This window comes from Paracoccaceae bacterium (genome assembly GCA_012103375.1).
GTDB lineage: Bacteria > Pseudomonadota > Alphaproteobacteria > Rhodobacterales > Rhodobacteraceae > WLWX01.
This window is the reverse complement of the sequence record WLWX01000001.1, coordinates 3300637-3414874: the sequence shown is the minus strand read 5'-3', so window position 1 is coordinate 3414874 and position 114238 is coordinate 3300637. Positions and strand designations below refer to the sequence as shown.

109 protein-coding genes, 1 tRNA gene and 4 pseudogenes (1 of these 114 cut by a window edge) are annotated in these 114238 nt (G+C 61.4%); 69 read left to right on the top strand and 45 right to left on the bottom strand.

Features of this window, described 5'->3' with window-relative positions:
* Positions 1–151: 151 nt before the first annotated feature.
* From GKR99_17470 to GKR99_17440, 7 genes are all read left to right on the top strand, one after another.
* Positions 152–775, top strand: a complete 624-nt coding sequence (locus tag GKR99_17470; GenBank protein ID NKB29241.1) for a hypothetical protein — start codon at positions 152–154, stop codon at positions 773–775.
* Positions 776–940: 165 nt separating this feature from the next.
* Positions 941–1516: a ribosome maturation factor RimP gene (gene rimP / locus GKR99_17465; protein ID NKB29240.1), complete on the top strand. Its 576-nt coding sequence runs from the start codon at positions 941–943 to the stop codon at positions 1514–1516.
* 3 nt (positions 1517–1519) lie between these two features.
* Complete coding sequence (gene nusA, locus GKR99_17460) at positions 1520–3157, top strand: transcription termination/antitermination protein NusA (GenBank protein NKB29239.1); 1638 nt, start codon at positions 1520–1522, stop codon at positions 3155–3157.
* Positions 3158–3182: 25 nt separating this feature from the next.
* Positions 3183–3815: an RNA-binding protein gene (locus GKR99_17455; GenBank protein ID NKB29238.1), complete on the top strand. Its 633-nt coding sequence runs from the start codon at positions 3183–3185 to the stop codon at positions 3813–3815.
* Positions 3812–6301: a translation initiation factor IF-2 gene (infB, locus tag GKR99_17450; GenBank protein NKB29237.1), complete on the top strand. Its 2490-nt coding sequence runs from the start codon at positions 3812–3814 to the stop codon at positions 6299–6301. The genes GKR99_17455 and infB overlap by 4 nt, the downstream gene beginning before the upstream one ends.
* A 129-nt stretch (positions 6302–6430) precedes the next feature.
* Positions 6431–6805, top strand: a complete 375-nt coding sequence (locus tag GKR99_17445) for a hypothetical protein (protein ID NKB29236.1) — start codon at positions 6431–6433, stop codon at positions 6803–6805.
* Between the two features lie 68 nt (positions 6806–6873).
* Positions 6874–7422: a pyridoxamine 5'-phosphate oxidase family protein gene (locus tag GKR99_17440; protein NKB29235.1), complete on the top strand. Its 549-nt coding sequence runs from the start codon at positions 6874–6876 to the stop codon at positions 7420–7422.
* Between the two features lie 3 nt (positions 7423–7425).
* Here GKR99_17440 and mutT read toward each other — a convergent pair whose 3' ends face one another.
* Genes mutT through GKR99_17425 form a run of 3 tightly spaced genes read right to left on the bottom strand, consistent with a single transcriptional unit; the run spans position 7426 to position 9996 of the window.
* Positions 7426–7824, bottom strand: a complete 399-nt coding sequence (gene mutT / locus GKR99_17435; GenBank protein ID NKB29234.1) for an 8-oxo-dGTP diphosphatase MutT — start codon at positions 7822–7824, stop codon at positions 7426–7428.
* A complete protein-coding gene (argJ, locus tag GKR99_17430; GenBank protein ID NKB29233.1) occupies positions 7821–9113 on the bottom strand; it encodes a bifunctional glutamate N-acetyltransferase/amino-acid acetyltransferase ArgJ in 1293 nt (430 codons plus the stop codon). Before argJ ends, mutT begins: the two co-directional genes overlap by 4 nt.
* A 22-nt stretch (positions 9114–9135) precedes the next feature.
* Complete coding sequence (locus GKR99_17425) at positions 9136–9996, bottom strand: peptidylprolyl isomerase (protein NKB29232.1); 861 nt, start codon at positions 9994–9996, stop codon at positions 9136–9138.
* Positions 9997–10181: 185 nt separating this feature from the next.
* Between GKR99_17425 and secA the strand changes: the two genes are divergently transcribed.
* The 5 genes from secA (at position 10182) to GKR99_17400 (ending at position 16964) form a co-directional block, all read left to right on the top strand.
* The gene (gene secA, locus GKR99_17420) at positions 10182–12881 is read left to right on the top strand and encodes a preprotein translocase subunit SecA (protein ID NKB29231.1); all 2700 of its coding nucleotides are present in this window, start codon (positions 10182–10184) and stop codon (positions 12879–12881) included.
* Positions 12882–13082: 201 nt separating this feature from the next.
* Positions 13083–14048 (top strand): hypothetical protein, encoded by a 966-nt coding sequence (locus tag GKR99_17415; protein ID NKB29230.1) that lies wholly within the window; start codon positions 13083–13085, stop codon positions 14046–14048.
* A gap of 23 nt (positions 14049–14071) precedes the next feature.
* A complete protein-coding gene (locus tag GKR99_17410; GenBank protein ID NKB29229.1) occupies positions 14072–15595 on the top strand; it encodes an OmpA family protein in 1524 nt (507 codons plus the stop codon).
* A 121-nt stretch (positions 15596–15716) separates the two neighbouring features.
* Positions 15717–16358: a hypothetical protein gene (locus GKR99_17405; GenBank protein NKB29228.1), complete on the top strand. Its 642-nt coding sequence runs from the start codon at positions 15717–15719 to the stop codon at positions 16356–16358.
* 45 nt (positions 16359–16403) lie between these two features.
* On the top strand, positions 16404–16964 hold the full coding sequence (locus tag GKR99_17400; protein NKB29227.1) for a hypothetical protein: 561 nt from the start codon (positions 16404–16406) through the stop codon (positions 16962–16964).
* Positions 16965–17033: 69 nt separating this feature from the next.
* On the opposite strand, the gene GKR99_17395 is transcribed toward GKR99_17400, so the two are convergent.
* Genes GKR99_17395 through GKR99_17385 form a run of 3 tightly spaced genes read right to left on the bottom strand, consistent with a single transcriptional unit; the run spans position 17034 to position 19380 of the window.
* The gene (locus GKR99_17395; protein NKB29226.1) at positions 17034–18173 is read right to left on the bottom strand and encodes a CoA transferase; all 1140 of its coding nucleotides are present in this window, start codon (positions 18171–18173) and stop codon (positions 17034–17036) included.
* A complete protein-coding gene (locus tag GKR99_17390) occupies positions 18170–18835 on the bottom strand; it encodes a thioredoxin domain-containing protein (protein ID NKB29225.1) in 666 nt (221 codons plus the stop codon). The genes GKR99_17395 and GKR99_17390 overlap by 4 nt, the downstream gene beginning before the upstream one ends.
* Positions 18835–19380, bottom strand: coding sequence for a DUF721 domain-containing protein (locus tag GKR99_17385; GenBank protein ID NKB29224.1), 546 nt, complete (start codon positions 19378–19380; stop codon positions 18835–18837). The genes GKR99_17390 and GKR99_17385 overlap by 1 nt, the downstream gene beginning before the upstream one ends.
* Positions 19381–19485: 105 nt before the next feature.
* On the opposite strand from GKR99_17385, the pseudogene GKR99_17380 reads away from it, so the two are divergent.
* The 3 genes and pseudogenes from GKR99_17380 (at position 19486) to GKR99_17370 (ending at position 21977) form a co-directional block, all read left to right on the top strand.
* Positions 19486–19686, top strand: a pseudogene (locus GKR99_17380) (A/G-specific adenine glycosylase).
* Positions 19687–19902: 216 nt separating this feature from the next.
* Positions 19903–20769: pseudogene (locus GKR99_17375) on the top strand (A/G-specific adenine glycosylase).
* 53 nt (positions 20770–20822) lie between these two features.
* Positions 20823–21977, top strand: a complete 1155-nt coding sequence (locus GKR99_17370; GenBank protein ID NKB29223.1) for an alkane 1-monooxygenase — start codon at positions 20823–20825, stop codon at positions 21975–21977.
* Positions 21978–22149: 172 nt separating this feature from the next.
* Here the strand turns inward: GKR99_17370 and GKR99_17365 are convergent, their stop codons facing one another.
* The 3 genes from GKR99_17365 to GKR99_17355 form a co-directional block, all read right to left on the bottom strand.
* Positions 22150–23247 carry a site-specific DNA-methyltransferase gene (locus GKR99_17365; GenBank protein NKB29222.1) on the bottom strand — a complete coding sequence of 366 codons (1098 nt, stop codon included), beginning with the start codon at positions 23245–23247 and terminating at the stop codon, positions 22150–22152.
* Between the two features lie 86 nt (positions 23248–23333).
* Positions 23334–23969 carry a ribonuclease HII gene (locus GKR99_17360; GenBank protein ID NKB29221.1) on the bottom strand — a complete coding sequence of 212 codons (636 nt, stop codon included), beginning with the start codon at positions 23967–23969 and terminating at the stop codon, positions 23334–23336.
* A gap of 345 nt (positions 23970–24314) precedes the next feature.
* Positions 24315–24731 (bottom strand): hypothetical protein, encoded by a 417-nt coding sequence (locus GKR99_17355; GenBank protein NKB29220.1) that lies wholly within the window; start codon positions 24729–24731, stop codon positions 24315–24317.
* A gap of 202 nt (positions 24732–24933) precedes the next feature.
* Here GKR99_17355 and GKR99_17350 point away from each other — a divergent pair, with 202 nt between their 5' ends.
* The 12 genes from GKR99_17350 to GKR99_17295 all read left to right on the top strand — a co-directional run bounded on the left by GKR99_17350 (position 24934) and on the right by GKR99_17295 (position 38677).
* Complete coding sequence (locus GKR99_17350) at positions 24934–25230, top strand: hypothetical protein (GenBank protein ID NKB29219.1); 297 nt, start codon at positions 24934–24936, stop codon at positions 25228–25230.
* A gap of 153 nt (positions 25231–25383) precedes the next feature.
* Positions 25384–26790 (top strand): DUF4173 domain-containing protein, encoded by a 1407-nt coding sequence (locus GKR99_17345; protein ID NKB29218.1) that lies wholly within the window; start codon positions 25384–25386, stop codon positions 26788–26790.
* 45 nt (positions 26791–26835) lie between these two features.
* Positions 26836–27084: a hypothetical protein gene (locus tag GKR99_17340; protein NKB29217.1), complete on the top strand. Its 249-nt coding sequence runs from the start codon at positions 26836–26838 to the stop codon at positions 27082–27084.
* Positions 27065–27742: a response regulator gene (locus GKR99_17335; GenBank protein ID NKB29216.1), complete on the top strand. Its 678-nt coding sequence runs from the start codon at positions 27065–27067 to the stop codon at positions 27740–27742. The genes GKR99_17340 and GKR99_17335 overlap by 20 nt, the downstream gene beginning before the upstream one ends.
* Positions 27739–28848 carry a HAMP domain-containing protein gene (locus GKR99_17330; protein ID NKB29215.1) on the top strand — a complete coding sequence of 370 codons (1110 nt, stop codon included), beginning with the start codon at positions 27739–27741 and terminating at the stop codon, positions 28846–28848. The genes GKR99_17335 and GKR99_17330 overlap by 4 nt, the downstream gene beginning before the upstream one ends.
* Before the next feature lie 221 nt (positions 28849–29069).
* Positions 29070–29738, top strand: coding sequence for a hypothetical protein (locus tag GKR99_17325; GenBank protein NKB29214.1), 669 nt, complete (start codon positions 29070–29072; stop codon positions 29736–29738).
* A 24-nt stretch (positions 29739–29762) separates the two neighbouring features.
* Positions 29763–30647 carry a LysR family transcriptional regulator gene (locus GKR99_17320; GenBank protein NKB29213.1) on the top strand — a complete coding sequence of 295 codons (885 nt, stop codon included), beginning with the start codon at positions 29763–29765 and terminating at the stop codon, positions 30645–30647.
* 89 nt (positions 30648–30736) lie between these two features.
* Positions 30737–32425 carry an NADH-quinone oxidoreductase subunit F gene (locus tag GKR99_17315; GenBank protein NKB29212.1) on the top strand — a complete coding sequence of 563 codons (1689 nt, stop codon included), beginning with the start codon at positions 30737–30739 and terminating at the stop codon, positions 32423–32425.
* On the top strand, positions 32425–35211 hold the full coding sequence (locus GKR99_17310; protein ID NKB29211.1) for a formate dehydrogenase subunit alpha: 2787 nt from the start codon (positions 32425–32427) through the stop codon (positions 35209–35211). The genes GKR99_17315 and GKR99_17310 overlap by 1 nt, the downstream gene beginning before the upstream one ends.
* 148 nt (positions 35212–35359) lie before the next feature.
* Positions 35360–35710, top strand: a complete 351-nt coding sequence (locus GKR99_17305; protein NKB29210.1) for a hypothetical protein — start codon at positions 35360–35362, stop codon at positions 35708–35710.
* A gap of 133 nt (positions 35711–35843) precedes the next feature.
* Positions 35844–36881, top strand: a complete 1038-nt coding sequence (locus GKR99_17300) for a hypothetical protein (GenBank protein NKB29209.1) — start codon at positions 35844–35846, stop codon at positions 36879–36881.
* A gap of 128 nt (positions 36882–37009) precedes the next feature.
* The gene (locus tag GKR99_17295) at positions 37010–38677 is read left to right on the top strand and encodes a formate--tetrahydrofolate ligase (GenBank protein ID NKB29208.1); all 1668 of its coding nucleotides are present in this window, start codon (positions 37010–37012) and stop codon (positions 38675–38677) included.
* A 100-nt stretch (positions 38678–38777) separates the two neighbouring features.
* Here the strand turns inward: GKR99_17295 and pcaD are convergent, their stop codons facing one another.
* On the bottom strand, positions 38778–39575 hold the full coding sequence (gene pcaD, locus GKR99_17290; protein ID NKB29207.1) for a 3-oxoadipate enol-lactonase: 798 nt from the start codon (positions 39573–39575) through the stop codon (positions 38778–38780).
* Positions 39572–40675, bottom strand: coding sequence for an LLM class flavin-dependent oxidoreductase (locus GKR99_17285; protein NKB29206.1), 1104 nt, complete (start codon positions 40673–40675; stop codon positions 39572–39574). Before GKR99_17285 ends, pcaD begins: the two co-directional genes overlap by 4 nt.
* Positions 40676–40843: 168 nt before the next feature.
* On the opposite strand from GKR99_17285, the gene GKR99_17280 reads away from it, so the two are divergent.
* The 4 genes from GKR99_17280 to GKR99_17265 all read left to right on the top strand — a co-directional run bounded on the left by GKR99_17280 (position 40844) and on the right by GKR99_17265 (position 44661).
* A tRNA-Arg gene (locus GKR99_17280) sits at positions 40844–40920 on the top strand.
* A 767-nt stretch (positions 40921–41687) separates the two neighbouring features.
* Positions 41688–43118, top strand: a complete 1431-nt coding sequence (locus GKR99_17275; GenBank protein ID NKB29205.1) for a hypothetical protein — start codon at positions 41688–41690, stop codon at positions 43116–43118.
* A gap of 103 nt (positions 43119–43221) precedes the next feature.
* On the top strand, positions 43222–44196 hold the full coding sequence (locus tag GKR99_17270) for a hypothetical protein (protein NKB29204.1): 975 nt from the start codon (positions 43222–43224) through the stop codon (positions 44194–44196).
* 36 nt (positions 44197–44232) lie between these two features.
* Positions 44233–44661 carry a hypothetical protein gene (locus GKR99_17265; GenBank protein ID NKB29203.1) on the top strand — a complete coding sequence of 143 codons (429 nt, stop codon included), beginning with the start codon at positions 44233–44235 and terminating at the stop codon, positions 44659–44661.
* Positions 44662–45093: 432 nt separating this feature from the next.
* Here GKR99_17265 and GKR99_17260 read toward each other — a convergent pair whose 3' ends face one another.
* Both GKR99_17260 and GKR99_17255 read right to left on the bottom strand, forming a co-directional pair.
* A complete protein-coding gene (locus GKR99_17260) occupies positions 45094–45936 on the bottom strand; it encodes an alpha/beta hydrolase fold domain-containing protein (protein ID NKB29202.1) in 843 nt (280 codons plus the stop codon).
* Positions 45894–47252, bottom strand: a pseudogene (locus GKR99_17255) (aminomethyl transferase family protein). Before GKR99_17255 ends, GKR99_17260 begins: the two are co-directional and overlap by 43 nt.
* Before the next feature lie 134 nt (positions 47253–47386).
* On the opposite strand from GKR99_17255, the gene GKR99_17250 reads away from it, so the two are divergent.
* The 13 genes and pseudogenes from GKR99_17250 (at position 47387) to GKR99_17190 (ending at position 60180) form a co-directional block, all read left to right on the top strand.
* Positions 47387–47863, top strand: a complete 477-nt coding sequence (locus GKR99_17250; protein ID NKB29201.1) for a RidA family protein — start codon at positions 47387–47389, stop codon at positions 47861–47863.
* 360 nt (positions 47864–48223) lie between these two features.
* A pseudogene (locus GKR99_17245) lies at positions 48224–49182 on the top strand (IS630 family transposase).
* Between the two features lie 66 nt (positions 49183–49248).
* Entirely contained in the window at positions 49249–50817 is a 1569-nt protein-coding gene (locus GKR99_17240; protein NKB29200.1) for a hypothetical protein, read from the top strand.
* Positions 50814–52241: an aldehyde dehydrogenase family protein gene (locus GKR99_17235; protein NKB29199.1), complete on the top strand. Its 1428-nt coding sequence runs from the start codon at positions 50814–50816 to the stop codon at positions 52239–52241. Before GKR99_17240 ends, GKR99_17235 begins: the two co-directional genes overlap by 4 nt.
* 4 nt (positions 52242–52245) lie before the next feature.
* Complete coding sequence (locus GKR99_17230; protein NKB29198.1) at positions 52246–52995, top strand: SDR family oxidoreductase; 750 nt, start codon at positions 52246–52248, stop codon at positions 52993–52995.
* Positions 52996–53008: 13 nt separating this feature from the next.
* Positions 53009–53203 (top strand): 4-oxalocrotonate tautomerase, encoded by a 195-nt coding sequence (locus tag GKR99_17225; GenBank protein NKB29197.1) that lies wholly within the window; start codon positions 53009–53011, stop codon positions 53201–53203.
* 84 nt (positions 53204–53287) lie between these two features.
* Positions 53288–53959: an isochorismatase family protein gene (locus tag GKR99_17220; GenBank protein NKB29196.1), complete on the top strand. Its 672-nt coding sequence runs from the start codon at positions 53288–53290 to the stop codon at positions 53957–53959.
* Entirely contained in the window at positions 53960–54757 is a 798-nt protein-coding gene (locus tag GKR99_17215; GenBank protein ID NKB29195.1) for a hypothetical protein, read from the top strand.
* The gene (locus GKR99_17210) at positions 54754–56331 is read left to right on the top strand and encodes an NAD(P)-binding protein (protein NKB29194.1); all 1578 of its coding nucleotides are present in this window, start codon (positions 54754–54756) and stop codon (positions 56329–56331) included. Before GKR99_17215 ends, GKR99_17210 begins: the two co-directional genes overlap by 4 nt.
* A complete protein-coding gene (locus tag GKR99_17205) occupies positions 56332–56646 on the top strand; it encodes a hypothetical protein (protein NKB29193.1) in 315 nt (104 codons plus the stop codon). It abuts the gene before it with no gap.
* Positions 56647–56722: 76 nt separating this feature from the next.
* Positions 56723–57940: an extracellular solute-binding protein gene (locus GKR99_17200; protein ID NKB29192.1), complete on the top strand. Its 1218-nt coding sequence runs from the start codon at positions 56723–56725 to the stop codon at positions 57938–57940.
* 62 nt (positions 57941–58002) lie between these two features.
* Positions 58003–59022, top strand: coding sequence for an ABC transporter permease subunit (locus GKR99_17195; protein ID NKB29191.1), 1020 nt, complete (start codon positions 58003–58005; stop codon positions 59020–59022).
* A gap of 3 nt (positions 59023–59025) precedes the next feature.
* Complete coding sequence (locus GKR99_17190) at positions 59026–60180, top strand: ABC transporter permease subunit (GenBank protein ID NKB29190.1); 1155 nt, start codon at positions 59026–59028, stop codon at positions 60178–60180.
* 455 nt (positions 60181–60635) lie between these two features.
* Here the strand turns inward: GKR99_17190 and GKR99_17185 are convergent, their stop codons facing one another.
* The 5 genes from GKR99_17185 to GKR99_17165 form a co-directional block, all read right to left on the bottom strand.
* The gene (locus GKR99_17185) at positions 60636–60920 is read right to left on the bottom strand and encodes a transposase (GenBank protein ID NKB29189.1); all 285 of its coding nucleotides are present in this window, start codon (positions 60918–60920) and stop codon (positions 60636–60638) included.
* Positions 60921–61073: 153 nt separating this feature from the next.
* Complete coding sequence (locus tag GKR99_17180) at positions 61074–61622, bottom strand: hypothetical protein (GenBank protein ID NKB29188.1); 549 nt, start codon at positions 61620–61622, stop codon at positions 61074–61076.
* Between the two features lie 32 nt (positions 61623–61654).
* The gene (locus tag GKR99_17175) at positions 61655–61978 is read right to left on the bottom strand and encodes a hypothetical protein (protein NKB29187.1); all 324 of its coding nucleotides are present in this window, start codon (positions 61976–61978) and stop codon (positions 61655–61657) included.
* On the bottom strand, positions 61965–63821 hold the full coding sequence (locus tag GKR99_17170; GenBank protein NKB29186.1) for an OmpA family protein: 1857 nt from the start codon (positions 63819–63821) through the stop codon (positions 61965–61967). Before GKR99_17170 ends, GKR99_17175 begins: the two co-directional genes overlap by 14 nt.
* Before the next feature lie 39 nt (positions 63822–63860).
* The gene (locus GKR99_17165) at positions 63861–65243 is read right to left on the bottom strand and encodes a 4-hydroxybenzoate octaprenyltransferase (protein NKB29185.1); all 1383 of its coding nucleotides are present in this window, start codon (positions 65241–65243) and stop codon (positions 63861–63863) included.
* Between the two features lie 36 nt (positions 65244–65279).
* Between GKR99_17165 and GKR99_17160 the strand changes: the two genes are divergently transcribed.
* From GKR99_17160 to GKR99_17150, 3 genes are read left to right on the top strand one after another with little or no spacing between them, the layout of a single operon-like run.
* Complete coding sequence (locus GKR99_17160) at positions 65280–65579, top strand: RsmE family RNA methyltransferase (GenBank protein NKB29184.1); 300 nt, start codon at positions 65280–65282, stop codon at positions 65577–65579.
* A complete protein-coding gene (locus GKR99_17155) occupies positions 65579–66292 on the top strand; it encodes a hypothetical protein (protein ID NKB29183.1) in 714 nt (237 codons plus the stop codon). Before GKR99_17160 ends, GKR99_17155 begins: the two co-directional genes overlap by 1 nt.
* On the top strand, positions 66289–66807 hold the full coding sequence (locus tag GKR99_17150) for a hypothetical protein (GenBank protein ID NKB29182.1): 519 nt from the start codon (positions 66289–66291) through the stop codon (positions 66805–66807). The genes GKR99_17155 and GKR99_17150 overlap by 4 nt, the downstream gene beginning before the upstream one ends.
* A 73-nt stretch (positions 66808–66880) precedes the next feature.
* On the opposite strand, the gene GKR99_17145 is transcribed toward GKR99_17150, so the two are convergent.
* Positions 66881–67324, bottom strand: a complete 444-nt coding sequence (locus tag GKR99_17145) for a hypothetical protein (GenBank protein ID NKB29181.1) — start codon at positions 67322–67324, stop codon at positions 66881–66883.
* A gap of 150 nt (positions 67325–67474) precedes the next feature.
* On the opposite strand from GKR99_17145, the gene GKR99_17140 reads away from it, so the two are divergent.
* Positions 67475–68176: a transcriptional regulator gene (locus tag GKR99_17140; GenBank protein NKB29180.1), complete on the top strand. Its 702-nt coding sequence runs from the start codon at positions 67475–67477 to the stop codon at positions 68174–68176.
* A 105-nt stretch (positions 68177–68281) separates the two neighbouring features.
* On the top strand, positions 68282–69652 hold the full coding sequence (locus GKR99_17135; GenBank protein NKB29179.1) for a glutamate--cysteine ligase: 1371 nt from the start codon (positions 68282–68284) through the stop codon (positions 69650–69652).
* Here GKR99_17135 and GKR99_17130 read toward each other — a convergent pair.
* From GKR99_17130 to GKR99_17100, 7 genes are all read right to left on the bottom strand, one after another.
* Positions 69646–70152, bottom strand: coding sequence for a hypothetical protein (locus tag GKR99_17130; protein ID NKB29178.1), 507 nt, complete (start codon positions 70150–70152; stop codon positions 69646–69648). The two genes, GKR99_17135 and GKR99_17130, sit on opposite strands and share 7 nt — an antisense overlap.
* On the bottom strand, positions 70149–70679 hold the full coding sequence (locus GKR99_17125) for a DUF805 domain-containing protein (GenBank protein ID NKB29177.1): 531 nt from the start codon (positions 70677–70679) through the stop codon (positions 70149–70151). Before GKR99_17125 ends, GKR99_17130 begins: the two co-directional genes overlap by 4 nt.
* A 3-nt stretch (positions 70680–70682) precedes the next feature.
* Positions 70683–71291: a glycerol-3-phosphate 1-O-acyltransferase PlsY gene (plsY, locus tag GKR99_17120; protein ID NKB29176.1), complete on the bottom strand. Its 609-nt coding sequence runs from the start codon at positions 71289–71291 to the stop codon at positions 70683–70685.
* Positions 71278–72567, bottom strand: a complete 1290-nt coding sequence (locus GKR99_17115) for an amidohydrolase family protein (protein ID NKB29175.1) — start codon at positions 72565–72567, stop codon at positions 71278–71280. The genes plsY and GKR99_17115 overlap by 14 nt, the downstream gene beginning before the upstream one ends.
* Positions 72564–73031, bottom strand: a complete 468-nt coding sequence (locus GKR99_17110; GenBank protein NKB29174.1) for a hypothetical protein — start codon at positions 73029–73031, stop codon at positions 72564–72566. The genes GKR99_17115 and GKR99_17110 overlap by 4 nt, the downstream gene beginning before the upstream one ends.
* A gap of 297 nt (positions 73032–73328) precedes the next feature.
* Positions 73329–73865: an aspartate carbamoyltransferase catalytic subunit gene (locus GKR99_17105; GenBank protein NKB29173.1), complete on the bottom strand. Its 537-nt coding sequence runs from the start codon at positions 73863–73865 to the stop codon at positions 73329–73331.
* On the bottom strand, positions 73862–74812 hold the full coding sequence (locus GKR99_17100) for an aspartate carbamoyltransferase catalytic subunit (protein ID NKB29172.1): 951 nt from the start codon (positions 74810–74812) through the stop codon (positions 73862–73864). The genes GKR99_17105 and GKR99_17100 overlap by 4 nt, the downstream gene beginning before the upstream one ends.
* A 102-nt stretch (positions 74813–74914) precedes the next feature.
* On the opposite strand from GKR99_17100, the gene GKR99_17095 reads away from it, so the two are divergent.
* From GKR99_17095 to GKR99_17080, 4 genes are all read left to right on the top strand, one after another.
* Positions 74915–75712: a uracil-DNA glycosylase gene (locus GKR99_17095; GenBank protein NKB29171.1), complete on the top strand. Its 798-nt coding sequence runs from the start codon at positions 74915–74917 to the stop codon at positions 75710–75712.
* Complete coding sequence (moaB, locus tag GKR99_17090) at positions 75709–76233, top strand: molybdenum cofactor biosynthesis protein B (GenBank protein NKB29170.1); 525 nt, start codon at positions 75709–75711, stop codon at positions 76231–76233. The genes GKR99_17095 and moaB overlap by 4 nt, the downstream gene beginning before the upstream one ends.
* Before the next feature lie 94 nt (positions 76234–76327).
* Positions 76328–77785: an HlyD family efflux transporter periplasmic adaptor subunit gene (locus GKR99_17085; protein ID NKB29169.1), complete on the top strand. Its 1458-nt coding sequence runs from the start codon at positions 76328–76330 to the stop codon at positions 77783–77785.
* Positions 77786–77794: 9 nt separating this feature from the next.
* Positions 77795–81181 (top strand): AcrB/AcrD/AcrF family protein, encoded by a 3387-nt coding sequence (locus GKR99_17080; GenBank protein ID NKB29168.1) that lies wholly within the window; start codon positions 77795–77797, stop codon positions 81179–81181.
* Positions 81182–81194: 13 nt separating this feature from the next.
* Here the strand turns inward: GKR99_17080 and tag are convergent, their stop codons facing one another.
* Entirely contained in the window at positions 81195–81761 is a 567-nt protein-coding gene (gene tag / locus GKR99_17075; GenBank protein ID NKB29167.1) for a DNA-3-methyladenine glycosylase I, read from the bottom strand.
* A gap of 61 nt (positions 81762–81822) precedes the next feature.
* Between tag and GKR99_17070 the strand changes: the two genes are divergently transcribed.
* The 5 genes from GKR99_17070 (at position 81823) to phbB (ending at position 86194) form a co-directional block, all read left to right on the top strand.
* Positions 81823–82110, top strand: coding sequence for a transposase (locus GKR99_17070; protein ID NKB29166.1), 288 nt, complete (start codon positions 81823–81825; stop codon positions 82108–82110).
* Positions 82056–82952 (top strand): IS3 family transposase, encoded by an 897-nt coding sequence (locus GKR99_17065; protein ID NKB29165.1) that lies wholly within the window; start codon positions 82056–82058, stop codon positions 82950–82952. The genes GKR99_17070 and GKR99_17065 overlap by 55 nt, the downstream gene beginning before the upstream one ends.
* A gap of 141 nt (positions 82953–83093) precedes the next feature.
* On the top strand, positions 83094–83918 hold the full coding sequence (locus GKR99_17060; protein NKB29164.1) for an EAL domain-containing protein: 825 nt from the start codon (positions 83094–83096) through the stop codon (positions 83916–83918).
* A gap of 254 nt (positions 83919–84172) precedes the next feature.
* The gene (locus tag GKR99_17055) at positions 84173–85348 is read left to right on the top strand and encodes an acetyl-CoA C-acyltransferase (protein NKB29163.1); all 1176 of its coding nucleotides are present in this window, start codon (positions 84173–84175) and stop codon (positions 85346–85348) included.
* Between the two features lie 120 nt (positions 85349–85468).
* On the top strand, positions 85469–86194 hold the full coding sequence (gene phbB, locus GKR99_17050; protein NKB29162.1) for an acetoacetyl-CoA reductase: 726 nt from the start codon (positions 85469–85471) through the stop codon (positions 86192–86194).
* 135 nt (positions 86195–86329) lie between these two features.
* Here phbB and GKR99_17045 read toward each other — a convergent pair whose 3' ends face one another.
* The 3 genes from GKR99_17045 to GKR99_17035 all read right to left on the bottom strand — a co-directional run bounded on the left by GKR99_17045 (position 86330) and on the right by GKR99_17035 (position 87579).
* A complete protein-coding gene (locus GKR99_17045) occupies positions 86330–86497 on the bottom strand; it encodes a DUF465 domain-containing protein (protein NKB29161.1) in 168 nt (55 codons plus the stop codon).
* A 108-nt stretch (positions 86498–86605) separates the two neighbouring features.
* Positions 86606–87367 carry a methyltransferase gene (locus GKR99_17040; protein ID NKB29160.1) on the bottom strand — a complete coding sequence of 254 codons (762 nt, stop codon included), beginning with the start codon at positions 87365–87367 and terminating at the stop codon, positions 86606–86608.
* A complete protein-coding gene (locus GKR99_17035; GenBank protein ID NKB29159.1) occupies positions 87364–87579 on the bottom strand; it encodes a DUF2007 domain-containing protein in 216 nt (71 codons plus the stop codon). The genes GKR99_17040 and GKR99_17035 overlap by 4 nt, the downstream gene beginning before the upstream one ends.
* Before the next feature lie 57 nt (positions 87580–87636).
* Between GKR99_17035 and GKR99_17030 the strand changes: the two genes are divergently transcribed.
* Positions 87637–88635, top strand: coding sequence for a polyprenyl synthetase family protein (locus GKR99_17030; GenBank protein NKB29158.1), 999 nt, complete (start codon positions 87637–87639; stop codon positions 88633–88635).
* 77 nt (positions 88636–88712) lie between these two features.
* Here the strand turns inward: GKR99_17030 and GKR99_17025 are convergent, their stop codons facing one another.
* The 3 genes from GKR99_17025 to GKR99_17015 all read right to left on the bottom strand — a co-directional run bounded on the left by GKR99_17025 (position 88713) and on the right by GKR99_17015 (position 93003).
* Entirely contained in the window at positions 88713–89558 is an 846-nt protein-coding gene (locus tag GKR99_17025; GenBank protein ID NKB29157.1) for a 4-(cytidine 5'-diphospho)-2-C-methyl-D-erythritol kinase, read from the bottom strand.
* Complete coding sequence (locus GKR99_17020; protein NKB29156.1) at positions 89548–91272, bottom strand: tetratricopeptide repeat protein; 1725 nt, start codon at positions 91270–91272, stop codon at positions 89548–89550. The genes GKR99_17025 and GKR99_17020 overlap by 11 nt, the downstream gene beginning before the upstream one ends.
* A gap of 78 nt (positions 91273–91350) precedes the next feature.
* A complete protein-coding gene (locus tag GKR99_17015; GenBank protein NKB29155.1) occupies positions 91351–93003 on the bottom strand; it encodes an FAD-binding protein in 1653 nt (550 codons plus the stop codon).
* A 190-nt stretch (positions 93004–93193) separates the two neighbouring features.
* On the opposite strand from GKR99_17015, the gene greA reads away from it, so the two are divergent.
* Both greA and GKR99_17005 read left to right on the top strand, forming a co-directional pair.
* Positions 93194–93664: a transcription elongation factor GreA gene (greA, locus tag GKR99_17010; GenBank protein NKB29154.1), complete on the top strand. Its 471-nt coding sequence runs from the start codon at positions 93194–93196 to the stop codon at positions 93662–93664.
* Positions 93665–93694: 30 nt separating this feature from the next.
* The gene (locus tag GKR99_17005) at positions 93695–94753 is read left to right on the top strand and encodes a hypothetical protein (GenBank protein NKB29153.1); all 1059 of its coding nucleotides are present in this window, start codon (positions 93695–93697) and stop codon (positions 94751–94753) included.
* Between the two features lie 69 nt (positions 94754–94822).
* Here the strand turns inward: GKR99_17005 and GKR99_17000 are convergent, their stop codons facing one another.
* The 4 genes from GKR99_17000 to GKR99_16985 are packed head-to-tail and all read right to left on the bottom strand — an operon-like array spanning position 94823 to position 98826.
* Positions 94823–96931: a molybdopterin molybdenumtransferase MoeA gene (locus tag GKR99_17000; protein NKB29152.1), complete on the bottom strand. Its 2109-nt coding sequence runs from the start codon at positions 96929–96931 to the stop codon at positions 94823–94825.
* Positions 96928–97422 carry a molybdopterin-guanine dinucleotide biosynthesis protein B gene (gene mobB, locus GKR99_16995; GenBank protein NKB29151.1) on the bottom strand — a complete coding sequence of 165 codons (495 nt, stop codon included), beginning with the start codon at positions 97420–97422 and terminating at the stop codon, positions 96928–96930. Before mobB ends, GKR99_17000 begins: the two co-directional genes overlap by 4 nt.
* Positions 97419–98009, bottom strand: coding sequence for a molybdenum cofactor guanylyltransferase MobA (mobA, locus tag GKR99_16990; GenBank protein ID NKB29150.1), 591 nt, complete (start codon positions 98007–98009; stop codon positions 97419–97421). The genes mobB and mobA overlap by 4 nt, the downstream gene beginning before the upstream one ends.
* Positions 98002–98826, bottom strand: a complete 825-nt coding sequence (locus GKR99_16985) for a sulfurtransferase FdhD (protein NKB29149.1) — start codon at positions 98824–98826, stop codon at positions 98002–98004. Before GKR99_16985 ends, mobA begins: the two co-directional genes overlap by 8 nt.
* Before the next feature lie 51 nt (positions 98827–98877).
* Between GKR99_16985 and GKR99_16980 the strand changes: the two genes are divergently transcribed.
* Both GKR99_16980 and GKR99_16975 read left to right on the top strand, forming a co-directional pair.
* Complete coding sequence (locus GKR99_16980; GenBank protein ID NKB29148.1) at positions 98878–99591, top strand: branched-chain amino acid ABC transporter permease; 714 nt, start codon at positions 98878–98880, stop codon at positions 99589–99591.
* Positions 99588–99917, top strand: a complete 330-nt coding sequence (locus tag GKR99_16975) for an AzlD domain-containing protein (protein NKB29147.1) — start codon at positions 99588–99590, stop codon at positions 99915–99917. Before GKR99_16980 ends, GKR99_16975 begins: the two co-directional genes overlap by 4 nt.
* Before the next feature lie 72 nt (positions 99918–99989).
* Here the strand turns inward: GKR99_16975 and GKR99_16970 are convergent, their stop codons facing one another.
* The 5 genes from GKR99_16970 to GKR99_16950 form a co-directional block, all read right to left on the bottom strand.
* Positions 99990–100586, bottom strand: coding sequence for a hypothetical protein (locus tag GKR99_16970; GenBank protein NKB29146.1), 597 nt, complete (start codon positions 100584–100586; stop codon positions 99990–99992).
* Between the two features lie 13 nt (positions 100587–100599).
* Positions 100600–100734 carry an aa3-type cytochrome c oxidase subunit IV gene (locus GKR99_16965; protein ID NKB29145.1) on the bottom strand — a complete coding sequence of 45 codons (135 nt, stop codon included), beginning with the start codon at positions 100732–100734 and terminating at the stop codon, positions 100600–100602.
* Positions 100735–100819: 85 nt separating this feature from the next.
* Positions 100820–101272 (bottom strand): hypothetical protein, encoded by a 453-nt coding sequence (locus tag GKR99_16960; GenBank protein ID NKB29144.1) that lies wholly within the window; start codon positions 101270–101272, stop codon positions 100820–100822.
* On the bottom strand, positions 101265–102308 hold the full coding sequence (locus GKR99_16955) for an MBL fold metallo-hydrolase (protein ID NKB29143.1): 1044 nt from the start codon (positions 102306–102308) through the stop codon (positions 101265–101267). Before GKR99_16955 ends, GKR99_16960 begins: the two co-directional genes overlap by 8 nt.
* A gap of 8 nt (positions 102309–102316) precedes the next feature.
* Positions 102317–104014, bottom strand: a complete 1698-nt coding sequence (locus GKR99_16950; GenBank protein ID NKB29142.1) for an acyl-CoA dehydrogenase — start codon at positions 104012–104014, stop codon at positions 102317–102319.
* Between GKR99_16950 and GKR99_16945 the strand changes: the two genes are divergently transcribed.
* Positions 103967–105094 carry a threonylcarbamoyl-AMP synthase gene (locus GKR99_16945; GenBank protein NKB29141.1) on the top strand — a complete coding sequence of 376 codons (1128 nt, stop codon included), beginning with the start codon at positions 103967–103969 and terminating at the stop codon, positions 105092–105094. The genes GKR99_16950 and GKR99_16945 overlap by 48 nt on opposite strands.
* 66 nt (positions 105095–105160) lie before the next feature.
* On the opposite strand, the gene GKR99_16940 is transcribed toward GKR99_16945, so the two are convergent.
* The gene (locus GKR99_16940) at positions 105161–105733 is read right to left on the bottom strand and encodes a YqgE/AlgH family protein (protein NKB29140.1); all 573 of its coding nucleotides are present in this window, start codon (positions 105731–105733) and stop codon (positions 105161–105163) included.
* A 105-nt stretch (positions 105734–105838) separates the two neighbouring features.
* On the opposite strand from GKR99_16940, the gene GKR99_16935 reads away from it, so the two are divergent.
* Complete coding sequence (locus GKR99_16935; protein ID NKB29139.1) at positions 105839–106633, top strand: hypothetical protein; 795 nt, start codon at positions 105839–105841, stop codon at positions 106631–106633.
* A 42-nt stretch (positions 106634–106675) separates the two neighbouring features.
* Here the strand turns inward: GKR99_16935 and GKR99_16930 are convergent, their stop codons facing one another.
* Positions 106676–107239, bottom strand: coding sequence for a redoxin domain-containing protein (locus tag GKR99_16930; GenBank protein ID NKB29138.1), 564 nt, complete (start codon positions 107237–107239; stop codon positions 106676–106678).
* A 31-nt stretch (positions 107240–107270) separates the two neighbouring features.
* Between GKR99_16930 and argH the strand changes: the two genes are divergently transcribed.
* The 3 genes from argH to GKR99_16915 all read left to right on the top strand — a co-directional run bounded on the left by argH (position 107271) and on the right by GKR99_16915 (position 113016).
* A complete protein-coding gene (gene argH, locus GKR99_16925; GenBank protein ID NKB29137.1) occupies positions 107271–108668 on the top strand; it encodes an argininosuccinate lyase in 1398 nt (465 codons plus the stop codon).
* 328 nt (positions 108669–108996) lie between these two features.
* Positions 108997–110268, top strand: a complete 1272-nt coding sequence (lysA, locus tag GKR99_16920; protein ID NKB29136.1) for a diaminopimelate decarboxylase — start codon at positions 108997–108999, stop codon at positions 110266–110268.
* A gap of 174 nt (positions 110269–110442) precedes the next feature.
* Positions 110443–113016, top strand: a complete 2574-nt coding sequence (locus tag GKR99_16915) for a TIGR02302 family protein (protein ID NKB29135.1) — start codon at positions 110443–110445, stop codon at positions 113014–113016.
* Between the two features lie 131 nt (positions 113017–113147).
* Here the strand turns inward: GKR99_16915 and GKR99_16910 are convergent, their stop codons facing one another.
* Positions 113148–113990 (bottom strand): hypothetical protein, encoded by an 843-nt coding sequence (locus tag GKR99_16910; GenBank protein NKB29134.1) that lies wholly within the window; start codon positions 113988–113990, stop codon positions 113148–113150.
* Between the two features lie 182 nt (positions 113991–114172).
* On the opposite strand from GKR99_16910, the gene GKR99_16905 reads away from it, so the two are divergent.
* Positions 114173–114238 carry the 5' end (the start) of an ATP-binding cassette domain-containing protein gene (locus GKR99_16905; GenBank protein ID NKB29133.1) on the top strand. It continues 612 nt past the right edge of the window, so only the first 66 of its 678 coding nucleotides appear in the window; its start codon is at positions 114173–114175; its stop codon lies off the right edge, out of view.

Sequence of the window (114238 nt, the reverse complement as noted above, 5' to 3'; positions counted from 1 at the left end):
TGCACATTCTGTATTGAGAAATCAAGTGAAGACCTGATTGCAAGCCCTTGAGCATCTTTGCTGATATGATTGTGCACGGATTGGGGTTGCCGCGCTGCGGGCTGATGGTGTTCGCTGACGAAAGACATCGGTTTGGGATCAGGGGCATGACATGACAGAGACACCAACAATCGAAACCCGCGAGGATGGTCCGCTGATCATCAAGAACGCCCGGCGCATGGTCGGCGCGGACGGGGAAGACATTGCGGTAAAGCCGGTGATGGCACTTTGCCGCTGCGGCGGCTCGGCCAACAAACCGTTCTGCGACGGCAGTCACAATTCAAACGGATTCGAAAGCAGCGGCGGCACACCCGCAGGCCGCGACAGGATCATCGCCTATGAGGGTGCCGAGCTAACCGTCACCTACAACCCGCGCCTGTGCAGCCACGCCGCCGAATGCGGCCGTCTGGCCAGCCATGTCTTCAACCCGGACCAGAAACCCTGGATCCAACCCGATAACGGAACAGAGGACGAAGTCCGCGCCGTCGTCGCCGCCTGCCCCTCTGGCGCGCTGGCACTGGGCAATGCGGATGGCCCCGAACATCTGGTCGCCGACCGGGCCGATGTGCAGATCGAAAAGAACGGACCCTATTGGGTTACAGGCATCACCGCCCCGACCGAAGATCAGGCCGAAGGCGCGTCACAAACAAAATTCGTCCTGTGCCGGTGCGGACTGTCCGGGAACAAGCCGTATTGTGATGGGTCGCATCGGGATAAGGGGTGGGTCGGCGACTAACGGGGCTCGGTGGGCGCAGACTCCCCTTGCACCCACCCGTCCCCCCCTCTATATCCCCTCTCAACAGCGGCGTTTCGGCTTCCACCCCTGAAACTCCACCGAACTCACGAACGGGCCGCGCGCCCGTTTTTTTGTGTCCAAACGCCAACCCACGAAAGGCCCCTGATGTCCGACCTGATCGCCAAAACCGCGATGGATCGCCGGATTGCTGACATTGTCACGCCGGTGATTGAAGGTATGGGCTATGAACTGGTGCGCCTGCGGTTGATGAGCGGCAAATCCGCCAGCCTGCAGATCATGGCTGATAAGCCGGACGGCGGGATCGAAGTGGATGATTGCGCCAAGATCTCGACCGCAGTGTCGGCGACGCTGGACGTGGAAGATCCGATCGAAGACGCCTATCGGCTGGAAGTTTCCAGCCCGGGTGTTGACCGGCCTTTGACCCGGCTGAAGGATTTTGACGCCTGGTCGGGGTATGAAGCAAAGATTGAAACGACCGAGATGATCGACGGCCGCCGCCGCTTCAAGGGCGCGCTGGCTGGTACCGAGGGCGACGAGGTGCTGATCGAGATTGAAGAAGGCACCATTGGCCTGCAATTCGATTGGCTGTCGGACGCGAAACTGGTGCTGACGGACGATCTGATCCGCGATGTGCTGCGTGCCCGCAAGGACGCGGGCGAGATTGACGAAACCCAATTCGACCAGATCGAAACCATCATAGACGGCGACGAGGAACCCTGAACCATGGCCATTACATCCGCAAACCAGCTGGAACTGCTGCAAACCGCCGAAGCGGTCGCGCGCGAGAAAATGATCGACCCGGTGCTGGTCATCGAAGCGATGGAAGAAAGCCTCGCCCGGGCGGCGAAGTCCCGCTTTGGCGCGGAAATGGACATCCGCGTGGCGATTGACCGCAAGACCGGCAAGGCGACCTTCACACGGGTTCGTACGGTGGTCGAGGATGAAGAGCTTGAGAACTACCAGGCCGAATTCACGGTAGAGCAGGCCAAGCAGTATATGGACGCGCCGGAAGTTGGGCAGCAGCTGATCGAAGAGGTTCCGCCGGTCGAAATGGGCCGGATCGCCGCGCAGAGCGCCAAGCAGGTGATCCTGCAAAAGGTGCGCGAAGCGGAACGGGATCGTCAGTACGAAGAATTCAAGGATCGCGCCGGTCAGATCATCAACGGCGTCGTCAAGCGCGAAGAATACGGCAACGTCATCGTCGATGTGGGCACCGGCGAAGGTATCCTGCGCCGCAACGACAAGATCGGGCGCGAAAGCTATCGCCCGAACGACCGCATCCGCTGCTACATCAAAGACGTGCGCCGCGAAGTCCGGGGGCCGCAGATCTTCCTGTCGCGCACCGCACCGGAATTCATGGTCGAGCTGTTCAAGATGGAAGTGCCCGAGATTTACGACGGCATCATCGAGATCAAGGCCGTGGCCCGTGATCCGGGTAGCCGCGCCAAGATCGCCGTGATCAGCTATGACGGCTCGATTGACCCCGTGGGGGCCTGCGTCGGCATGCGCGGATCACGAGTGCAGGCCGTCGTGAACGAGCTTCAGGGCGAAAAGATCGACATCATCCCATGGAATGAGGATATCCCGACTTTCCTGGTGAACGCGCTTCAGCCTGCCGAAGTCTCGAAGGTGGTTCTGGACGAAGACGCCGAGCGGATCGAAGTCGTCGTGCCCGAAGAACAGCTGAGCCTGGCCATCGGCCGTCGTGGCCAGAACGTGCGTCTGGCCAGCCAGCTGACGCATCTGGACATCGACATCATGACCGAGGAGGAGGAAAGCCAGCGTCGTCAGGCCGAATTCGAACTTCGCACCAAGCTGTTCATGGATACGCTGGATCTGGACGAATTCTTCGCCCAGCTTCTGGTCTCGGAAGGGTTCACCAGCCTGGAAGAAGTCGCTTATGTCGAGGCCGAGGAACTGCTGGTCATCGACGGGGTAGATGAAGACACCGCCGGCGAATTGCAGGCCCGTGCGCGCGACCATCTTGAGGCGCAGAATCGCGCGGCGCTGGAAAAAGCGCGCGAGTTGGGCGTGCAGGACAGCCTTGTTGCCTTTGAGGGGCTGACGCCGCAGATGATTCAGGCACTGGCGGAAGACGATGTGAAATCGCTTGAAGATTTTGCGACGCTCGCCGACTGGGAAATTGCCGGTGGCTGGACCACGGTTGATGGCGAACGCCACAAGGATGACGGGGTGCTGGAAAAATTCGATGTCGGGCTGGAAGAAGCGCAGGCCATGGTGATGACCGCGCGCATTCAGCTTGGTTGGGTCGATCCGGCTGATCTTGCCAGCGAAGACGACGTGGCCGAAGGCGAAGAGGGCGAAGCAGCCACAGAAGCGACCGAGGAGACCGGGGCCTGATCTCAGGCCTCGGGGGCGTCGCATCGTGACTCGTGGGGGTCATAACAAGGAACGGGGCGCGCCGGAACGGACGTGTCTTGTTTCGCGCGAATCCGGCCCTAAATCAGGGCTGATCCGCTTTGTTGTCGGCCCTGACGATCAGGTCGTTCCCGATATTGCTGGCAAATTGCCGGGGCGCGGAATGTATGTCGCGGCCAACCGCAAGCATCTGGATATGGCGGTCAAAAAGAACCTGTTCAGCCGCGCGGCGAAACGGCCCGTAAAGGTTCCCGAAACGCTGACGCAGGATGTCGAGGCGCAGCTGGCGGCGCGCGTCGCCTCGTTGATCGGGTTGGCGCGCAAGGCGGGCAAGGCGGTGGCCGGGTTCGAAAAGGTCAAGAACTGGCTGGTCAATGAGGATGCGCAGGTGCTGGTTCAAGCCAGTGACGGGTCGGGACGCGGCAAAAACAAGCTAAGCTCACCGCCCGGAAAAGGCGCGTTTATCGGTGTTTTGACCGCCTCAGAATTGGGTTTGGCATTCGGGCGAGAACATGTGATACATGCGGCGCTCGCGCCGGGGGGACTCACAAAGTCTATTGTTGAGGACGCCGCGCGACTATCTGGCCTGCGCGAAGATCTCGGTGGAGCGTCCACCGGAAAGGGTACGAAGAATATATGAGCGATTCTGACGGCAAAAAGACATTGGGCCTGCGTGGCGGGCCGCGTTCGGGGCAAGTGAAGCAAAGCTTCAGCCACGGGCGGACCAAGAATGTCGTGGTCGAAACCAAGCGCAAGCGCGTGGTGATGCCAAAGGCGGCTGCTGGTTCGACGGCGGGCGCTGCTGCTGTGGCGGCCACGCCCAAGGCCGATCCGTCCAAACGTCCTGCGGGCATTTCGGATGCCGAACTGGAGCGCCGGATGAAGGCCCTGGCCAGCGCCAAAGCGCGCGAGGCCGAGGAGACCGAGGCCCGCGAAGCCGAAGAAAAAGCCCGCGCCGAAGATCGGGAAAAGCGCAAGGCCGAGATTGAGGCCAAGGAACGCGAAGACCAGGAACGCGAAGAGCGTGCCCGCGCCAAGGCCGAAGAGGATGAGCGCAAGAAGCGCGAGGCCGAGGTTGCCAAGGTGAACGCAGCCCCCGCGGCCCCGACTGATCCTACCGCAGCGCCCGCACCGCGGGGCGGGGCGCCCAAGGCGGCCCCAACGCGCAAGGAACGCGAGCGTGAAGATCGCGACAAGCGCAAAACCGCAGGCGGGCGCGATGATGCGCGCCGCACCGGCAAGCTGACGCTGAATCAGGCGCTGCGTGGCGGCGAAGGCGGGCGGCAACGTTCGATGGCCGCGATGAAGCGCAAGCAAGAGCGTGCGCGCCAGAAGGCAATGGGCGGCCCGGTCGAACGCGAAAAGGTCGTGCGCGAGGTTCAGCTGCCCGAAGCAATCATGGTGTCGGAACTGGCCAACCGGATGTCCGAAAAGGTTGCCGATGTGGTGAAATCCCTGATGACCAACGGCATCATGGCCACCCAGAACCAGACCGTCGACGCCGATACAGCCGAACTGATCATTGAAGAATTCGGCCACAAGGTTGTGCGCGTCTCGGACGCCGACGTCGAGGATGTGATTCAGCCGGTCGAGGATGACGACAAAGATCTGCAATCGCGCCCGCCGGTGATCACCGTGATGGGTCACGTCGACCACGGTAAAACCTCGCTTCTGGATGCGATCCGCAACGCCAAGGTCGTCTCGGGCGAGGCGGGCGGCATCACCCAGCATATCGGTGCCTATCAGGTCGATCAGGACGGCGTGAAAATGACCTTCCTGGACACGCCGGGCCATGCGGCATTTACCTCGATGCGGGCCCGTGGGGCGCAGGTGACGGATATCGTGGTGCTGGTTGTCGCCGCGGATGATGCGGTCATGCCGCAGACGATTGAAGCCATCCGCCATGCGCAGGCGGTGGAAGTTCCGATGATCATCGCGATCAACAAGATGGACCACCCCGAGGCGAACCCGGACAAGGTGCGCACCGATCTTTTGCAATACGAAGTCATCGTCGAGAAGATGTCGGGCGAAGTGCAGGACGTTGAGGTTTCGGCGCTGAAAGGCGACGGGCTGGAACAGTTGCTGGAAGCGATCTCGTTGCAGTCGGAATTGCTGGAACTGAAGGCGAACCCCGAACGGGCCGCCACTGGCGCCGTGATCGAGGCGCAGCTGGATGTGGGCCGTGGCCCTGTGGCGACGGTTCTGGTGCAAAACGGAACGCTGCGCACCGGGGATATCTTCGTTGTGGGCGAACAGTGGGGCAAGGTCCGCGCGTTGATCGATGACAAGGGCGACCGCGTGAAAGAGGCCGGGCCAAGTGTTCCGGTCGAGGTTCTTGGCCTGAACGGCACACCCGAAGCGGGTGACGTGCTGAACGTGGTCGATACCGAAGCGCAGGCGCGTGAGATTGCCGAATACCGCAAAAAAGCGGCCAAGGACAAACGCGCCGCTGCCGGTGCCGCGACCAGCCTGGAACAGCTGATGGCCAACGCCAAGGCGGATGAGGACGTGTCCGAACTGCCTATCCTGGTGAAAGCCGATGTGCAGGGTTCTGCCGAGGCGATCGTCCAGGCGATGGAAAAAATCGGCAACGACGAAGTGCGGGTGCGGGTTCTACATTCGGGCGTCGGTGCGATCACTGAAAGTGACATCGGGCTTGCCGAAGCCTCGGGCGCGCCGGTTATGGGCTTTAATGTTCGCGCCAACGCCAGCGCGCGCAACACGGCGAACCAGAAGGGCGTCGAGATCCGGTATTATTCGGTGATTTACGATCTTGTGGACGACGTGAAAGCCGCCGCCAGCGGCCTGCTGAGCGCCGAAGTGCGCGAAAAGTTCATCGGCTATGCTTCGATCAAAGAGGTCTTCAAGGTCTCGAACGTTGGCCGGGTCGCCGGCTGTCTTGTGACCGAAGGCGTCGCCCGCAGATCTGCCGGTGTGCGCTTGCTGCGTGACGACGTGGTGATCCACGATGGCACGCTGAAGACCCTGAAACGCTTCAAGGACGAAGTTGCCGAAGTGCAGTCAGGCCAGGAATGCGGCATGGCGTTCGAGAATTACGAAGACATCCGCGAAGGCGATGTGATCGAGATCTTCGAACGTGAAGAGGTTGAACGCACGCTATCGTAACCGCACCGAAAACAAGTCACATGAAAGGCCGCCCGTTGGGCGGCTTTTTTTGTCCCTTCGTCGAAAATCTGAACCTTCGGCGGCGTTCCAGCGACCTACACCAGAGATACCATCAGGAAAGGACGCTGTATGACCCGCTTTATAACCGCCACGTTGACCGTTGCCATGATCACGGCATCCTTTGCCAGCCCCGCCGCCGCGGGCCGCGCGGAACGCTCTGCCGAAAACCGCGCCAAGGCAGAAGCCTGGTGCGAACGATTTGTTGCAGAACACCCCGGGGCCGAGTGCCGGGTGATGCGCATGGGCGGGCTGTGCCCGCGCGGCATGAAGGCTGGTAAGCGGTTCAACAAGATCAGGGCCAATGGCTACAAGACATGTGTGAAGGGCAACAAGCTGGGCAACTTCATCAAGGATATCCACAATCCGAAGAACGCCACCGATCTGTTCATCCGCGGCCAGCGCGGCTCGGTTCAGGGACCGGCGGATGCGCTGCGTGGCGATTGAGGTGTCGCTTGCGTCAGCTTGACAGTGTCGCTCCGCATTCTCAGGATACTTCCATTTTAGGGGGCCTCATGCCGCTTGGCAAGAAACTGAACGGAACGCTGCGGGCGTTCATCGAAAACCAGCCTGTTTTTTTCGTCTCGACCGCTGCCGAAACGGGTCGCGTGAACGTGTCGCCCAAGGGTGCGGATACGCTCAGGATTATCGATGACAACCGGATCATGTGGTTGAATCTTTCTGGCAGCGGGAACGAAACGGCTGGCCATATACGGGCCTGCAATCGGATGACGCTGATGTTTTGCGCCTTCACGGGCGATGCGTTAATTCTGCGGCTCTATGGGCAGGCGACGGTTATTCACCCGCGCGATAACGGCTGGGCCGATGCAATTTCCGCTTTCCCGAAGCTTGCCGGTTCACGTCAGGTGTTCAACTTGACGATTGACGGGGTGCAGACATCCTGCGGCTTCGGCGTTCCGGTCATGACCTTCGAAAGCGACCGTCTTGAAGAAGAACTGACACCAGTTTTCGCCAAAATGGGTCCAGAGGGCGTCAGGGACTATTGGCAGCGCAGAAATGCCGAAACCATTGATGGCTTTGCCACGGGCATCGCCGAGGATTGATCGCTACAGCCAATCCCTGAGGATCGGGATCAGCGGAAGATCGGCGGGTGGCATCGGGTAGCTTCGCATATCCTTCGGGCGTACCCAGGCAAGGGTTTGCCCTTCTTGCGCCACGGGTTGTCCCTGCCATTTGCGGCAGGCGAACAGGGGCATCAGAAGGTGGAAATCGTCGTAGTTGTGGCTGGCGAAGGTCAGCGGTGCAAGGCAGCTTTCCCAGGTGTCGATGCCAAGTTCTTCGTGCAACTCGCGGATCAGGGCAACCTCGGGCGTTTCACCGGGTTCGACCTTGCCGCCCGGAAACTCCCACAGGCCCGCCATGGATTTGCCCGCTGGTCGCTGGGCCAACAAAACGCGCCCATCCACGTCGATCAACGCAACGGCAGACACCAGCAGCGTTTTCACGAACGATAGTCGGCGTTGATCTGGATGTATCCGTGGGTCAGATCGCAGGTCCAGACTGTCGCAGCGCCAGTCCCAAGGCCCAGATCGACAGTGATCTCTAACTCGGCGTTTTTCATATAGGCGGCGGCGGCGTCTTCGGAATAGTCGGGCGAAACCCAGCCGTTTTCGGCCACGGGATGCGGCCCAAACCGGATCGCCACGCGGTCCCGATCCGCCGCGGCACCGGATTTTCCCAACGCCATGACAACGCGCCCCCAGTTAGGATCTTCGCCTGCAACGGCGGTTTTCACCAATGGCGAATCGGCGATTGCGCGGGCTGCGCGCTTTGCGTCCATGTGATCGGTCGCTCCGGTGACATGCACGGCAACGAATTTCGTCGCACCCTCTCCGTCGCGAACGACCTGATGGGCCAGATCCTGCAACACGGTATGCATCGCGTCGCGAAACGCTTCGGAGCCCGCCGCATTAACGCCAGAAGCCCCGGTGGCGGCCGCCATCAGCGTGTCAGACGTCGACGTGTCGCTGTCGACCGTGATGGCGTTGAATGTCGTGTCCGCAAGGGATTCCAACATCGCTTGCAATTCTGCCTGATCCAGAACGGCGTCAGTGAAGACATAGGACAGCATCGTTGCCATATCCGGCGCGATCATGCCCGATCCCTTGGCGAAGCCGGCGATACGGACCGTCTTGCCGTCGACCGAAACAGCAGCCCCGGCGCCCTTGGGAAATGTATCTGTTGTCATGATCGCACGCGCTGCCCCGGCGATCCCACCGGCGTCCAGTGCGCTGTGCAACTCGGCTATTTTCGCGGTCATGCGGCCATATGGCAGGGGTTCACCGATCACTCCGGTAGATGCTGAAAACACGCGTGATTCCGGCAAGGATAGGGTCTTTGCAACCGCACCGGTCACGGCCGCCGTCGCGTCGACCCCGTTGCGCCCGGTGAAGGCGTTCGCATTGCCAGAGTTCACAATGATCGCCGCGCCATCACCCGAATCGGCGCCGATCTTCGCCTGGCAATCCATCACCGGGGTCGAGCGTGTGGCCGATTGCGTGAACACCCCGGCAATCGTCGTACCGGGGGCCAGTTCAGCCAGCATGACGTCGTCACGCCCGGTGTATTTGACACCCGCCGCCGCACTTGCGAACCGCACGCCGTCGATGACCGGCAAGTCCGGAAATCCTGCCGGAGCGAGCGGCGATACGCCGCCCGTATGGGTCTGCGCCGCAGCCAGTTCGGCCTTCAGACGCCGAATCTTCGCCTTCAGTTTTGCCTTTTTCTTGCCCATGCCGGTCAACCGCCCCGAAGTATCACTCCAGAAGAGTTGTATCGACCAGCGCGGCAGGGTCCAGCGTGGACTTGTCTGTCAAAACAACATCTGCGGATTCCACGGCAGCTTCGACTGCAGCCTCGATGGCCAGTCCGCGCAGGTCTTCGGTCAGTGATCCGCGCACGTCTTCCAGCGCGGGCTTGGGCTTGTCGCGGCTGTCGTTGCGTTTCAGCACGTGCCAGCCGAATTGGGTCTGAACCGGGCCCGAGATTGCGCCGTCTTCAAGTTCGGTCACTGCCTTCTCAAACTCCGGCACCATTGCGCCCAGCCCGAACCAGCCCAGCTGTCCACCATTCGGACCGCTTGGACCGGTGGATTTTTCCTTGGCGGTTTCTGCAAAATCCGCGCCGCCTTCCAGCATTTCGACAATCGCCTGCGCTTCTTCTTCGGTTTCGACCAGAATGTGGGATGCGTTGAATTCCGGAAGGGGTTCAGCGTTGGCGATGGTGTCGTTGTAGAGATCCTGAACCGCGTCCTCTGTGACCGAATCGCGCCCCGCACTCAGCAACGCTTCATTGGCAAGAAGCGCCCGGCGTTCGTTGTCCATCACCAGTTCCGAGGTTCGCGACAGGTCACTTGCCTGCGCTGCAAGCGCCTGTTGCTGGACCAGCTGATCAAGGATGCCGTCAAACAACACCTCGGTCGGGGCATTGGCGTATTGCTCGGGCAGGCGCGCGCGCAGCACGATCATGTGCCCCAGCGTGATTGGGGTGCCATTGACCGTGGCGACGACGGTCTCGGCGCTCATCGGGTCGGCAACCTCATCCGTCTGGGCAAACCCAGGTGTTGCAGCAGCAATCAGAACTGCCAGCGCTGGGCCGGCAAAACGGTGAAACGTCATGGCATATTTCCTTCCACGGGGCCCGCCGGTGGCGGGTGGCGTTGACACGTAACTTGCGGAACCTTACATCGGCCCGAGGCCGGTTAAGGGGCCGCCCTTGCGTCACTACTTATGGCGCGCCCGGATTGCGGGCAAGCGCATCCCCAACAACTTCCTGTCAAGCGCGCAGAATCGTCGGAGAGAACATGCTGGGTATTGGAACGATTGCCAAAAAGGTATTTGGCACGCCGAATGACCGATTGATCAAATCGGTGCGCCCGATCATCGACCAGATCAACGCGCTAGAGGCCGAGTATGAGGCATTCAGCGACGATCAGATCAAGGCCAAGACCGAAGACCTGGCCAAGAAGGCCATGGGCGGGGCCGATCTGGACGATCTGCTGGTCGAAGCCTTCGCAAACTGCCGCGAAGCCGCGCGCCGCGCGCTGGGCCTGAGGGCCTTCGATGTGCAGCTGATGGGTGGCATCTTCCTGCATCGCGGTAACATCGCCGAGATGAAGACGGGTGAGGGCAAGACGCTGGTTGCGACCTTCCCGGCCTATCTGAACGCCCTGTCCGGCAAGGGCGTGCATATCGTTACGGTCAACGACTATCTGGTGCGTCGTGATGCGGAATGGATGGGCAAGGTGTTCGCGGCGCTGGGTCTGACCACCGGCGCCGTCTATCCGCAACAGCCCGAGGCCGAGAAGGCGCAGGCCTATGCCGCCGATGTCACTTACGCGACCAATAACGAACTTGGCTTCGATTATCTGCGCGACAACATGAAATCCGAACTGAAAGAGATGCACCAACGCTTCCACAATTTCGCGATTGTGGACGAAGTGGACAGCATCCTGATTGATGAGGCCCGCACGCCGCTGATCATCTCTGGCCCCGCGCAGGACCGCAGTGAGCTGTACATTACCATCGACAAGGTGATCCCCGAGCTGACGGAAGAACATTTCAGCCTGGACGAAAAAACCCGAAACGTGACTTTCACGGACGAGGGCAACGAGTTTCTGGAAGAACACCTGACAGCCTCGGGCATCCTGCCAGAAGGGCAGACGCTGTATGACCCGGAAAGCACGACCATCGTGCACCACATCAACCAGGGGCTTCGCGCGCATAAACTTTTTACCAAGGACAAGGATTACATCGTTCGCGATGGCGAAGTTGTTCTGATCGACGAATTCACCGGGCGGATGATGTCTGGCCGCCGCTTGTCGGATGGTCTGCACCAGGCGATCGAGGCCAAGGAAGATGTCTCGATTCAGCCCGAAAACGTGACATTGGCCAGCGTGACGTTCCAGAATTACTTCCGGCTTTACGACAAGCTGGCCGGGATGACCGGTACGGCGGCGACCGAGGCCGAAGAATTCAACGAAATTTACGGATTGGGTGTGGTGGAAATTCCGACCAACCAGGATGTCGCGCGGGTTGATGAACACGACGCAGTCTATCGCACGGCGGTCGAGAAATACGCCGCGATTATCGAGGAAACCAAGAAGGCCCACGAAAAGGGTCAGCCGGTGCTGGTCGGCACCACCTCGATCGAGAAATCTGAAGAGATCAGCCAGATCCTGTCCAAGGAAGGGATTACGCACAACGTCCTGAACGCGCGCCAGCACGAACAGGAAGCGCAGATCATTGCCGATGCGGGCAAGTTCGGCGCGGTGACTATCGCGACCAATATGGCCGGGCGCGGAACCGACATTCAGCTGGGTGGCAACGTCGAGATGAAGGTGCTGGAAGCGCTGACCGCCGACCCAGAGGCTGACCCGGAAGCTGTGCGCACCCGGATCGAGGCAGAGCATGCCGACGAAAAGGCCAAGGTTCTGGCGGCGGGCGGTCTGTTTGTGCTCGCCTCGGAACGCCACGAAAGCCGGCGGATCGACAACCAGTTGCGCGGCCGGTCTGGCCGTCAGGGTGACCCGGGCAAATCCTCGTTCTTCCTGAGCCTGGAAGACGATCTGATGCGGATTTTCGGATCAGAACGCCTCGACAAAGTGCTCAGCACGCTCGGCATGAAAGAGGGTGAGGCGATTGTGCACCCTTGGGTGAATAAAAGCCTTGAGAAGGCGCAGGCCAAGGTCGAAGGGCGCAACTTCGACATCCGCAAGCAGCTGCTGAAGTTCGACGATGTGATGAACGAACAGCGCAAAGTGATCTTCACCCAGCGCCGCGACATCATGGAAGCCGAAGAGATTGCCGAGATTGCCGAGGATATGCGCCACCAGGTGATCGACGATGCGGTCGATGAGTTCATTCCGGCGAAGACTTACGCCGACCAGTGGGACGGAGCGGGACTTCACGCCGCTATGGTCGAGCGGGTCAATATCGACACGGATGTGGCGACCTGGATGGATGAAGACGGTGTCGACGACGAAGAAATTCGCGAACGCCTTTACAAAGCCAGTGACGAGATGATGGCCGCCAAGGCGGCGCAGTTCGGGCCCGAGAATATGCGCTCGATCGAAAAGCAGATCCTGTTGCAGACGATTGATGCGAAGTGGCGCGAACATCTGCTGACGCTGGAACACCTGCGCTCGGTCGTCGGATTCCGTGGCTATGCCCAGCGCGACCCGCTGAACGAATACAAGAACGAAAGCTTTCAGCTGTTCGAATCCATGCTGGACAGCTTGCGCGCCGATGTAACCCAGAAGCTGGGTCAGATACGTCCGCTCAGCGCGGAAGAACAGGCCGAGATGCTGCGCCAGATGACTGCACAGCAACAGGGGCAGCAACAGGCGCAGGTCGACGAGGCCGCGCCGGAACCACGGCCCGAAGACGCCGCGCCGGGGTTTGTTGAAGGCGATCCGACCACCTGGGGCAACCCGGCCCGCAACGATGCCTGCCCCTGTGGTTCAGGGAAGAAATTCAAACATTGCCACGGGCGTCTGGCATAGGGTCAGAATTTGGGCGGAAATGGGGCAGAATTGTGTCGGCCTTGCGCTGAGGGCTAGACCTAGCGGTCGGTGCCGCAACTGCCACGAAATCTGCGTTCGATTTGCATGATGCAGAATTTGATTTTTGGCCTTAGGATCGGCCCAATAATTCGGTAATGTTTCCATTATCGAACATATTGCACGTTAACGACGGAGGCAGCGATGAGCAGTAAAAAAACCGCTGTAACCATCGGGCTGATTGCATCGGCCATCCTGGGGGCAGGTTACGCATTTCACGACACACCGGCGGTTGCGTCGGTTCTGGGGTATCAGGCCCCCGACAATGGCGCCCGGCTGCGTCACGCCACATTCACCGCCGGAGAAATTGGCACGGTTGATGCCGTGTTTAGACCACCGATGGACATGCGCCCGCCGCTTCAACCGGTGAACCGGCCACTAATGACGCGGCAGATTCCGGCCTCGGCCACGCCAAGCCCGTCGATTGATGGCGACACAGACAACGCGGGCCGCACCTGCACCCCTCAGCTTGATGCCGTGCTTGGCGGTGAAGGGCTTATCCTGCTGGCGCTTGATGCACCATGCGACCCCGGTGCCCGGGTCGATATTCGGCACGGTGCCCTGGCGTTTTCAGGACGCACCGATGCCTATGGTCGCTACAGCACGGCGGTTCCGGCGCTGACAATTCTGGCAACCTTTCAGGCCGCCGTGGGCGACGCGACAGCAGAAATCACCATTGCCGCGCCAGATGCGGGCACCATGCGGCGCGTCGGCGTGCAATGGCAGGGCGATGCGGGCCTGACGCTTCACGCCCTTGAATTCGGGGCGCGCCCTGGCGAGGCGGGGCATGTCTGGAACCAGTCTCCGGGAAGTCCGTGGACCAAGGGCGGCACTTTGCTGCGGCTGGGCGACCCCGAACTTGCAATGGCCGAGGTCTATAGTTTTCCGGTTTCTGACGCGATGCCCAATGGCGTTGTCGATGTATTTGTAGAGGCGGCAGCCACGGATCAGACCTGCGGAACGACACTGGCCGGTCAGGCGATACAGACACAGACTGACGGCGTGCCGGTTATCACCGACCTCAGCCTGGAAATGCCGGCTTGTGGGGCGGATGAGGGCACTCAGGTGTTGAAAAAAACCATCGGAACCATAAAGATTGCGGCGAACTGATACCGCCCAAGCCGGACTGATCCATGACCATGATACGCGCGGCGGCCTTCGCCGCGCTTTTCCTTTGTGCCCCGGCAATCGCGCTGGCCCAGACCGTCACACTGACGGCACGCGACGGCTCGCTTGAACTCAGCGGACGGCTGCTGAATTTCGATGGCGAATTCTTCCAGTTGGAGGGCAACTTTGGACGCGTGACCGTGGACGGTTCGAAGATGATCTGCCACGGACGCGCCTGCCCGGATGACGGGCCGTTCATTGCCGGTGTCTCATTCTCGGGCGACGCGATGGTGGTGCGCCGCCTGATGCCCGCCCTTATCGAGGCTTTTGGCCGTGCCCGGGGATACTCGACGCTGAAAGTCGTCCAAAGCGACCGGCGCTTTCGCTATGACCTGCGCGAGGCATCGCCGGCGCGACTGGTGGCGCAGTTTTCCTTTGCCGCTTCAACATCCGGCGAAGGGTTTGAAGATCTGATTGCTGATCGCGCCGATATCGTTCTGGCATTGCGTCCGCCGCAATCGGAACGCAGCCAGGCGCGATCCGGCATCGGGCGTGTTCTTGGATTGGACGCAATTGTCCCGGTGGTTGCGGCTGAAAACCCCCTGACCGCGATTACACGTGCCCGACTGGCGCAGGCATTTGGCCGAAAACTGACCAGCGCGGATCTGTGGGAAGGTGAAAAACCCCTGCGCCTGCATGTTCCGGTGCAGCAATCCGGCCTGATGCGGGAACTGCGACGGCGTGTCCTGATCCCCGAAGGGCAAGTGCTTGGCATGCCGGTGACCCGCCATCGAGAGACTGGTCAGTTGACCGACGCGGTTGCGCGCGACCCGAATGCGCTGGGCGTTACGACATATTCGGATATCGGTGCGGCAGTGCCATTGGTGGTCGCCGGGCCTTGCGCGTTTGCCTCGGTTGCGACCGCGGATGCGCTGCGCACTGTCGATTACCCACTGACGCTGCCGCTGTTCCTGTATCCGCCCGCGCGCCGATTGCCCAAGGTTGCGCGCGAATTCCTGGCCTTCACCCGAAGCCCCGAGGCGCGCCTGGCCGTTCAACAGGCGGGATTCGTCGATCAGTACCTGGGCACGGTCCCAATCGAAGCCCAGGGAGAGCGTCTGGCCCACGCGATCGAGGCTGCCAAGGAACCCGGCGCGCAGGCAGATCTGCGCCGTGCGGTCGAACGTATCGAAGGTGCCGCGCGTCTGACGCTAACATTCCGTTTCGAAGATGGTTCGACCGATCTTGACGCAATCTCGCAATCCAATATCGGCCTGTTGGCAGGCGCTTTGAACCGGGGTGAGTTTACCGGACGCACGCTGCTGTTTTCGGGGTTTTCCGACGGCACCGGCCCGGCGGCGGACAACCGCGAATTGTCGCTGGATCGGGCCCGCAAGGTGCGCGATGCGGTGCGCGCGGCAACAACCGAAGAGGCGATGGCCAGCCTGAAACTGTTGGCAGATGGCTTTGGAGAGGCCATGCCATTGGCCTGTGACGAAGTGGATTGGGGCCGCAAGATCAACCGGCGTGTCGAAGTGTGGTTGCGGTGATGGTCGTCGGTGTCAATAATGGAAGAATTAGAAACCCAATCGGTATGTCCATCTATTATTTAATGCAACAGGTGTTGTCGCGGATTAGTTTTCTGGATCGCCAAATCGGAAAGATGCAAACGTGAAGAAAATTCTGCCAATTGTTCTGACGTGCATTTTCATGGTTTCCGGCGTTTCCGCAAATTCCGAAGATCGAACAATTGCCGGAAGTGATGCGCCTGAATACACCAAAGCAGTTTCCCAGTGGCTGGACGGGGAAGATAAATCCGCGCTGATTTCGCTGGCCGAGCTTGCGCGACAGGACAATCGCGCCGCGCAAATCCTTCTTGCCAGTATTGCCGTGAATGGAAATCTGCACGCGCAAGTGACGTCCAAGCTTTCCCGAAATGAACGGATTGCATTGCTTCGCATTCCCGAAGGTCTGTCCGGCAAATCCTGGCTGACTGCGGCTGAGCAGTCCGAGCCGTTGGCGACTGCGCTATTGCAGGCCAGGGAAATCGGATCAAAAGCACCTGCAATTCGCACACTGATTGAATTTGGCGAAGTGCAGACGGCATTAATCGCGGCGCAATCAATGCTGTATCAGGGTGAGGCAAATACTTTGATCGCGGCGCTACAGGGGCTTGAAGATCGCCTTCCCGCCGATTGTGTTGAAAAACTCCGAAATCAGAGCGTCGCGGATTTCTTGCGAAAACCTATGAAGCGAAATAGTCGGAAAGCTTTGACCACGAGACAGCGCATGGCTGCGCGTGAGCGCATGTAGGCGATTTGGGCCGACCCCCGCGCCAAAAATTTAGGATCGGGCTGCATGGAAAGAAAAATCATCGTTCAGGCCCTAAAACGGAGTTTTTCAACACAATCCGCCGAAGCCGAGGTCATTCTGGCATGGGCGCGAAATCAATCTGCCGACAGTACACAGGGCAGTTACGCAGGCTCTGCAAGAATTGGGACGCTCCAATTTGCTGATTTGCAGTACGCAACAAGCGAACTCGCCTGGGAGGCGCCGTCACCCGGGCAAGTTATTGACGGCTCAGAATGGTATCAGGCTGCCATTGACAATGCCGAGAATATCACAAGCTGGCGCCCGATCAGAAACCTTTGCGAAAAATCCTGCGCCGAAACCGTGAATAATTGCACAGTTACCGGCGCGAGCCTTTTGTGGCAGGCCGGACCATTTCCAATGCGAAGTCCGATCGAAGCATTAATTCCGAATGAACAATATTGGCAGAGTTCTCGGATCGAGGCGGATATTGCCAGAAAGATTCCCAACCTCAACCGATTTAAAAATTCTCTGGATGGCAACATGAATGCGTGTTTTGTTCGCACGATGCAAAAATTGCATGAGAAATTCGGACGCGCAAAAGGATAATCCGAATAACGGCGTAGTGTCGGAACCGGGCGCAGGTGGGGTTTTGCCGAACTCGGTGGTTAAACACTGTTAGTCAGACCGTAACCCGGCTTTGATCTCCGCCCCGTGTTCATCCAGTTTCGGCGCCGCGCGACCTGTCGCCAATTCGGCATCCGAAAACCGAAACGGCGGGCGCACTGTCGGGATGCCTTCGGCCAGCTGATGCATCCCGCGCGCGGCCACTTGCGGGTCGGCGAAAACCTCGGCGAAGTCATTGATCGGTCCGGCGGGAACACCGGCGTTTTCGCAAGCCGCCAGCAGGTCAGATTTGGAAAACGTCAGCGTCGCCCGGGTCAGCCGCGCGGTCATCGCCTCGCGATGGGCAATCCGGTCTGCGTTGGTCAGATAATCGGGGTCGGTGGCCATTTCTGCGTCACCCAGCAGCACGCACAGCCGCTGGTACTGCGCGTCATTGCCGGTGGCGATGATGATCCAGCCATCGGCGCAGTCGAAAACCTGATAGGGGGTCAGATTCTGATGCGCGTTGCCAATTCGCTGCGGCGCCTGCCCGGTGGTCAGATAGTTCATCGCCTGATTAGCGGTGACTGCCACGGCGACATCCAGCAGGCCCAGATCGACGTGCTGCCCAGCACCGGTCTGATCGCGCATGCGAAGCGCGGCGAGGATTGCCGTCGTTGCATACATGCCGGTGAATATGTCGGTGACCGCCACGCCAACTTTCTGCGGCTGCCCCTCGGGCGCGCCAGTGATCGACATCAGGCCGGACATGCCTTGGATGATGTAATCGTACCCGGCGCGGTGGGCATAGGGGCCATCCTGCCCGAAGCCGGTGATCGAACAATAGATCAGGCGCGGGTTGATCTGGCGCACCGAATCCCAATCCAGCCCGTATTTCGCCAGCCCGCCAACCTTGAAATTCTCGATCAGGATATCGGCGTCCCGGACCAGCGCGATCAGGGTGTCGCGCCCTTCCTCGGTGGTGAAATCCAGCGCAATGGACCGCTTGCCGCGATTGCAACTGTGGAAATAGCTGGCTGAGCGATCACCGCCCTTGTCCACGAACGGCGGCCCCCACTGGCGTGTATCGTCGCCCTTTGGCGCTTCGACCTTGATGACATCCGCGCCCAGATCCGCCAGCGTCTGACCGGCCCAGGGGCCGGCCAGTATGCGCGCCAGTTCAACGACCTTCAGGCCATTAAGCGGTGTCATCCGCCGATTTTCGCATCCAGAATGCTGCGGAAGTTTGTCTGGAACTCGGCATTGTCGACCTTCTGGCCGTCGATCAGGAAAGTCGGCGTGCCCGAGACATCATCAGCTTCGGAGGTCTGCTGAAACTTCGCGAACATCGCCTGGGCCATCGTGGCGTCGGTCAGGCACGCCTCCAACGTGTCACCGTCCAGCCCGGCGGCCAGGCCAATGCGGCGCAGGTTGGCTGCGATATCCGCAGGTTCGCCTTGGGTCCATTCAGACTGTTTTTCATAGATCATCTGGGCAATCGGAAAGTACTTCTGCGCGCCGTCACAGCGTGCAACCATCGCCGCCCACAGGCCGAAACGGTCAAAGTACACCTCGCGATAGATAAAATTGATCTTGCCGGTGTCGATATACTCGGCCTTCAGATCCTTGAACGCGCCTTCGTGGAATGACCGGCAGTGCGGGCAGGTATAGCTGGCGTATTCAGTGACTGTTACAGGCGAATTCGGGTTCCCGATCGAGACTTCGGGAACGATCGAGGTGTCCACATCTTCGGCCGATTGGGCCTGCGCGCCCAGGATCGTCTGGGCCGGATCGACGGAACGGCTGGAATTCAGATACCACAGGCCAGCCGCAGCGACGGCGGCAACAACTACGAAGGACAGAAGACGGTTCATTACGAAGGTACCTTTTTTGAACGGGTTGATCTGGTCAGGACATTGGTGCCCAGCGCTTCCAGCGCGGCGCGCAACGTATCATCGGACACGCCTTTCGCAACGGCCTGGGCCTTGGCCTGAAGGCGGGGGTCTGGCGCAGGTGCGGCGGCGGTTGCCGGGGCGTGGTCAAAGCTGATCTTGCCGTCGGCAAACCCCTGCGGCGCGGTCTGGGTGATCCGAATACGAGAGATTGCGGCATAGCCATAGCAGGCATTCACCCGTTCCTTCAGCTTTTCGCTGGCCATTTCGACCATTGGGGCCTGCGCACCGGTGGTCAACAGCGTCAACGTCGCGCCAAGGCCACCACGGCCATAGCTGATGTTCACGGGCCGCGTTGCGGCGGCGATGTCCGCGCCCGCGACTTCGGCCCAATGGGTCAGCAGCCTTGTCACCGCAAAACCGCGCCCCTCACCCGCCTGGCGAATGCGGCCCTGCAGCAGGCCCGAGGTCCGCTCGAACCCGCGCTTGCGGCGGTTTTTTGGCGATGTGGCGGCGGGCGGTGGCATTCAGACTCCCATTCGGCTGTCGACCCTGTCTATGTCAACTTTGCGACCTATTCTACGCTGTATCTGGTCGCAGGGCATCTGCAAGCAACGGGCAGGACGTAAAGATTGCGTGACGTGGGCAACAATGGCGCAGAGATCAGCGGGGATCTGCTGCGCTGGTACGACAGCCATGCGCGGGTATTGCCGTGGCGCGTCAGCCCGGCGGACCGCGCGGCGGGCGTTTCGCCCGACCCCTATCGCGTCTGGCTGTCCGAAGTGATGTTGCAACAAACCACCGTCGCGGCGGTGAAGGGGTATTTTGAGCGGATTGTGTTGAAAAACTCCGAAATCAGAGCGTCGCGGATTTCTTGCGAAAACCTATGAAGCGAAATAGTCGGAAAGCTTTGACCACGAGACAGCGCATGGCTGCGCGTGAGCGCATGTAGGCGATTTGGGCCGACCCCCGCGCCAAAAATTTAGGATCGGGCTGCATGGAAAGAAAAATCATCGTTCAGGCCCTAAAACGGAGTTTTTCAACACAATCAGCGGTTCACGACCCTCTGGCCCGATGTCGCAGCGCTGGCGGCGGCGGACGATGGCGTGGTCATGGCAGAATGGGCGGGCCTTGGGTATTACGCCCGCGCCCGCAACTTGCTGGCCTGCGCGCGGTCGGTTGTTGCCGATCATGGCGGGCAGTTCCCGGACAATGCCACCGCGCTGCGCAGCCTGCCCGGCATCGGCCCCTACACGGCGGCAGCCATTGGCTCGATCGCATTTGATCGGCCCGAAACCGTTGTTGATGGGAACGTTGAAAGGGTCGTTTCCCGCCTGTTTAGGGTCGAAACACCCCTTCCGACTGCGAAGCCTGAGTTGACGCGTTTGGCGGAAACGCTGACTCCGGATCAACGCGCGGGCGATCATGCACAGGTAATGATGGATCTGGGCGCGACGAGCTGCACGCCGCGCAGCCCGGCCTGCGGCATCTGCCCGGTGATCGCCCATTGTCAGGCACGCGCGGCAGGTATCGCCGCTGACTTGCCGGCAAAGACGCCGAAGAAGCCCAAGCCGGTTCGGCATGGCTTTGCCTATGTTGCGCGCCGGACCGATGGCGCATGGCTGCTGGAGCGCCGCCCGGACAAGGGGTTGCTGGGCGGCACGCTTGGCTGGCCAGGTTCGGATTGGTCAGACAACCCGGCCCCGGCCCCACCGGTTGAGGCCGCCTGGGCGGAATTGGGCGAGGTGCGCCACACCTTCACCCATTTCCACCTGCGCCTGCGGGTGTTCGCCGCGACTGTCGCGCAATCCGCACCCGGAGCCTTCATCCAGGCAGATGACTTCGACCCGAACCACCTGCCCACGCTGATGCGCAAGGCCCATTCCGTGGCGTCGGGCGTGCTGGGCGCGAATTGAGGCAAATCCTGCCCTGCGCTAAGAAGCGTCGGTAGTTTCGATCTGGACGGGTAATGAGCGACACTCGAACACCTTCACCTGCGGCCACATCCAGCCTGCGTGCGGCGCTGCCGTTCTGGGCATCGCTGATCATACTGCCCATGGTGGCGCTGGCGGCGACTTTCGGTGGCTGGACGCTGCTGCTGGTGCCACTGGCAAGCTGGTGGCTGTTTTCGATCCTTGACCTGATCATTGGCATCGACCGCGACAGCCTCGACCCGGAAACGGCGGAAGCAGAGTTGTTCTGGCACCGGCTGATCACCCTGATCTGGCCTGTTCTGCAATTCGGGCTGATCTTCGGAACGCTGGCCTTTGTCACGCAGACAACACACCTCAGCGGGTGGGAAAAGATCGGCCTGTTCTTTGGCGTCGGTGTCGGGTCCGGCACCATCGGCATCGTCTATGCGCATGAGCTGATGCATCAGCGCAATCGGCTGGAACGCTGGCTGGGCGATATTCTGATGGCGATGACGCAGTATGGTCACTATCGCAGCGAGCATCTGCTGGTGCACCACGCCCATGTCGGCACGCCGCGCGATGCGGTGACGGCGCGATATAATGAGGGGTTCCATCGCTTTTTCCCGCGTGTTCTGCGCCAAAGCGCGCAATCCGCCTGGCGGGTTGAGGCTGCGATGCAGGCGCGGCGCGGGCGGTCGGTCTGGCACCTGTCTAACCCGTTCTGGCGCTATTGGGCGCTGCAACTGGCGTTTCTTGTGCTGGCCTTTGCCATCGGTGGCTGGGTCGGTCTGGGCCTCTACGCCTATCAGGCGTTCATCGCGGTCTGGCAGTTAGAGCTGGTGAATTACGTCGAACATTATGGTCTGACGCGCGAGCATCTGGGCGAAGGTCGGTATGAACGTGTGAAACCCTATCATTCATGGAACGCGGATTTTCGGGCATCCAACTGGCTGCTGATCAACCTGCAACGCCACGCCGATCATCATATGAAACCCGACCGGCGCTATCCGCTGTTGCAGACATACTCCGAAGATGATGTTCCGACCCTGCCCTACGGCTATCCAGTGATGACGGCGCTGGCGATGATCCCACCGCTTTGGCGGCGCTTCATGAATCCGCGCGTCCGAAATTGGCGGCGACAGCATTACCCGCAGATCAGCGAATGGAGTGCTTACAACACGGGCACCAACCCGATGCCTGCGCGGGGGTAAATGACGTGCCGAACACATGCGATATTGACTGAACCGGTTTACGAAGCTTCGCACTTCGGTGCACGGCTGGTGTAGCAGTTGCGCAACCTGAGAAAAAAAGGGGTCCTGCCCACAGGTGGACAGGACCCAAGGTTGTGCTGTGGTCGGGCCACAGGCACAGGCGGTAGATCGTTTAGCTGAGTTCGGCGCGGATCTGCTGGCGCAGCAGGTCGATGGGGATCGCCTTGCCGTCGCGCTTGAAGCTCCAATAGGTCCAGCCGTTGCAGGAGGGCGCGCCTTCCAGCGCCGCCCCCACTTGGTGGATTGAGCCCTTGGCCTCGCCCGAGATCAAAGACCCATCAGCCCGCACCCGAGCCGTGTTTCCACGCGGGCTTGTCAAAACCTCGCCGGGGCGCAGCATGCCACGCTCGACCAGTTGCCCAAAGGGAACACGCGGCTCGGCGCGCTTGCTGACGCTGACTTCCAGCGCGGTCTTGTCGAATTTGCGGATCTTGGACAGGCGGCGTTCGGCGACCTTGCGATAAGCGGCCTCACGCTCGATCCCGATGAAATCGCGGCCCAGCATTTTGGCGACGGCACCCGTGGTGCCAGTGCCGAAAAACGGGTCCAGCACGACGTCGCCGGGGTTGGTGGTGCCCAGTAGAATGCGATGCAGCAGCGATTCAGGCTTCTGCGTCGGATGCGCCTTGTCACCATTGGCGTCCTTCAGACGTTCATGCCCGGTGCAGATCGGCAGCATCCAGTCGCTGCGCATCTGTATCCCCTCGTTCAGGGCCTTCAGCGCTTCGTAGTTGAAGGTCGGGCGCGCCTCTTCACTGCGCGAGGCCCAGATCAGTGTCTCATGCGCATTGGTGAAGCGTTTGCCGCGGAAATTCGGCATCGGGTTCGACTTGCGCCAGATCACGTCATTTAGCACCCAGAACCCGGCGTCCTGAATGGCCGTACCGACGCGGAAGATGTTGTGATAGCTGCCGATCACCCAGATCGCGCCATCGGGCTTCAGGATGCGTTTCGCCTCGGCCAACCAGGCGCGGGTGAATTCGTCATAGACCGCAAAGCTGGAGAACTGGTCCCAGGCGTCATCAACCGCATCCACGCGGCTGTTGTCCGGGCGATGCAAATCACCCTTCAACTGAAGGTTATAGGGCGGGTCGGCAAAGATCAGATCGACCGACGCATTGGGCAGGCCCCGCATCGCCTCGACGCAATCGCCGTCCAGAATCTGATTGAGCGGAAGCGTCGCCGCCTCCTTCGGTTTTCGTGTTGTCATCGCTGCCTCTGTCCCATGCACCGTTGTCCGGCGTCTGTGGATAAAAATGAGTCATCAGCGATTCGCCGTCAAATTCTTTCTTTGAATCAGCAGGTTACGTTTTTATCTTGATACAAGATATTGTGGACAGGTTTGAAGCTGCGTCTATGGTGAGGGGTCACGCCAAGGTCTTGAAGGGCGTCGCGGTGCGCTTTTGTCGGGTATCCCTTGTTCTGTTCCCAGCCATAGCCTGGAAACTGTTGCGCCAAATCCACCATGATCCCGTCGCGTTGCACTTTTGCCACGATCGAAGCAGCGGCAATCGACAGGCTTAGCGCATCGCCCTTCACAATTGCCGTCGCAGGCAGTGTCAAATCGCGCGGGATCATGTTGCCGTCGATCAGGGCGTGGTCTGCCGGATGCCGAAGCGCGTTCAGCGCACGGCACATTGCCAGATGGCTGGCGCGCAGGATGTTGAGTGTGTCGATCTCGGCAACCGTGGCGATCCCGACGCCGACGTCCGCCTGTTCATGTATCATCTGTGCCAGCAGATCGCGCTTGGCCGCGCTGAGCTTTTTGGAATCGTTCAACCCTGCGGGCAGGTTTGCGAGATCCAGAACAGCGGCCGCTGCAACAACCGGCCCGGCAAGCGGGCCGCGACCCGCTTCGTCGACACCGGCAATGCGCAAGGCGCCGCCGCCCTGCGCGGTGGCTTCAAACTGGAAATCGGGTTTGGTGAGCATCGAGGCACAGGATCACTGTCGTCCGGTGGCGTCAAGAAACCGGCGCTTCCCTTGATGGCTGCAATGGCGGTGCGGATTGGCTGGTCTTACGGCATTTTCGCGGACACCCATCCCGCTAACAAAGAAAGGGCGGATCCGAAGACCCGCCCTTGTACTCGTTACGATGGGTTTGGCGAAACATTCGCCGCACTCGTTAGCACTGATCCGGCGGAACAGGCCGGTACTCGTTAAGGGTGGTGAGGGGGCTTCTGGGGGAACCCCCCTCACCTATTCCGACGCGGTGGAGATGTGCGGAAGCCCGCGCCGGTGTTCTGGGTCAGGGGTTGTTTGGGGACAGGCCTGACCTCAGCTCGTGCGCCAACCGTGACGACGCAGGCACTTTGCTTTGTAAACCTTGCGCCAGCCGTGGCGTGTTTGAATGGACGTCTTGCAAGCATTGGGCAGCTTGCGGAACGCTTTGCGTGCCATGTTGTGCTTCAGGCAGTGGCGCGCAAAGACGCGGCGCTTGCCATGGCGGGTACGGATGACCGAGCGGCACTTATAGGGGACAACTTTGCGCAGCCCGTGGTTGTAGTGAACTTGCTTCGACCCGTTGTTGTGATCGTTAAACAGAAGATACAGGGCAGCGGCGCCAAGGATGACCGTGGCGACGTCATTGTTGCTACCGGCACGTGCCGGGTTGGCCGTGGCAGTCAGGCTTGTAACTGCCAGCACGCCTGCAAGGGCTATGGAAAGAACGGGGGAAAGAACGGGGCGAAACATTACTGGTACTCCTTCGGGGGCGACCAGCAGAAACAAACACTCGATACGCGCTGGCCTTCGATGGGATAAGATTTGCGCCGGGTGGTGAAGTTAGACAATATCGTCGCCGGGTTATCGAATATCGATGCGATGGATATTCGATAACAGCCGGATTGCGCGCCTTGTTATTGAATAACCGGGCCGCACAGCGCACATTCAGCACATGTTTAAGAAAACGATCATCTCCCTCGTACTGGGACTTTCCCTTGTCGCAGCTGCCCCCGCCTCGGCGGGCTGTTTTGCTGACTACAAGGCAAAGACGGAAAACCCGCTGCGCCTGCACTATGGCGTGGTGAAACTTCCCGATGCGGCCTGTTCCAACAACGGGCGGGCCGCCTCGATTGTAAAGCAGCGACTGGCCGCGCGTGGCTGGGAGCTTTTGAAGGTACTGTCGACGTTCGACGATTCGGGACTGGCCTCGCGCAAGGCCAAAGCCGGGGCGAACTTTCTGAAGTTCTGATCCCGGCCCGGTCCTGAACAGATAACAAACGCCCGCCTGACATAGGCGGGCGTTTTTTGATTCTGCACAAACTCTGCATATGCGCTGAACGGCGGATGCACAGCAGATGGCCAGAAGTGCCCTTGTCACAAACAAAAGACGAGGGATCGAATCATGGCACATAATCTGACCTTGCGCGGGGTTCCGCAGGCCATCCGTCAGGACGCCTGGTGGTTATCGCAACCGGCCGGGGCCGAACGGGCAGGCGGCACGGTAGGCGTGGCAAGCGAATCGGTCGCGCGGCCGCCACGCGGGGCGGCCATGCTGGCGTTGGTCGCGACGGCCGACATTCTGTTTTACGGCCATGTTCCCGGGCTTTCCCTTGCGGCCTTCGCGGCCGTTGTCTTCACCATCGTCGCATTGAGTTTGCCACATCGCCATGAGGTGCTGCGCCCGGCCATCCTGCTGGTCGTGACCTGCCTGCCATCGGTGGAATACATCCAGACACTATCGGTTCTGTTTTTTCTGTTCGGCCTGCTGACCAGCATCAGCTGGATGGTTCAGGGGCCCGCTGCTACGATAGCCGAGGTGATGCGCGGTGCCGGCGTTCTGCTGCGACGTCTGCCCTGGCTGGGCGTTCGGGATCTTCTGTGGTCCGCGCCCGGCGTCATCGCATCGGGCCGATCCCTGTCACCCCCGATACGCTTCATTCGCGGCTGGGCCTTTCCGCTTGGCGGCACGCTGATTTTGATGGCCCTGGTGATCGAGGCGAATCCGGTTTTTGAGGGCTGGATCCTGGCGATCGCGGATTGGTCGTTCGATCCGATGGAATGGATCGTCCGTGCCGTCTTCTGGTCCGGGGTTGCCCTGTTGGTTTGGCCGCTGTTGGCCGGATCAGCGCAGACGCTTGGCGCCGGACGCGGGCGCGTCAAAGCCCGCCGATTCGCGCTGGGCGCCGGGCTGGGCATCAACGGTGCTTCGGTGGCCAACGCGCTGATTGCCTTCAATCTGGTTCTGGGCCTGCAATCGCTGACCGACATCGGCTTTCTGTGGGGTGGCGCTGACCTGCCCGAGGGGATGTCATTGGCCAGCTATGCCCATCGCGGCGCCTACCCGCTACTGGTCACGGCGCTTCTGGCCGGTGCCTTCGCATTGGCGGCGCGCCCGTTGATGGCGCTGTGGTTGTTGCAGAATGTGCTTCTGGTCGCCTCTGCCGCGCGCCGCCTGTCGATTTATATCGAGGTGTTTGGGCCGACATACCTGCGCGTGCACGCGGCGATCTGGATGGCCATGGTGGCAATAGGGCTGGTGCTGGTCGGCTGGCAGATTTTCCGGGCCAGAAGCAACCTGTGGCTGTTGCTGCGCAGCGCCGGGCTGTCCGTCGGGGTGCTCTATGTCAGCTGTTTCGTCAATTTTGCCCATCTGATCGCGGCGGCAAACCTGTCGCGTGCGGGCTGGGCCGATTGTGTTGAAAAACTCCGAAATCAGAGCGTCGCGGATTTCTTGCGAAAACCTATGAAGCGAAATAGTCGGAAAGCTTTGACCACGAGACAGCGCATGGCTGCGCGTGAGCGCATGTAGGCGATTTGGGCCGACCCCCGCGCCAAAAATTTAGGATCGGGCTGCATGGAAAGAAAAATCATCGTTCAGGCCCTAAAACGGAGTTTTTCAACACAATCGGCCGATTGCGAATACGCCTGCGGGTTGGGGCCGATGGCGGCGGCTATTGCGGATGTCGATACGTCGGATTGCGAATTCATCCGGCCCAAGCCGATCAGGGGTTGGCGCGATTGGGGCTTTCGCACCTACCGCGTCAGCCGCTATCTGGAAGCTTATGACGCTGAACGAGCCGCGCTTGAAAATCCTGGTAACTGATGACGATCCGCGCCTGCGCAATCTTCTGAGCATCGCGTTAGAACGCGCCGGATACACCGTCATCACCGCAGCCGACGGCCAGACCGCGCTGGTTCATGCCGCCCGTGAGAAACCGGACCTGATCGTTCTGGATATCGGCCTGCCCGAGTTGGACGGGCTGGAGGTGTGTCGGCGGCTCAGGCAACGCTCGGACGTGCCGATTCTGTTTCTGAGTGCCCGCGATGATGAGGTGGATCGCATTCTGGGCCTGGAACTGGGGGCCGATGACTATGTCACCAAACCGTTCAGCCCGCGCGAACTTGTGGCCAGGGTTCGCGCGATTCTGAAGCGTTCAAACGCAGCGGCGCAGTCCCAGGTTCTGCGTCACGGGGTGGTCGTTGTTGATCCGGATCGCCATGCCTGCCTGGTTTCCGGCACGATGGTACCTTTGACCGCCACGGAAATGGCCATTCTTATGAAGCTGCTGCTTGCGCCCGATCGGGTCGTTGCACGCCCGCAGATGGTCGATGCAATCTGGGGCGGGTCCACGCCGGTGTCGGATCGCACATTGGACAGCCACCTGCGCAATCTGCGGCGCAAACTGTCCGATGCGGGATGTTCAGATGCAGTTGAAACGCTTCACGGTGTCGGGATTCGGCTGGGATTGTGCTGCGGTTGACGCGCAAATGGCGGCCCGCACTCTGGATGGTGCTGGGCGGGGCGCTGGCAGCGACGCTGGCGCTGTCGTTGATCGGTCTTTTCGCGTTGCGACTTCTCGGCCCCGAAATGGGGTTTCTTCAGGCCGCGATCTTCCTTGCGCTGTGCATCGGAGGGCTGACGGCGATCCTGGTACGGCTGTTGATGCGTCCGATCGCCTCGCTGGCGCGCTATGCCGGGCAGGTGCGCCATGGCGTTGGCGACCCTCCGGCCCCGCCTCGGCACTATGGCACGCAAGAGCTGGGTGCGATGGGGCAATCGGTTCTGGATATGGCCGAAACCCTGCAAAGCCGCGCCGCAACTGTACGTGGTTATACCGATCATGTGACCCATGAGTTGAAGACCCCGGTTTCGGCGATCCGGGCCGCCGCCGAACTGTTAGAAGACAGCATGCCGCCCGGGGCGTCCGACAGACAGCTGATCGCCCAAATCATGGGGGCCACGGATCAAATGCAGGTGCAGCTGGACGCCCTGCGCCGCATCGCCGCCGCACGAGAGCCGCGCTACCACGGGCGCAGCACTCTGATGCAGGTCGCCGAAGCGCTGGGTGCTGAGTACCCCGCGCTGATTTTGCGCAACAATGGCGCGCCGGAATGGGTGCCACTGGCCGCAGATGGTCTGCGCCTGATCCTGGGGCATCTGTTCGCCAACGCGGCGCAGCATGGCGCGACGGAAGTTGTTCTGAACGGCAGCGTCGACGTAGAGCGGGTCGAGGTGACGGTCACAGACAACGGCACGGGCATATCCGGTATGGATCGCCTGACAGTTATGACCCGCAGGCGGCAGACGCATGATCGACCCGGCGTGTCCATAATCGCAGATCAGGGTTTTCTTGCCGCCAACAACGGCGATCTTGGTTGTTTGCAGGTTCTGTTGCACCGGCGTGGTCCACCAACCGCTGGGAATCGGCGTGACGATCTGGCGTTTGACCTTGGCATAAGGGCATTGAATGGCCTCGGCGGCGGCAACAGATGCGGCCAGTCCGCCGCCAAGGGCGAAGGCGACGAAAACCGTGGCGCGGATAAGGCGAGGGGCGATGCGGAAGGTCATGTGTATCTCCTTGGGTAACGGGCGAACTCTTAACTATGGGTCGCAACAGTGGACCGATGGGTTCAATCACGCCCAAAGCCCGGCGGTCAGGCAATAACGGCGCGGTGATATCGGATAACCTTGGCATCCGGCCCGACGATCACGGCTTGAGCCTGACGCTGCGCCGCTGGTAGAAGGGGGCCCGACGGAAAGGCACACCAATCAGCGACGAACAGAACATCGCCGAGCGCAGCGCCCGCATTCAGGGCAACCGGGTTGTCGTTGCCGGGATCGCGGCAATTGTGCTGATTCTTGCGCTGGCGGCGGGTTTCCTGTTTCTGAACCTTCCCGACGCCAATGCCTTCAACAACCGGGTCGAGGCGATCTTTGTCGAAAATGACGACCTCAGCACCCAGTCCGACATCAAATTCCTGGAAATCCTCGCCGAATCCGGCACGGCCTTTTCGGACACGCTGAAATCCTATCGCGTGGTTATTTTCGTGCTGCTAATCTTCGCAACCGGTCTGCTGGTCACAGCTTTCGTGTTGCTGGTGACCATGGTGGGCCTGCTCAAACGCATGGGCGAGATTGAAAAGCAGGGCATCCAGGTGTCATCCCTGCTGATCAGCCGGGAAGAGCGCACCGTCTACCTCAACAACATGGAATTCAAGCTGACCGAGGCCGCGATTGAAACACTGGCAATCCTGGCCGAGGCGCGGATGGACGAGGATGTTCTGTCAGGGGCCGAGATTGAGGCGATGATATCCGGGCGCAATGCGGCGGATTGTGATGAAGCGGCAGGTGCGACGCGGATCAAACGGCTGCGCGATGTGCTGGGCAACCAGATGGTCAGCGAGTTGCTGATCAAGAACATTGCGCGGCGCGGCTATATGCTGTCGATCGACAAAGATGTCATTCGCATGGTTTGACGCGCGCCGCGTCACGCTCACCCCATGATCGAATTGCGCGACATGCAGTTGTTGGTCGCGCTGGCGCGGCACCGGCATTTTGCCCGTGCGGCGCGGGATGTCGGGATTTCTCAGCCAGCGTTCTCGGTGCGCATCCGCAAGCTTGAGGCCGAGCTGGGCGTCACCATTGTCGCGCGTGGCAACCGGTTTCAGGGATTCACCGAACAGGGCGAGGCACTGGTGCGTCGTGCCCGCAGCATCCTGGCCGATGCAAAGGCGATGGAGGTCGAGGCCCGCGCCGCGCAGGGTGTTGTCAGCGGTCTGCTGGTTTTGGGCGTCGTGCCGACGGCGCTGGCCTGGGCGGCGCGACTGTCGCTGAGCATGCGGGCCGAGTTTCCCGACATCACCACGCGAATCGAAAGCGCGACCTCGCTGGCGATCCAGCAAGGGGTCGAGGATGGATCGCTTGCAGCAGGAATTACCTATGCGGACGGCGTTTCAACCGATCTGCATACGATCCGGCCGCTTTATGACGAACGCTATGTGCTGCTTGCCCCCGTCGCACTGGCGCCGCGCCCGGAAGGAACCATCACCTGGGCCGAAGCCGCCTCCCTACCGCTGAGCCTTCTGGAACCGCAGATGCAGAACCGGCGCATTCTGGACCGGATGTTTGCTGAGGCTGGCGTGCGCCCGGACGTGATTGCCGAAACCAACGCGTTTACCACCTCGATCATTCTGGCGCGCGCGGGCCGCGCGGCGACAATCATGCCCGAAGTGCTGCTGGACGCGCTGGGCCCGTTTCCGGGCACCTGCATCCTGCCGCTGTCCGATCCGCCGCTGGCCAAGTCGATTTGCCTGATATCATCGAACCGTTCGCCGGGGCTTGCCACTGTCGAGGCGTTGCGACGCCATCTGAGCGGAGATCCGTGATAATCCACGCCTATTGCATATGTTGAATTTGCTATTTGACGATATTCAAAAGTGATGACAGGAACACCCGGTAAGCAGGGAGGGATCTGATGGCACCGCTCGACGATCAAAAAGGCGTCTGGAAGTCCGGCAAGGGCAAGGGGCGGCGCACGCCCAAGGGCCGCCAACCCAGTGATGAAGCACTCGCCGAGGTTCAGTCGCTTCTGGGCGATCGCCCCCGCCGCCGCGACCTGCTGATCGAATTCCTGCATCTGATACAGGACAAACACGGCCATCTGTCTGCAGACAACATCGCCGCGCTGGCGCTTGAAATGCGCATGTCGCAGGCCGAGGTGTTCGAGGTTGCGACCTTCTATGCCCATTTCGACGTGGTGAAAGATGGCGACACACCGCCGCCCGCACTGACGATCCGGGTCTGTGACAGCCTTTCTTGCGAACTTGCCGGGGCGCAGGCCTTGCAGAATGCACTGGAAGACGGACTTGATGCGTCCGAGGTTCGCGTGCTGCGCGCGCCCTGCATGGGCCGTTGCGATACCGCGCCGGTGCTCGAGATTGGGCACAACCACATTGACCATGCCACGCCCGAACTGGTGAACGCTGCCATCGCGGCAGACGATACGCACGCGCATGTGCCGGAGTATGAAACCCTCTCCAATTATCAGGCTGAGGGGGGGTATCAGGCCCTGACTCGCCTGAAAACGGATGGAAACTGGGAGGACGTGCAGGAACAGGTCCTCACCTCGGGCCTGCGCGGTCTTGGCGGTGCGGGCTTCCCGTCCGGCAAGAAATGGGGCTTCGTGCGCGCCAATCCCGGGCCCCGCTATCTGGCCGTGAACGGGGACGAGGGGGAGCCGGGCACCTTCAAGGACCGCTATTACCTGGAACGCACGCCGCATCTGTTTCTTGAGGGCATGCTGATCGCCGCCTGGGCGGTCGAGGCGGAAACCTGCTTTATCTACATGCGCGACGAATACCCCGCCGTGTTGGAGATCCTGCGGCGAGAGATTGCAGCGCTGGAAGCAGCCGGGATCGTCGAGGCGGGCTACATCGACCTGCGCCGTGGCGCTGGCGCTTATATCTGCGGTGAAGAATCCGCGATGATCGAGTCCATCGAAGGTAAACGCGGACTGCCGCGTCACCGCCCACCGTTCGTGGCTCAGGTCGGCGTCTTTGGTGTGCCCACATTGGTACACAACGTTGAAACCCTGCATTGGGTCGCCAAGGTTTGCCGTGAAGGGCAGGAATGCTTGAACGCGACCGAAAAAAACGGGCGCGTTGGCTTGCGCAGCTATTCCGTCTCGGGCCGGGTGAAAAACCCCGGCGTCCACCTGTTGCCTGCCGGTTCAACCATACTGGACGTGATCGAGGCATCGGGCGGCATGCTCGATGGCCATGCGTTCAAAGCCTATCAGCCCGGCGGCCCATCCTCGGGCCTGCTGCCCGCGTCGATGGACGACATCCCGCTGGATTTTGACACGCTGCAACCGCATGGGTCGTTCATCGGATCGGCGGCTGTCGTCGTCCTGTCCGATCAGGACTCGGCGCGTGGCGCGGCGCTGAATATGTTGAGGTTCTTTGAGGATGAAAGCTGCGGCCAATGCACCCCCTGCCGGGTCGGCTGTGAAAAGGCCGTGAAGCTGATGCAGGCCGACCACTGGGATCAACCGCTGCTGGAGGAACTCTGCCAGGCCATGGGCGACGCCAGCATTTGCGGCCTCGGCCAGGCGGCGCCAAACCCGATCCGCCTGACGATGAAGCATTTTTCGGAGGAAGTGTGATGCCTGACGGAAACCAGATCGCACAGGTCACCTTCACCCTCAACGGCGACGACGTTACCGTCCCTGAGGGCTGGACCATATGGGAGGCCGCCAATGGCCGTGGCCTGACGATCCCGCATCTGTGCCACAAGCCCGATCCCGGCTATCGCCCCGATGGCAACTGCCGCGCCTGCATGGTCGAGGTTGAGGGGGAGCGGACGCTCATCGCTTCCTGCATCCGTCCGGTTGCTGACGGCATGGTTGTCACCACCGATTCCGCGCGCGCCACATCCGCCCGCAAGATGGTCATCGAAATGCTGGCCGCCGATCAGCCGCCGCGCAGCGCAGCGCATGATGCCTCGTCCCATTTCTGGGACATGGCCGACGAACAGGGCGTCATCACCAGCCGCTTTCCGAAGGTTGAAACCACCAAGGTGCCGCTGCTGGACAACAGCCATGTGGCGATGAACGTCAATCTGGACGCCTGCATCCATTGTAACCTGTGCGTGCGGGCCTGCCGTGAAGTGCAGGTCAATGACGTTATCGGCATGGGGTTCCGGGGGCGCGAGGCCGAAATCGTCTTTGACCAAAACGACCCGATGGGTGACAGCACCTGCGTGGCTTGCGGCGAATGCGTTCAGGCCTGCCCGACCGGCGCGCTGATGCCCGCAACCGTGGTTGATGATGCCCAGCACGGCGACAGCATGGATTATGATCGCGAGGTTGACAGCGTCTGCCCCTATTGCGGTGTCGGCTGCCAGCTGAGCTTCAAGATCAAAGACGACAAGATCAAATATGTCGAAGGTATCAACGGCCCGGCAAACGAAGGGCGCTTGTGCGTCAAGGGGCGCTTTGGCTTTGACTATGTCGATCATAAACACCGGCTGACCAAGCCGCTGATCCGGCGTGAGGATGCCCCCGCCAAGGGTTTGAACGTCGACCCGAACAACCCGCTGACCCATTTTCGCGAAGCAACGTGGGACGAGGCGTTGGACGCTGCGGCAAACGGCCTTGCCGCCCAGCGCGACGTTGCCGGAACGCGCGTTGCGGGCTTTGGGTCGGCCAAATGTTCGAACGAAGAAGCCTATCTGTTCCAGAAGATGATCCGTCAGGGCTTTGGCCATAACAACGTCGATCACTGTACGCGACTGTGCCATGCCTCGTCGGTCGCCGCACTGATGGAGAATGTCGGCTCGGCCGCGGTGACTGCGACCTTTAACGAGATCGAAAACGCCGATGTCGCCATCGTCATCGGCGCAAACCCGGTCGAGAATCACCCGGTTGCGGCCACCTTCTTCAAGCAGTTCACCAAACGCGGCGGCAAGCTGATCGTGATGGACCCGCGCGGCGTCGGCCTGCGCCGGTTTGCCAGCCACATGTTGCAATTCAAGCCCGGCGCGGATGTCAGCATGCTGAACGCGATCATGCATGTGATCGTCGAGGAAGAGCTCTTCGACCAGCAGTATATCGAGGCCTATACCGAAAACTGGCCCGCGATGAAGGAACACCTGAAAGGCTTCCCGCCCGAAAAGATAGCCGAAGTCTGCGGGATCGAGGCCGACGTGCTGCGCGATGTCGCGCGCACATTCGCCGGGGCCAAGGCGGGCATGATCTTCTGGGGCATGGGAATTTCCCAGCACATCCACGGCACCGACAACTCGCGTTGCCTGATTTCGCTGGCGTTGATGACCGGCCAGGTCGGCCGCCCTGGTGCGGGGCTACATCCGCTGCGCGGTCAGAACAACGTGCAGGGCGCGTCCGACGCCGGGCTGATCCCGATGTTCCTGCCGGACTACCAGTCGGTGATGGATGACGGTGTGCGCAGCGCGTTTACCGAGGTTTGGGGGTCCGAGGATTTCTCGAACCAGAAGGGCCTCACCGTGGTTGAGATCATGGATGCCGTTCACGCGGGCGACATTCGCGGCATGTATGTGTTGGGCGAAAACCCGGCGATGTCCGACCCTGATGTCGATCACGCCCGCCATGCGCTGGCCAAGCTGGAGCATCTGGTGGTGCAGGATATCTTCCTGACCGAAACCGCCAACTATGCCGACGTGATACTGCCCGCCAGCGCTTGGGCGGAAAAGACCGGAACCGTCACCAACACCAACCGCCAGGTTCAGATGGGTCGTCCCGCCGTCGCCCCTCCGGGTGAGGCGAAAGAGGATTGGTGGATCGAGGTCGAACTGGCCAAGCGTCTGGGGCTGAACTGGACCTACACCCACCCGCGTGAAGTTTTTGCCGAGATGAAGCAGAACATGGGATCGCTCGACAACATCACATGGGAGCGGTTGGAAAAAGCCGCCGTCACCTACCCCAGCCTGTCGCCCGAAGACCCCGGCCAGCCGATTGTGTTTGGTGATGGATTCCCGCGCCCCGAATGCCGCGCGAAATTCACCCCGGCAAACGTCATCCCGCCGGATGAAGTGCCGGATGCCGACTATCCCTTCGTGCTGATCACCGGTCGGCAGCTGGAACATTGGCACACCGGGTCAATGACCCGCCGCGCCACGGTTCTGGACGGGCTGGAGCCCGAGGCGAATTGTTCATTGCACCCCAAGACCTTGCGCAAGATGGGCGTCGAACCCGGCGGCATGATCACCCTGACCACCCGGCGCGGCAGTGTCACGGTGATGGCACGCGCCGACCGGGCCGTGGCAGAAGACAATGTCTTCCTGCCGTTTGCCTTTGTCGAAGCGGCGGCAAACCTGCTGACCAATGCCGCGCTGGATCCCTACGGCAAGATACCCGAGTTCAAGTTTTCCGCCTGTCGGGTGGAACGGGCCGAGGTGATGGCGGCGGAATAGGTCTGCGACATCAAAGTCGCAGGTGATGGATTACTGGCGAATTCGCTCGGTCCGCTCATAAACGATGCGCGGGTTCCGGGATTCTGTGCTAGCGGTGAACGCAACGCGCAATCCTGCGCGCATTTCCCTACATAGATCGGTCCAAAACATGCAGATGCCAGAAACGACGAAACCCGTGCTGATGGGCGCGGTTGCGGGTGCGATTGCCTTGGCGATTGTCGGCTTCAGTTGGGGCGGATGGGTCACGGCTGGATCGGCAATGGAAATGTCAGAGTCGGACTCCTCCGCTGCCGTTGCTTCCGCGCTCACGCCCTATTGCGTTCAAAACGCGATGGACGATCCGAAGTCGGTCGAAATTATCGCCGAACTGAAAGAAGCCAGCAGATTCAAGCGTCGCGGCATTGTCGAAGACTCCGGCTGGGCGACACCGCTTGGTGCGGAAAAACCAGACCGGGCCCTGGCCGAGGCCTGCCAGGCCGAGCTTAGCAAAGACGCATAGGCGACACACACCGGCAAATCGGAAGATTTGCCGGTGAACGTCCGTGGCGGGTCGCCGGAATGCTGGTCGTTTTTCGGTATCCGGTGGCATGCAATCTATTATATGTCTGCGATGACACCTTCGGAGACATATCATGCGCATTCTGATCCTCGGGGCCTCTTACGGTTCTCTTCTGTCGACCAAGCTTCTGATGGCGGGCCATGACGTCACCCTCGTCTGCCTGCCGGAAGAGGCGGATCTGATCAATGCCGAGGGCACGACGATCCGCATCACCCTGCGTGGTGAGGATGACCCCCGCCTTATCCACTCCAAGGACCAGCCCGGGACGCTGAACGCGGCGATCCCGCATGACGCGCTTCCCAGCGACTATGATCTGGTTGCGCTGGCGATGCAGGAACCGCAGTACCGCGCGGCAGAAGTGCGCGATCTGCTGGGGCGCATCGCGATTTCCGGCGTACCGGTCATGTCGATTATGAACATGCCACCGCTGCCTTATCTATTGCGGATTAACGGTCTTGACGCGGAAGCGCTGAAGGATTGCTTCACCGATGCCTCGGTCTGGGACGGCTTCGATCCGGCGCGGTTCACGCTGTGTTCGCCCGACCCGCAGGCCTTCCGCCCGCCGGAAGAGGGTCTGAACTTCCTCCATGTCGGCCTGCCAACGAATTTCAAGGTGGCCGCCTTTGACGACCCGGCCCATACCGCGATCCTGCAAACGCTGGAAACAGACATCGCCGCCGTCTTGCTTGATGGCAAAGACGTTCCGGTGAAACTCCGCCTCCATAACTCGCTGTTCGTACCGCTGGCGAAATGGTCCATGCTGCTGACGGGCAATTATCGCGCCGTGACGGCACAAGGCGTGCGTTCGATTCGCGATGCGGTTCATGGTGATATCGACGAAAGCGCCGGGATCTATGAATGGGTCAATGAATTGGTCCGCAATCTGGGGGCCGACCCTGCCGATCAGGTCCCGTTTGCGAAATATGCAAACGCGGCGAAAAGCCTGCTGAAACCGTCATCTGCGGCCCGGGCGATCGATGCAGGCGCAAAAGATATCGAACGCGTGGACAAGGTTGTCCAGACGATCGCGGCAGGCATGGGAATGACGAACCGCCATGTTGATGCAACGGTTGAGATTGTCAGCAATCGGCTTGCGGCCAACCGCGCCTGAGCGCGCGTCGTTCCCGTGTCCACCAAGGGCGCATCCATGCAAGCGGCCAGCCCGGCGCGCCCCGTAAAACCACATTGAATGAATGCGACGCAGGTGCTGCGACGCCGAAAAATAAGGAATTCTGACCTATGTCCGACATTGAAATCGCCCGCGCTGCCTCGAAACGCCCGATTCAGGAGATTGGGTCGAAGCTTGGGATTCCAGAGGCTGATTTGCTTCCCTTTGGGCATGACAAGGCGAAGGTAAGCGATGCGTTCATCAAGTCGCTTGGGGATCGTGAGGACGGCGAGCTTATTCTGGTGACGGCGGTGAACCCGACGCTAGCGGGCGAGGGCAAGACCACGACGACGGTGGGGCTGGGTGATGGGCTGAACGCGATCGGCAAGAACGCCGCGATCTGTATTCGCGAAGCCTCCTTGGGTCCGTGTTTCGGCATGAAGGGCGGGGCGGCCGGGGGTGGTTACGCCCAGGTGGTGCCGATGGAGGAGATGAACCTCCACTTCACCGGCGACTTCCACGCCATCACATCGGCCCACAACCTGCTGGCGGCGATGCTGGACAACCACATCTACTGGGGCAACGCGCTGGAGATCGACATCCGCCGGGTGGCCTTCCGCCGGGTGATGGACATGAACGACCGGGCGCTCAGGCAGATCGTCTGCAATCTGGGCGGGGTCGCCAACGGCTTCCCGCGAGAGGCCGGGTTCGACATCACGGTCGCCAGTGAGGTCATGGCGATCCTGTGCCTGGCGCGCGATCTGGACGATCTGGAAAAGCGCCTTGGCGATATCATCGTCGCCTACCGGCGCGACCGTTCCCCCGTTTACGCCCGTGACATTAAGGCCGACGGCGCGATGACGGTGCTGCTGGCCCAGGCGATGCAGCCGAACCTGGTGCAGACGCTGGAAAACAACCCGGCCTTCGTGCACGGCGGTCCGTTTGCGAATATCGCGCACGGCTGTAACTCGGTCGTGGCGACCCGCACGGCGCTGAAGCTGGCCGATTACGTGGTGACCGAAGCCGGGTTTGGCGCCGATCTGGGGGCCGAGAAATTCCTCAACATCAAATGCCGCAAGGCCGGGCTGGCGCCATCGGCGGTGGTGCTGGTGGCGACGGTGCGGGCGATGAAGATGAACGGCGGCGTGGCGCGGGCCGATCTGGGCGACGAGGACGTCGCGGCGGTGACCAAGGGCTGCGACAACCTTGGCCGCCACATCGAAAACCTCAAGAAGTTCGGCGTGCCGGTGGTGGTGGCGATCAACCACTTCGTCACCGATACCGATGCCGAGGTGCAGGCGATCCGCGATCATACCGCCAAGCTGGGCAGTGAGGCGGTGCTGTGCCAGCACTGGGCCAAAGGCTCTGAAGGAACGAAGGATCTGGCCACCCGCGTGGTGCAGGTCATCGACGAGGGCAAAGCCAATTTCGCGCCGATCTATCCCGACGAGATGCCGCTGTTTGAAAAGATCGAGACCATCGCGAAAGAGATCTACCGCGCCGATGAGGTTGTGGCCGATGCGAAGATCCGCGACCAGCTGAAGCAGTGGGAGGATCAGGGCTATGGCCACCTGCCGGTCTGCATGGCGAAAACCCAATACAGCTTTACCACCGATCCGAACCGGCGCGGCGCGCCCGACGGGCATTCCCTGCCGGTCCGCGAAGTGCGCCTGAGCGCCGGGGCCGGCTTCATCGTCGTCATCTGCGGAGAGATCATGACAATGCCCGGCCTGCCCCGCGTCCCATCCGCCGAAGCAATCCGCATCAACGATGACGGACAAATCGATGGGCTGTTCTAAGCGTTAAGACAGTTATCGGAGGGCCTGACTCAGGTTATTCCGAAAACGCCGTATAGCAAAAGCCACCGGCCCGCGGGCCCGGCAGGCTGAGGCGTTTTCGTCACTCTGAACCGATCCCAAGAAACGGCCTGATTGCGGCATTGAACGCATCGGGCGCATTGATGTTTGCGACATGGGCGGCTGACGGAACTTCGATGTATCGCGCGCCCGGTGTTGCGTCGGCCATCGCCTGCATCACATCCGGGGCGGCGCCTTTGTCGTCGGACCCGCCGACAAACAGCGTCGGGATTGTGATCCTGTCGAGGTGGCGCAGAAAGTCGAGTGTTTTCAAGGCTTCGCAACAGGCGATATACCCGTCCTGCGGTGTGGCGACCACCATTGTGCGGATTGTGCCTGCGTAGTCCGGATTTTCGGCGCGCCAATCGTCGGTAAACCATGTGGCCAGTGTCATGTCGGCAATCGCCTCCGGCCCGCCAGCCTTCACCTTTGCAATCCGATCGTCCCACATGGCGCGAAACCCTTCGGGCGCGTCGGCGCGGGCATCGGCGCAGATGATCCGTTCAAACCGATCCGGGTGCGCCAGGGCCAGCCCAAGCCCGGTCATCCCGCCCAGCGACAGGCCCATGAAACTGGCGGTTGCGATCCCCATCGCATCCATCAACAAGGTCACATCGCCCGTCAGCTGATCAAATGAATAGGGCCCGGGCGGTACCGCGCTGTTGCCGTGGCCGCGCGTGTCATAGCGCAGAACGCGGTATCGTTGGGTCAGCGCGGCGATCTGAGGATCCCACATTTCCAGCGACGCACCAAGGCTGTTGGACAGCACGATCCAGGGCGCACCATCGGGGCCATCGACCCGGGTGTTGAGCGTCACATCGCCAGCATTGACCAGCGTCATTCAGCCGCGTCCCGGGTCGCTTCTGCAGCATTCACGGCCGGGGCCACCTGTTCGGCCAGCAACACCATCGACCGGCGCGCCAGTTCCGGATCGGCCCAGTCCTTGCCAGCATAAAGCAAGGTGCCGAACTCTCCGGTTTCTTCGCGTAGCGCCAAAAGCTCATCCGCGACCTTGTCGGGCGTGCCCCAGATGATCAGGCGTTCGCAGACGTGATCCAGCGTCACCTCATCATCCGGCTGGTCGCGGTATTCCTTGAACAGGTTGGCGCGCCCGTGCTTGACCAGTTTGGTGAACAGCTGGCTGTAGTAGAAGCGATAAGGGCTGTCGGGGTCGGTCGCATAGCGCCGCGCCGTGTCCAGATCGTCGGCCACGAAAACCGACTTGGCCACGCGCCAGTTTGCAAGCTTGGCCGGCTGACCGACACGTTCGCAGCCTTCGACATATTTCGGCCAGTGACTGGCAACCCACTGTGGCATCAGGAAATTCGCGCTGATCGGATCCCAGCCGCGCGCCGCGGCCTCTGTCACCCCTTTGGAGAAGGGCGCGACAGCAGTGACCACAATCGGCGGATGCGGGCGTTGCAATGGTTTGGGCATGATGCCCTGGCCAATCTCGGTCATCGACGTCTTTTCGGTCGTGATGTTCCAGTAGTCACCGGCGATATCATAAGGGGGGTCGGACTCCCAGATTTTCAGAACCGTGTTGATGCATTCCAGGAACATCGCGTTCCGGTCCGCATCCAGATTGCCAAAAACCTCTGCGTCCGAGGCCAGCCCGCCGGGCGAAATTCCGAAATTGAAGCGCCCGTCGAGCATGTGATCCAGCATGGCAACCTGTGCGGCGACCGTTGCCGGGTGGGTATTGGGCATGTTGACCGTGCCTGTGCCCAGCCGCATCTGCTTTACCGCACTGGCCAGCGAGGCGATGAACATCGTGCAACTGGTGATCTGTTCCGCCTGATCGGTGACATGTTCGCCCACGTATCCTTCGGTGAACCCCAGCTCATCTGCCAAAAGGAACGCCTCGCGGTCTTCGGCAAGCGACGTGCGCCAATCCTTCCCCAAAGGGTGAATTGGCATGGTAAAGAATCCGAGGTCCATTGATGTCTCCGCTGGGTGGCTTGGGGGTCAGGCTATCAACTTCCGTGAATCGGATAAAATCATAATTCGCGCGATGGTGCATCAGATTATCGGATGGCGGATCACGTGTGGTCCTGTGAATTCTGTGGGCTGACAAGCGGCTCCTTATGCCGTTATGAACGTCGCGTCGGCCCCGTGGCTCAACTGGATAGAGCAGCCCCCTCCTAAGGGGCAGGTTGCAGGTTCGAATCCTGCCGGGGTCGCCATAGCTGGGCGAAGAGCATGGCTTGATCGCAGGACGTCGTGTGCAAATGGGCAGAACGGAATTGCGGCGGGGGGATGCGCATGCAGCCTATCGTGCTTTCGGCGCGCCGGGCTGCAAGAAAAGGCGCTCAGTTGGCGGTAGGACGCTGTGGTGGCGTGGGGTTCGGCTGTTGATCGGGATGAAGCTGAGGATTAATTTGAGAGTTTCTCCGCTGATTGGGTGCGTGGACACATCGGCAATTATTTCGGGTCGAATTGGAATAAATGTGAACGCCCCGATATCGGGCGTGTGATTGCGCAATTATTGAGCCGGTAATTCCTAAAGATGTATAACTATCATTATGATTGAATTGGTAATTGGAATTGATAGAATTTAATTGCCCGGAATGCGAAGAAAACCATGATCTGGCTTGAAAAGAGATTGGCGCCACTTCGGCGCAAACTGAATTGCCTGTATCTACTGAATAATTTCCCTGAACCTGAATATCGACAGCCAATAGTCCGGGTTCATCGCCAGCGTGCCAGTTAAACGAATTCCGCATTTTTCGCGCGACAATTCGATCAACCTCACAGGATCGGCCCGGGTCGGATGTCTTTGCCGGACAAGATGCGTTTGCGGAACGCCACGCCGATGGTGATAGTCGTGACGCGGAATGCACCCGCAGCGTGGGCCGCGCGGGTTGAACTCAGTTGCCTGAAGCGGCGGTGATGACATTGACAATGCAACGTCGGATAGCGAACGTCGTTGTCAGGCCGCAAAGGTTTCCAGATGTCCGGTTCAACAAAGCAAAGTGATCCAAGATCGTTGGTGAAGGCGATTGACGCGTTTTGCGAAAAATTCGGAATTGCGCAGTCTACGTTTGGTCGGCTTGCGGTCAATGACGGCAAGCTGGTCGGCAGAATCAACAAGGGCAGCTGGATCTCTCCTGCGACGCAGGCTCGTGTCGAGAAATTCATGCAAAAGGCCGAAAAGGGCGAGGTTGTCTTGCGTGGCAGGCCACGCCGCAAGAAGACCGAATCCAATGCCTACACCATGGCCGAATTGGTCAACAGGGAATCGACGGTGCGAACGCCGGGCAGCTTTGCGCTGCATGAACAAAAACAGCGGTCCCATGTCTTTGCTGCCACTACGAATGAATCCTGGGTCAAAGGCGACATCATCGCGGAAGACATCGTCAAACTGGCGTCCGGAAAGACGATGCTTCGATTGTTTTTCTCGCCAATGGACAACGGCGTAACACCTGCGCGCGCGCTGCGGGCGATACATGCGCATTTTCCCGATCTGCCGGTGCTTTTGGTCATCAAGGGATGGGGGCTTGAAGATCTGCGCAATACGATGGGCCGGATGGTTGATCGCTTGTCCGAACATCCCAAAACCGCCATCGTCCTGACAAACCTCTACACCCGAGAGGCCGTGACGCTGAGCAAGACGGCCAAGGAAGGCCCCGACAATCTGGTCTGGCGCAACGTTCCGCTGAGCGGGACCAGCAGTTATGATTTTCAAAAACAAACCGCAGACCTGTTTCCGGTTCTTGCAAATGAATGGACCGTTCAGCAGGGCGATGATGATTTTCCGGTCTATGCGCGGCCCAGCGTTGTCACGATTTTTCGTGAAGATCAGCGTGCGGCATTGGATCAACTTATTCCCCGCGAGGGGCGGTCCGAACTGGAATTCGATTATTGTTTCCTGAACCATCCATTTTTGCATTCGCACACGATGAAGTTTCGGATTGATTATATCCTGCGTCCGGTGGTGCGCCATCTTGCCAGCGGCGGTCAGGTCAAGGTTGTGCAATCCTTTGGGTCGGACCCGGCGCATGAGATTGCGAAAAAGGTCTGGCCGCGTGAGAAGATCGAGAATATCTCGCGCCACGATATCATATCGGCGTTGAAAAAGACGTTGGGACAAGACCTCAAAGACTTTACGTTTCAGGGAATGACGGACGCCCGATCATTGTTCCGCTTTGACATGCACACCCTGCCCGTCATCACAAAAACCGACAGCGGGCCACTGTCGCTTCAAAGCGCCTGGAGCAATGCCGTCTTCTTCACCCAGATGAACGAGGATCTGGCCGAACAGGCCATGCGTGACGGGCGTGGATGCCTGGATGTCACACGCGAGGTGCTGAAGCAGCACGGCGGACTGTGGTTCGTGAATGAGAGTTTTTCGGTCTTCCGAAAGCCCTCGGCGCAAGACTGACTGCCCCGCATCGTTGAAACCATGTTGACTTATCGACTAGTGGGATCATAGTGGGCAGTGGGGCGACCGGCCTCTGTCGCATTGTGATTTGTAAGGAGTCGACGTGAAATACAAAGCCTATGCCGCAACGATGCAGAGCGTCTGGATCAGTGACGACGAAGGCATCAGTTGGAACCGCCTTCTGACACCAACAGGCGGGTTTTATAACGAAGCACGTTGTTGGGCCGTTCACACCCACCCCGACCGCCCGGGCGAGGTTCTGGCAGGCACCGATCAGGGGCTTTACCGTTACAGTGAGGCGACGAAGCGGTTCGACCACATCCCTTCGCCCATGGACTCCCTGCATATTTTGAAGATCACCCAGTCGCCGACAGACCCTGATTTCATCGTCTGTGGCACCCGCCCGGGTGAGGTTTTTCTGTCGGAGGACAATGGGGCAACCTGGCGACGCTCCAATCTTGATGCCTCGACCGAGTGCTGGTTCATCAATACAAGCCGCGTCACCTCGACCCATTTTGATCCCAGGAACGCAGACACGATTTGGATCACGGTCGAAATCGACGGCGTGTTCCGGTCAACGGATCGTGGCCGCACCTGGGAACATATCATCCGCGGATTGCACGATAATGACACCCATGACCTGGTGTTTCGCGACTATGATGATGGCAGGCGGACGATCCTATGTTCGACCGAAGACGGGGTCCACAAGTCAACCGACAACGGGGCCACATGGGAACAACTTCAGATCCCGCAGGCCAAATGGGATTATTTTCGCAGCCTGAAACAACCTGCCGAAAACAGCGATACAGTGATTGCCAGCGTCGGTGACAAACCATCTGGTGAGGCCGGGCAATTACTGGTCAGCCACGATTTTGGAGAGAGCTGGGGCACTTGCGCCCAGTCGCATCCCGCGAATTCCACATTCTGGTCCATTGGCACCAATCAGGCGGATACCAGTTTGCTGTTTGTTGCCACCATCTTCGGACAGATCTTCAAAAGCACCGACAGCGGTCAAAGCTGGCAGAAAATGGATCGTGAACTGGGTGAGATCCGAATGATAACATGGGCCCCGGTTTGACCCCGATTTCAAATCACGCCCGAAGGAGGTTTTGAGATGTCGTTGTTCTTGCTGAAACCACATGTCACAGGGCCGGAAGGGCAAGTCACATCGCCTGACGTCATTGTCGATCGCATGTTCGTCGACCAATCACCCGTTCCCGTCAGCCGCCTGACCCACGATGCCTGGCAACAGGGCGTGGCAGACGAAACCGGCAAGGCGGCCTATGGCCTCATGGCGATCGGCGGCGGCGCGCTGATCCTGCCTGCGGTGGTTCTGGGGTCGGGCACCGTCATTGCATCGCGGGGGGCGTGGCGCCTCAACAATCTTGATGGCCATGTGGGCGATGTCACGCTGAATGGCACCCCGCTGTCTGACATTGGCCTGCCGGCGGATGACATTCGCGCGGCGGGTGGTACGGGCGATACGCTTCCGCGTGGCTACCTGTTGCTGCGCACGGGCGCTGCTGCGTCGCTTGCTGCCTAACTGGCTGACCCAAAATCCGGGCGCGTGTTGTCGCATAAGGTGGTTCTGGAAGACTTGGCGCGCGATCCATGGGCCGATGCACGCCCCAGGCCGCGCTATTCGGTCGGACCGACCATGAAAGACGTGCCGCACTACATCTAGGGTCAGGACCCATTAATCCGACACCGCTGGTTTGACAGATTTTCTGTCTGACAAGGGTTAGGCCTGAAGGAATAGTGGTTCTATTTCAATGGCCTAAGACGATGTCAGGCTGGAAATCCGTCAAATCCGAAGGACGTCAAATCCGCTTCATCTCAGCGGTTCAGGCCGCTTGAAAAGTGAACCACACTTCCCTGCGCGTCCCAAACCACTGATATTTCGCGGATTTGACGCCAGCGATGCCGGGTTAATGGGTCCTGACCCTAGCGCATCATCAGAGCGCACGATTATCGCCTAGGCCAGAAGGGCCTCAAGGCGCGAAAAAAGCGGCGTGCCGGGGTGGCCATAGTCCCCGATGATTTCAAAGTGATTTTTTCCGGGGCTGTCGAACAGGTCAACGGGGTTTCCATTGGCCTGACAGGCTTTGGCGAAGGCGCGTGATTGCGTGTCAAACTCAGGTGTCTCGTCACCGCCCCAGCCGATCAGGATGGGGATATCGGGTGGGGGCAGATGATGGATCGGGCTTAACGTCCGGGCCTGGGCCGCGCTCAGCGCCAGCCAGTCCTGCGCGGTTTTCTCGCGAAGCGGTGCCAGATCGAACAGGCCGGATATCAGTGTCAGCGACGCGATCAATGGCCGCGCCTCCCAATCTGCGGCGGCGCCCATTGCGGCCAGATGCGCCCCGGCGGAATTGCCCGTGACATGAAGCTGACCGGGATCAATACTATGGGCCGCCCCGTGTTTCACAAGCCAAAGCAGCGCGCTGCGCACGTCGTCCACCGCATCCGCCAATGTGGCTTGGGGCAACAGCCGGTAATTCAGACAGACCCACGACACGCCCCGACCGGCCCATTCAAGCGCTGGAAATCGCCGCCCATCCTTTGACCCGGTCTTCCAGTAACCGCCGTGGATGAACACCAGAACCGGGTCCATTGGTCCCGCCGGGAAGATATCCAACCGCTGGCGCGGTTCATCCCCATAGGCAAGATCCAGCCGCGCGCCGGGCAATTCCGCCGCCTCGTCCGAGCGCGCGGTAAAGTGACGCTGAAGGGCCACGACTGCCGGAACGGTCGCATCCAGGTCATAGCCGCTGTTCATCTTTTGTAGGTTTCGCGCGCAGTCACCGAGATTGGGCATGGTTCCACCGTACAGGCAATCTCGGTCTGTACATGACGCTCGACCGTTGGTTTGTTGCTGCCGCCATCCGGTTCGCCCCAGGTCAGCGATACTTCGGTCCCCGGCTCGGCCATATCCTCGTCCAGCAGCGCCAGTGAGATCCAGTTGCGCACGTTCGACGTATAGACCGGGTAGTGCGACAGGCCGACCGGCTTGCCGCCTTTGGTTACCAGATCATAGGGGCAGGTGGCGTAATGCGAAGCCGGCATATCCATGAATTTCATCCGCTCGCCGTCGCCAAGCTGCGATGCAAAGACCTTGACCACGTCGTCTTTGGACCACCGCAGGGTGCGCTTGTGCTTGTGGGGCTTGCCCCGCATCGCTTCCAATGCGTCGCGGCCGATGAAGTCATGATCGAACTTCACGATATGACCATAGCCCAGATCATAGGGCGTCAGGTAGTAATCTTCGACATTGTCGCTGACCAGGGATCCGCCCAGCGAAAGCCCCGCCATGAAGCTGTCAGCGCCCAGCCATTCGCGAAAGCCTTGCATCTTTTAGCCTGAATAGATCGCCGGCAATGGTGACGGGAACCAGCCGCTTTCATGGGCCACGGTGGAATAGGTTTTGGACCCGGCTGCAAGCAGCCCCATGTCCTGACCCGCCTCCATAATGGCATCGCGGATGCGGTCGTAATCATCAAACGGCCCGAACAGTTCCAGTCCGACCGCGCCCGCCATGCCATGGCGCAGGGCGCGCACCTGAATGCCGTCGATGGTGATCTTGCCCATGCCGAAGAACCTGAAACCCTCCAGCGGTCCCCCGTTCAGCTTTTCAAGGATCGCATTGGCGTTGGGGCCCTGAACTTCGAACCGATAGCCAAGGCGCCGGCCGCTGTTGTCCAGCGCGCGGGTGTCCGTCGTCGCCTCGACGTCATAGTCGCCGGTTTCGATATGGTATTGCACCCAGTCACGGTTGATCGGCTTGTTGACGATATTGACCTTGTCGTCTTCCAGAATGAACATGATTGCATCGCCGATCACTTGCCCATCGTGGTTGCAGAACACGACCTGCTTGGCGATGTCGCGGCGGAAATTGGACATGGTGTTGATCGCAAGGTCTTCGATCAGGCGTTTGACATCCGGGCCTTCGATATAGTGGTCGGTCATATGAAAAGACTGATCGAAAAGCACCGCGCCGTGTCGCCAGGCCGCCTGCTCGTCCCGCCAGTTGGTGAATTCCGCCTTGATCGGGAACTGGTATGGTCCTGCATTTGCATTTCGCAGCATATCAACCGGATTGCCGATGCCGCGAATCTTGTCCTCAAGTGATGCCATGGCGCGCCGTACTCCTGTGTTCGATCAAAAGCCTCCGAGTCTGGAACTCTTCGCTTTACTAGTGGGACGAAAATGGGCAGAATCGCAAGAACTTTTTGGGAAAACCCGGTTTCCAACAACGAAGAAGGCCAGGAATGGGACGCGTTGAGGATCGTTTGGACAAGCTGGGCATCACCTTGCCAGCGCCACTGGAACTGCCAAGCCCGAATCGCACTGCGGTCGTTCAGGTTGGGCAGATGCTTTACGTATCAGGGCATGGTGCGGCACTTCTGGAAAATGATACCGTCAAACGGCGTGGCAAGGTTGATCTGGACATCACCGAGGCTGAGGCTCAGGCGACCGCCCGCGCCCTGGCGATCAAGATGATCGCGACACTCAAGCATCACCTGGGCGACCTCGACCGGGTTGAGAAGGTGGTGAAGATCCTGGGCATGATCAATGCGCATCCGGATTTTGAACGCCCGAACGCGGTCCTCAATGGTGCCAGTGATCTGTTTTATGAGGCATTCGGACCAGACATTGGCCAACACGCGCGCTCGTCCATTGGGGTGGAAACCCTGGTGGATCGCCAACCGGTCGAGATTGAGGGCATCTTTCTGGTTCGGGCTTGACCGTCGCGATGCGCCCAGAAAACCAAAGCGATGAATGAACAAGGGGCCCACATGACCAGAGGCAACGCCAAAAAACCGGATCATCCCGGATGCTGCGCAGCGTATGTTCCAGCGCATTGTGCGACAACGACAACCTAAAGGAAGACCGCCCGCATGACCCCCCTGAACCCAGAAGAAGCCCGGCGGCTTTCGCACTGCTTCGCCCCGGAAAGTGCGGCAATCATCGGGGCGTCCACCAATCCGATGAAATTCGGCGGGCGCGCGTTGAAATTCAGCCTAAAGCGTTTCGGCTTGAACCTGAATCGCGAGGGATTCCCTTGAGACCTGATCTGTGATTCATCCTGTTTGGGAGGATGGATCATGTCAGCACCTTTGCCATCTGCGCTTCGGATACGGTTTCAGAGATACATTGAAGAAGGGTTGAGCGGGCGCGCGGCGGCGTTGCGGTTGAAGCTGTCGCCTGCCACAGGCGCGCGGTGGGCGCGTCAGGTGAGGATGAAGGGTCATGCGGAACCTGCCCGGCAGGGACCGCCGCGCGGCAAGGGAAAGCTGGCTCCGCATCGGGAATTCTTTGAGGAGTTGATCGCACAAGACCCTGACATCACGCTCTTTGAGTTGCGTAATGCGCTGGCCGATGCAGAGGGTGTGCGGGTGCATCACTCCTCCATCGCCAACCTTCTGTCCCGGCTCGGCTTCACGTACAAAAAAAGTCGCTGGTCGCAACCGAGCGCCGCCGCGCCAAGGTAAGGCAGCAACGGGCCGACTGGTTCAGATACCGCTCGCCAGCCATTGCGACCTTTCCTGAGCGCGTTGTCTTTATTGACGAAACCGCAGTGAAGACAAACCTCACGCGCCTACGCGGCAGAGCCAAGCGCGGTAAGCGCCTGACGATGGATGCGCCCTTCGGAAGCTGGGGAACCCAAACCTTGATCGCGGGCCTGACCCAAGGCGCGCTGATCGCACCTTGGGTCATCAAGGGAGCGATAGATGGCCCCGCCTTCGCGGCCTACATCCGCGAAGTGCTGGTCCCCGAGATCAACCCCGGCACTGTCGTCATTCTCGACAACCTGGCAACCCACCGGAATAAGGAGGCGACGCAGGCTTTACGCAATCACGGCTGCTGGTTCCTTTACCTGCCACCGTACTCGCCCGACCTGAATCCCATCGAGCAGGCCTTCTCTAAACTGAAAGCCCATTTGCGACGGATCGGGGCCAGGTCCTTTACCCAGGTCTTCGAAGCAATCGGAGCAATCTGCGATCTCTACGACCCAGTAGAATGCTGGAACTACTTTAAGGCCGCCGGATATGTCTCAGGTTAATGTCGAAACGCTTTAGCGCGTGGCTATGGCGGGCGGCTCTATCCGATCAACGCGAAGAATGACGTGGTGCAGGGGGTCAAGGCCTATTCCCATATCAGCGAGCTGCCCGAAGCCCCCGATGTTGCCGTTATCGCGGTGCCCGCGCCGCAAGTGCGCGAAAACCTGATTGCCGCTGCTGAACTGGGTTGCGGCGTGGCCATCGTCTATGGCGCTCAATTCGCCGAAGCGGGCGACGACGGGCGCGAACGACAGGATGATCTGTTGCACATCGCACGCTCAAACGGGATGCGGATGATTGGCCCGAACTGCATGGGGGTGATCTCTCTCGCGTCGGGCTTTGTCGCCAGTTTCACGGCAGCGCCCGAACATCACGACGGCAACGGCTGGCCGGACGTGGGCGATGTATCGGTCGCCAGCCAGTCGGGCGCCGTCGGCATTCAGATCTTCGCGCAACTCAGGGATCGCGGGTTGGGCCTGGCCAACTGGATTTCCACCGGCAATCAGGCGGATATCGACGTGGCCGATGCGATTGCATATTACGCAGGCGATCCGGCCACCAAAACCATTGCAGTTTATATGGAAGACGCCAGTCGCGGACTGAAGCTGGTGCAGGCGCTGGAACTGGCGCTGCAGGCGAAAAAGCCGGTCGTCGTGCTGAAGGTCGGCACCACGCCTTCGGGCGGGCGGGCCGCGTCAAGCCACACAGCCTCATTGTATACCGAAGACCGCCTGGTGGAGGATCTGTTCGCGCAATACGGTGTGTTGCGCGCGCGTTCAGTCAATGAGCTGATCGACCTGACCACCGCCTGCAATGCGGGTATCGTGCCGCGTTCACCCGATGTCGCGGTTGTGTCGGTCTCGGGCGGCGGGGCGGTGATGATCTCGGACGCGGCGGCGGAAGGTGGGTTGAACTTGATCGACTACCCCAAGGAAGCCTTGGCCGATTTGAAGGCGACCAACCCTTTCGTCAATGATCGCAACCCGATCGACATCTCGGCCCCCGGCGCTTCGGGCGATCTTGGCGCCCAGCTTGCCAAGGCCGGCGTTGAGCATGTGGCCGAAACTGTGGTTAGCACCGCGGACGAGGCTGTCGCGCAGTTGAACGGGACTATCGTTCTGAAACTCTCTGCCCCGTCGCTGCTTCACAAAACGGAACTGGACGGTGTGCGCACTGGTCTGACTGACGAACCCGCAACCCGCGCCGCCTTCGCCCATCTTCAGACGCAGTTGGGTAAGCACGCAGCTGCTCATCCGGGGCTTTGCATCGTTGCCTCGCCACAGATCGACGGCGTCGAAATTCTGGTCGGGGTGCGGCACGACCCAAATTTCGGGCCGCTTGTTGTCCTGGGCTCTGGCGGCGTTGATTGCGAGGTTTTTGATGATCTGACCTACCGCAAGGCGCCCTTCGGTGCCGGCGATGCCACGGCCATGGTTGAGGCACTTCAGACCAGGCGCAAATTGGATGGCTGGCGCGGCGCGGCGGCGGTAGATCGCGCGGGGCTGGAGGCTGCGTTGGTTGCCTTGTCGGACCGTGCGCCGCAGATGCCGGGGTTCGAGATTAACCCGCTGATCGTAACTACAGACGGGCTGAAAGCAGTTGATCTGGTCGTCGCGCCGCCGGATGCTGCGCCATGAGCAATGTCTTGCAGTGGATCGACGGCACCGATGTGCAGGGCGCAGGGACGCCATTTGACAATATCAACCCGTCCAACGGCCAGAAGATCGGCACCCTCAGCGAAGCGACGCCGGATCAGGTCGCCCAGGCGGTGGCGGCTGCTGGTCGCGCTTTCGAGGGTGGCAAATGGCGTCACGCGTCCCACGCCGACCGGCGCGCAACGCTCAGACGGATGGCCGGGGCGATCCGCGACAATGCCGACCGGCTGATCGATCTGCAATCGACCGAAGGCGGCATGCTGCCCGCACAGGTGCGCGGCCATGTGATGGGGACTGCGAGCTGGTTTGACTATTATGCCGATTTCCTGACCCGTGAAGGCGGCGAGGCCTATCGCCAGTTAGGCAGCGCAATCGCTTTGGTCGAACGTGAACCGATCGGTGTCTGCGCGTTGTTTTCGCCCTGGAATGTGCCGGTCGGCCTGTCCGCCCTGAAACTGGCCCCGGCCCTGGCCGCGGGCAATTCGGTGGTCCTGAAACCGTCCGAGGAAACACCGCAGGTGACCCGCGCGCTGGTTGATCTGCTGAACGCGGCCGGGTTGCCCAAGGGAGTGCTCAACTACGTCAACGGGCGCGGGGTCATCACCGGGGCGGCGCTGGCCGAAGCGCCGGGCGTCGACATGATCTCGTTCACCGGCGGGTCGGTCGCGGGCAGTGCCGTGGCGGTGGCCGCCGCCAGGCGGCACGTTCCGTCTGTGATGGAACTTGGCGGTAAATCCGCCACCATTGTCTTTGACGACGCCGATCTTGATGCTGCCCTTTCCGGGGCCCTGGGCGCGATCTACGGCAACAACGGCCAGGCCTGTCTGTCCGGTTCGCGCATTCTTGTGCACGACTCTATTGCCGATGACTTCATCGCCAAGTTCCGGGACCGGGCCGAAGCCATGGTGGTAGGCGACCCCAAAGCCGATGGCGTCGATATCGGACCGATGATTAGCGCGCAGCATCAGGCGCGCGTGCTTGGCTTTTATGAAAGCGCCAAGGCCGATGGTGATAAGGTTCTGTTCGGCGGACCGGCGAAGGCGGAGGGGTTTCACGTCAGTCCCGGTGCGATCAAAGTCGCATCCAGCCACAGCCGGGTTTGGGGTGAAGAGGTTTTTGGCCCGCTCGCCGCCTTCGCGACATTTCGCGACGAAGCCGAGGCGATTCAGATGGGCAACGACAGCGTCTATGGGCTGTCAGGTTATCTCTGGACCCGCGACATCGGCCGCGCCATGCGGGTCAGCAAGGCACTTCGCACCGGAACAGTCGTCGTCAACGCGGGCTTCATGCGCGAACTGAACGCGCCCTTCGGTGGCTACAAACAATCGGGCATCGGGCGCGAAGGCGGCGCGCATAGCTGGATGAACTTCACCGAGGCCAAAACAACGGTCATCAACCACGGATAGACATATGCTTGACGGAAAACGCATCATCATCACCGGCGCAGCGCAGGGTATCGGGGCCGTCATGGCGCAGAGATTTGCTGCAATGGGCGCGAAAGTCGCGCTAACCGATATCGTTGACCCATCGGGCGCGGCCGAAAAAATCACTGCCGCCGGGGGTGAGGCGATCGCCGTGCCGGGGGACGTCACATCCCTGACCGATTGCGAAGCCGTGGTGGCCGCAACAGAACAGGCCTTTGGCGGCCTCGATGGGTTGGTCTGCAATGCTGCGCTGTTCGCGACCTTGCCGATGCAATCCTATGACGAGATTGACGAAGACATGTGGGACAAGGTCATGGCCGTTAACGTCAAGGGCCCCTGGCTGGGCACGCGCGCCGCAGTCCCTGCCATGGAACGCGCAGGCGGCGGATCAATCGTGATGATCGCAACCAACCGGATTTTCCACGGCTTCCCTGATCTGCTGCACTATGATGCCTCCAAGGGCGCGGTGCTGACCATGGTACGCTCGCTGATCCGGGAACTTGGTCCCCGAAACATCCGCGTCAACACCATCGCGCCGGGTCTGACGCTGAGCGAGGGCGTGTTGGCCCGCGAAGGCATTCAGGACCGCAAAGGCGCAATCGCTGCCGGGCGCGCATTGGCGCGCGATCAACAGCCCGAAGACCTTGTCGGGCCAACTGCATTCTTCCTGTCCGATCACGCCGGTTTTGTCACAGGACAATCCCTTGGCGTCGACGGCGGCGGGGTCATTCACTAGGAAAGGGCCGATCATGGCAATTGTCAGCGTCACACTCATCGAAGGCCGCGACCAGGACACCAAGACCAGGCTGATGGAGAAGGTGACCCAAGCCGTCGTCGAGGCGCTTGATGCAAAACCCGCTCAGGTGCGTGTCTACCTTAACGAGGTCAAGGATGGTGCATATGCGGTCGCGGGCAAGCCGGTATTTATCGGCGACCACGGATGAAGCCAGAATTCATTTGCGTGCCGAAGTTAGTGGGATCATAGTGGGCATCGAGATGCCGGAACAAGACCAGATCAGGGGAACCGCATGCCGCATGACGTAAAGATTCCAGACTATGTGATTGAACGCATCATGGCCAAACGCGGCAAGCTGTCGGTGTTTGACAGTTTTGATGCGGCCAAAACGGCGTTCCTGGTGATCGACATGCAGAATTTCTATGTAGCCGAGGTGGACACCGCGATTTCGATCGTTCCCAATGTCAACAAGATCGCCGCTGCCTGCCGTGACAAGGGCGTGCCGGTATTCTGGGTCATCATGCGCTGCGCCGAAAAAGAAGGCGCGCCCAGCCAGTGGCAGCTCTATCACGATTATTTCTTTACCAAGGCAAAAGGCCAGAACCATCTGACCAAGCTGAGCCCCGGCAATGAGGGCTATGAAATCTACCCGGATCTAGAGGTGAAAGAAGAAGACCGCGTCGTCACCAAGCGCCGGTTCTCGCCATTCATTGTCGGCGCGTCCGAGTTGCATGACATCCTGCAAGAGATGGGCATCGAAAATCTGATCGTCGCGGGGACGGCAACCAATATGTGCTCGGAAAGCACGGCGCGTGATGCGATGATGCTGGATTACAAGGTCGTCATGGTCGAAGACGCAAACGCGGCGCGATATGACGATGATCATCTTGCGGGACTTACCTCATTTTATCAAAGCTTCGGCGACGTGAAGACCACCGAAGCCACGATTGCGATGATCAAGTAGATGACCGGCTTCAGCCAGATTTCTGTGTCGCAAGAAGGCAAGACGGGCGTGATCCGCTTTGCACGGCCACAGGCGCGCAATGCGCTGACCGACACAATGCTGGCCGAGACCCGCGCCCAGATGGAGGCATGGGAGCAAGACGCAACCATCGCGGCCATTGTCCTGACCGGGGACGACAAGGCGTTCTGCGCAGGCGGGGACCTGAAGGGGACCGCGTCGTCGCAGATGGCTCCGTTTGACAAATACCGCCATCGGCACACGACCTCGGAATGGCACAACTTCATGCGGTTCCTGAACCGCTGCACCAAGCCGGTTATTGCTGCGATTGAAGGCTGTGCCCTGGGTGGCGGGCTTGAGATTGCGCTGCAATGTGACTTCTGCGTCGGATCCGAAACGGCGCAGCTTGGCCTGACCGAGGCGAAGATCGGCCTGTTCCCGATTCTGGGCGGGGCCTGGTCCCTGACCCGCGCCGTGGGCGAGCGTCGCGCGCGCGAGCTGGCCTATACCGGCCGCAAAATCGCATCGGACGAGGCCGCCACGCTTGGGCTTCTCAACCATGTTACTCCGGCGGGTCAGGCTGTGGCCAAGGCCGTTGAAATCGGGGCCGAGATTGCCACCGGCGCACCCCTTGCCGTGATGATGATGAAACAGGCGATCAACCGCGCCCATGAACAGACCTTTGACGATGCGTTGACCGCAGGCGGCGATCTGTCCGCGTTGCTGATGTTCTCGGAAGATCGCGAAGAAGGGCTGGCCGCATTCCGGGAAAAACGCCCGCCGGAGTTCAAGGGCAAATGACCGCACAATATGACGCCATCGTTATCGGCGGCGGCCATAATGGGCTGACCTGCGGGGCCTATCTTTCGCGTGCGGGCAAGAAGACCCTTGTTCTGGAACAAAAGCCCTATGTGGGCGGGGCGAGTGTCACGGAAGAGTTTTCTCCCGGCTTTCGTGCCTCGACTTATTCATTCATCATGGGGCATCTGCACCCCAAGGTGATCGACGAGTTGGAGTTGAAGAAGTTCGGGCTGGAATATTATCCGCAGCCCAATGTGTTCAACCCGACCGAAGACGACGGCATCGTCTTTTCAAAAGACCCTGTGAAGACCCGCGAACAGATCGCGCGGTTTTCCCAACATGACGCAGACAATTACCCCAAGTTCTTTGAACGCCTGCAATCGACCATCGCAATCCTGCGCCGCCTGCAACTGGAAACCCCGATTAACCCGTTTCGGATGGACCCTGCCGGACTGGCAAAAACGGCGCGCTTCGCCTGGCGGTATCGCAAGGCCGAAACCGAAACCTACAACCTGCTGCACGCCCTTTCGATGAGCGCGCATGACTACGTCAGCCAGTGGTTCGAGAATGATCTGGTGAAAGCCAAATTCATGTTCTGGGCCACAATCGGCGGCAATGCCGGGCCATATGCGCCCGGCACGGCCTTCTATCTTGTCACCCACCTGGTGGGTCAGATCGGGATGAACTTCTGCAAGGGCGGCATGGGCGGCGTGGCTGATGCCATCTCGGCCTCGGGCCAGGCCCACGGGATGCAGATCAGATGCGACGCCTGGGTTGACGAAATTCTGGTGCGCGATGGCAAAAGCTATGGCGTGCGCCTGCGCTCGGGCGAGGAAATTCACGCCAGCCGGGTGATCTCGAACGTCAATGTCAAACGGACGTTTCTGGACATGGTGGATCGCACCCACCTGCCCGAGGATTTCGTTGATGACGTCGAAGGGTTCCGTTCGCGCGGAATGGGGTTCAAATTGCTTTGCGCTGTCGATCGCCTGCCGCAATACAAAGGCTTCAGCCAGGAAAAAACCGGCACGGATTATCCCGCCTATGCCCATATCTGTCCGACGCCGGAATTTCTGGAACAGGCGTTCCACGACGCCAAATTCGGCTGGTACTCGCAGGAACCGTTCCTGTCGCCGAACGTGCCCAGCCATACCGATCCGACCCTGGCGCCCGAGGGCAAGCATGTCGTCGCCTTTCAGGGCGGCGTGTCACCTTATGAATTGCGCAATTCCGATTGGGACAAGGAAGGTCCGCAACTGGTCAAGAACGCATTTGCCGTGATGGATCGCTTTGCCCCGGGCTTTTCGGAAAGTGTGATCGACTACAAGCTTTACACGCCTAAGGATATCGAACGGGATATCAACATGCCGGGGGGGAATTCGCAGCACGGTGAACTGACACTTGATCAGATCTTCTTCATGCGCCCGGTGCCGCGCTATGCGGATTATCGCTCTCCGGTGCGGAACCTGTATCAATGCGGTGCATCAACCCATCCCGGCGGTGCGGTCTCGGCTGTTCCGGGGCACAATGCGGCGCGCGAGATATTGCGAGACTGGCGGTGGGGGAAATCCTGAATGGCTGTGCTCCAACCCAGCGTATGGCCCACAGAACGGGCGGCGAAAGTCGGGGGCGGCAATTCGGCCCTGTCGCCGGGTTTGCGGGCCAGGCTTGCCCCGGTCGCAGGCGGCAAGGACCAGACCGATTTATGCGTGTACATTCAGGCGTTGCCCGGCGATGCTGCAACGACATCGGCGTGTTTCGACCGGACACGCATCGCCGCAATGGCCACCAGGTCAAACAGTTTTGGGATAGATGACATGGCAATCGAGGTGCCAGCGAACCACAGCCACTTGTTCAGTCAGAAAACAGGGGCGCGTATCGAGGTCTGAGGCCTCTTAACACTCCGCTTGGGCGGAATAACGGGGTGCCGTAGTCGAAGACGCACCCATCAAAGGGAGAACGAAAATGAAACTATCAGTGAAATCAATCTTGCTGGCGGGGGCTGTGTCGGTCGTTTCCACAGGCGCCTTTGCCGCTGGTCACGGCTGTTCCAACGATGTGCCTGTCAAAACCATTTCGAACGCCTTCCCGGCTTATGAGACGATGACCGGCGTCATGCAGGCCTGTGGCAACGTCGAGAGTGAGCTGGACAAGGACCACCGTCTGAAAATCGTCGATGCGTTTTCGGCAAATCCGTCGCTTTACACGATGACGTCGGTGACGAATTCGACAGCGGTTCCGATGATTGATGCCGACCTTCTGCGCCCGCTGGATGATCTGATCGCCGCGCATGGCCAGAATCTGAACGCTAACCAGTTCATCAAAATTGACGGCAAGACAATGGCGATCGCCGCCTTCGCGAATACCCAGCACCTGATGTACCGCGAGGATATCCTGTCTGATCTGGGCATTGCCGTGCCGACCACCTGGGACGAATACATTGCCGCCGCCGAAAAGATCCAGGAAGCCGGCGTCGTGGATTATCCCATCGGGCATTATATGAAAGACGGCTGGAACCTCGGCTTCGTCTTCCTGAACCACTATCTTGGCGAAGGCGGCGAATTCTTCAACGATGACTGGACACCGTCGATCAACAACGCCCAGGGCGTCGCGGTACTGGAACGGATGGCCAAGCTGGCCTCGCTTATGGACCCGGAGTATCTGGTTGCGGACACGACCTTCGTGACCAAGCAGCTTCAGCAGGGCAAAGTTGCCATGGCCAACCTGTGGGCCAGCCGCGCCGGAGCGGTCAATGATCCGGCCGAATCCTCGGTGCCGGGCAAGATCGTGATGGCCGCTGGCCTGCGTGGTGCTGAACGGATTGCGTCGACCATTTGGTGGGATGGCTGGGCCATTGGCAAGAACATCACGGACGCCGAAGCAGAAGCCGCAATGAAGCTGATCGCGGCCTCAATGGCGGAAGATGTGATTAAAGAGCATAACGACGATGCTGTCTGGCTTGCCAACGGGTATGAACCCGGCGCGGCAGCGGCAGGCGCATTTGCGACAGTGGACGGCCAAACGGCGAACTATCCGATGAACAAATATATCGGGTCGATGCACGCCGCATTGGGCAGCGGTCTTGCAGCCTTTATGACAGGCGACAAGGATGCAGCCACGACGCTGGCTGATATCGAAGCTGCGTATTTGATTGACGCCAAAGAAAAAGGTCTGCTTGAATAAGCGGACCCATGCAATCAGGGGCGGCTTCAGGGCCGCCCCGGCACTAAGCATCGGCAGGGCCCATGAAACAAAAGACACTTTGGATGTTCATAGGACCATCGGTCCTGATGATGCTTTTGTTCATCGCCCTGCCGCTCGTCTCGGTTCTGTGGCAGAGCTTCAATGTCACCCAGCCGGTCTATCAGCAGGTTGAGGTTGAAACCTGCACGCCGGGCCTTCTGGGATCCGTGTGCGAGATTGAAAAGAAGACCCGTCCAATTCTTGATGAAGACGGCAAGATCATCACTGAAACCACATTCGTCGGGTTTCAAAGCTATCTCAATGTGATCGAACCCGAAAGATTGTCGAGCGCGATCAGCAACGGCAGCTGGCGCGAGTTCACCAATATCCGCTTCTGGTCTGCGCTGCGCTTTACGCTGGTCTTCACGCTGCTGACTTTGCCGCTGGTGCTTGGCACCGGGCTGGCAATTGCGCTTGCGGTCAACAGCACCGCCCAGCGCATCAAAGGCCCGGTGATCTTTATCTCGCTCTTGCCGTTCATCATCACGCCGGTGATCGGCGCGCTTTCAATCCGCTGGCTTTTCATCGGCGATGGCATTTTGACGGCCGGAATCGAATGGTGGCTGAACAAAGACGTCGCGATGTTTGCGCAGGCTTGGACGATCGAGCTGATGATGTACATCTATCGCGTCTGGCATGTGGCCCCATTCGCCTTTGTCGTTTTCTATGCAGGCCTGCAGTCGGTTAACCAGGACGCGATCGAGGCTGCGATCATCGACGGCGCGTCGCGCTGGCAAAGACTGCGGTATATCATCATTCCGCACCTGATGCCGCTTGTTGTGTTCCTGACCCTCATTCACCTGATGGATGCCTACCGCGTGTTCGAGGAAATCGTCGGATTCTCGGCCTCGGCGCATGTGATATCGCTGCAGTGGCTGACGTATGAGTTCCTGCTGCAGGACGGCACCGGTGCGCGCAACATCAGCCGCGCATCTGCCAGTGCGATGCTGACCATGGTCGGAATTGCCCTGCTTCTGGCCCTTCCGCTGCGCCGTGTCTGGCGCGAACAAAGAGGGCGCTGAGCCATGTCAAACCGGGCCATGCGCCAACCCATCGGTCTTAAGCTGTTTTCCAACGGGTTTCTGGCCCTCTGGTGCCTGATCGCTGCCTTCCCGATTGTCTGGATCGCGGTGATGAGCCTGAAGACACCGATTGATGCGTTCTCCTCGAACCCGCTGAAAGTCATCGTCGGGCCGCACACGCGCGAAAACGTATCCGGCCTGTCGCTGATCGACATCGTCCTTGGGCTGGCCCTTGTGGCTGCGCTGATCTACGTCGCGATTCGCTGGCTGCCCGGCAAGATCAAAGCCCTCGCGCCCGGCGGGTCGATGGTTTTTGGCTGGCTGATCGGCGGGCTGCTTTACGGAATTTCCGTATTGATCGCGATGGCTGTGATCCTGCCCGCGGTTCTGGGCGTGCTGAACCCTGCACTTGGGCCGCTGGGCAACACCGTCATCGGCCTGACGACCGAGCATTACGGGGCTGTCTGGATCGACCGCGGGTTTTCGCGCAACTTCGCCAACTCGATGATCGTTACCGTTGGCGTGGTGACCGTCTCGCTGACTGTCGGGACACTGGCGGGATATGGTTTGGCGCGCTCGGATTCGATGATCGCTTTTTCGCTTCTGGTTGTCGCGCTGGTCTTTCGCGCCTTACCACACTCGGTGCTGGTGACGGGATATTTGCCCTATTTCATCACCTCGTCGGAATGGCTTGCGCCGATATTCGGCGATGCGGCCCCCACGCTTTACGGCAAGCCCTGGGCCGTGATCGCCGTCCTTGTCGCAATCAACCAACCGTTTACAATCTGGATGCTGCGGTCCTTCTTTCAGAACATTCCGTCAGAACTGGATGAGGCCGCAAGGGTGGATGGCTGTTCGCATTTTCAGGCATTCCGGCGTGTCATCATCCCCGTGATGTGGCCCGGGGTGATCACCACCGGGCTGTTCAGCTTCTTGCTGGCCTATAACGACTTCCTCGTAACCTCGTTGCTTCTGGACGCCAACAACATGACCATGGTTCCGGCGATTGCGAACATGTTCAACCGTGAAACAACCGCATCTGACGAAGTTCAGGCAATTGCCGCCGCAGTGTCGATTACCGCCCCGTTGTTCGTGCTGGTCCTGATCTTCCAACGCCAGATTGTTTCGGGCCTGACGGCAGGTGCCGTGAAGGGATAAGACGAGATCTTGATTGTCGGAATGGCCTATGTCCTGCCATGGACGGGCGTTTGCCTATGGGCATCCGTTGACGCAATCGAGCCTGGCCATTCGCGCCAGTGCCGCCTCCATGATCACAATAGCAAAAGGCCCCGGAATTCCCGCCGGGGCCTTCGCAATCAAGTCTCTGTGCGTCACCCTAAGGTTAGCAGCAACCCTTTGACGTGCAGCATGCTGCAATTGTCGCCAGATTGTCCTTCTTCGCCGCTTCGGGCTTGATGTAGATTTTCTTCATAGTCGCACCCCTCGTTATGCTGCTGGCAAACATGCACATTGATTCTGGTCCAGTCAACGCGCGCGTTAACTATTTGCGTGGCAGAGTGGCGATTCGATCCCATCAACTGTTCGTCGTCAGGGTTTTTGGCCCCAAGAGCGGCTTATGCTAAGAGAGAGTTTGGCTCATCTGGTTGGGTTGATTATGCGGCGCGCTGGCGGTGATGCACGCGCCGCGTTTCGAGTGTCATTCGTTTGATCTTTTCCCTTTGTTGTAGAATGGCTTTATCCCGTCCGAAGGAGACGTCTGCGGCTGTGACGTTGTTCAGGCTCTCGTGGTATCGCCGGTGATTGTAGTGGTCGACGAAGGCTTCGATCTGGGCTTCGAGATCACCCGGCAGTGCATGTTTACCTGCACGAGAGGGACTGAGCAGGCGCGGCTTGTGAACGACATGCACTTGATCACAGCCTGACGCTTGCAATGCCAGGTCGAGGTATCGGTCACGTCCTCAGCCCGCATGTTCCCCTCTCGTGCATTTCTGCGCAATGCCCTGCCGGGCAGTGGTGCAGAGCTTCCGTGAGATGATGTAGCGGCTGTAAACATCCGGGCCTCTCGTGGTTTGCAGGCAATCCACTGCCGGCTAATAGTTCGTGCTGAGATCGAACCATCCCCAGCCCAGAACTTTGAGGTAGGTAAAGTCGGTCTGCCAGCGCTGATTGATGGCTGTTGTTTTGTCTTTGAACTCACTGGCGGCCTTGATCACGATAAAGGCTGGGCTGGTGATCAGGTCATGCGCAGTCAGAATCCGATACGTTGAAGCCTCTGATACAAAGTAACTTTCGTTGTCTGTGAGCGTCACTGCCAACTCGCGCGGCGATAGTTCGGTCTCCTTCAAGGCCAACTTGACCACCCTGCGCCGCACCTCAACAGGGATGCGGTTCCAGACATGTTTTGGCCTGGAAGATTGATCTTGCAGCCCAGCCTCACCACGTTGAAGGTACCGATCGTATGGCCGGAAAGCACAGAACAGGCCAGCACCAGAGCGACTTCCTGGCCACAACACTCCGCCGATAGCTATGCCAGAACTTCTGAAAACCGAATGGCGTTCGACGCCAGGCATCCGGCAACAGAAACAGCGATTGAAATCAGCATCTTGGTGATTGCGGCCAGCCGTGAAATGCCAACCCAAAACGGTCCGCTGTCCGGCGATCAGCTTCGCGGCTACATGTTCGCCCGTTCGATATAGGCCCGCAGCTCGTCCGTTTCGTGGCGTGCATGTTGCAGGCCTTCCATGGCGGCGCGCAGCTCGGTCTCGGTCTGGTTCAGCTGGCCCATCAGCTCTTCTTCACGCTCGTTCATATAGGTGACCGCCTGATCGCGGGTCTCCTCGGCCTCCTGCAGGGCATCTGCCATCTGGTCCAGCTGTCCCACATCTGCGGTGCTGGTGCGCGACATGCGATGCACCAGCCACGAGGCAAACCAGCCCACCAGAAAGGCAACCAGCAGGACAAGGGCGGTGGTGATGATAAACTCAGTTCTGCTCATTGCTGCCTTCTGCCGTATCCGTCTGTCCATCGGCAAGGGTGAATTCGATGCGTCGGTTCGCTTCGCGTCCTGCGTCAGTCTCGTTACTGGCGATCGGAGAGGATTCGCCATACCCCTTGGCGGTCAGCGACCCGGTCGACACACTGCGCGCCAGCAACGCGTCCAGCACCGCCTCGGCGCGCGACTGGCTAAGGCGCAGGTTCAGATCCTCGCCGCCCTGGCTGTCGGTGTGGCCGCCGATTTCCATCTGCACCGTGTCACATTCGGCCACCAGCACGGCGACCCGATCCAGGATTTCGCGGGCCGACGGGTCAATCTCGGGCGAACCCGATGCAAATGCGATCTTGCTGTCGCCCAGGACCGCATTGATCCGGCTGACGCATTCGTCAGGTGTCGGGATCGCTAACACAGGGTCCAGCGCTTCGTCGTATTTGACGTCAAGCCTGTAAGTCGCAGACGCGCCCAATTTGTCAGCCAGCAGCCGAGAGATTTCGGCCTGCGCGTCATCGTCGCCGGTCGTGCCCGAGATATCGACGAAATCTGGCGTGACCTTCACCGTGCCGGAATTCAGCAACGACAGTGCTTCCAGCGATGCCAGCACCCGGATCGTCCATCCCGCCGGTGTGGCCTGATCAATCCGGGTCGAGGCCGCGACCCTGTCGATCCCGAACCGGGCCCGCGCGAAAGAGGCCGTGGCGCGCTGCGTCAGCTCATCACTCATCTTGCCGCGCATCTGCACGGCACCGTCCGGGGCAAGCCGGGCGACGAAATCGGCGTCTTCGTCCAGCCCTTCGATCAGTTTGCTGGCGTCAACGGCCGGCAGCACGGCATGGAGCGTGAAGATTTCCGGCAGGGCGGATTCCAACTCGCTCGCCTCACGTTCGAACAGGCCCGACGGGGTCGCGGCCAGGCCGACCAGCGTGACGTCCACATCCGAATAGGTGATTGTTCCTCCGCCGATCCGGTCCAGCGTGCCAATCCCCAATGCAACCGCATTGCCCCAGTCCGGCGTCGGAGAGCCGAGACCAAGCGTACAGGTCGCCCGCCCGGTCAGCCCGGCGGCGATGGCGGCCACCAGAATCTGTTCGCGCGCCTCGGCGGTGTCTGCTGAACAGGCGTCGAAACGCGCTGTGTCGCCGTCGTCCACCATCCGCAGCGTAAACGGCGTTATCACCGGACGCGGGGCCGAGATATCCAGCGCCAGCGTGAAACTGGTCGGGGCGCGCGCTGTCAGGTCATTCTCTAGCCGCCGCTTGAGTTCCGGGCTGTCCGCAATCGCGGTCACGGCGACCCGGTCCGCGGCCACGGAAATTTTGGAACGCGGCAGCGCATCCAGCGCGTCGATGGCAAAGTTCAGCGCTGCTTCCCAGCCGCGCGGACGGGCATAATCTGCGATCTCAAGCAGGTCCGACACTTCGGTCCCGTCCGAGATGTCTTTGACGCGCTGGACGATGCCGGCGCGGTCAACCTCGGCCGGGATCAGCCCGATCAGGGAAATGCCACCATCATTGCGCAGAATCTCGATCGAGAACCGGGGCGCGGATCCGTCTGCCCCCTCTAGCACATGCATTTCGTCAATGATGCACGATGGGTCTACGACATCGCTTGCCGCCGACATGGCGCGAAAGCGCGTCACCTCATCGTCGGCGGTGCCATGCAGGATCACCTGCATCCCGTCGGCGCTGACCTCGACCCATGTCAGGCCCTCGGCTTCCAGTATTTCGGTAATGCTGTCGACCGACCGGGTTTCGATCACGCGCGCCGCAAAGACCGCAAAGCCGAAACAGGCGATTGCGGCTGCAAAGAAGGTCAGGGCGACCGGGAGGGAGGAGATGTACTTCATATCCGCGCCATAGGTCTTAGAACGCCCAGCCGGGCGCGTCTACCAGGCGACACAGGCCAGAACCAGAAAACCGGCAAGGATCAGCCCAGTGTCGCGGCAGCGGCGGAAGGTCAGCATACAGCTTTTTGGATCGCCCTCGTCCAGGTTGCGCAACAGCCAGGCCATGTGCCAGCCCATCGCCCAGACGCCGCCCAGGCCAAGGACCATCGCCATTGGCGTCTGCAACGGGGCAAGGGCGGCGATTACGGCAAGGGCCAAAAGGCAGACCGTGGCGGCAAGAAACCCGCGCAGCCAATTGCGGCTGCTGTCCCCGAACAGGCGGGCCGTGGATTTGACGCCGATCAGCGCGTCATCCTCGATATCCTGATGGGCATAGATCGTGTCGTAAAACAGTGTCCAGACGATCCCGCCGACATAGAGGATCACCGCAGGCAGCCCGAGGGCGCCGGTATGTGCCGTCCAGGCCAGCAGCGCGCCCCAGTTGAAGGCAAGGCCCAGGAACACCTGCGGCCACCAGGTGAACCGCTTGGCGAATGGATAGATCGCGACCGGAATGAGCGAGGCAAAGCCAAGCAGGATCGCAGCGGGTGGAAAACTCAGCAGGATTGCCAGTGCGGCCAACGCCTGCACCGCCATCCAGACAAGCGACTTGCGAACCGAGGTCTGACCGGACGGGATCGGGCGCGACCTTGTCCGGGCGACGCTGGCGTCAATCTTGTGATCGGTGATGTCATTCCAGGTGCAGCCCGCCCCGCGCATCAGAAACGCGCCCATTGCGCAGCCGACTGCGATCCAGAGGTCAAACAGACCAAAGCGCCCGGTGGTCGCGCTGGCCAGCAGCAGGCCCCACCAGCAGGGGATCAGAAGCAGCCAGGTGCCGATCGGGCGATCAGCGCGGGACAGGCGCAGATAGGGGCGCGACCAGGCCGGGGCATGGCTGTCCACCCAATTGCCGCCCACGGCATCGGCGACTTCTCCGGTTGCGGGAGGCGTCTGCTCTGGCATCGGCGGGGGGGCGACCATATGTTCGCCTCCATGAAGCGTGCGAAAATCAGACTGTATGTAGACCAGCCGCTGGACGCGGGGCAATCCGTCCCGCTGTCGCAGGCGCAGGCGCAGTATCTGTTTGCGGTCATGCGGCTGGGGGTGGGCGGCGTTGTGGCGCTGTTCAACGGGCGTGATGGCGAATGGCAGGCCGAGGTGGTCGAGGCGGGCAAACGCGGCGGCGCGCTGGTCTGCACGGCGCAATCGGCGGCCCAGAAAAACCCGCCCGACCTGTGGCTGCTGTTCGCGCCAATCAAGAAGGCCCGTACCGACTTCATCGTCGAGAAAGCCGCCGAAATGGGAGCGGCGCGGATTTGCCCGGTGCAGACCGACTTCACCAATGCCGAGCGTATTCGACAGGACCGCCTGCAGGCGCATGCGGTCGAAGCCGCAGAACAATGCGGTGGAACATTCGTGCCCGAAGTGCCCGAGTTGCGACCACTTGCGAAGGTCCTGGACGACTGGCCCCAGGACCGCCGCCTGATGGTGCCCGACGAGTCTCTGGTTGGCGCGGGTGAGGGTCTGGGCGCGGCACCGGTGGGACAATGGGCGATCCTGATCGGACCCGAAGGCGGGTTTTCGCAGGCCGAGCGGTCGCGGCTGGCGACCCTGCCATTTGTCACCCGCGTCAGCCTGGGCCCGCGCATCCTGCGCGCCGATACGGCGGCGGTGGCCGCGATGACCCTGTGGCAGATGGCATTGGGGGATTGGTGATGGTCAAGCCGCTGATCCGCCTGCACCTGTTCTTTGCGACCCAGAACGACCGGGCCGTGATCTTGCGGCAGGGGCCGTCCAAGACCTTCCGCCTGATCCTGTGGCATCGCGATACCGATACGTTCGAGGATGGCCAGTGGCTGAAACACAAGGTCTATGCCGAACGCTGTGATCTGTCGCCGGATGGGCAGCATTTCATCTTCTTTGCGCTGAATGGTGATTGGAGTGGTGAGGCCATGGGCAGCTATACCGCCCTGTCCCGCCCGCCTTATTTCACCGCCCTGTCGCTGTTCCCCGAAGGGGATACCTGGGGTGGGGGCGGGCGGTTCCTCAGCAATCGCCATTATGTCGCCTCGGGCGGTGCCGACATCATCGGCCGGGATGACGGGCTGGACCGATTGTTTCACGTGGAACAGATTAAGAACGAATTAACAGAGCTGGCGCGGGTGGACGGGCGGCGCATCAAACTCAGCACTGCGTGGCAGGCCCGACTGAAGGCCGCTGAACCAGTGGGTGTGACCCATGCGCGTGACCTATATGATACCCAGGGCGGATGCCTTTTTCGCCGGCATGGCGATGACATGACCCTGATTCGCGACTTCACCGAGATGGAGTTCAAGGCGATCCGCGCCCCTTATGACTGGCGGGCTGATCCGGCGGACATGGCGGACGCGGCGCCATGGCATCCGCTGAACGACGAGGCACATACATGACCGGTTTCATCCGCCCCGAACTGCGCGATGGTATCATGCAATGGCGTGAGGCGCTGGGCGGTCTGGTCCTGCTTGCGCTTGGTCTGTGGTGGGCGTTGACCGGGGGCGGGCCGCTGGCGCTGGTCGGCTGGTTGCTTATCATTGGTGGTGCGGCGCTGGCCTTGACGGGTGCGCAGCGGGCGCGGTTTCGCACCGGGCAGGGTGGTCCGGGCGTTGTGGCGGTGGACGAACGACAACTCAGCTATTTCGGCCCGCTAGAGGGCGGCGTGATGGATGTCGAAAACCTGCGCCTGCTGGAACTGGAACCCGACGCCCGCCCATCGCCGCATTGGGTGCTGACCGACATCACCGGCGCGCGACTGCATATCCCGACGACAGCCGAAGGGGCTGAGGCGCTGTTTGACGTCTTTGCCACCCTGCCCGGGATCAGGACCGAGGCGATGCTGGCACGTCTTGGCCGCGCGCCCGATCAGCGGGTGACGATCTGGGAACGGGTGCCGGTTCGCCTGCACTGAACTTCGCGCACAGGTGACCGGAACGACTGTCCGTCCTGTCACCCGCGTCGCGGCCGGGTGACAGGACGTTCCGTCAGGCGGCAAGGCCGCGCGCCGCGGACGCTTTGGCCCAGTGGTAGTGCGGTGCGCGGTCGCCACGGGCAAAGCGGATCACCTCGGCGATGTCGATCACCAGCGATACAAGGTTGGTGGCAAACAGCACCGCAATCCAGGTCGCCAGTGCGGGGTCAGCCTGAATTGCCTCGGCCCGGGTGGCCATCCAGATGAACATCGGGACCCACATCAGATGCACGATCCCCAGAACCCGGGTAAAGCCGATCCGCTGGTAAATCGCCGCCTGAACAATCACGGCCAGGCCCGTAACGGCCAGCAAGACCTGCGCTTCCACATGGGTGATGAACAACAGGCATCCGCCATTCACCGCCAGAAGCCAGATCGCCCAGATACGGGGGACGGGCCGAAACCTGAGGCAGACAACGCCAAACAACTCCAGAACACTTCTTATTCCATCTTTCATCTTACTTCTCCTGCTTGCACCGGATCCGTCCGGCATAGGCGCTGCCTACAACCCGGCGGGGTTGCGCAGATACTGCGCCGGACGTAGCAATTCACTACGGATTGCGTAGTTCATGGGTCCGCTGCGGACACAGGCGCGAGGGAGAACTGAATGCCACGTTGCGGACAATTCTGCCCGATCGCGAAATCGACCGAAATCCTGGGAGAGCCATGGTCGATTCTGATCGTTCGCGAACTTTTGCTGGGCAGCAACCGATTCTCAACATTGCAACGTGGTCTTCCGCGGATCTCGCCGACGGTTCTGACCACGCGCCTGAAAGCGCTTGAGGCGGGCGGCGTCATCGTCAAACGCAAACTGACCGGCCAGCGCGGTCACGAATACCGCCTGACCGCCGCCGGAAAAGAACTGTCGTCGGTTGTCGAGGCGCTTGCCGTCTGGGGCATGCGCTGGGCACGCGATGAAATGGAAGACTCCGATCTGGACGTGACCTTCCTGATGTTCGATGTGCAGCGAAACATCGTCACCGATGAGCTTCCGGGCGGAGAGGTCGTGCTGTGCTTCCAGTTTCCCGATCTGGACGCATTCGCGCGGTGGTGGATTGTCTGCAACGGGTCCGAGGTGGATCTGTGCTATCAGGATCCCGGCAAGGACGTGGACGCCTATGTCACCGCCACATCCCGCGACATGATCGACATATGGATGGGTGATCTGAGAATTGACCAGGCGCGCGCCGCCGATCGCCTGGCACTGATCGGAGAGCCGGCGATCTGCAACCGCTTTCGGCGTTGGTTCCCGCTATCGTCGGCCGCCGCAGTCCCGCGGCCACAAGAACGTGAACGATTGACCCTCTGACCTGCCGGGGCAACTGCCGGGTTTTGCCGGTACCAAGATTGACACCCGCCGCCACCTCGCCCAGATGATTCACACCTGTCCGCTTCAACCGAAAGGCCGCGTCCCATGTCCATTCCTCAGTCCGGTGGCGGCCCGATCGAACACCACGACCAGCTTGCGCAATATCTTTCGGACGGCTGTAAGCCGAAGGAAGATTGGCGGATCGGGACCGAGCATGAGAAATTCGGCTATTGCCAGGATACGCTTTTGCCGCTGCCTTATGAGGGCGAACGCTCGGTCCGGGCGGTGCTGGAAGGGCTGCGCGACCGGTTCAGCTGGGCCCCGGTCATGGAAGGCGCGCACATCGTGGGGCTGGAAAAGGACGGCGCCAACGTCAGCCTGGAACCGGGCGGGCAATTGGAACTGTCCGGCGCACCGCTGGAGACGATCCACGAAACCTGTGACGAGGTGAACAGCCATCTGGCCGAGGTGAAATCCGTCGCCGACGAAATCGGCGTGCGCTTCATCGGCCTTGGGGCGGCACCGGAATGGTCGCATGAGCAAATGGATCTGATGCCCAAGGGCCGATACAAGCTGATGAACGACTATATGCAGCGCGTCGGCACCCACGGCACGCAGATGATGCGGCGGACCTGCACGGTGCAGGTGAACTTGGATTTCGGGTCCGAGGCGGACATGGTCCAGAAGCTGCGCGTGGCGATTGCACTGCAGCCGGTGGCCACGGCGCTGTTTGCAAATTCTCCGTTCTTTGACGGCAAGCTGAATGGGCATAAAAGCTGGCGGTCCCGTATTTGGCGCGGGCTGGATGCGGACCGGACCGGCATGGTGCCGTTTGTCTTTGACGAAGGCTTCGGGTTTGAGGCTTGGGTGCAATACGCCCTCGATGTGCCGATGTACTTCGTCTATCGCGAAGGGCGATATATCGACGCGCTGGGCATGTCGTTTCGTGATTTCCTGAAAGGTGAATTGCATGCCCTGCCAGGCGAAACCCCGACCCTGTCAGACTGGGCGGATCACCTGACCACCCTGTTTCCCGAAGCGCGGATCAAGAAGTTCATCGAAATGCGTGGCGCCGATGGCGGCCCCTGGCGGCGGCTTTGCGCGCTGCCCGCGTTGTGGGTTGGCCTGTGCTATGACCAGACCGCGCTGGATGCCGCCTGGGATCTGGCCAAGGGCTGGGATGCTGACACGCGTGAGGCTTGGCGGGTCGAAGCCTCGGTCCATGGTTTGCAGGCCGAGGTTGGCGGACGTTCCATGCACGATCTTGCGCGAGAGGTCGTCGCAATCGCCGAGGCTGGCCTCGCCGCCCGCGCCCGCCCCGGTGCAGGCGGGTTGATCCCGGATGAGACGCATTTTCTGAATGCGCTGAAGGAAAGCCTGGACACCGGAAAGACGGCAGCGGATGAGCTGCTGGACCGGTATCATGGCGACTGGGGTGGGGATCTGAAACAGATCTATGCGGACTACAGTTACTGAGCGGGCCGTTCTTCCAGCGGCAGCGGATCACGCACCGTGGAATGTCCCTCTTCGAACAGCGCAATGGCCTGAATGCATGGCTGCGCGCCATAGCCATCGCACCAGGTTCCATGACGACCGATCAGCAGCACCGGGGACTCGTTGAAGGTTGCAACCTGCCACAACCCACCCGTCCAACTGCGTGAGGTGGTGCCGTTGTGGATGACGTGAATGATGCTGCCGCCTGAGCCATGCCACAGCGCATAATTCAACGAACAGAACACGAAGTTGAAGTCGAGGATCGCGTCATCCTCGGCCCCGTCTTCGTCCAGATCCCAGAACGACAGGGCCTCATTCTCGACCAGCAATTCCGGTGTCGGGGCGTTCGGGTCGGCGGCTTTGACATCGGCGATGCATTCAGCGCGCGCGGCATCGAGAATTTCGGATGCGCGCGGCGCGTCCTGCGCTGCGGCTGGCAGGGCGAAGGCAACGACGAGGCAGATCGGCGCCGCTGACCTCACCCGTCGCGCCCGACGGGTGGCATACGGCTTGCGGCGAATTCGCCGTCGTCGTGCCCACCGCCGCCGCCCAGCGGATCGGGGCCAAAGCGGTTCGGGCCGTCCGTGCCTTTCAGGATCAGCATCACAAACAGGACGATGACCAACACGAAGGCACCAATCCCGGATGCCGCGGCCAGAATGCCAGCGTTGATAGCCCCCATCAGGAAGGCAAGCGCCATCGCGCCGTAAGGCGCCAGCATCCACCAACCGCTCATATTGCGGTCATGCAGGCGGCGCGCCGTCACGGCCAAGTTTGGCAGCAATACCGCCAGCCCGAAAACCCCCGACAGAATTGGCGTGTTGGTCGAGGCTGAAAAGCCGGTATCGGTCGTGACCACATCGCCAAAAAGCGCCGAGTCGACGAACGACAAGACCAGCGAAATCAACCAGATCGCCAGAACCCACCACCAGAATTCCGACCTTTGCGCGCGCCCTGAAAAATCAACGTATTTTGAGAAACACGTGCGAACTGCTTCACCAATTCCCATGATCTATCCCTTCTTGCCGATCCGCGGTTCTGTCCCGTTGACGATCCTGCGGATGTTCGCAGCATGCCTCAGCCAGACCAATGCGCCAAGCAAGGCGGCCAGAACGGTCATTTCGCCATGACCCAAAAGCCACAGCCAGACGGGGGCCGTTGCGGCGCAGATCAGCGCAGAGAGGGATGAGATGCGGAACAGGATCGCCACAACCAGCCACGTCAAGCAGGCTGCCAGCCCTCCCAAGAAGGACAGTGCCAGCAGTGTTCCGAGGAAGGTCGCGACGCCTTTTCCGCCGCGGAACCGCAGATAGATCGGGTAGATGTGGCCCAGAAAGGCGAAAAATCCGGCGATCTGTGCGGCATCCTCGCCCACTAGGGCGCGCGCGATCAGGACCGCAATCGCGCCTTTTCCGGCGTCCAGCACCAGCGTCAGAAACGCCGCCAGCTTGTTGCCGGTGCGCAGAACATTGGTGGCGCCGATATTGCCTGACCCGATGGCACGCAGATCGCCCAGGCCGAAGACCCGTGCAACAACAATCCCGAACGGAACCGAGCCCAGAAGATAGGCCGCCAGCGCCACCAGCGCCAGCGTGGACGGGGCGGATTCAAACGCTGGCATGATCACCCGCAATCGGGAAGACCTGTGCCCCGCCCACCCAGGTGCCCCGCACCTGACCCTGCATCCGTGCCTCGTCAAAGGGCGTGTTCTTGGATTTCGACTGTAGGACAAAGCGATCCATCACGAAGGGCGCGTCCGGGTCGAACAGAACCAGATCGGCAGGCGCGCCGGTGGTCAGCGATCCGCCGGGCAGGCCAAGACGCCGGGCAGGATTGGCCGACAGCGCGCGAAACAACTGCGGCAGGCTAAGCGCGCCAGCGTGGTACAGGCGCATCGCGGCGGGCAGCAGGGTTTCCAGCGCGACGGCACCGCTGGCCGCTTCTTCGAACGGCAGGCGTTTGCTTTCTTCGTCCTGCGGCGTGTGCATCGAGCTGATGATGTCGATCATCCCGCTGGCGACCGCCTCGACCAATGCAATGCGGTCATCCTCGCTGCGCAGGGGCGGTTTCAGTTTGAAGAAGGTGCGATAGTCGCCCACATCCAGCTCGTTCAGGGTCAGGTGGTGGATGTTGACCCCGGCGCTGACGTTCAGCCCGGCGGATTTGGCACGCTGCAATGCGGGCAGGGCAGCGGCGGCGGACAGGTTGTCGGCGTGATAGGCGGCACCGGTCATTTCGACCATCGCCAGATCGCGTTCCAGGCCCAGCCGCTCGGCCATCGGTGACACGGCTGGCAGCCCGCGCAGCGAGGCGAATTTGCCCGATGTTGCCGCCGCCCCCTTGCTGAGGCCCGGATCCTGCGGGTGCGCGATCACCAGCGCGTTAAGGGATCGCGCATAGGTCAGGGCGCGGGCAAAGACCTTGGTGTCTGTGATCACCCGGTCGCAATCGGTGAAGGCGACAGCGCCGGCGTCGGCGTCGGACAGAAACCCGACCTCGACCATTTCACGTCCGTCGCGCCCCTTGGTCAGCGCAGCCATATGGGCAACCCGAACCGAGGCGGTTTCGCGGGCGCGGCGGGTGACGAATTCCAGAACCTCGGGCGTGTCGATCGCCGGGTCCGTGTCGGGGCGGGTGACCATTGTGGTCACGCCCCCGGCGGCGGCGGCGCGCCCGGCGGTGCGGTAGCTTTCTTTGTGCCGTTCACCGGGCTCCGAGACCTTGACGCCCACGTCGATGATGCCGGGCGCAAGGCACAGGCCCGAACACTCCACAACCTCGGCCGTTTTGGGCGCATCCGTTGCAATGACACCATCGACAACACACAGGTCGCCGTCGCGCGGCGTGTCGTGGTCGGGATCAATCAGGCGGGCACCACGAAAAATCGTGGCACTCATCCGGTTTCTATCCCGGCGCTGTCTTTTTGAATGAACCGCATCATTTTATGGACCCGCCGTGCATCACCAATCATCTCGAATCCGGCGCGGCGATTACGTCCACGGCGATTCCCGGTGAACCATATCGTGCCAAGACCGCGACGTCGCTCCTGAAATTCGAGGCGTGTTTTGGCGTCGATGGGATACTCCGCCAGCTTACTGCCAAACAATTGCCGGGCGACAATGGCGCGCCGGTCGGTCAGCGTGTACCAGGTGCGCCGCCGACGAAGCGTATCCCAGATATATTGCCCCACCAACAAATAGAGGCCAATCAGCGCGACAGGTATCGATAGCGCCGGAAGTACCCAGTGCCACAGACCCTCACCCAGGGTCATTTCGAAGGTCACATTGGCGAGGAACAGGGCAATCGCCAACAGGACGGCGCCCTGAACCGACTTGCCGAGCGACGACAGGCCAAGCCGCAACCGGCCATCCGGGCGGCCCTGCCACAGGATACGCTCATCATCTTCAAGCTGGCCGGCCCATCCCGAATGGGCTGGCATCAGTGTGTCGCTTCGGATGTTCATCGTCGTATTGATCGGCCTGTCCCGGTGCCGGCCGCCTCGGATGTGCGGACGGGCTTATGCTACTTCACACACGCCAGCTCTACCATAGGTTGAGTCGGCGTGGCCCGGAACTTTTGCACAACTGTCACAGTCTAGCCCCCCGGCGATACCAGCATGCCACAGGTGCACGCCGATTCGCCACGGCTTTCCGTGTGCTTAGCGGGTTTGCTTTGCGACGTCGGCCTGAATCCGCCGTATCAGGGCGTAGACCTCATGCCCGTCGGGGATCCGTTCAAAGCCTACGCCTACGGTATAGGCTCCATTTTTCGAACGCCGAACCTCGCGCGCGAAATGTACCGAAGGCGGGTCGTTGTCTTCCAGCGTCAGCACCGTTTCCGAGGTGATCGGATAGGATTTCAGCCGCCGCCCCACCACCGGCAGATTGGTGGCAATAAAGGCCCGCCGGTCAGACAATGAATAGAAGGTGCGCCGCTGCTTGAACCTCCCCCAGAACAGGCTGCCGATGATCAGGCCGACGCCGACCGAGAAATGGATCAGGCCAAACGCCCAGAAGCCGCCGCCGATCGACGCGGCCATGACCATCCAGAAAACCGCAAACCCTGCAAAAATCGCCCCAAAGGCGGCAAGGGCCACATTGCGTATGCGCAGGTGCAATCCGGGGGCAGGCGCGCCTTGCCAGATGATCTCCTCCCCCGGGTCAAGCAGGCCTTCCCAGCCCCGGACGCGGGTCACACCATCACCCCTTCCGGATGCGCCCCCACATTGCGGGTCAGCAGGTCCATTGCCGCCATGCGCACGGCCACGCCCATCTCGACCTGTTCCTGAATGACCGAGCGGTTGATGTCATCGGCCAGGATCCCGTCAATCTCGACCCCGCGGTTCATCGGCCCCGGATGCATGACGATGGCGTCCGGTTTGGCGGCGCGCAGTTTGGCCGGGTCCAGCCCGAAGCGGTGGTAATATTCCCGCTCAGACGGGATAAAGCCGCCGTCCATGCGTTCCTTCTGCAGCCGCAGCATCATCACCACATCGGCATCGGCCAGACCGGCCTCCATGTCGTCTGTCACCTCGACCCCCCAATCGGCGGCCCCGGCGGGGATCAGCGTCGGCGGGCCGACCAGCCGCACCCGGTTTTCCATCTTGCCCAGCAGCAGAATGTTCGAGCGCGCGACGCGGCTGTGTGCAATATCGCCACAGATCGCCACGGTCAGGCGATGCAGCCGCCCCTTGGCGCGCCGTATCGTCAACGCATCCAGCAGCGCCTGCGTCGGATGCTCATGCCGCCCGTCTCCGGCGTTCAGAACCGCGCAGTTCACCTTGTCCGCCAGCAGGTTCACAGCACCGGAATGCGGATGCCGCACCACCAGCAGATCGGGATGCATCGCGTTCAGCGTAAGCGCCGTGTCGATCAGCGTTTCGCCCTTTTTAATCGAACTGGCCTGCATCGCCATGTTCATCACATGCGCGCCCAAGCGCAGACCGGCGATTTCAAAACTCGCCTGGGTGCGGGTCGAGTTTTCGAAGAACATGTTCACCTGCGTCTTGCCCGCCAGCGCCTGACTGGATTTTTGGGCCGAGCGGTTGAGGTCGACATATTGGTTCGACACGTCAAGCAGGGTGGTGATTTCGTCCGGGGACAGCGGTTCGATGCCCAGCAGGTGGCGTTTGGCGAATGTCATCGGCGGCCCTTCGCGGTTTTGTCGGCTTATAGGAAGTGGCGGGTCATGGGACAAGCGGTCGGGCATTTACGCGCGCCGCCCCGCAGCATAGCCTGTGTCGCGATGGATGGCAGTGATCCCCATATGCTGAAGGCCCTGCTGGATTGGCAAGCCGAACTGGGCGCGGATGAGCCGATTGGCGATACGCCGGTCGATTGCTATGCGCTGCCCGACAAGCTGGGCAAGCCCGATATGCCAACGCCCGAGGTCAAATCAGCCTCGGCACCGGCGGTGGTACATGCCGACAAGCCGGACGCCGGGCGGTTCATTGGTGCGGCGCGTGCAGCGGCCGAGGGGGCTGCGGACCTTGCGGCGCTGAAAGCGGCAGTTGAAGCCTTTGAAGGCTGTGAGCTGAAGCGCGGCGCAAAAACCACCGTCTTTGCCGATGGCAACCCGGCGGCGCAGGTGATGGTGATTGGGGAGGCACCGGGACGTGACGAGGATGCCGCCGGTCTGCCCTTTGTCGGCGCAGCCGGGCGTCTGCTGGACAAGATGTTTGCAGCCATCGGGATGGCCCGAGACGGGGAAGCGGCTGACAACAGCCTTTATATCACCAACGTCCTGCCGTGGAGGCCGCCACAGAACCGCACCCCGACACCGGAAGAGATTGCGATGCTGAAACCGTTTCTGGAACGGCATGTGGCGCTGGCCGACCCGGATATTCTGGTGATCATGGGCAATGTCGCCTGCTCGGCGATCCTTGGCAGAACCGGCGTTACCCGTCTGCGCGGCAAATGGGATCAGGCGATGGACCGTCCCGCCCTGCCGATGTTTCACCCCGCCTACCTGCTGCGCACCCCGGCCGCCAAGCGCGAGGCCTGGGCAGATTTGCTGAGCTTGCAGTCGAGGGTGCGCGGATGACAAACTTCCTGCCCACCCGCATCGCTGTCCTGACCGTCAGCGACACCCGCACCCAGGCGGATGACCGGTCCGGCGACACGCTTGTTCAGCGCCTGACCGACGCCGGTCACACCCTTGCAGCGCGGACCATCCTGCCGGATGATCGTTCCGCCATTGCCGATCAGCTGCGCGCCTGGTGCGCGGACCCGGAAATCGACGTGGTGCTGTCCACCGGCGGCACGGGCCTGACGGGCCGCGATGTCACGGTCGAGGCGCATCGCGATGTCTATGAAAAGGAAATCGACGCCTTTGGCACCGTCTTCACCATCGTCTCGATGAAAAAAATCGGAACCTCGGCGGTGCAATCGCGGGCCACGGGCGGGGTGGCGAATGGGACGTATCTGTTCGCTCTGCCCGGCTCTCCCGGGGCGTGCAAGGATGCCTGGGACGAGATTCTGGCGCCGCAGCTAGACCTTCGCCACAGGCCCTGCAATTTTGTTGAGATCATGCCACGGCTGGACGAACATCTGCGACGGAAATGACCGCCTGCTGCGTAACACCATTATGTGTTGGTGTTTTCCTTGCGCTGCCCTAGATTCATGCATCGACACCGCCTTTAGGGATCGGATCTGACCCATGCGTTTTCTGCGCCGCTCACTCGTCGGTATCGTGCTTCTGGCCGTCACCATCGCATTAATTGCGCTGGCAGGTGACATGGTGCGCGGGGCGCTAAAGACGCGGCTCGCCGATGATCCGCGCCCTCGTGAAGCGCGTGAACGGGTGTTTGCGGCAAATGTGATCACAGTGGAACCCGGCGTCATCACGCCGGTGCTGGATACGTTCGGAGAGATTCGCGGCCGCCGGTCGCTGGAACTGCGCGCGACATCGGGCGGAGCGGTGATTGAACTGGGCGCGGGCGTGGAAGAAGGCGGTGCGGTCGCGGCGGGCGATCTGCTGGTACGAATTGATCCAGTGGTTGCTCAGGCGGCGCTGGATGTCGCCCGTGCCGACCTGTCAGAGGCCGAGGCGGAAGCCCGCGATGCTGCCCGCGCGCTGGAATTGGCCGAGGCGGACGTTGCGGCGGCGCAAGCGCAGGCGGAATTGCGCAAACAGGCGCTGCTCCGGCAGGAAGACCTGCGTGCACGCGGGGTCGGGACCGAGGCGGCGGTGGAAACCTCGGCGTTGGCGGCGGCTTCGGCGGATCAGGCGGTGTTGTCGCGCAGGCAGGCGCTGGCGGCGGCACAGACCCGGATTGATCAGGCGGCGCTGCGCCTGGACCGCGTTTCAATCGCCTTGGCCGAGGCGCGGCGCGGCCTTGCCGAGACCGAGATTTTTGCCGAGTTCGATGGCGTCCTCAGCGATGTCACCGTGGTGCAGGGCGGGCTGGTGGCGAACAATGAACGTCTGGCCAGTCTGATCGATCCAGCAGCGCTGGAAGTCGCTTTTCGGGTGTCCACTGCGCAGTATACCCGATTGCTGGATGAGGGGCGTTTGCGCCGGGCCGAGGTTGCCGTGTCACTGGATGTGGCAGGCGTTGATCTGATTGCAACAGGCCAGATCAGTCGCGAAAATGCCGCCGTTGGGGACGGTCAGACTGGGCGCTTGTTGTTTGCCGAACTTGCGCAGACCGGCGGCTTTCGTCCGGGCGATTTCGTGACAGTCCGGGTTGAAGAACCCCCGCTGCGCGGAGTGGCGCAATTGCCCGCATCCGCCGTTGATGCCGCCGGGACTGTACTGGCGCTGGGCGCAGAGGATCGCCTGGAAGCGGTTGAGGCCACGGTTCTGCGCCGCCAGGGCGACGATGTTCTGGTACGCGCCCGCGCGCTGGCCGGGCGCGAGGTTGTGGCAGAACGCTCACCCTTGCTTGGTGCCGGGATCAAGATCCGTCCGATCCGCGAGGGGGCATCGACCGAAGCGCCCGAGGCACCGGCGATGGTCGAACTGTCAGACGAACGTCGCGCCAAACTGATCGCCTTTGTCGAGGCCAACAAGCGCATGCCTGCCGAGGCCAAGCAGCGCGTTCTGGCGCAATTGTCGGAACCGAGCGTTCCGGCCCGCGTGGTCGAACGCATCGAATCCCGGATGGGAGGCTAGGCCATGGCGATGCGGCGGTTTGAGGGGACCGGCGGCATCCTTGGATATTTTGCGCGCCATTGGACGGCGGCCAACCTGCTGCTGGTTGTGATGATGGTGCTGGGGCTGACCGCCCTGCCGCAGATGCGCAGCCAGTTTTTCCCCGATGTGATCATCGACGATGTCACCGTAAGCGTCCGCTGGGACGGCGCCGGGGCCGATGATGTGGACGCCGCCATCGTGCAATTGATGGAACCGGCGTTGTTGACCGTCGAAGGTGTCGAAAGCTCGACGGCGCGGTCGCGCGAAGGCAATGCCTCGATCACGCTGGAGTTTGAACCGGGCTGGGATATGGCGCGGGCGGCGGATGATGTGCAGGCCGCCGTCGATGCGGTCAGCAATCTGCCCGAGGATGCCGAGGATCCCAACGTGCGGCGCGGTGCCTGGCGCGACCGGGTCACCGACGTTGTGATCACAGGGCCGGTCGGCGTTGATCAACTGGGCCGTTTCGCCGATGAATTCGTCGCCCGTTTATTCGCCGAGGGGGTCACAAGGACCACGATCCGGGGGGTCGCCGCGCCCGAGGTGGTGGTCGAAGTCCCCTCGATCAGTTTGATCCGGCACGATCTGACCATGGCGGCCATCGCCTCGGCCATCGCTGCCGAGGCTGAGGCGGATCCTGCCGGAGATGTCGCAGGCACCGCGCGGGTGCGCACCGGGGTGGCCAAGCGCAGTTCCGCGCAGATCGCCGATATTGTCCTACGCTCGAACCCCGATGGATCGAAGCTGCGGATTGGCGATGTCGCGACCGTGCGCAGCGAGGGGATTGACCGCAATCGCGCCTATTTCGTCGGGCCGGATCCGGCGATTTCCATTCGGGTGGACCGCACGGATCGGGGTGACGCGATTGGCATGCAGCGTCAGGTCGAGGCGGTGGCCGCCGACATGGTTCTGACCCTGCCCGCAGAGGTGAATATCGATCTGATCCGCACAAGGGCCGAGGCGATCACCGGGCGTTTGAAGTTGCTGCTGGATAACGGCGCGCTGGGTCTGGCGCTGGTTGTCGGGCTGCTGTTCCTGTTCCTGAACGCGCGCACGGCATTCTGGGTTGCCGCCGGCATTCCGGTGGCGGTGACCGCGACCTTCGCGCTGATGTTCGCCTTTGGGCTGACGATCAACATGATCTCGCTTTTTGTGCTGATCATCACGTTGGGGATCGTGGTGGATGACGCGATTGTCGTGGGTGAGCATGCGGATTTCCGCGTGCGACGCCTTGGTGAAGACCCGACGACGGCGGCAGAGAACGCCGCGCGGCGGATGTTCCCGCCGGTCTTCTCGGCCACGCTGACGACGGTGATCGCGTTTTTCGGTCTTGTTGCGGTCGGCGGACGCTTTGGCGACTTGATCAAGGACATCCCGTTTACAGTGATCGTGGTTCTGATCGCCTCACTCGTTGAGTGTTTTCTGATCCTGCCGAACCATATGGCGCATGCGCTGAAGCATTCGGCCAGGGAACATTGGTATGATTTCCCCAGCCGGGTGGTGAACCGCGGGTTTTCCTGGTTGCGCGAGAATCTGTTCCGCCCGCTGATGGCCGGGGTGATCTGGGCGCGCTATCCGGTGATTGCCGGGGTGATCGTGATCCTTGCCAGCCAGGTGTCGATCTTCATTCGCGGTGATGTGCAATGGCGGTTCTTCAACGCGCCGGAACGCGGGTCAGTCTCGGGCAATTTCGCGATGACCGAAGGGGCGACGCGGGCCGATACGCTGGCGATGATGCGGACCTTGCAGAACACGGTTGAGGAGCTTGGCGCAACGTATGAGGCCGAGCATGGGCGCAATCCGCTGGATTATGTGATTGCCGAGATTGGCGGGACCACCGGGCGCGGGCTGTCAGGCGTGGACACCAAGGATGCCTCACTTCTGGGCTCGGTCGCGATTGAGCTGATTGATGCAGACTTGCGGCCCTATTCCTCTTTCGCATTTGTGGCCGCTTTGCAGGACGCGGTGCCACGCCATCTGCTGCTGGAAACCATCAGCTTTCGCGGCTGGCGGTCCGGCCCGGGCGGTGATGCGCTGGACGTCGAACTTTTCGGGTCGTCCGCTGAGACGCTGAAGGCGGCGGCCGAAGACCTGAAGACCAGCGTTGCGCAATTCCCCGAAGTATCGGCGGTCGAGGATAGCCTGGCCTTCGACAAGGAAGAACTGATCCTAGACCTCACGCCGCAGGGTCTTGCGCTGGGGATCACCATTGACGAGTTGGGCCGGGTTCTGCGGAACCGCCTGAACGGCATCGAAGCGGCAACCTTCCCGGATGGCACACGCTCGGCCAGCATCCGGGTGGAACTGCCCGAGGGGGAGCTGACGGCGGATTTCCTGGACCGGACGCAGGTGCGTACCGGGTCGGGGACCTATGTGAACCTGGCCGACATCGTGTCGGTCGACCGACGCGCCGGGTTTTCGACGGTCCGGCGAGAGAACGGTCTGCGCGTCGTTTCGGTCACCGGTGATGTGTCCGAGGATGATCCGGCCCGCGCGCAGGCGATCATGCAGGCGCTGCAAGAGACTATTCTGCCCAAACTGGAAGAGGATTTTGGCGTTGTCACCCGGATGGGCGGTCTTGCGGAACAGGAAAACCGGTTCCTCAGCGATGCGCTGACCGGGTTGGTTCTGTGTCTGGCGGGGATCTATCTGGTGCTGGGGTGGATCTTCTCCAGCTGGACGCGGCCGATGGTGGTGATGGCGATCATTCCGTTTGGGCTGATCGGGACGATCTACGGCCATGTCGCCTGGGAGGTCCCGCTGAGCATGTTCACGGTCGTCGGGCTGATCGGGATGACCGGGATCATCATCAACGATTCCATCGTGCTGGTGACAACGATTGACGATTATGCCCAGGATCGGGGCCTGTTTCCGGCGATTATCGACGGGGCGGCGGATCGGCTGCGCCCGGTGTTGCTGACCACGCTGACCACGGTTCTTGGGCTGACGCCGCTGCTGTTCGAGCGGTCAGCACAGGCGCAATTCCTGAAGCCGACGGTGATCACGCTGGTCTATGGTCTGGGTTTTGGCATGGTGCTGGTGTTGCTGGTGGTGCCGTCGCTGATGGCGATGCAGCACGATGTGCGCCGGCAGTTGCAGTCGGTGCGACGCGCCCTGACCGGGCGGGCCGGGGCAGCCGGGATTGCGACACGCCTGACCGCCCTGCTGGCCGCTGGTTGGTTTGCCGCGACCATCGGCTGGACGCTGGCCACGGGGGCAATGCCCGGTCCGCTGAGCGCACTCGCAGGTGGCGACACGGGATCACCGGTTATGGCTGCGGCGCTGTTTGTTGCCGGTGTGGCCGCGTTGGCGGTGTTGGCCTATGGGGCCGTGGCACTGATCGTCGCAACCACCGGACAGCGGCGCGCGGGTTGATCTGCAACCCCGGCTAGAGGCGCTGAACCTGTTCGTGGCGCGCGCAGCCGACCATGTGGTCATTGATCAGACCACTCGCCTGCATGAAGGCATAAACAATCGTCGGGCCGCAAAACTTGAATCCGGCTTTCTTGAGGTCCTTGCTGACCTGTTGCGACAAAGCGGTCTGCGCGGGAACATCGGCCATTGTCTTTGGGTGGTTCACCAGTGGCGTGCCGCCCACATAAGACCACAGGAAGGTGTCGAAACCCTGTTCCGCCTCGATCTTCTGCCAGGCGCGGGCGTTGCTGATCGTGGCTTCGATCTTGCCCCGGTGCCGCACGATGCCCGGATCGGCAAGCAGGCGCGTCACTTCGGCCTCACCCCAGCCAGCGATGACGTTCGGATCAAAACCCTGGAACGCCGCGCGAAAGCTTTCGCGCTTTTTCAGGATGGTGATCCAGGCCAGCCCGGCCTGAAACCCGTCGAGAATCAGTTTCTCCCACAGGGCGCGGCTGTCACGTTCGGGCACACCCCATTCGGTGTCATGATAGGCCACATACAGCGGATCATCCCCGCACCAATCGCAGCGTTCATTCATCAGTGGTGTCCTTCCCCCCTAAAACTGGGCCACTACATTGGTCTTGAGAGGGGAATATGTAATGGCACGGAAACGGCATTCGGACGAAGATGTATTGAAGCTGCTGCGTGAGATTGAGCTGAAGCTGACGGGAGGAAGTGACGTTGCATCGGCGTGTCGTAGCGTCGGCATCAGCGATGCGACATATTACAACTGGCGGAAACGGTTTGGTGGTATGGGACGGTCGCAGTTGTCGGAGATGCGCAGCCTGGAAAAGGAGAATGGGCGTCTCAAGAAGATCGTCGCTGAGCTTGAATTGGACAAGCTGATCCTCAAAGAAAGCCTGAACTACTTAAAGCCCAGGGCCTGACGACTGGGGAGCTCCGTCAGGCCGTTATTCATACGCGCCAAAAGCTCGCGACCTCGGAGCGGAGGACCTGCCGGGTCGTCGGTCTGGCGCGAAACTCTCTGCAATATCGACCCGCGCCAAAAGACGATGATGCTCTACGGCTCGCTTTGATCCGCCTGGCCAAGCAATATGGGCGCTACGGCTATCGTAAAGTTTCGGAACTCCTGCGCATCGAGGGCTGGCGGGTCAATCATAAGAAGGTTGAGCGTCTCTGGCAGGAAGAAGGACTGCAACTCCCGCAGCGGCACAGGAAGCGCAGACGGCTTTATCACAAGGACAGCTCGATCATTCGCCTCAGGCCGACGCATCCGAACCACATCTGGAGCATCGACTTCGTTCACGACAAGCTCAGCAATGGCCGGAGCTACAAGATGCTGACCGTTCTGGATGAGTACACCCGGCAGGCCCTGGCCGTGGAAGTTCGCAGCAGGATGGGCGCCGAAGATGTTCTGGAGGCGCTATATCCGCTGCTCCTCTGCCATGGCACGCCGGAGTATATCCGCTCCGACAACGGCCCAGAGTTCGTAGCCAAGGCGATGCAGGAGTGGTTGGTTCGCGTTGGTGTTCGACCAATTAGAATCTATCCGGGGTCCCCTTGGGAAAACGGATACAACGAGAGGTTCAACGGCACTCTCCGGCACGAGATCCTCAACGCTGAATGGTTCACAACAACGAAACAGGCACAGATCGTCATCAATCATTGGCTTAAGCAGTACAACCACACACGTCCGCACCAGGCTCTGAACATGCGACCACCAATGCCAGAAACTCTAATCAGAAATGGCCCAGAACTTGGGGGCTAGACAGTGTTCCTTGCGTTTTCAATCAGTTGGCAGAATTGCTCCGAGTTACCTCAAATTGGAACAAAATGCGACCATTAACGAATTCTTAGGACGTAGGGCCTCATCTGAGACCCTGAGCACTCTAACTGGGCGAGGTCGCAGATGGACATGACAGCGGTGCCGCACGGCATGGAAAGCCCGCTTGCGGCTGCCGTGGCGCGACGACAGCGCGACACGGTGACAATGGTGCGCGATGCGGTGGAGCGTAAATCCGTGCGCCTGGCGTTTCAGCCCGTCATCCAGTCGGCGCGCCCGGACCGGGTGGCGTTTTATGAGGGGCTGATCCGCATTCTGGATCCGGTTGGCCGGGTCATCCCTGCGCGCGACTTCATTGATGCAGTGGAAACGCAGGAACTGGGGCGCGTTATTGACTGCCTGGCATTAGAACACGGCATCGCGGCCTTGCGCGCTGATCCTGCGCTGCGGCTGTCGATCAACATGTCGGCACGGTCGATCGGCTATCCGCGCTGGACGGATACGCTGAATGCCGCATTGGCGCAGGATCATACGGTCGCTGCGCGCCTGATCCTGGAGATCACTGAAAGCTCGGCCATCGTCGTGCCGGAAATCGTTCAGGTGTTCATGGCCGATCTGCAGGATCGCGGCATTTCCTTTGCGCTTGATGATTTTGGCGCGGGCTATACCGCGTTTCGGTATTTCAAGCAGTTCTGTTTCGATATTCTGAAGATCGATGGTCAGTTCATTCGCGGCATTGCGCATGACCCGGACAATCAGGTGATGGTGCAGGCAATGATGGCCGTCGGTCAACATTTTGAGATGTTCACGGTGGCCGAATCGGTGGAATCTGCGGCCGATGCCGCCTGGCTAACCCAGGCTGGGGTGGATTGTCTGCAAGGCTATTACTTCGGTATTCCGACGCTTGAGCCTGAGTGGAACACATGCGATTCGATCCGCGCTGTTGGCTGAATACCGGGGTGGTATTGCAGAAAAGCTGGCGGGCTGAGGCGGATCGCGCAAGCATTCTGAGGTGAGATTCCAAAACGATTGACCCCTGAACGGCCCCCGGTTGGACATGCATTTGGCGAATACCGGCTTCCCTGCGATCATCTGACAGTTGCGCGATTGCTGTCTTGGCCATAGGACTCCGCGCAATATGCAGTTCAGCCGTCCGTGCCGCGCCTATGCGCGATCACCGGACCGACCCAAGGAGCCATGATCCCATGACCAACGTCGTTATCGCCTCGGCCGCGCGCACAGCAGTCGGCAGTTTTTCTGGCAGTTTTGCCAACACCCCTGCCCATGATCTTGGGGCCACTATGTTGGAAGCGCTGGTTGAACGCGCCGGGATCGACAAATCCGAAGTGAGCGAGACGATTCTGGGGCAGGTGCTGACCGCCGGACAGGGCCAGAACCCCGCGCGGCAGGCGCATATCAACGCAGGGCTGCCGATCGAAAGCGCCGCCTGGGGGATCAACCAGGTTTGTGGTTCGGGCCTGCGCGCCGTCGCACTCGCTGCCCAGAATGTGCAGCTTGGTGATGCTTCGATTGTCGCCGCTGGCGGTCAGGAAAACATGTCGATGAGTCCCCATGTGCAGAACCTGCGCGCGGGTTACAAGATGGGCGACCTGAAATTCATCGACTCGATGATCAAAGACGGCCTCTGGGATGCGTTCAACGGCTATCACATGGGCCAGACGGCTGAAAACGTTGCCGAAAAATGGCAGATCAGCCGCGATATGCAGGACGAATTCGCCGTCGCCAGCCAGAACAAGGCCGAAGCTGCGCAGAACGCTGGCAAGTTCGCTGATGAGATCGCGGCATTTACAGTGAAAACCCGCAAGGGCGACATCGTGGTCGACAAGGATGAATACATCCGCCACGGCGCAAACATCGAAGGCATGCAGAAACTGCGCCCTGCCTTCGTGCGCGATGGCGGCACCGTGACCGCAGCCAACGCCAGCGGCATCAACGACGGCGCGGCAGGCGTTCTGGTGATGAGCGCCGATGACGCCGAGAAACGCGGCATCACCCCGATGGCGCGGATCGCCAGCTATGCCACCGCCGGTCTGGACCCGTCGATCATGGGTGTCGGTCCAATCCATGCGTCGCGCAAGGCGCTGGAAAAAGCCGGTTGGTCGGTCGGCGATCTTGATCTTGTCGAAGCCAATGAGGCGTTTGCCGCCCAGGCCTGTGCCGTGAACAAGGACATGGGCTGGGATCCGGCGATTGTGAACGTCAACGGCGGCGCGATTGCCATTGGCCACCCGATCGGTGCCTCTGGCGCGCGCGTCCTGAACACCTTGCTGTTCGAAATGCAGCGGCGCGACGCCAAGAAAGGCCTCGCCACGCTATGCATCGGCGGCGGCATGGGCGTCGCTATGTGCGTCGAGCGCTAACGCGAATATCACCTGCGTAATTTAATTGCGCAGGTGACTCAATATAACTAATCTTGTTACCAAGTGAAACCTGCGCTTCGGCAGACCCGATGGCGCACCTGCATCAAATGGAGAGACGACATGGCACGAGTGGCCCTGGTTACCGGCGGATCGCGCGGCATCGGCGCAGCAATTGCGAAAAAACTGAAAGCGGATGGCTGCGACGTTGCCGCGACCTATGGCGGCAATGACGAGGCCGCCGCCGCCTTCACAGCCGAAACCGGCATCAAGACTTACAAGTGGTCCGTCGGCGACTATGACGCCTGCAAAGCTGGCATCGCGCAGATTGAAGGTGACCTTGGCCCCGTCGATATTCTGGTGAACAACGCCGGGATCACCCGCGACGCGCCCTTCCACCGGATGACACCCGAGCAGTGGCACGAGGTCATCGGAACCAACCTGACCGGCGTCTTCAACATGACCCACAATGTCTGGGGCGGCATGCGCGAGCGGAAATTCGGGCGCATCGTCACCATCAGTTCGATCAACGGTCAGAAGGGCCAGTTCGCGCAAGCAAACTATGCCGCATCAAAGGCAGGCGACATCGGCTTCACCAAATCCCTGGCCCAGGAAGGCGCGCGCGCAGGCATCACGGTGAACGTGGTCGCACCTGGTTACATCAACACCGAGATGATGAGCACAATTCCCCAGAAGGTGATGGACGAGGTGATCCTGCCTGCAATCCCCGTCGGGCGCCTGGGCGAAGCGGACGAGATTGCCCGCGCCGTCGCCTTCCTGACAAGCGATGACGCCGGTTTCATCACCGGCGCGACACTCAGCGCAAATGGCGGCCAGTATCTGGCCTGATCCGAATTCGCCTGACGGCGACCCAACGGGGGCTGGTCGCCCCCTTGGCGGTCGGCGTGCGGAGCGCGACGAAAACTTCGCTGATCGGCTGCGACAGCTGTCACATCCGATCAGTCCCCGAACGTGGGATCTTTCTTAAGCGCCTGATAATCGGTAGATTTCTTCTTTCAATCGCAGTTTCTGCTTTTTCATTTCAGCAATGACGAGGTCATCGCTGGCCGGTTCTTTCTGCGCGGCCTCTACGTCTTCGGACAGGGTTTGATGCTTCTTGCGGAGTTCCTGCAGGTGCGAACTCAGGCTCATTGGTATCCTCCTGTTTCAGATGTCTGCGGTTTCAGTCCACCACATATAGGGCCGTCTGTCACCTGTTTCACGTCACCTTAGTGTTGCAGATGCAAGGTTACCGCCGTGTTAAGGCGAAAATGCGTCAAGGCGGGCAGATTTCGACAGAACCGCAGCGATGGTGGCTGTGTAGTCCTTGGGCCCTTCGGAATGAGCGTCCCCGGAATGCAGATGTATCGGCGCGAGAAGTCGGAACTTGGCCCGCCCGCCCTTTGTGGCCTGCAACAGGAACAATTCGGGTGGCCGGCCAGGGCGTGCCGCCAGCGGGCGGACAATGACCGAACCCATGCGGTGATCCAGCCCAGCAAGGCAAGCGGGCAGGCGATCCACGCGTTGGATCAGGGTCATCCGTCCGCCGTCACGCAGCCGCTTGCGGGCATTCTCCAGCCATTGTTCAAGCGGGGTTGTTTCGCCCAATGCGACCTCTCGCCCCGGGTTATTGGCCTGCGGGCCGGTCTGGCGGTCAAAATAGGGTGGGTTTGCGATCACATGGTCGAACCGGCGCTGGCGCAGATCGGCGGGAAGCTTGGCCAAATCGGCGATAGCCACATTGAAAATCAGATTATTCGAGGCTGCATTGCGTTGTGCCAGTGCGGCGTAATCGGGCTGAACCTCGACGCCGGTTATGTCCAGGCCCGGCACCCGCGCTGCAAGGCAAAGGGCCGCGACGCCGACGCCGCAACCCAATTCCAGCACCGATTGTCCTGCGGTGGCAGTCACTGATGCCGCCAGAAGAACAGGGTCTATTCCGGCACGATATCCGCGTTTTGGCTGTTCAATCATCAACTGACCGCCCAGAAAAGCGTCGCAGGTCAGGGTGGCATCGCTCATCCGTCCATGGGGACGTCATTGTCGCGCAGCACAGCGGCGGCGCGGAAGTGATCACGCTCTCGCACCATGATGCGGCGGGGCAGAATGCCGATCGAGCCTTCCAGAACGCTCATGTGGACGTCCATGGGAAAGCAGTCTATATCCTCGCCGCCCAGCAGGGCCGTGACGAAGGCGACAATCGTGGGGTCGGTGGTGCGCAGAAGCTCTTTCATCTTAACGGACTTAGGAAGTTGCACCGACCTTGTCGAGGCACCACTGCGTCAATGCCCATGAACGTGATCGACGCCGCGATTGCGCCGCATCAACGGCTGGCCGAGGCGCTGGCCAGCGATTTGAGTGCAGTTGATGCGATGATCCGGGAACGCATGTCTTCAGAGAATGCGCCGCGCATCCCCGAGGTGACGGCGCATCTGGTCGGTGCGGGCGGCAAGCGGGTGCGTCCGATGCTGGTGCTGGCGGCGGCGAACCTGTGCAAATACGCGGGCCCTTACCACGTGCATCTGGCCACCACGGTCGAGTTCATTCACACCGCCACGCTGCTGCATGATGATGTGGTTGATGAAAGTGCCGAGCGGCGCGGGCGACCCACGGCGAACCTGTTGTGGGACAATTCCAGCTCGGTCCTGGTGGGTGATTATCTGTTTGCGCGCGCTTTTCAGATGATGGTCGAACCGGGGTCGCTCAGGGTTCTGGATATTCTGTCGAATGCGGCGGCGACGATTGCCGAAGGCGAAGTGTTGCAACTGACCGTCGCCGCAAACCTGGCAACGGATGAGGCGACATATCTTCGGGTGATCCGGGGCAAGACCGCGGCGTTGTTTCAGGCGGCTTGCGAATCAGGCGCGGCATTGGCTGAAGCGCCGGAAGATCAGATTATCGCGTTGCGGGACTATGGCGATGCACTGGGGATTGCGTTTCAGATGGTCGACGACCTGCTGGATTATTCCGGGACCGAGGCGATGGGCAAGTCGCTGGGCGATGATTTTCGCGAACGCAAGATGTCGCTGCCGGTGATCCGCGCAGTCGCCGCCGCGGACGCTGATGAGCGTGCATTCTGGGATCGGACCATCGGCAGGGGTAAGCAATCCGATGGCGATCTTGCCGAAGCGCTGCGGATTATGGAGCGTCATGGCGTGCTGGACAGCACCCGCGACACCGCGCTGCACTGGGCCGGGCAGGCTAAGGCCGCGCTGCACCCGCTTCCCGATGATCCGCTGCGCGGGATGCTGAGCGATCTGGTGGACTTTGTGGTGGCGCGGATCAGCTGAAGCCCGGGCGTTGGCTGGACGTATAGGAGCCTCCGGCGGGGATATTTTTGGGTCAATGATGGCAGGGCGCGGCGTGTTTAGCCGTGGTTGGCGCCCAGGATCGGCGCGTCGACGACCCACCATGTCGGGTGGGCGGTGCCGAGATCCCTGGCTGCCCGCGCGGCCTGAGTGTCTGTGGCAAACAGCCCAAAGCAGGTCGCGCCGGACCCGGACATGCGCGCCAGCAGGCAATCGGGCTGGTTTGACAGCGCGGTTAACACGTCATTGATGACGGGTGCGATTGCGCAGGCCGGGGTTTCCAGATCGTTTCGCTGGCCGGACAGCCACTGCGCCAGTGTGTCTGTGTCGTCCCAATCGGGCAGTGTTTCGGGCATGGGTTTGCCTGACCTGCCATCCAATGCGGCAAAGACTTGCGCGGTTGGGACCGCGATACCGGGATTGACCAGCACAAGATGCGCAGGCGGTAGGGCTGGAACCTTCCCGATATCACCACCGATACCCCGCATCCGGGCCGGCCTGTTGGCAAGGCAGACCGGCACATCGGCCCCCAATGTCAGCACAGAATTATCCGGTGGTGGTGTACCACCCAGATGCGTCAGAGCGCGGATTGTGGCGGCGGCGTCGCTGGACCCGCCGCCAATCCCGGCGGCGGCTGGCAGGTGCTTGTCCAGGGTGATGCGGGCCGGGCAATCCGGCATCAGGCCAGCCGCCCGCAAGACCAGATTGGAGCCGTCAGTTGGAACACCCGCAGCCATCGGCCCCGTTACTTCAAGTGACACCTTGTCGGCCGGGCTGGCCGTGATCCGGTCGCCAACGCCCGCGAAAACCACCAGCGAATCGAGCAGGTGATAGCCATCGTCCCGCCGGTCCGTGACATGCAGCGTCAGGTTGATTTTGGCAGGCGCGAGTGCCTCAGCCGTCATCGGCGACGGTCAGCGGCGCGGCGCCTTCTTCGGCAAGCACGACGTCGAGGCCCACTTCCAGTTTGCGCCGGATACGGTCTGGGTCAGCCTCGGAATCCGCATCTTCCGGATCGACGAAAGACAGCGCGCGCTTCCACTGAAACTCGGCCTCCAGCTTGCGGCCCACGGCCCAATAGACATCGCCAAGGTGGTCATTGACCACGGGGTCAACCGCCATCAGCTGCGATGCACGCTCCATCGGTTCGACCGCTTCATCATAGCGGCCCAACCGGTACAGAACCCATCCCAGCGAGTCGATGATGTGGCCTGAGTCTGGCTCGGCCGCGGCGGCTTTCTGGATCATGTCCAGCGCTTCGTCGAGATTCTCCTGCCGTTCGACCATCGTATAGCCGAGGTAATTCAGAACCGAGGGCTGATCCGGGGACAGGCGCAGGGCGCGGCGCATATCGTCTTCGGCCTGGACCCAGCGATCCGTGCGCTCGTGCGTGATGCCGCGGGCGAAATAGACCAGCCAGTGGTTCGGGTTTTCGGGGCCGAGCAGGGCGATGGCGCGGTCATAGGCTTCGCTGCTGCGCTGGTATTCGCCCATCCGGCGCAGGGTGTCGCCCAGCGTGATGTGGATCAGCGACAGGTCGGGGAATTCGGAAGCCAGCGCGCTGATCACCTCGACCGCTGCCTCTGGGTCGCCGGACAGGCGCAGCGCTTCGGCGCGGCCCAGTTCGGCGGCATAAAACACCGAAGAATTGCGCGGCACGGCGCGGTAAACCTCGGTCGCGGGATCGTATTGTTTGAGCTGTTCCAGCTTGTTCGCGCTCATCAACAGGGCTTCGATATGCGCCGGGCTGAGATGCGAGGCGAGGCGCGAATAGAGCAGCGTATAGGCGTGATCCGCCTCTCCGTTCAGGGCGCCTGCGATAGAAAAAAACACCTCGGCCACGCCATCGGCGACCGAGGTCATTGTTGCGACCGGCACTTTCTGGCCAGCCAGCAGACTGTCTCGCAGCGTCGTCAGGGCCGGGTCAGCGGTGGGTCCGAACACCTCGTCAAGGCGGGCGACGGCATCATCCTGGCGATCCAGCTGGCTGAGGATCTGGAAGTAGGTGATGTTGCCATTGCGAGTCAGGCTGACGCGCCCTGCTTCACCACCATCGAAAATCGCGGCTGCACCGGCAAGATCGCCAGTCACCGCCATCGCAAGCGCACGGTGGTATTCGCCAAAGGCCTGCAGGCCGGTTTCGGTCGACACAGTCTCAAATGTCTTTTGCGCGCCCTCCAGATCGCCCAGCCCAACCTGCGCCCAGCCGCGGATCAACCCGTCAAACAGCGGGCCAACGGTCACGCCGGCGTCCAGATCGGCGATGATCCCGTCCCAGTCACCCTGCTTGGCCAGATCGGCGAAGATCACCATGCCCGAAAGCTGCCCGGCGTCTGTAAGTTCCTGCATCCGCAGCGCAAGTTTCACCGCCCGGTCCACACGCCCGATCGAGACATAGGCCTGCATGGTCGATTCCAGCAGCGCCGGATTTTCGCGGTCCAGCGCCAGCGCCCGCCCGGCATGTTCGGCCAGCTTGTCAAAATCGTAAAAGATCGTCGCGTGGCGTGCGGCCAGATAGTTTCCGGCCAGTCCTTGGGCGGTGGCCGGGCTGACCAGGGGGGCCAACAAAAAAGCGCTCAACAAGATCGGTGAAGCGAAACGACGCGGAAAAACGGGCATGCATGTACCTTCTGCTCGGACGGCTTTGCCCGCAAGTTAGGGCGACCCCATGGTCAAGGCAATGCGGGCACGCGAAGTTTACATGTTGGGATAATTCGGCCCGTCGCCGCCCTGAGGGACCGTCCAGGTGATATTCTGCGCCGGATCCTTGATGTCGCAGGTCTTGCAGTGAACGCAGTTCTGAAAGTTGATCTGGAACGTCGTCTCGACGCCTTCGCCAACGAATTCATAGACCCCAGCCGGGCAATATTTTGCCGAGGGGCCTGCGAATGTCGGCAGGTTCTGGTCCACGGGGATCGAGGCGTCCGCCAGTTTCAGATGTGCAGGCTGCGATTCCTCGTGATTGGTGAAGGAAAACGCCACGTTGGTCAGCCGGTCAAACGACAGGGTGCCGTCCGGTTTGGGATAGTCGATTACCGGATAATCTGCCGCGCGGCCGGTGGCGGCTGCATCCGTCTTGCCGTGCTTCAGGGTGCCAAAGACAGACAGCCCCGGCACGATTGAGTTGGTCCACATATCCATGTCCCCGCCGACAAGCGAAGCCAGCAAGCCATAGCGTGACCACAGCGGTTTGACATTGCGCACCCGTTTCAGATCCGACGCAATTGGCCCGCTGCGCACATCCGCTTCGTACCCGCCCAGCAGATCGCCATCGCGCCCGTCGCCGATGGCCGCAACCGCCGCGTCGGCCGCTGCGATACCGGACAACATCGCGTTGTGATTGCCTTTGATGCGCGGCAGGTTGACCATGCCAGCGGCACAGCCCAGCAGCGCGCCACCAGGGAATTCCAGTTTCGGCATCGACTGCCAGCCGCCTTCGGTGATGGCGCGCGCTCCATAAGCGATGCGTTTGCCGCCCTCCAACAGGTCGGCCACCACCGGGTGATGCTTGAAACGCTGGAACTCCATATACGGGAACAGATGCGGGTTTTCATAGTTCAGATGAACCACGAAACCGACGTAAACCTGATTGTTGTCAAGATGATAGATGAACGATCCGCCGCCCGCGTTCTTGCCCAGTGGCCAGCCCATCGTATGGGTGACGGTGCCTTCGCGGTGCTTGTCGGGATCAACCTCCCAGATCTCTTTCATGCCAAGGCCGAATTTCTGCGGCTCGGCCCCGTCCGACAGTCCAAATTTCGCAATCACCTGCTTTGACAGGCTGCCGCGCGCGCCTTCGCCCAGCAGGACGTATTTTCCGCGCAGCTCCATCCCGGGTTCATAGTTTGCACCGGGTGTGCCGTCAGAGTTCTTGCCAAACTCACCAGCGACCACCCCGGCGACGCGGCCATCATCGCCCCAGACAACTTCGCTTGCCGCCATGCCGGGGAAGATTTCGACGCCCAGCGCCTCGGCCTGTTCGGCCATCCAGCGGCAGACATTGCCCATCGAGACGATGAAATTGCCGTGGTTGTTCATCAGGGGCGGCATCGGCCAATTCGGGATGCGCGCCTTCCCGGCTGGCCCGAGGAAATAGAAGTTGTCCTTGCGCACCGGCACCGTGATCGGCGCGCCCATGGTCCGCCAATCGGGCAGCAGCGCATCCAGCCCCGATGGGTCCAGCACGGCGCCTGACAGGATATGCGCGCCAACCTCGGACCCTTTCTCAAGCACCACAACCTCAAGTTCGGCGTTCAGCTGTTTCAGGCGGATTGCGGCGGAAAGTCCGGCAGGACCGGCCCCGACGATCACGACGTCATAGTCCATGGATTCGCGCTGCTGTTCAGTCATCTTCTCGGCCCTTCATCTGGTCAAAACGGGTTTGGCCGCACCGCATCGGCGGGTCAACCAAAACCAAACAGCATCGGCGCGGATTCTTGCGGGGAAACCGCGTCAGGCTTGACTTTTTCAGGCCGCCTTGGGTTAAGGGGATGCAGGCAAAGACTGCCGATTGGCCCTACCCACAGAGACTGAGGCTTCGATGGATAAGATACCGCTGACCCACGCGGGGCATACCGCTTTGAATGCCGAGCTGAAACAATTGAAGTCCGTAGAACGCCCGGCCGTGATCCGCGCGATTGCCGAAGCGCGCGAGCATGGCGACCTGTCCGAGAATGCCGAATACCATGCCGCCCGCGAAAAGCAGAGCTTCATCGAAGGCCGCGTGAAAGAGCTTGAGAGCATCCTGTCGCTTGCCGATGTGATCGACACCTCTAAGCTGAGCGGGACCGTGAAGTTCGGCGCACATGTGAAGCTGGTCGACGAAGATACCGAAGAAGAAAAAAGCTATCAGATCGTGGGTGAGCCCGAGGCCGACATCGAACGCGGCCTGCTGAACATAAAATCCCCGCTGGCCCGCGCCCTGATCGGCAAGGACGAAGGTGACAGCGTTGAAGTGCGCACCCCCGGTGGGGATCGCGCCTATGAGATCCTCAGCGTCAGCTATCGCTGACAACGCCCCGATGCGGGCCAGGGAACAAGAATGACCAACCCCGCCCCAAAAGCGGACACCGCGCGCACGCGGGCCAGGGGGCCTGCGCAAAGGATGTCTGCGATCAGCAGTGAGGCCGGGTCCGCCAGTACGGCGGATCTTGTCGCGCTGGCACTGGCGCTGATCTGGATCATCGGCGTCGGTGCGTTTTTGATGTTTGCCGGCGGCGACAATGCCGGCGGTATCGACGCGCCCGGCGTGATCATTTCGCTTCTGGTTCTGTTCGTGCCGCCGATCCTGATCTGGATCGCGGCTGTGACGGTGCGGTCGACGCGTGCGCTTAGGGCCGATATTGCGCAGCTGCGCCAGACCGTTCTTTTGATGGGCAGCGGTCAGACGGACCCGACCCCGGTTTCGGCCCCCGCCCCGCAGGCCGGGCAGGGGCATGTCGAAGCCCGCTCGGTCGAGGCACGGTTGGACGATCTGGCGCGGGCCCAAAAACAGACCGAAGTCGCCCTGACGACGTTCTTTTCCACCCGACCTGGCCCCAGCCCCATTGCAGCACCTGCCGCCGCCAGCGATCCAATGTTGGGCCAGGCGACGCTTGCGCTGGACGGTCCGGCGCAGGCGCCGTCCGAGCCGTTGTCCAATGAAGATTTCATCACCGCGTTGAATTTCCCAAAAACACCTGACGACGCCGAAGGCTTTCGCGCCCTGCGCCGCGCGCTGAAGGATCGCCGCACGGGCGAGGTTATTCAAGCCGCCGAAGATGTTCTGACCCTGCTCAGCCAGGATGGCATCTATATGGACGATCTGACCCCGGATCGCGCCTGCCCGGAGGTCTGGCGCAAATTCGGCAGCGGGGACCGGGGTCGCACCATCGCCTCACTCGGCGGGGTGCGCGACCGATCCTCACTGGCGCTGAGTGCAGGACGGATGAAACAGGATCCGGTGTTCCGCGACGCAGTCCACCATTTCCTGCGCCGGTTCGATCAGGCCTTCACGGATTTTGCCGACCGGGCGAGCGATGCCGAAATTGCCGCCCTGGCCGATACCCGCACGGCCCGCGCTTTCATGCTGCTGGGGCGCGTGACCGGAACATTTGACTGATCAAAAAGTCGCGGGTCTGCCTGGCGCCAAGTTACGATTCGTTCAGAAAAATCCCCGCCAGCGCAGCGCTCACAGCCCAAAGCTGGCGAAGGGAACATAACGCACCGGATCGCCCGGGCGCACATGGCGCGCGCCATCCTCCAACTCAACCAATCCATCTGCCCAGCTGAGGCCGCTGATCCGCCCGGACCCTTCCGAGGGGAAGACCTCTGCCCGTCCGTCAGCTGTCATCCGGGCGCGCAGATATTCGCGCCGGCCCGGTTTCTTGCGCTTTTCAAATGCCGCCGGAACGATAAACCCCTGGGGGTCAGCCCAGTCCCCCCCGGCCAGCCGTTCCAGCGCCGGGCGCGCGAAGATCAGCGCGCAGATCAGTGCCGCCACCGGATTGCCGGGCAGCCCGAAGATCGGTTTGCCCTGCCATTGGCCCAGCGCCAGCGGTCGCCCCGGTTTCACCGCGATCCGCCAAAGGTTCAGCGTGCCGGTTTCTTCCAACAGGGCCGAGACATGGTCTTCATCCCCCGCCGACGCGCCGCCTGATGTCAAAATGGCGTCTACTTGCGACGTGGCGTCGTCAAGATGCTGGCGCAAGGCCGCCCGATCATCCCCGACATGGCCCAGATCAACCGGGGCATGGCCCAGTCGCCCCAGCAATGAAAGCAGCATCGGGCGGTTGGCATCAAATGTGCGCGCAGTGTCCGTTGTTTCACCGGGGCGGGCGAGTTCATCGCCGATCGACAAAACCCCAACCCGCAAACACGTGCGCACCGGAACCTCGGCAATTCCGACGGCGGACAGCAGGGCCAGGTCAGCCGGGGTCAGGCGGTGACCAGCGCGCAAGGCGACACCGCCTGCGGTTACATCCTCGCCCGCGCGCCGGGTGTTTGCGCCGGGTTTGATGGTTCCGGGCAGGAACAGGGTCTGGTTTTCAAGCCGAACATCTTCTTCCAGCACAACAGTATCGACGCCATCTGGAAGGATCGCGCCGGTCAGGATGCGCAGTGCCTTGCCCGCGGGAAGCACGCCGCCAAATGCCGCCCCGGCGGCTGCGCGCCCTGGATGCAGCGGCACTTTGGTGGCGCTGGGCGGCAGGCTGTCATGGGCGAACCCATAGCCGTCCACCGCTGAATTCGCTGCCGGGGGATTGCTGCGCCGCGCGATCTGATCCGCCGCCAGAACACGCCCGCAGGCATCGGAAATCGCAATCACCTGGGATTGCGTGACCGGGTGCAGCCTGTCACGCAGATGCGCCAGCGCGGTGTCAACCGGGGTCCAGTTCATGCCCGGCGGCAGGGCGAAACAATCATTGCGCAGCGCCGGGGATTCGGCGGCTTCGATCAATGCCGCCTCGGCGCCAACGCCAAGAATCCAGCCTTCTTCCGCCCCTCCGGTTCCAGCATCAAGTGCGGCATCCAATGTGTCGTTGATCTGCATCTGCCACAAAGCGCGTGCCAGAACGCGCACCTGTGTCGCGTCGCGCACCTCGCTGTCAGAGGCTTCATCGCGCACCTGATCAGCCAATAGCGATGGCCAGACCTCAACAAGGGCGATGGGCTTTGCCAGCGGTTCGAATGGCCAGACCGTCAAGGCATCAGAAAACCGCGATTTCAGGCGATATAGGGTCGAAATGCCGGTCATCACCTGCCCACCCACGGCCCCGCTGCCGCCCATTTGCCAGCAGGCAAAGCTTCCCTTTGCGCGGGTTTCGACGCGACGCCGTTCCGGCAACCCATGGTCGCCACGCGCGGTGCCCTTGCGCGGCAGGTCGGGGATATCGGTGCCGGTTCCGTTAAACCAGAACGGCCCCACGCCGGGGAAACATGCGTTGATCTGCCCGGCCAGCTCGAAACGGTTGTTCGCTTTCGGCGTATCTTCTAGATGGGCGGCAAACCATGCCCAAAGTGCCAGCGGATCGGTCTGGCCGGTCAGGGCGCGAGCAAACCCGGCCGGATAGCCAAAGGGAAAATCGAACCCGGCCATGACGCGCCGCCCGGCGCGGAGTTCGCCTTCAAACAACTCGGCCAGCCACGCCTCGGCCAGAACCCGGTTGCGCAGATACACCGGCGACTCGGCCGCGACATCGCGCACCACTGCGGCCCAGATCGCATCCTTGCGCGCGCGTGGTCCGGTGTCATTGCCGCCCGACCAATCGACAACGACGATGGTGTCAAAGCGGCTCATAGATCCAGCTCGGACGCGATGAAATCGGCAATGGCGACCGTGTCGTTCAGATCAAACCTGGGCCGTCCGCCAGTGTCGATTTCAGCGTCGGATGCCACGGCGGCAATCGTCTGATCCTGGGTCGCGATCAGCGGGTTTGCGGTGTCACTGCGCCAGGCCTCGATCTTTGGATGACGGTCGCGCTTGAACCCTTCGACCAGCAACAAGTCGACCGAGTCCAGCCGTGCCAGATGGTCGGCAAGGCTCGGTTCCGGCGCGCTCCCAAGCTCGGTCATCAGCGCCCAGCGCTGGGCCGAGGTCACCAGCACCTGACCGGCCCCGGCAACCCGGTGGCGGTGACTGTCCTTACCGGGCTGATCCACGTCGAATGCGTGATGCGCGTGTTTAATGGTGGAAACGCGCAGACCACGCCGGGTGAACTCGACCACCAGGCGTTCCATCAGCCCGGTCTTGCCGGCGTTCTTCCAGCCTGTAACACCGTAGAGCTTCATGCCATCGCCTCGGCACGGGCCAGATCTTCGGGCGTGTTGACGTTGAAGAAAGCATCCTCGTCAGGAAATTCGGCCAGCTGTCCGTCGTGCCGGTCGGTCCACTGCACGACCTTGCGCATGCCGTCCAACAAGGCTGCACGCAGATCGTCGCGCAGCGCCACTGGCCATATGCCGAAAGTCGGGTGCCGCCACAGCTTGCCCCCGGCATCGGTCGTGGCCGCCAGCACCAGCGGCGCGCCGGGCGCGCGCAGCCGCGCAACCAGATCGGTCGGGAAAAAAGGCGTGTCTGCCGCAACGGTGATGATCGCCTGCGCCTCTAGCCCGGCGGCCCAGTCGAGCCCGGCCAGAACCCCGGCCAGCGGTCCCGGATGATCGGTCACGCTGTCGGCCAACACCGGCTTGCCGAACCTGTCAAACCGGGCCGGATCACCGTTGGCATTGATCGCAATCGGCCCGGCCTGCACCTGCAACCGTGCCAGCACGTGATCTAATAAAACTGCCCCTTTAAGCGGTAACAGAGCCTTGTCACCCCCACCCATCCGGGTGGCGCGCCCCCCGGCGAGGATCACGGCGGGCAGCTTAGTCATCCCAGACCAGCCTGTCGGCACCGGACAGACAGATGAAGCGTTCGCCCCGCATCCGCCCCACAACGGTCAACCCGACCTTCTGCGCAATCTCGGCCCCCCAGGCGGTAAAGCCCGAGCGGCTGACCAGCACCGGAATGCCCATCAACGCGGTTTTGATCACCATTTCCGAAGTCAGTCGCCCGGTGGTATAAAGGATCTTGTCGCCGCCCTCGACGCCTTCGCTGCGCATCCATCCGGCCACCTTGTCGACCGCGTTGTGGCGGCCCACATCCTCCATATAGACCAGCGGTTGATCTGCCTGACACAGCACCGTTCCATGGATCGCACCAGTGTGCAGATAGAGGCTGGGTGTGGTGTTGATGCGCTTGGACAGTTCGCGCAGCCATGTGACATGGACGGCGGCTTTTGGCAGGCGCACCTGATCCAACCCCTCCATCATGTCACCAAACACCGTTCCGACCGCGCAGCCGCTTGTCCGGGTCTTTTTCGCCAGCTTGTCTTCATAGGATGATGTCCCGTCCGTGCGCACGACAACTGCCTCGGATTCCGCATCGAAGTCGACGGCCTTAACCACCTCATCCGGGGCCAGCATCCGCTGATTGGCCAGGAACCCGATGGCCAGATATTCTGGATAATCGCCGATGGTCATCGCGGTCACGATTTCCTGACCGTTGAGGAAGATGGTCAGCGGACGCTCTTCCACCACGGGCTGGCGCACCGTTTCGCCGGCTTGGTCGACGCCGGAAACCATCCGCGACAGCGAAGGCGCGTCGGGATCCGGTGCAATCAGGTAGGGATGGTCGTTTGACGGTTGCATTGGCGGTAATTGACCTGAATTACTGTGCGCCGGACAGTCTAGGGCGCAGGCATGGCATCCACCACCACGAAATCTGCTTTCTGGCGCGGCGTGCGCGACGCGTCGCCATTCGTTCTGGTCGTCGCCCCCTTCGCAGTGCTGTTTGGCGTGGTCGCGACCGAGGCGGGCCTGAACATTGCGCAGACCATGGGGATGACCGCGCTGGTCATCGCAGGGGCGGCGCAGTTCACCGCCGTTCAGCTGATGACGGAAAATGCGCCGGTGTTCCTGGTGATTGCTGCAGCACTGGCGGTGAACCTGCGCATGGCGATGTATTCTGCGGCGTTGGCGCCGTATCTGGGTGCGGCGCCGTTCTGGCAGAGGGCGCTGATCGGTTACGTGAATTTCGATCAGACTTACACCGCCTCGGCGCTGGAATTCGAACGCGCCCCTGACATGACCATCGCAGAACGGGTCGTGTATTTCCTGGGAACGGTGATCCCGGTTGCACCGCCCTGGTTGGGTTTTTCGCTTTTGGGTGCCTTATTCGGCAGTGAGATTCCGGCGAGTTATGCGCTGGATTTCGCTTTGCCCATCACGTTCCTCGCGATCGTTGCGCCGATGCTGAAATCGCTGGCGCATATCGCGGCGGCGGCAACCTCGGTCACTTTCGCGTTGCTGTTGGCCGGGTTGCCATCGGGAATTGGATTGCTGATCGCCGGAGCACTGGCCATGGCGGTCGGGGCCTTTGTCGAAACCTGGCAGACACGGCGGCGCGCGCGATGAGCTATTCGACCGGGGAAATCTGGCTGATCATTGCCCTGCTGGGCATCGGAACCTATGCCATTCGCCTGTCATTCCTGGCGCTTCTGGGCGGGCGAGAACTGCCGCCAGTGGTGCTGCGCCTGCTGCGCTATACGCCCGTCGCCCTGATCCCCGGATTGGTTGCCCCGCTTGTGGCCTGGCCTGCAGCCACCGGAGGCACCACAGACCCCGCGCGACTGGCCGCAGCAATTGCGGCCCTAAGTATGGGGTATGTCACACGCAATGTTCTGGCGGCCATGGTCAGCGGCGCATTTGTCCTGACACTGGGCCTTTGGATTGGCGGCTAACCGCTTTCGCCATCACATCATTGACCCATAAATATCCCCGCCGGAGGCATAGTCCTTTTTCCGACCCCGCCGTTACGGCTGGGTCGCGTGGCGCCCCGGAAACCGCATCAGGGCCGCGTCCTGGCTATCGTCATCATCAAGAATGACCCGTCTGGATGCGCCCTTGGCGGCAAAGGCGATCATGGTTTTCTTCGGGAAATAGCTGACGGGGAAGCCCTCAAACCCGGGCAACCCGCTGAGCAGGCGACTGGTCGAGAGTGAGCATGTGGCGTTGCCCTGGGGCCCCTCGGATTGCGCAATCCGCAGCGCCTGTTCGGCAACCGCTGCGCTGACCGGCAGCACCTGTTCGACAACCCTGTACCGCTTGCGGGCGTGATAATCGATATAGGTGTCCAGCATCTGTGGGGATATTCCGAACAGCACATCACCACGTTCGGGGGCCGAGGTGTGTTTGAAGCTGCCAGCAGGATCCCAGATCACGCGCTGTGATCCGTTGATCATCAGGCTTGTATGGGCGCCGGTATCACCGGATTGATTGATGACGGTGAACAATGTCAGCGTCGGCTGGCCGTCGTGAACATAGGCGCGCGCAACGACTTGATCGATCGGCGCATAAATCTTCTCTGCACCGCCACAAGGATCGGCAGCACCAGCATGAACAGTCGGCACAGCATCGCGCTGATCAGCCGTTGATAAGCGCCAGCAGGATCAGGGCAGCAATGATGATGATCACGGTGCGGGTCACGAAGGTAACAAATCCCGCAAAGGTCTTTTCCTGGACCTCGATGTCCATGGTTCCATGTTCGTGATCGGCCATCTGTCTGTTCCCTGACGAAGAAAAAGTGTCGCCCCGTCCTTAGCGCAAGATCCGGGGCGCTGTCACCTGCGGCGCAAGCGCGCGCTCAGTCCTGTTCCAGATCGGCAACAAGGCGGAATCCGATACGCCGTGGTGCTTCGGACTCGACCTCCTTGGGCAGGGCGCGAAGGATGACGTTCAGCTGATTGACGTGCTGCACCAGCTGGGTTTTCACGCCGCCAGGATCGCTGCCGTAGAAAGTGATGATGTCGGGGTCAAAATAGCCGATCCCCTCGATCCTCAGAACGCCCGAGTGGGTTCCCGCAAACCCCATCGCGGCCTCCTGTTCGGTGTCGAGCTGCTTTTCGAAGTTCTGGATATAAAGGACCAGCCGCTCATAGGCCCAGCGCGCCGGGGATTTCTGTTCCAGTGGCACCCTGGCGGCGGCGGCGGGCAATTCCACCGGGTCGGGGCAGACCCCATCCGCATGCACCGAATGCGCACAGGGGATCGCCGCATTCTCGGCCGCTTCGGCACTGGTGTGAATGTCATCATTCATCGGTAATGTCCTTCATCTGCCACAGCCACGCCCCGTCATCGCGCCGGGTCCGTGTCGCGCGGCCAGCGTGCCACAGATGCAGGCAATGCGCCATCGCCTCGACCAGGGCGAGGCCGTATTCACCCGCCCCGATCTGCCGCTTGAACAATGGCATAAAGCACGCGGTCGCCACCTGCGGGGTCGCCAGATGCCGCTCCAGCCGGGCAAGCGCACCGTGATGATTGTCGAGCAGTTGGCGCAATCGGGTCGGCAGACCGATAAACGGCAGCTTGTGCCCCGGCAGGACCAGTTGATATTCGGTTGCGAAGGCCGTCAGGCGCGTACAACTAGCGATCCAGTCGCTGACGGGATCGGCCTCAGGCTCGGTCGCGTAAACGCCGAGGTTGGGTGAGATTGAGGGCAGCAACTGATCGCCGCCCAACACAAGCGCGCCATCAAGGCTCCAGAATGTTGCATGATCCGGTGCGTGGCCGCCGCCAAGGCGCACATCCCAGTCGCGCCCGCCGATGCGGATCCTGTGCCCATCGTCCAGACGGCGGAACCCAAGGGCGATCGGATGCACGGCGTCGGCAAAGTTGAACGGACGTTCGGACTGGCGTTGTGTCAGGATTTCAGGGTCTATTCCGGCAGATTTCCAGAATTCCACAGTCTCGGGCGCGGGTCGGTCCTGTTCGTCGAGTGTCAGCATGCGCGCCATCAGCCAGGCCGTGCGCGTTGCCCAAAGTTCGGCGCCCTGCGCCTGAAACCACCCGGCCAGACCGACATGATCGGGGTGATGATGGGTGATGATGACGCGCCCCACCGGCTTGCCCGCCAGCGGTCCTGTCAGCAATCCCTCCCAGATCGCGCGGGTTTTTCGGGTGTCAAATCCGGTATCAACCAGCGTCCAGCTGTCACCGTCATCCAGTATGAAGACGTTCACGTGATCCAGCTTCATCGGCAGCGGAAGGCGTGTCCAAAGGATGCCCTCGGCCACTTCGATCACGTCGCCGGTTGCCGGCGGCGCGTCCCAGGGATAGCGCAGTTTGGCGGGCATTGTTTTTGTCATCCGGCCAGATCGTCCAGTGACAGGGCAAACAGGTCGTCAGCCCCGGCCCGGGCATTGGCCAGAAGGCTCTGATGCGCGGGCAGCAAACGTTCGATATAGACTGCCGCCAGGTCGGTTCGCGGACCGCTGCCGCCCGCCGCCATCGCGGCGCGCAAATGATAGTGACCCCCCAACACACGGGCGAAAGCGGCCAGATAGGGCGCGGCACCAGCACCGCGATCGGCCATATCGCTGCAGGCGACCAGCTTTTCAGTATCGTCGCGCAGGTTCCCAACCGCCGAATGCACCGCGTCGGCCAGATCGGGCAGCATGCCGCGCGCCCTGCGCGCGCCTTCGGCGATATCGCCCAGAAGCGCCATCGCCGCCGCCCCCTTGTCAGCCATCTTGCGGCCCACAAGATCCATCGCCTGAATGCCGTTGGTGCCCTCGTAAATAGCGGTGACGCGGGCATCCCGCAGATACTGGGCGATGCCGGTTTCCTCAATATACCCCATACCGCCATGCACCTGGATCGCCATATCTGCCACCCGGATGCCGGTATCGGTGCCAAACGCCTTGGCAATCGGCGTCAGGAAGGCCGCGCGGGCGCGCCAGTCGTCCTGCCCTGTCGCCAGGCCCAGATCGGTCGCCACCGCGCAGTCGAGCGCGATGGCGCGGGCCACAAACAGCTCTGCTTTCATCGTGGTCAACAGTCGCCGCACATCCGGATAGTCGCTGATCGGCTTGCCGAACTGCTTGCGCTGACCCGCGTAGGCCAATGCCTGTTGATAAGCGGCCTCGCCAGCGCCGATGCCCTGAACACCGACGCCCAGCCGGGCGTTGTTCATCATCGTGAACATCGCCGCCATGCCCATATTCGGCCTGCCCACCATCCAGCCGGTCGCGCCCTCAAACGACATCACCGCCGTCGGAGAGCCGTGTAACCCCAGCTTATGTTCCAGACTGACGACACGCAGCGCATTGGCCGCGCCTGGCGCTCCATTCGCGTCCGGCAGGTTTTTCGGCACCATAAACAGGCTGATCCCCTTGGTGCCCGGCGGCGCATCCGGCAGGCGCGCCAGCACCAGATGGCAGACGTTCTCGGTAAAATCATTGCCCGCCCAGGAGATGAAGATCTTCTGCCCGGTGATCCGATATGTGCCGTCGCCCGCATCCTCGGCCTTGGTCTTCAACGCGCCGACGTCGCTGCCCGCCTGCGGCTCGGTCAGGTTCATGGTGCCGCACCACCGACCCGAGGTCAGATTGGGCAGGTAAAGCGCCTTGATTGCATCGCTAGCGTGATGTTCCAGCGCTTCGATCTGACCTTGGGTCATCAGCGGGTTCAGCTGCAACGCCAGGCAGGCGCCTGCCATCATCTCGTTCACCACGGTGGTCAGTGTCTGCGGCAGTCCCATGCCGCCGGCGCTTTGCGGGGCCGCCATCCCGATCCAGCCACCTTCGGCAATCGCGCGATACCCCGCCGCAAACCCCGGAGAGGTTCGTACAACGCCGTTTTCCAGAAACGCCGGATGCAGATCGCCTGCGCGTTGCAGCGGTGCGAGAACCCCGTCGCACATCCGCGCGGCTTCGCTCAGGATTGCATGCGCCACCCCTTCTCCGGCCTCGGCAAACCGATCTGTTCGTGCGACGCTGGCATAGTCGACCACATGGTCCAGCATGAACATCATGTCGGCAAGCGGGCTGCGATAGGTCATGGGCGGGCGGGTCCTTCAAACGGACGCGCAGCTTGGCAAGCCCGCGTGCGTCGGATAATCGCATGGTTTCAACAGGCTGAGGATGGGCCGCGCGCGCCGCCACGGCAACCCGAAACGCAACGTCAGAGGATTAATCCGGTGACCGAACGGCTGCAGCCTGACCGGAACGGCATCGCCAGGGCGGCTGAGTTGCTGCGCGGCGGGTCCTGTGTCGCCTTCCCGACCGAGACGGTTTACGGCCTTGGCGCGGATGCAATGGATGACCGTGCCGTCGCTGCTGTCTTTGCAGCCAAGGATCGCCCCGAGTTCAACCCGCTGATCGCCCATGTTGCCGACTCTGATGCCGCGCACAAACTGGTCAAGTTCAACCAGGCCGCCGAACGCCTTGCAGCGGGTTTCTGGCCCGGACCGCTAACTCTGGTTCTGCCGCTATTGCCCGAAACGGCCATCTCGCCGCTGGTGACTGCCGGTCTTGATACGCTGGCGGTGCGGGTTCCGGCCAATCCGCTGGCGCAGTCTTTGCTGAAGGCCGTGGGCATTCCGGTCGCCGCCCCTTCGGCAAACCCATCGGGCCGGGTCAGCCCGACAACGGCGGACCACGTTCTTGACGGGCTGAGCGGTCGGATCGCGGCGGTTCTTGATGGCGGCCCCTGCGCGGTCGGTCTGGAATCCACCATTGTCGGATGCGGCCATGAATCGACCCTATTACGCCCCGGGGGCCTTCCGGTCGAAGCGATCGAGGCATGCCTTGGCCATCCGCTGGCGACGGCGCCGGAAGGCGCGACGCCAATCGCGCCAGGGCAGCTTGCCTCGCACTATGCGCCCAATGGCGCGGTGCGCCTGAATGCCAGTGAAGCGCGCGCGGGCGAAACGCTAATCGGTTTTGGCAAGATCTCGGGCGATGTAACACTCTCGGCCGGCGGGGATCTCAGCGAAGCTGCGGCCAATCTGTTCCGAATTTTGCGTCAGATGGATGCACGCGGGGTGACCCACATTGCCGTCGCCCCAATTCCCGATACCGGGCTTGGCCGCGCCATCAATGACCGTCTGCGCCGCGCCGCCGCGCCACGCACCCCCTGACATCATTGGTACAAAAGTATCCCGCCAGGTCCCCCGACGCTTGCGGCACGCCGCATCGCCGCAAGCTCAGGCGCGTCCGGCCGCTGCCGATAGTGTCAGCGGGTCGATGCCAAGTGAATTCAACGCTCCGGTCCATTTGGCGGCATCATCCGGCGCAAAGACCAGCGATTCGGCAGCTTCGGCGGTTAGCCAGCCATTCTGGATGATCTCGTCCTCCAGCTGCCCGGGCCCCCATCCGGCATAGCCCAGCGCCAGCAGTGCCTGATCCGGGCCTTTGCCGCGCGCCAGGTCTTCCAGAATATCCAAGGTTGCGGTCATCCCGAAATCGTCATCCACCTTCAGGGTCGAGTCATTGCCATCGTAATCGGCACTATGCAGCACAAAGCCGCGCCCGTTTTCGACCGGACCACCGAAATGCACCCGGATCTGACGCGCGGCCGGGCCGACGTCGATATCCAGCTGTTTCAACAACGCCTCGAACGGCAGTTCCGGCGTTGGTTTATTGACGATCAGCCCCATCGAGCCTTCGTCGGAATGCGCACAGATAAACACGACCGACTTTTCGAACCGCGGATCGCCCATACCGGGCATGGCGATCAGAAGCTGGCCGGTCAGGTCACTGTTTGCAAACGCAGGCATCCGGCAATCCTGCAAGAGACGCCGGATTTGCGCAAGAGAGTCGCGCGCCGTTTCTGACCACAAAGTGATTTCCATTTCATCGCCGCCCGCCCCATCTGTCAGGGCATGAAAAATCGATCGCTTCTTATCGCAGCGCTGAGTCTGCTGACGTCAGCGGCGCAGGCGCAGACCACAGCGGATGTGGCGCGTCTGGATGTCGTGCACGGCTATCGGATGAGCGACGGGCATCACATGGCGGCGTTGCAGATCACCATGGCGCCGGGTTGGCACACCTACTGGCGCACCCCGGGCGAGGTTGGCATCCCGCCGCAGTTCAGCTGGCAAGGCTCGGACAATGTGGCAGCCGTCAGCATGCACTGGCCGGTGCCGCAGACGTTTCGATCCAACGGATACCGCTCCATCGGTTATGAAAACAGCCTGCTGCTTCCGGTTGAGGTTGTCGCCAGGGGCAGCGGCCCGATCCGCTTCAGCGGAGAGATGACCTTTGGTGTCTGTGAGGAGATCTGCGTGCCGGTCACCCTGCCGTTTTCGGCCGAGCTGACGCAGGCCGCCAGTGCACCACACGGCGGCATCGACAGCGCCCTGCAAAACCGGCCATCGGGGCGGAAACAGGCACGGGTTACCTCGGTGGATTGCACCCTGACCCCCACCAGCGACGGTTTGCACCTGAGCGCCAGTGTCACCATGCCCAGCCTTGGCAGTGACGAAATGGCAGTAGTCGAACTGCCCGATCCGACGGTCTGGGTTTCGGGCGGCGCAACAGTGCGGCGTGGCAATGTGATCACAACTGAAACCGAATTGGTGCCAACCGACGCCGGGGCCTTTGCACTGAACCGTTCGGACATTCGTATCACCGTTATCGGTGACGGTCGGGCCGTCGATATTCGCGGCTGCGGCTAAGATTCAGCCGCAGGCGATACCAGCGCCGCCAGGGGGCGGCGGTCAGCTTTCCGGCAGGTCCATCAGGGCGCGCAGAAGGGCAATCGCGCTGTCACCGTTCCATTCCGCATCGCCCTGCATGCGCGCAATCTCTTCCCCGTTCGGGTTCAGGATCATCGTGACCGGCAGGCCCAGCGCAGCCATGCCACGCGACAGTTCAGTTTTGGGATCCAGCAGGATCGGCAAGTTCCCGATCTCGTTTTCATCGAAGAACTTGGTGATCGCGGGAAGCGGGTTGCGGCCGGTGGCGACGGTGACGACCGCGAAGGTGTCTGACCCTAATTCGGCCTGAAGTGCGTCCAGCGCAGGCATTTCTTTCCGGCAAGGCGCGCACCATGTCGCCCAGAAATTCAGGACGACGTATTTTCCATTCCAGTCGGCCAGGGTGAATTCGGCGCCATCGGCGTCCGTGAATGTGGCGTCGGACACAGGTTTCCCGGAAGAATGGAAGAACAGTTTCTTCATCGTCCCGCTGCGCAAAGCCTCCGCCTCTTCAATTCCGGCGGCGGCGCTGTTTGCGCTAAGCGCGAGGGCCGTATAAAGCGCGATAAGTTTCAAAACCCGCATCTGTCATCCTTCCAACCTTGTCGAGCACACCATGAGCAATTCCCAGAACACCATGTGGGGTGGCCGTTTTGCCGCCGGACCGGACGCGATCATGCAGGCGATCAACGCCTCGATCAGCTTCGACCAGCGGCTGGCGGCACAGGATATCGCCGGTAGCCAGGCCCACGCCGCCATGTTGGCCGCGCAGGGTATCATTACCGATAGCGATGCGGCGGCGATTGGCAAAGGGCTCCTCACAGTGTTGTCAGAGATCGAGGGCGGCACCTTCACATTTGTGACCGAACTTGAAGACATCCACATGAATGTTGAGGCGCGGTTACGCGCGTTGATTGGCACGCCCGCCGGGCGGCTGCACACCGCCCGGTCGCGCAACGATCAGGTGGCGCTGGATTTTCGCATGTGGGTCCGGGATCAGTGTGACGCGGCCATTGAAGGGCTGCGTAGCCTGCAGGGCGCGCTGCTGGATCAGGCCGACGCGGGGGCAGATTGGGTGATGCCCGGTTTCACCCATTTGCAGGTCGCACAGCCGGTGACCTGGGGCCATCACATGATGGCCTATGTCGAAATGCTGGGGCGCGACGTATCGCGGTTTCAGGACGCGCGCACCCGGATGAACGAATGCCCGCTGGGGGCCGCCGCGCTGGCCGGGACCTCATTCCCGATTGACCGGGATGCGACGGCAAGCGCGCTGGGCTTCGACCGCCCTGCGGCCAATTCGCTGGATGCGGTGGCCGACCGTGATTTCGCGCTGGAGTTCCTGAGTGCGGCCAGCATCTGCGCCATGCACCTTTCCCGTTTCGCAGAAGAACTGGTGATCTGGTCTTCTGCGCAGTTCCGCTTTGTCAGCCTGTCGGATCGGTTCTCGACCGGGTCGTCGATCATGCCGCAGAAGAAAAACCCCGACGCGGCCGAACTGATCCGCGCCAAGATCGGGCGGATTCTGGGTGCGACTGTGGGGCTGTTCACGGTGATGAAGGGTCTTCCGCTGACCTATTCCAAGGATATGCAGGAAGATAAGGAACAGGTGTTCGATGCCGCCGACGCGCTGATGCTGGCCCTGGCCGCAATGGACGGTATGGTGCGCGATATGTCTGCCAATCAGGATGCCCTGCGCGCCGCAGCGGCCAGCGGGTTTTCGACCGCGACGGATCTTGCCGACTGGCTGGTTCGGATATTGGATATGCCATTCCGTGAAGCGCATCATGTGACCGGCACGCTGGTCGCCCTTGCCGAAGGGAAGGGTTGCGATCTGCCGGATCTGACGCTGTCTGATATGCAGGGCGTTCACAGCGGGATCACCGACGCGGTGTTCGATGTGCTGAGTGTCGAGAACTCGGTCGCCTCGCGCACCTCATTGGGTGGTACGGCCCCGGTGCGGGTGCGCGAACAGATTGCGATCTGGCGCGACCGGTTGGCAAAACCCGGCTGAGGGGACGGGCCGGTTTCGGTCAATCCTTGCCAAGACGCCGGGCGTCGTGAAAGATGGCTTTGGACAGTTTCGCGCCCGGTTGGGGTGCATCAGAAAGGTTGCGGCCATGAAGAAAACAGCCCTTGCGCTAATCACCCTCGGATTGCTGACGGCCTGCGGTGTCGACGGAGCACCGAACGGTTTTGAGAATGGCGTACACGTTTCGGGCGAAGCCAGGATCGGGATCACCAACAACAACTGACGCGGGCAATCGACGCGACGTTGATAACCCGCATCAATCTGCTATGACCGCGCCCTGCGCCGCATTCGGCGTCTTGGCGGGGGCGGTATGGATCATTTCCTCTATCATAACGGCGTCTTGCAGGCCGAAGATGTGCCGCTGGCCCAGATTGCGGCCCGCGTAGGCACTCCGTTCTACTGCTATTCAACCGCCACGCTGGCGCGCCATTATCGGCTGTTTGATGAGGCGCTGAGCGGGATCGCCCATCTGATCTGCTATGCGATGAAGGCGAATTCCAACCTCGCGGTTGTGAAACTGCTGGGCGATCTTGGCGCGGGCATGGATGTCGTCTCGGGCGGTGAATATGCGCGCGCCCGCGCCGCTGGCGTTCCCGGAGATCGGATCGTGTTTTCCGGCATCGGCAAGACCGAAGCGGAAATGCGCCTTGCCCTGTTCGGCGGTATCCGGCAGGTCAACGTCGAATCCGAACCGGAAATGGAGCTGCTGGACCGTGTCGCCCGCGACATGGGCGTCACGGTGCCGATCACCGTGCGGGTCAACCCCGATGTTGACGCCAAAACGCACGAAAAGATCGCCACCGGCAAATCCGAGAACAAGTTCGGCATTCCGATTTCCCGCGCGCGCGATGTCTATGCGGTGGCCGCAAAGCTGCCCGGTTTGCACGTCGTCGGAATCGACGTGCATATCGGAAGCCAGCTGGTCGACCTCGCCCCGTTCGAGGCGGCCTATCATAAGGTCGCCGATCTGACCCGCATCCTGCGCGCTGATGGGCATGACATTCGCCGCCTCGACCTCGGCGGCGGTCTGGGCATTCCGTACGAGCGTTCCAATGCCGCGCCGCCGCTGCCGACCGATTATGGCGCGATGGTCCAGGGCGTATTTGCCGACATGGATGTCGAGATCGAGATCGAGCCGGGGCGCCTGATCGCGGGCAACGCCGGGGTGCTGGTGTCCAGCGTGATTTTTGTAAAACAGGGCGAGGATCGCACCTTCCTGATCCTGGATGCGGCGATGAACGACCTGATCCGCCCGGCGATGTACAACGCCTGGCACGACATCGTGCCGCTGGTCGAACCGCCCGCGGGCGTCGAGATGGCACCGATGGATGTGGTCGGCCCGGTGTGTGAGACCGGCGACACGTTCACGCGCGCCCGGCCCCTGCCGCCGATGACGTCCGGTGATCTGGTCGCATTCCGCTCTGCCGGGGCCTATGGCGCAGTGATGGCGAGCGAGTATAACTCTCGCCCGTTGGTGCCCGAGATTCTGGTCGATGGCGACCAATGGGCGGTGATCCGGCCAAGGCCAAGCGTCGAAGAGATGCTGGGCCGGGATCGCCTGCCGGAATGGATGGGTGGCTGAGGCGCGGATCACGTCCGCCTCAGACCAATCGCGCACCACCAAACATAACAAATCCAAACACCTGGCGCTTTCCCGCCCATCACGTCCCTGTCAAAGCGGCGAACCAGCCCTATCTAATCCTGCAATTGAGCGTTATCCTCGCCCAGTCCAGTCTCGCGTGGTTTTTCTGTAAGCATGACCGACCAGACGAACATACCCCCCACGGCGGCGCGCCGCTTGCGCCGACCGCTGTGGCTGACCCGTGCCGGGATGTTGGCCGAGAATGCGACCCGTGCCTTTTGGCCATTCTGGTCTGTCGTACTGGTCGTCCTTGCCCTTCTGATGCTAGGTGCGCAGGATTCCGCCCCGTTGGAGGCTGCCTGGGCCGGTGCGGTCGTTCTTGCCCTTGCCGCGCTTGCGGCGCTGATCTGGGGCATTCGTGCGTTCCGCTGGCCGACCGCCGCTGAAGCCATTGAACGCCTGGATTCCCGCCTGCCAGGGCGCCCGATCACGGCATTGGCAGATACTCAGGCCATTGGCGCAGGCGACACGGCGTCCGAAGCCGTCTGGAACGCGCATCTGCAACGTATGGAAGATCGTGCGGCCAAGGCGAAAGCGGCGGCGCCTGATCTGAAAATCTCGGGCCGTGACCCCTATGCCCTGCGCTATGTCGCTGTCCTCGCCTTCGCGGTCGCGCTGATCTTCGGGTCGGTCTGGCGCGTCGCGACCGTTAGCGAAATTGCGCCCGGCGCTGGCGCCGCCCTTGCATCCGGCCCAACGTGGGAAGGGTGGGTCGAACCGCCGGCTTATACCGGCAAGCCAAGCCTCTACCTCAACGACATTACTGCCGCCGCCTTTGACGTGCCCATCGGCAGCCGCATCACGATCCAGCTTTATGGCGAGGTTGGCGGCCTGACGGTCGCCGAAACCCTGTCGGCCCGCGTGGGCGAGGTTCCACCGGCCAGCGAGCCGTCGCAGTCCTTTGATGTCGTGCAGGATGGAACGCTTTCGATTGATGGCACCGGCGGTCGCAGCTGGGATATCTCGGTGATTGCCGATACCGCCCCGGTCGTCGAAATTGCCGAGGAGATGGAGCGCACGATTGCTGGCGAACTGCGCCAGCCATTCACCGCGCGCGACGATTATGGCGTTGTCGCCGGTGACGCGGTCATTGCGCTGGATCAGGCCCGGTTGGACCGGCGGCATGGGCTAACGCTCGACCCCGAGCCGGTGGAGCCGATCGCGCTTGACCTGCCGATGCCGTTTACCGGGGATCGCAGCGAATTTGACGAGGTGATGATCGAAGGCTTTGAGGATCATCGCTGGGCGGGCCTGCCGGTGACGATCACGATGACGGTCGAGGATGCCGCAGGTCATATCGGCCAGACCGAAATCCTCGGCAATGTCCTGCCGGGCCGCCGCTTCTTTGACCCGATGGCCAAGGCGTTGATCGAACAGCGCCGCGATCTTTTCTGGAACCGCGAAAATGCCCCACGGATCGTCCAGATCCTGCGCGCGACCAGCCACCGCCCCGAAGGGTTCTTCCGTTCGGAAACCTCTTACCTGATGCTGCGTGTCGCGATCCGGCGCCTCAACCTTGCGACCGAGATCCAAAGCCCGATCACATATGAGGCGCGCGATGAAGCCGCCGATGCCCTGTGGCGCATCGCGGTGCTGATCGAAGACGGCAACCTGTCGTCCGCGCTGGAACGTCTGCGCCGCGCCCAGGACAAGCTGAGCGAGGCGGCGCGCAACGGTGCCACCGACCCCGAGATTGCCGAACTGATGGAAGAACTGCGCCAGGCGATGCAGGACTATATCCGGCAGCTGGCCGAACAGGCACAGGACGGCGAGAACCAGCAGGCGCAGAACAATCAGGGCGAAACCCAGGAAGTCACGCAGGATCAACTGCAACAGATGCTCGACCGCATTCAGGAGCTGATGGAACAGGGCCGCATGGACGAAGCGCAGGCCCTGCTCGACCAGCTGCGTGAGATGATGGAAAACATGCAGGTGGCCGAGGGTCAGCAGGGTCAGGGCCAGTCACAGGGCGAACAGGCGATGGAAGGCCTTGCCGAAACCCTGCGCGAACAGCAGGGGCTGAGTGACGAGGCATTCCGCGACCTTCAGGAACAATTCAACCCAAATGCGCAGGCGGGCCAGTCGGGCCAGAATGAAGGCCGCAACGGCGGCCAGGGCCGGGGTGAAAGCCACGAAGGGCAGGGCGGTCAGGGTCAGGGCGACAATCAGCAGGCCGAAGGCGGCGGCGGCGATCAGGCGGGTGATCTGGCCGATCGCCAGCAGGCATTACGCGATCAGCTTAACCGGCAGCAGCAGAACCTGCCCGGCGCAGGCACCCCCGAAGGCGACGCCGCGCGCGAGGCATTGGACCGCGCGGGCGAGGCGATGGATGGTGCCGAAGATGCCTTGCGCCAGGATGATTTTGCTGAAGCGCTGGACCAGCAGAGTCAGGCGATGGAAGCGTTGCGCGAAGGCATGCGCAATTTGAGTGAGCAAATGGCCCAGCAGCAACGCCAGGGTCAGCAGGGCGACAGTCAGGGTCAGGTTGCCAGCCCGACCGAAAACGATCCGCTGGGCCGCCAGCCCGGTGCGCGGGGGCGGATCGGCACCAACGAAGATCTGTTGCAGGGCGAAGACGTCTATCGGCGCGCGCGGGAACTACTGGATGAAATCCGCCGGCGTTCCGGTGAACAATCCCGGCCCGAGGCGGAACTGGATTACCTCAAACGCTTGCTCGACCGGTTCTGACAAAGCGCAGGCCGCAAGCAGCGCCGGTTCACGCGCAAAATCGGCGCGCTGGTTTCACCTGTCGCGGGTGTCCACCGACCTTGTTGGGCAACAATCCCGCCGAATTCACCGCAGTCGACGGTCGCGTCACGCTATAGCAACTGTCGCAACCAGTCTGAAACCCGGTCCATCACACCGTCGATCCCGTCGCGCAGCTGGTTCACGTTGTCGACATAGCGCGCCAGCGGGTCGCGCATGTCCGGGAATTGCTCGGCCAGTAGCGGCGAGTAAATATAGGCCAGAATGGCAAGCGTTGTCGCGATCAGCATGATCGAAAATCCCAGACGGAACCCGCGTTTGTTCTGCCGCACATCGCGGGTGACGACGGCCGCTTCCTGCCTTGGGTCGCGCTCTGTGTCCGATCGCAGGGTCGAGTTGATCTCTTCAACATTCGGCAGGCGTTCACCGGCTGATTTCGCTGGCCTGGCCAGGGCCGCTGTCGCTGCGGGGGCAAGGTCAACCTCGTCATCCAGACTGGCCGCGATATCGCCTTGCCTGGCGTCGCTGCGTTTGAAATCGCTTTCTTCCAGATCGTCGAGGCCCAGATCCGGCTGGCTGGTCAATGGCCGGAGGTCTGCCGCCCGTGCCTTGCGTTCAAGCGCGGCTTCTTCTTCGAGGATCTTACGGACATTCGGGTCCAGACTGCGCCGGTCCGGCGTCAGAAGCGTGTCGGGCGCGGGGATGGCCGTGACCTCATCCGCGTCGATATCGCTGTCCTCGGCGACTTCGGGCACGGGTGGCGCGGTTGCTTCGGCGGATCCGGAGTGTTCCGACCTCAGCGCATCCAGCGTGACGGCCCCGTCACCGGGCGCGCCTTCGGCGTCCTGGAACCAGCCGTGGCCGCAGGCTGCGCATTGCACATCGCGCCCCGGATCCGGGATCATCGCGCTATCGACTTCGTATTCCGCCCCGCAGTTCGGGCACTTTAGTCGCATGTCTGCCCCTTTCGCCTCCCGGTTTGTCCGGGATCACTTGATCGCCTCGGGGCGTTTCTAGCAAGCGGCGGGGCAAAGGCAAAGCGCTATGCGAATCAGCCGCTGCCACATGGCGTTGCAACACCGTGGCCAGTCAGGCAAAAGATACATCGAATGGGGCGAACGCGCGGGGGCCGCAGCCGGTGATTCAGTTGCAGAATGTAAGCTATGGCTACGGCGGGCGTTCGCTGCTGTCGGGGTTGAACCTG

What these genes read in the sequence shown, in the direction of transcription:
- GKR99_17470 (NKB29241.1), top strand. Translation starts at nt 152, where the DNA reads ATGACAGAGACACCAACAATCGAAACCCGCGAGGATGGTCCGCTGATC.
- rimP (NKB29240.1), top strand. Translation starts at nt 941, where the DNA reads ATGTCCGACCTGATCGCCAAAACCGCGATGGATCGCCGGATTGCTGAC.
- nusA (NKB29239.1), top strand. Translation starts at nt 1,520, where the DNA reads ATGGCCATTACATCCGCAAACCAGCTGGAACTGCTGCAAACCGCCGAA.
- infB (NKB29237.1), top strand. Translation starts at nt 3,812, where the DNA reads ATGAGCGATTCTGACGGCAAAAAGACATTGGGCCTGCGTGGCGGGCCG.
- GKR99_17445 (NKB29236.1), top strand. Translation starts at nt 6,431, where the DNA reads ATGACCCGCTTTATAACCGCCACGTTGACCGTTGCCATGATCACGGCA.
- GKR99_17440 (NKB29235.1), top strand. Translation starts at nt 6,874, where the DNA reads ATGCCGCTTGGCAAGAAACTGAACGGAACGCTGCGGGCGTTCATCGAA.
- argJ (NKB29233.1), bottom strand. Translation starts at nt 9,113, where the DNA reads ATGGGCAAGAAAAAGGCAAAACTGAAGGCGAAGATTCGGCGTCTGAAG.
- GKR99_17425 (NKB29232.1), bottom strand. Translation starts at nt 9,996, where the DNA reads ATGACGTTTCACCGTTTTGCCGGCCCAGCGCTGGCAGTTCTGATTGCT.
- secA (NKB29231.1), top strand. Translation starts at nt 10,182, where the DNA reads ATGCTGGGTATTGGAACGATTGCCAAAAAGGTATTTGGCACGCCGAAT.
- GKR99_17415 (NKB29230.1), top strand. Translation starts at nt 13,083, where the DNA reads ATGAGCAGTAAAAAAACCGCTGTAACCATCGGGCTGATTGCATCGGCC.
- GKR99_17410 (NKB29229.1), top strand. Translation starts at nt 14,072, where the DNA reads ATGACCATGATACGCGCGGCGGCCTTCGCCGCGCTTTTCCTTTGTGCC.
- GKR99_17400 (NKB29227.1), top strand. Translation starts at nt 16,404, where the DNA reads ATGGAAAGAAAAATCATCGTTCAGGCCCTAAAACGGAGTTTTTCAACA.
- GKR99_17395 (NKB29226.1), bottom strand. Translation starts at nt 18,173, where the DNA reads ATGACACCGCTTAATGGCCTGAAGGTCGTTGAACTGGCGCGCATACTG.
- GKR99_17390 (NKB29225.1), bottom strand. Translation starts at nt 18,835, where the DNA reads ATGAACCGTCTTCTGTCCTTCGTAGTTGTTGCCGCCGTCGCTGCGGCT.
- GKR99_17385 (NKB29224.1), bottom strand. Translation starts at nt 19,380, where the DNA reads ATGCCACCGCCCGCCGCCACATCGCCAAAAAACCGCCGCAAGCGCGGG.
- GKR99_17370 (NKB29223.1), top strand. Translation starts at nt 20,823, where the DNA reads ATGAGCGACACTCGAACACCTTCACCTGCGGCCACATCCAGCCTGCGT.
- GKR99_17365 (NKB29222.1), bottom strand. Translation starts at nt 23,247, where the DNA reads ATGACAACACGAAAACCGAAGGAGGCGGCGACGCTTCCGCTCAATCAG.
- GKR99_17360 (NKB29221.1), bottom strand. Translation starts at nt 23,969, where the DNA reads ATGCTCACCAAACCCGATTTCCAGTTTGAAGCCACCGCGCAGGGCGGC.
- GKR99_17355 (NKB29220.1), bottom strand. Translation starts at nt 24,731, where the DNA reads ATGTTTCGCCCCGTTCTTTCCCCCGTTCTTTCCATAGCCCTTGCAGGC.
- GKR99_17350 (NKB29219.1), top strand. Translation starts at nt 24,934, where the DNA reads ATGTTTAAGAAAACGATCATCTCCCTCGTACTGGGACTTTCCCTTGTC.
- GKR99_17345 (NKB29218.1), top strand. Translation starts at nt 25,384, where the DNA reads ATGGCACATAATCTGACCTTGCGCGGGGTTCCGCAGGCCATCCGTCAG.
- GKR99_17340 (NKB29217.1), top strand. Translation starts at nt 26,836, where the DNA reads ATGGAAAGAAAAATCATCGTTCAGGCCCTAAAACGGAGTTTTTCAACA.
- GKR99_17320 (NKB29213.1), top strand. Translation starts at nt 29,763, where the DNA reads ATGATCGAATTGCGCGACATGCAGTTGTTGGTCGCGCTGGCGCGGCAC.
- GKR99_17315 (NKB29212.1), top strand. Translation starts at nt 30,737, where the DNA reads ATGGCACCGCTCGACGATCAAAAAGGCGTCTGGAAGTCCGGCAAGGGC.
- GKR99_17310 (NKB29211.1), top strand. Translation starts at nt 32,425, where the DNA reads ATGCCTGACGGAAACCAGATCGCACAGGTCACCTTCACCCTCAACGGC.
- GKR99_17305 (NKB29210.1), top strand. Translation starts at nt 35,360, where the DNA reads ATGCAGATGCCAGAAACGACGAAACCCGTGCTGATGGGCGCGGTTGCG.
- GKR99_17300 (NKB29209.1), top strand. Translation starts at nt 35,844, where the DNA reads ATGCGCATTCTGATCCTCGGGGCCTCTTACGGTTCTCTTCTGTCGACC.
- GKR99_17295 (NKB29208.1), top strand. Translation starts at nt 37,010, where the DNA reads ATGTCCGACATTGAAATCGCCCGCGCTGCCTCGAAACGCCCGATTCAG.
- pcaD (NKB29207.1), bottom strand. Translation starts at nt 39,575, where the DNA reads ATGACGCTGGTCAATGCTGGCGATGTGACGCTCAACACCCGGGTCGAT.
- GKR99_17285 (NKB29206.1), bottom strand. Translation starts at nt 40,675, where the DNA reads ATGGACCTCGGATTCTTTACCATGCCAATTCACCCTTTGGGGAAGGAT.
- GKR99_17275 (NKB29205.1), top strand. Translation starts at nt 41,688, where the DNA reads ATGTCCGGTTCAACAAAGCAAAGTGATCCAAGATCGTTGGTGAAGGCG.
- GKR99_17265 (NKB29203.1), top strand. Translation starts at nt 44,233, where the DNA reads ATGTCGTTGTTCTTGCTGAAACCACATGTCACAGGGCCGGAAGGGCAA.
- GKR99_17260 (NKB29202.1), bottom strand. Translation starts at nt 45,936, where the DNA reads ATGCCCAATCTCGGTGACTGCGCGCGAAACCTACAAAAGATGAACAGC.
- GKR99_17250 (NKB29201.1), top strand. Translation starts at nt 47,387, where the DNA reads ATGGGACGCGTTGAGGATCGTTTGGACAAGCTGGGCATCACCTTGCCA.
- GKR99_17235 (NKB29199.1), top strand. Translation starts at nt 50,814, where the DNA reads ATGAGCAATGTCTTGCAGTGGATCGACGGCACCGATGTGCAGGGCGCA.
- GKR99_17230 (NKB29198.1), top strand. Translation starts at nt 52,246, where the DNA reads ATGCTTGACGGAAAACGCATCATCATCACCGGCGCAGCGCAGGGTATC.
- GKR99_17225 (NKB29197.1), top strand. Translation starts at nt 53,009, where the DNA reads ATGGCAATTGTCAGCGTCACACTCATCGAAGGCCGCGACCAGGACACC.
- GKR99_17220 (NKB29196.1), top strand. Translation starts at nt 53,288, where the DNA reads ATGCCGCATGACGTAAAGATTCCAGACTATGTGATTGAACGCATCATG.
- GKR99_17215 (NKB29195.1), top strand. Translation starts at nt 53,960, where the DNA reads ATGACCGGCTTCAGCCAGATTTCTGTGTCGCAAGAAGGCAAGACGGGC.
- GKR99_17210 (NKB29194.1), top strand. Translation starts at nt 54,754, where the DNA reads ATGACCGCACAATATGACGCCATCGTTATCGGCGGCGGCCATAATGGG.
- GKR99_17205 (NKB29193.1), top strand. Translation starts at nt 56,332, where the DNA reads ATGGCTGTGCTCCAACCCAGCGTATGGCCCACAGAACGGGCGGCGAAA.
- GKR99_17200 (NKB29192.1), top strand. Translation starts at nt 56,723, where the DNA reads ATGAAACTATCAGTGAAATCAATCTTGCTGGCGGGGGCTGTGTCGGTC.
- GKR99_17195 (NKB29191.1), top strand. Translation starts at nt 58,003, where the DNA reads ATGAAACAAAAGACACTTTGGATGTTCATAGGACCATCGGTCCTGATG.
- GKR99_17190 (NKB29190.1), top strand. Translation starts at nt 59,026, where the DNA reads ATGTCAAACCGGGCCATGCGCCAACCCATCGGTCTTAAGCTGTTTTCC.
- GKR99_17175 (NKB29187.1), bottom strand. Translation starts at nt 61,978, where the DNA reads ATGAGCAGAACTGAGTTTATCATCACCACCGCCCTTGTCCTGCTGGTT.
- GKR99_17170 (NKB29186.1), bottom strand. Translation starts at nt 63,821, where the DNA reads ATGAAGTACATCTCCTCCCTCCCGGTCGCCCTGACCTTCTTTGCAGCC.
- GKR99_17165 (NKB29185.1), bottom strand. Translation starts at nt 65,243, where the DNA reads ATGCGCCTGCAGGCGGTCCTGTCGAATACGCTCGGCATTGGTGAAGTC.
- GKR99_17155 (NKB29183.1), top strand. Translation starts at nt 65,579, where the DNA reads ATGGTCAAGCCGCTGATCCGCCTGCACCTGTTCTTTGCGACCCAGAAC.
- GKR99_17150 (NKB29182.1), top strand. Translation starts at nt 66,289, where the DNA reads ATGACCGGTTTCATCCGCCCCGAACTGCGCGATGGTATCATGCAATGG.
- GKR99_17145 (NKB29181.1), bottom strand. Translation starts at nt 67,324, where the DNA reads ATGAAAGATGGAATAAGAAGTGTTCTGGAGTTGTTTGGCGTTGTCTGC.
- GKR99_17140 (NKB29180.1), top strand. Translation starts at nt 67,475, where the DNA reads ATGCCACGTTGCGGACAATTCTGCCCGATCGCGAAATCGACCGAAATC.
- GKR99_17135 (NKB29179.1), top strand. Translation starts at nt 68,282, where the DNA reads ATGTCCATTCCTCAGTCCGGTGGCGGCCCGATCGAACACCACGACCAG.
- GKR99_17125 (NKB29177.1), bottom strand. Translation starts at nt 70,679, where the DNA reads ATGGGAATTGGTGAAGCAGTTCGCACGTGTTTCTCAAAATACGTTGAT.
- plsY (NKB29176.1), bottom strand. Translation starts at nt 71,291, where the DNA reads ATGCCAGCGTTTGAATCCGCCCCGTCCACGCTGGCGCTGGTGGCGCTG.
- GKR99_17115 (NKB29175.1), bottom strand. Translation starts at nt 72,567, where the DNA reads ATGAGTGCCACGATTTTTCGTGGTGCCCGCCTGATTGATCCCGACCAC.
- GKR99_17100 (NKB29172.1), bottom strand. Translation starts at nt 74,812, where the DNA reads ATGACATTCGCCAAACGCCACCTGCTGGGCATCGAACCGCTGTCCCCG.
- GKR99_17095 (NKB29171.1), top strand. Translation starts at nt 74,915, where the DNA reads ATGGATGGCAGTGATCCCCATATGCTGAAGGCCCTGCTGGATTGGCAA.
- moaB (NKB29170.1), top strand. Translation starts at nt 75,709, where the DNA reads ATGACAAACTTCCTGCCCACCCGCATCGCTGTCCTGACCGTCAGCGAC.
- GKR99_17085 (NKB29169.1), top strand. Translation starts at nt 76,328, where the DNA reads ATGCGTTTTCTGCGCCGCTCACTCGTCGGTATCGTGCTTCTGGCCGTC.
- GKR99_17080 (NKB29168.1), top strand. Translation starts at nt 77,795, where the DNA reads ATGCGGCGGTTTGAGGGGACCGGCGGCATCCTTGGATATTTTGCGCGC.
- tag (NKB29167.1), bottom strand. Translation starts at nt 81,761, where the DNA reads ATGAATGAACGCTGCGATTGGTGCGGGGATGATCCGCTGTATGTGGCC.
- GKR99_17070 (NKB29166.1), top strand. Translation starts at nt 81,823, where the DNA reads ATGGCACGGAAACGGCATTCGGACGAAGATGTATTGAAGCTGCTGCGT.
- GKR99_17060 (NKB29164.1), top strand. Translation starts at nt 83,094, where the DNA reads ATGGACATGACAGCGGTGCCGCACGGCATGGAAAGCCCGCTTGCGGCT.
- GKR99_17055 (NKB29163.1), top strand. Translation starts at nt 84,173, where the DNA reads ATGACCAACGTCGTTATCGCCTCGGCCGCGCGCACAGCAGTCGGCAGT.
- phbB (NKB29162.1), top strand. Translation starts at nt 85,469, where the DNA reads ATGGCACGAGTGGCCCTGGTTACCGGCGGATCGCGCGGCATCGGCGCA.
- GKR99_17045 (NKB29161.1), bottom strand. Translation starts at nt 86,497, where the DNA reads ATGAGCCTGAGTTCGCACCTGCAGGAACTCCGCAAGAAGCATCAAACC.
- GKR99_17040 (NKB29160.1), bottom strand. Translation starts at nt 87,367, where the DNA reads ATGAGCGATGCCACCCTGACCTGCGACGCTTTTCTGGGCGGTCAGTTG.
- GKR99_17035 (NKB29159.1), bottom strand. Translation starts at nt 87,579, where the DNA reads ATGAAAGAGCTTCTGCGCACCACCGACCCCACGATTGTCGCCTTCGTC.
- GKR99_17030 (NKB29158.1), top strand. Translation starts at nt 87,637, where the DNA reads ATGAACGTGATCGACGCCGCGATTGCGCCGCATCAACGGCTGGCCGAG.
- GKR99_17025 (NKB29157.1), bottom strand. Translation starts at nt 89,558, where the DNA reads ATGACGGCTGAGGCACTCGCGCCTGCCAAAATCAACCTGACGCTGCAT.
- GKR99_17020 (NKB29156.1), bottom strand. Translation starts at nt 91,272, where the DNA reads ATGCCCGTTTTTCCGCGTCGTTTCGCTTCACCGATCTTGTTGAGCGCT.
- GKR99_17015 (NKB29155.1), bottom strand. Translation starts at nt 93,003, where the DNA reads ATGACTGAACAGCAGCGCGAATCCATGGACTATGACGTCGTGATCGTC.
- greA (NKB29154.1), top strand. Translation starts at nt 93,194, where the DNA reads ATGGATAAGATACCGCTGACCCACGCGGGGCATACCGCTTTGAATGCC.
- GKR99_17005 (NKB29153.1), top strand. Translation starts at nt 93,695, where the DNA reads ATGACCAACCCCGCCCCAAAAGCGGACACCGCGCGCACGCGGGCCAGG.
- GKR99_17000 (NKB29152.1), bottom strand. Translation starts at nt 96,931, where the DNA reads ATGAGCCGCTTTGACACCATCGTCGTTGTCGATTGGTCGGGCGGCAAT.
- mobB (NKB29151.1), bottom strand. Translation starts at nt 97,422, where the DNA reads ATGAAGCTCTACGGTGTTACAGGCTGGAAGAACGCCGGCAAGACCGGG.
- mobA (NKB29150.1), bottom strand. Translation starts at nt 98,009, where the DNA reads ATGACTAAGCTGCCCGCCGTGATCCTCGCCGGGGGGCGCGCCACCCGG.
- GKR99_16985 (NKB29149.1), bottom strand. Translation starts at nt 98,826, where the DNA reads ATGCAACCGTCAAACGACCATCCCTACCTGATTGCACCGGATCCCGAC.
- GKR99_16980 (NKB29148.1), top strand. Translation starts at nt 98,878, where the DNA reads ATGGCATCCACCACCACGAAATCTGCTTTCTGGCGCGGCGTGCGCGAC.
- GKR99_16975 (NKB29147.1), top strand. Translation starts at nt 99,588, where the DNA reads ATGAGCTATTCGACCGGGGAAATCTGGCTGATCATTGCCCTGCTGGGC.
- GKR99_16965 (NKB29145.1), bottom strand. Translation starts at nt 100,734, where the DNA reads ATGGCCGATCACGAACATGGAACCATGGACATCGAGGTCCAGGAAAAG.
- GKR99_16960 (NKB29144.1), bottom strand. Translation starts at nt 101,272, where the DNA reads ATGAATGATGACATTCACACCAGTGCCGAAGCGGCCGAGAATGCGGCG.
- GKR99_16955 (NKB29143.1), bottom strand. Translation starts at nt 102,308, where the DNA reads ATGCCCGCCAAACTGCGCTATCCCTGGGACGCGCCGCCGGCAACCGGC.
- GKR99_16945 (NKB29141.1), top strand. Translation starts at nt 103,967, where the DNA reads ATGGTCCAGCATGAACATCATGTCGGCAAGCGGGCTGCGATAGGTCAT.
- GKR99_16950 (NKB29142.1), bottom strand. Translation starts at nt 104,014, where the DNA reads ATGACCTATCGCAGCCCGCTTGCCGACATGATGTTCATGCTGGACCAT.
- GKR99_16940 (NKB29140.1), bottom strand. Translation starts at nt 105,733, where the DNA reads ATGCCTGCGTTTGCAAACAGTGACCTGACCGGCCAGCTTCTGATCGCC.
- GKR99_16935 (NKB29139.1), top strand. Translation starts at nt 105,839, where the DNA reads ATGAAAAATCGATCGCTTCTTATCGCAGCGCTGAGTCTGCTGACGTCA.
- GKR99_16930 (NKB29138.1), bottom strand. Translation starts at nt 107,239, where the DNA reads ATGCGGGTTTTGAAACTTATCGCGCTTTATACGGCCCTCGCGCTTAGC.
- argH (NKB29137.1), top strand. Translation starts at nt 107,271, where the DNA reads ATGAGCAATTCCCAGAACACCATGTGGGGTGGCCGTTTTGCCGCCGGA.
- lysA (NKB29136.1), top strand. Translation starts at nt 108,997, where the DNA reads ATGGATCATTTCCTCTATCATAACGGCGTCTTGCAGGCCGAAGATGTG.
- GKR99_16915 (NKB29135.1), top strand. Translation starts at nt 110,443, where the DNA reads ATGACCGACCAGACGAACATACCCCCCACGGCGGCGCGCCGCTTGCGC.
- GKR99_16910 (NKB29134.1), bottom strand. Translation starts at nt 113,990, where the DNA reads ATGCGACTAAAGTGCCCGAACTGCGGGGCGGAATACGAAGTCGATAGC.